The sequence below is a fragment of the Herbaspirillum sp. NPDC101397 genome, from assembly GCF_044767325.1.
Taxonomy (GTDB): domain Bacteria; phylum Pseudomonadota; class Gammaproteobacteria; order Burkholderiales; family Burkholderiaceae_D; genus Herbaspirillum.
In genome coordinates this window covers 1-112587 of sequence record NZ_JBIWNS010000004.1, presented here as the reverse complement: position 1 = coordinate 112587, position 112587 = coordinate 1, and the positions used below count along the sequence as shown (strand labels likewise).

Annotated in this window: 101 protein-coding genes, 1 tRNA gene, 2 pseudogenes and 1 riboswitch (1 of these 105 only partly in view); of the genes and pseudogenes, 53 read left to right on the top strand and 51 right to left on the bottom strand. The window is 60.9% G+C overall.

Translation table 11 applies throughout. From position 1 onward, the window contains the following. Window positions 1-387 carry the beginning of an acyl-CoA dehydrogenase family protein gene (locus tag ACIROW_RS11010; protein ID WP_402275189.1) on the bottom strand. 831 nt of this gene lie to the left of the window's left edge, so only the first 387 of its 1218 coding nucleotides appear in the window; its start codon is at window positions 385-387; its stop codon lies off the left edge, out of view. 416 nt (window positions 388-803) lie between these two features. Between ACIROW_RS11010 and ACIROW_RS11005 the strand changes: the two genes are divergently transcribed. The 3 genes from ACIROW_RS11005 to ACIROW_RS10995 all read left to right on the top strand — a co-directional run bounded on the left by ACIROW_RS11005 (window position 804) and on the right by ACIROW_RS10995 (window position 2357). After that, window positions 804-1064 carry a hypothetical protein gene (locus tag ACIROW_RS11005; RefSeq protein WP_402275187.1) on the top strand — a complete coding sequence of 87 codons (261 nt, stop codon included), beginning with the start codon at window positions 804-806 and terminating at the stop codon, window positions 1062-1064. Window positions 1065-1162: 98 nt separating this feature from the next. Beyond that, window positions 1163-1441 (top strand): DUF4148 domain-containing protein, encoded by a 279-nt coding sequence (locus tag ACIROW_RS11000; RefSeq protein ID WP_402275185.1) that lies wholly within the window; start codon window positions 1163-1165, stop codon window positions 1439-1441. A gap of 136 nt (window positions 1442-1577) precedes the next feature. Then, the gene (locus tag ACIROW_RS10995; RefSeq protein WP_402275182.1) at window positions 1578-2357 is read left to right on the top strand and encodes a pirin family protein; all 780 of its coding nucleotides are present in this window, start codon (window positions 1578-1580) and stop codon (window positions 2355-2357) included. On the opposite strand, the gene ACIROW_RS10990 is transcribed toward ACIROW_RS10995, so the two are convergent. After that, entirely contained in the window at window positions 2351-3259 is a 909-nt protein-coding gene (locus ACIROW_RS10990; protein WP_402275180.1) for a LysR family transcriptional regulator, read from the bottom strand. The genes ACIROW_RS10995 and ACIROW_RS10990 overlap by 7 nt on opposite strands. Before the next feature lie 268 nt (window positions 3260-3527). On the opposite strand from ACIROW_RS10990, the gene ACIROW_RS10985 reads away from it, so the two are divergent. The 3 genes from ACIROW_RS10985 (at window position 3528) to ACIROW_RS10975 (ending at window position 6765) form a co-directional block, all read left to right on the top strand. Further along, entirely contained in the window at window positions 3528-4265 is a 738-nt protein-coding gene (locus ACIROW_RS10985; protein WP_402275178.1) for a hypothetical protein, read from the top strand. 21 nt (window positions 4266-4286) lie between these two features. Then, window positions 4287-6404, top strand: a complete 2118-nt coding sequence (locus tag ACIROW_RS10980; protein ID WP_402275175.1) for a TonB-dependent receptor — start codon at window positions 4287-4289, stop codon at window positions 6402-6404. A gap of 85 nt (window positions 6405-6489) precedes the next feature. Next, on the top strand, window positions 6490-6765 hold the full coding sequence (locus ACIROW_RS10975; RefSeq protein WP_402275943.1) for a YkgJ family cysteine cluster protein: 276 nt from the start codon (window positions 6490-6492) through the stop codon (window positions 6763-6765). Between the two features lie 19 nt (window positions 6766-6784). Here the strand turns inward: ACIROW_RS10975 and ACIROW_RS10970 are convergent, their stop codons facing one another. From ACIROW_RS10970 to ACIROW_RS10950, 5 genes are all read right to left on the bottom strand, one after another. Next, on the bottom strand, window positions 6785-7861 hold the full coding sequence (locus ACIROW_RS10970; RefSeq protein ID WP_402275173.1) for an ABC transporter substrate-binding protein: 1077 nt from the start codon (window positions 7859-7861) through the stop codon (window positions 6785-6787). Between the two features lie 72 nt (window positions 7862-7933). Then, window positions 7934-8707 carry an enoyl-CoA hydratase/isomerase family protein gene (locus tag ACIROW_RS10965; protein ID WP_402275170.1) on the bottom strand — a complete coding sequence of 258 codons (774 nt, stop codon included), beginning with the start codon at window positions 8705-8707 and terminating at the stop codon, window positions 7934-7936. 92 nt (window positions 8708-8799) lie between these two features. Continuing rightward, window positions 8800-10137: a phenylacetate--CoA ligase family protein gene (locus ACIROW_RS10960; RefSeq protein ID WP_402275167.1), complete on the bottom strand. Its 1338-nt coding sequence runs from the start codon at window positions 10135-10137 to the stop codon at window positions 8800-8802. 2 nt (window positions 10138-10139) lie between these two features. Further along, window positions 10140-10802 (bottom strand): TetR/AcrR family transcriptional regulator, encoded by a 663-nt coding sequence (locus ACIROW_RS10955; RefSeq protein WP_402275164.1) that lies wholly within the window; start codon window positions 10800-10802, stop codon window positions 10140-10142. Then, window positions 10802-11971 (bottom strand): acyl-CoA dehydrogenase family protein, encoded by a 1170-nt coding sequence (locus tag ACIROW_RS10950; RefSeq protein WP_402275162.1) that lies wholly within the window; start codon window positions 11969-11971, stop codon window positions 10802-10804. Before ACIROW_RS10950 ends, ACIROW_RS10955 begins: the two co-directional genes overlap by 1 nt. 206 nt (window positions 11972-12177) lie before the next feature. Between ACIROW_RS10950 and ACIROW_RS10945 the strand changes: the two genes are divergently transcribed. Together ACIROW_RS10945 and ACIROW_RS10940 are read left to right on the top strand one after the other, a co-directional pair. Then, entirely contained in the window at window positions 12178-13365 is a 1188-nt protein-coding gene (locus tag ACIROW_RS10945; protein WP_116436468.1) for a lipid-transfer protein, read from the top strand. Between the two features lie 63 nt (window positions 13366-13428). Next, window positions 13429-14256, top strand: a complete 828-nt coding sequence (locus tag ACIROW_RS10940; RefSeq protein ID WP_402275160.1) for an SDR family NAD(P)-dependent oxidoreductase — start codon at window positions 13429-13431, stop codon at window positions 14254-14256. Here ACIROW_RS10940 and ACIROW_RS10935 read toward each other — a convergent pair. Beyond that, on the bottom strand, window positions 14253-15410 hold the full coding sequence (locus ACIROW_RS10935) for an acyl-CoA dehydrogenase family protein (RefSeq protein ID WP_402275157.1): 1158 nt from the start codon (window positions 15408-15410) through the stop codon (window positions 14253-14255). The genes ACIROW_RS10940 and ACIROW_RS10935 overlap by 4 nt on opposite strands. After that, the gene (locus ACIROW_RS10930; protein ID WP_402275155.1) at window positions 15400-16326 is read right to left on the bottom strand and encodes a MaoC/PaaZ C-terminal domain-containing protein; all 927 of its coding nucleotides are present in this window, start codon (window positions 16324-16326) and stop codon (window positions 15400-15402) included. The genes ACIROW_RS10935 and ACIROW_RS10930 overlap by 11 nt, the downstream gene beginning before the upstream one ends. A gap of 323 nt (window positions 16327-16649) precedes the next feature. On the opposite strand from ACIROW_RS10930, the gene ACIROW_RS10925 reads away from it, so the two are divergent. The 6 genes and pseudogenes from ACIROW_RS10925 to ACIROW_RS10900 all read left to right on the top strand — a co-directional run. After that, window positions 16650-17528 (top strand): oxaloacetate decarboxylase, encoded by an 879-nt coding sequence (locus ACIROW_RS10925; RefSeq protein ID WP_402275152.1) that lies wholly within the window; start codon window positions 16650-16652, stop codon window positions 17526-17528. A 17-nt stretch (window positions 17529-17545) separates the two neighbouring features. Further along, window positions 17546-18817, top strand: coding sequence for an aconitase/3-isopropylmalate dehydratase large subunit family protein (locus ACIROW_RS10920; protein WP_402275149.1), 1272 nt, complete (start codon window positions 17546-17548; stop codon window positions 18815-18817). Continuing rightward, window positions 18814-19323 (top strand): 3-isopropylmalate dehydratase, encoded by a 510-nt coding sequence (locus ACIROW_RS10915; protein WP_402275147.1) that lies wholly within the window; start codon window positions 18814-18816, stop codon window positions 19321-19323. The genes ACIROW_RS10920 and ACIROW_RS10915 overlap by 4 nt, the downstream gene beginning before the upstream one ends. Before the next feature lie 72 nt (window positions 19324-19395). Then, complete coding sequence (locus tag ACIROW_RS10910; protein WP_402275145.1) at window positions 19396-20217, top strand: ABC transporter ATP-binding protein; 822 nt, start codon at window positions 19396-19398, stop codon at window positions 20215-20217. Further along, window positions 20217-21056 carry an ABC transporter permease gene (locus ACIROW_RS10905; protein ID WP_402275143.1) on the top strand — a complete coding sequence of 280 codons (840 nt, stop codon included), beginning with the start codon at window positions 20217-20219 and terminating at the stop codon, window positions 21054-21056. Before ACIROW_RS10910 ends, ACIROW_RS10905 begins: the two co-directional genes overlap by 1 nt. Before the next feature lie 65 nt (window positions 21057-21121). Next, window positions 21122-21880, top strand: a pseudogene (locus ACIROW_RS10900) (TauD/TfdA dioxygenase family protein); the annotation flags it as partial. Between the two features lie 84 nt (window positions 21881-21964). Here ACIROW_RS10900 and arsC read toward each other — a convergent pair. Further along, window positions 21965-22355 (bottom strand): annotated as a pseudogene (gene arsC, locus ACIROW_RS10895) (arsenate reductase (glutaredoxin)); the annotation flags it as partial. 194 nt (window positions 22356-22549) lie between these two features. Between arsC and ACIROW_RS10890 the strand changes: the two are divergent. Then, complete coding sequence (locus ACIROW_RS10890) at window positions 22550-23308, top strand: SDR family oxidoreductase (protein WP_402275141.1); 759 nt, start codon at window positions 22550-22552, stop codon at window positions 23306-23308. Window positions 23309-23356: 48 nt separating this feature from the next. Here ACIROW_RS10890 and ACIROW_RS10885 read toward each other — a convergent pair whose 3' ends face one another. The 9 genes from ACIROW_RS10885 to ACIROW_RS10845 all read right to left on the bottom strand — a co-directional run bounded on the left by ACIROW_RS10885 (window position 23357) and on the right by ACIROW_RS10845 (window position 30126). Then, a complete protein-coding gene (locus ACIROW_RS10885; RefSeq protein WP_402275940.1) occupies window positions 23357-23956 on the bottom strand; it encodes a UbiX family flavin prenyltransferase in 600 nt (199 codons plus the stop codon). Window positions 23957-23966: 10 nt separating this feature from the next. Next, entirely contained in the window at window positions 23967-24278 is a 312-nt protein-coding gene (grxD, locus tag ACIROW_RS10880; protein ID WP_053195041.1) for a Grx4 family monothiol glutaredoxin, read from the bottom strand. A gap of 301 nt (window positions 24279-24579) precedes the next feature. After that, complete coding sequence (gene hpf, locus ACIROW_RS10875) at window positions 24580-24933, bottom strand: ribosome hibernation-promoting factor, HPF/YfiA family (RefSeq protein ID WP_402275139.1); 354 nt, start codon at window positions 24931-24933, stop codon at window positions 24580-24582. Between the two features lie 123 nt (window positions 24934-25056). Further along, window positions 25057-26538: an RNA polymerase factor sigma-54 gene (locus ACIROW_RS10870; RefSeq protein ID WP_402275137.1), complete on the bottom strand. Its 1482-nt coding sequence runs from the start codon at window positions 26536-26538 to the stop codon at window positions 25057-25059. A gap of 33 nt (window positions 26539-26571) precedes the next feature. Further along, entirely contained in the window at window positions 26572-27315 is a 744-nt protein-coding gene (gene lptB / locus ACIROW_RS10865; protein ID WP_402275135.1) for an LPS export ABC transporter ATP-binding protein, read from the bottom strand. 1 nt (window position 27316) lies between these two features. Then, window positions 27317-27874 (bottom strand): lipopolysaccharide transport periplasmic protein LptA, encoded by a 558-nt coding sequence (gene lptA / locus ACIROW_RS10860; protein ID WP_402275133.1) that lies wholly within the window; start codon window positions 27872-27874, stop codon window positions 27317-27319. 64 nt (window positions 27875-27938) lie between these two features. Continuing rightward, window positions 27939-28550, bottom strand: a complete 612-nt coding sequence (gene lptC, locus ACIROW_RS10855) for an LPS export ABC transporter periplasmic protein LptC (protein ID WP_402275131.1) — start codon at window positions 28548-28550, stop codon at window positions 27939-27941. Beyond that, the gene (locus ACIROW_RS10850) at window positions 28547-29098 is read right to left on the bottom strand and encodes a KdsC family phosphatase (RefSeq protein ID WP_402275129.1); all 552 of its coding nucleotides are present in this window, start codon (window positions 29096-29098) and stop codon (window positions 28547-28549) included. Before ACIROW_RS10850 ends, lptC begins: the two co-directional genes overlap by 4 nt. Beyond that, window positions 29098-30126, bottom strand: coding sequence for an SIS domain-containing protein (locus tag ACIROW_RS10845; protein WP_402275126.1), 1029 nt, complete (start codon window positions 30124-30126; stop codon window positions 29098-29100). The genes ACIROW_RS10850 and ACIROW_RS10845 overlap by 1 nt, the downstream gene beginning before the upstream one ends. A gap of 256 nt (window positions 30127-30382) precedes the next feature. On the opposite strand from ACIROW_RS10845, the gene ACIROW_RS10840 reads away from it, so the two are divergent. From ACIROW_RS10840 to ACIROW_RS10830, 3 genes are all read left to right on the top strand, one after another. Further along, a complete protein-coding gene (locus ACIROW_RS10840; RefSeq protein ID WP_402275124.1) occupies window positions 30383-32371 on the top strand; it encodes a cation:proton antiporter in 1989 nt (662 codons plus the stop codon). A gap of 2 nt (window positions 32372-32373) precedes the next feature. After that, a complete protein-coding gene (locus ACIROW_RS10835) occupies window positions 32374-33300 on the top strand; it encodes an AEC family transporter (protein ID WP_402275122.1) in 927 nt (308 codons plus the stop codon). Window positions 33301-33399: 99 nt separating this feature from the next. Further along, window positions 33400-35136, top strand: coding sequence for a methyl-accepting chemotaxis protein (locus tag ACIROW_RS10830; protein WP_402275120.1), 1737 nt, complete (start codon window positions 33400-33402; stop codon window positions 35134-35136). An 89-nt stretch (window positions 35137-35225) separates the two neighbouring features. Here the strand turns inward: ACIROW_RS10830 and ACIROW_RS10825 are convergent, their stop codons facing one another. From ACIROW_RS10825 to ACIROW_RS10815, 3 genes are all read right to left on the bottom strand, one after another. Next, window positions 35226-35990, bottom strand: coding sequence for a phytanoyl-CoA dioxygenase family protein (locus tag ACIROW_RS10825; protein ID WP_402275118.1), 765 nt, complete (start codon window positions 35988-35990; stop codon window positions 35226-35228). Window positions 35991-36012: 22 nt separating this feature from the next. Next, entirely contained in the window at window positions 36013-38868 is a 2856-nt protein-coding gene (gene uvrA, locus ACIROW_RS10820) for an excinuclease ABC subunit UvrA (RefSeq protein WP_402275115.1), read from the bottom strand. Between the two features lie 123 nt (window positions 38869-38991). Then, entirely contained in the window at window positions 38992-40584 is a 1593-nt protein-coding gene (locus ACIROW_RS10815; protein WP_402275113.1) for an ArnT family glycosyltransferase, read from the bottom strand. Window positions 40585-41076: 492 nt separating this feature from the next. Here ACIROW_RS10815 and ACIROW_RS10810 point away from each other — a divergent pair, with 492 nt between their 5' ends. Both ACIROW_RS10810 and ssb read left to right on the top strand, forming a co-directional pair. Next, the gene (locus ACIROW_RS10810) at window positions 41077-42273 is read left to right on the top strand and encodes an MFS transporter (protein WP_402275938.1); all 1197 of its coding nucleotides are present in this window, start codon (window positions 41077-41079) and stop codon (window positions 42271-42273) included. Between the two features lie 43 nt (window positions 42274-42316). Then, the gene (gene ssb, locus ACIROW_RS10805; protein ID WP_402275111.1) at window positions 42317-42829 is read left to right on the top strand and encodes a single-stranded DNA-binding protein; all 513 of its coding nucleotides are present in this window, start codon (window positions 42317-42319) and stop codon (window positions 42827-42829) included. 68 nt (window positions 42830-42897) lie between these two features. Here the strand turns inward: ssb and ACIROW_RS10800 are convergent, their stop codons facing one another. Then, a complete protein-coding gene (locus tag ACIROW_RS10800; RefSeq protein ID WP_402275109.1) occupies window positions 42898-43512 on the bottom strand; it encodes a TetR/AcrR family transcriptional regulator in 615 nt (204 codons plus the stop codon). A gap of 124 nt (window positions 43513-43636) precedes the next feature. Here ACIROW_RS10800 and ACIROW_RS10795 point away from each other — a divergent pair, with 124 nt between their 5' ends. From ACIROW_RS10795 to ACIROW_RS10760, 8 genes are all read left to right on the top strand, one after another. Continuing rightward, entirely contained in the window at window positions 43637-44920 is a 1284-nt protein-coding gene (locus ACIROW_RS10795) for an NAD(P)/FAD-dependent oxidoreductase (RefSeq protein ID WP_402275106.1), read from the top strand. Beyond that, window positions 44905-45759 (top strand): DUF1365 domain-containing protein, encoded by an 855-nt coding sequence (locus tag ACIROW_RS10790; protein WP_402275103.1) that lies wholly within the window; start codon window positions 44905-44907, stop codon window positions 45757-45759. The genes ACIROW_RS10795 and ACIROW_RS10790 overlap by 16 nt, the downstream gene beginning before the upstream one ends. Before the next feature lie 32 nt (window positions 45760-45791). Continuing rightward, window positions 45792-47012 (top strand): class I SAM-dependent methyltransferase, encoded by a 1221-nt coding sequence (locus tag ACIROW_RS10785; RefSeq protein ID WP_402275936.1) that lies wholly within the window; start codon window positions 45792-45794, stop codon window positions 47010-47012. A 67-nt stretch (window positions 47013-47079) separates the two neighbouring features. Then, on the top strand, window positions 47080-47583 hold the full coding sequence (locus ACIROW_RS10780) for a chalcone isomerase family protein (RefSeq protein ID WP_402275101.1): 504 nt from the start codon (window positions 47080-47082) through the stop codon (window positions 47581-47583). Between the two features lie 10 nt (window positions 47584-47593). Next, the gene (locus tag ACIROW_RS10775; RefSeq protein ID WP_402275099.1) at window positions 47594-48874 is read left to right on the top strand and encodes an MFS transporter; all 1281 of its coding nucleotides are present in this window, start codon (window positions 47594-47596) and stop codon (window positions 48872-48874) included. Beyond that, window positions 48871-49416, top strand: a complete 546-nt coding sequence (locus ACIROW_RS10770) for a DUF3833 domain-containing protein (RefSeq protein ID WP_402275097.1) — start codon at window positions 48871-48873, stop codon at window positions 49414-49416. Before ACIROW_RS10775 ends, ACIROW_RS10770 begins: the two co-directional genes overlap by 4 nt. A gap of 11 nt (window positions 49417-49427) precedes the next feature. Next, entirely contained in the window at window positions 49428-50210 is a 783-nt protein-coding gene (locus ACIROW_RS10765; RefSeq protein WP_402275094.1) for an SDR family NAD(P)-dependent oxidoreductase, read from the top strand. Between the two features lie 5 nt (window positions 50211-50215). Then, a complete protein-coding gene (locus tag ACIROW_RS10760) occupies window positions 50216-50674 on the top strand; it encodes a nuclear transport factor 2 family protein (RefSeq protein WP_402275091.1) in 459 nt (152 codons plus the stop codon). Here ACIROW_RS10760 and ACIROW_RS10755 read toward each other — a convergent pair. The 3 genes from ACIROW_RS10755 to ACIROW_RS10745 all read right to left on the bottom strand — a co-directional run bounded on the left by ACIROW_RS10755 (window position 50655) and on the right by ACIROW_RS10745 (window position 55807). Then, window positions 50655-51617 (bottom strand): phosphate/phosphite/phosphonate ABC transporter substrate-binding protein, encoded by a 963-nt coding sequence (locus ACIROW_RS10755; RefSeq protein ID WP_402275089.1) that lies wholly within the window; start codon window positions 51615-51617, stop codon window positions 50655-50657. The two genes, ACIROW_RS10760 and ACIROW_RS10755, sit on opposite strands and share 20 nt — an antisense overlap. Next, on the bottom strand, window positions 51614-53872 hold the full coding sequence (locus ACIROW_RS10750; RefSeq protein WP_402275087.1) for an EAL domain-containing protein: 2259 nt from the start codon (window positions 53870-53872) through the stop codon (window positions 51614-51616). Before ACIROW_RS10750 ends, ACIROW_RS10755 begins: the two co-directional genes overlap by 4 nt. A gap of 321 nt (window positions 53873-54193) precedes the next feature. Then, entirely contained in the window at window positions 54194-55807 is a 1614-nt protein-coding gene (locus tag ACIROW_RS10745) for a glucan biosynthesis protein (RefSeq protein WP_402275085.1), read from the bottom strand. 92 nt (window positions 55808-55899) lie between these two features. Between ACIROW_RS10745 and ACIROW_RS10740 the strand changes: the two genes are divergently transcribed. Beyond that, window positions 55900-56073, top strand: coding sequence for a hypothetical protein (locus tag ACIROW_RS10740; protein WP_402275082.1), 174 nt, complete (start codon window positions 55900-55902; stop codon window positions 56071-56073). Between the two features lie 18 nt (window positions 56074-56091). Next, window positions 56092-56241: riboswitch (yybP-ykoY riboswitch) on the top strand. Between the two features lie 173 nt (window positions 56242-56414). Beyond that, window positions 56415-56990: a TMEM165/GDT1 family protein gene (locus ACIROW_RS10735; RefSeq protein WP_402275081.1), complete on the top strand. Its 576-nt coding sequence runs from the start codon at window positions 56415-56417 to the stop codon at window positions 56988-56990. 77 nt (window positions 56991-57067) lie between these two features. Here the strand turns inward: ACIROW_RS10735 and ACIROW_RS10730 are convergent, their stop codons facing one another. Further along, window positions 57068-58135, bottom strand: a complete 1068-nt coding sequence (locus tag ACIROW_RS10730; protein WP_116436430.1) for a type II asparaginase — start codon at window positions 58133-58135, stop codon at window positions 57068-57070. Window positions 58136-58738: 603 nt separating this feature from the next. Between ACIROW_RS10730 and ACIROW_RS10725 the strand changes: the two genes are divergently transcribed. Next, window positions 58739-60238 carry an AMP nucleosidase gene (locus ACIROW_RS10725; protein ID WP_402275078.1) on the top strand — a complete coding sequence of 500 codons (1500 nt, stop codon included), beginning with the start codon at window positions 58739-58741 and terminating at the stop codon, window positions 60236-60238. 87 nt (window positions 60239-60325) lie between these two features. Here ACIROW_RS10725 and ACIROW_RS10720 read toward each other — a convergent pair whose 3' ends face one another. Next, on the bottom strand, window positions 60326-61540 hold the full coding sequence (locus tag ACIROW_RS10720) for a YbfB/YjiJ family MFS transporter (protein WP_402275076.1): 1215 nt from the start codon (window positions 61538-61540) through the stop codon (window positions 60326-60328). A 221-nt stretch (window positions 61541-61761) separates the two neighbouring features. Between ACIROW_RS10720 and ACIROW_RS10715 the strand changes: the two genes are divergently transcribed. Next, window positions 61762-62625: a LysR substrate-binding domain-containing protein gene (locus tag ACIROW_RS10715; protein WP_402275074.1), complete on the top strand. Its 864-nt coding sequence runs from the start codon at window positions 61762-61764 to the stop codon at window positions 62623-62625. 173 nt (window positions 62626-62798) lie between these two features. Here the strand turns inward: ACIROW_RS10715 and nhaR are convergent, their stop codons facing one another. Continuing rightward, on the bottom strand, window positions 62799-63710 hold the full coding sequence (nhaR, locus tag ACIROW_RS10710) for a transcriptional activator NhaR (RefSeq protein WP_402275071.1): 912 nt from the start codon (window positions 63708-63710) through the stop codon (window positions 62799-62801). 114 nt (window positions 63711-63824) lie between these two features. Between nhaR and ACIROW_RS10705 the strand changes: the two genes are divergently transcribed. The 6 genes from ACIROW_RS10705 (at window position 63825) to ACIROW_RS10680 (ending at window position 74422) form a co-directional block, all read left to right on the top strand. Beyond that, a complete protein-coding gene (locus ACIROW_RS10705) occupies window positions 63825-64148 on the top strand; it encodes a zf-TFIIB domain-containing protein (RefSeq protein ID WP_402275068.1) in 324 nt (107 codons plus the stop codon). A 35-nt stretch (window positions 64149-64183) separates the two neighbouring features. Continuing rightward, on the top strand, window positions 64184-65149 hold the full coding sequence (locus ACIROW_RS10700) for a TerC family protein (protein ID WP_402275066.1): 966 nt from the start codon (window positions 64184-64186) through the stop codon (window positions 65147-65149). 99 nt (window positions 65150-65248) lie between these two features. After that, a complete protein-coding gene (locus ACIROW_RS10695; protein ID WP_402275065.1) occupies window positions 65249-65986 on the top strand; it encodes a transposase in 738 nt (245 codons plus the stop codon). Window positions 65987-66168: 182 nt separating this feature from the next. Further along, window positions 66169-70845, top strand: coding sequence for a glutamate synthase-related protein (locus ACIROW_RS10690; protein ID WP_402275063.1), 4677 nt, complete (start codon window positions 66169-66171; stop codon window positions 70843-70845). A 113-nt stretch (window positions 70846-70958) separates the two neighbouring features. After that, window positions 70959-72422 (top strand): glutamate synthase subunit beta, encoded by a 1464-nt coding sequence (locus ACIROW_RS10685; protein WP_402275061.1) that lies wholly within the window; start codon window positions 70959-70961, stop codon window positions 72420-72422. Between the two features lie 209 nt (window positions 72423-72631). Next, entirely contained in the window at window positions 72632-74422 is a 1791-nt protein-coding gene (locus ACIROW_RS10680) for a M61 family metallopeptidase (protein WP_402275059.1), read from the top strand. Window positions 74423-74536: 114 nt separating this feature from the next. Here ACIROW_RS10680 and ACIROW_RS10675 read toward each other — a convergent pair whose 3' ends face one another. From ACIROW_RS10675 to ACIROW_RS10650, 6 genes are all read right to left on the bottom strand, one after another. Then, window positions 74537-75145: a 50S ribosomal protein L25/general stress protein Ctc gene (locus ACIROW_RS10675; RefSeq protein ID WP_402275057.1), complete on the bottom strand. Its 609-nt coding sequence runs from the start codon at window positions 75143-75145 to the stop codon at window positions 74537-74539. 111 nt (window positions 75146-75256) lie between these two features. Then, entirely contained in the window at window positions 75257-76207 is a 951-nt protein-coding gene (locus ACIROW_RS10670; protein WP_016832843.1) for a ribose-phosphate pyrophosphokinase, read from the bottom strand. Between the two features lie 133 nt (window positions 76208-76340). Further along, window positions 76341-76417: transfer RNA gene (locus ACIROW_RS10665), tRNA-Gln, on the bottom strand. Window positions 76418-76499: 82 nt separating this feature from the next. After that, window positions 76500-77369, bottom strand: a complete 870-nt coding sequence (gene ispE / locus ACIROW_RS10660) for a 4-(cytidine 5'-diphospho)-2-C-methyl-D-erythritol kinase (RefSeq protein WP_402275054.1) — start codon at window positions 77367-77369, stop codon at window positions 76500-76502. 53 nt (window positions 77370-77422) lie between these two features. After that, window positions 77423-78058: an outer membrane lipoprotein LolB gene (locus ACIROW_RS10655; protein ID WP_402275052.1), complete on the bottom strand. Its 636-nt coding sequence runs from the start codon at window positions 78056-78058 to the stop codon at window positions 77423-77425. Between the two features lie 34 nt (window positions 78059-78092). After that, entirely contained in the window at window positions 78093-79859 is a 1767-nt protein-coding gene (locus tag ACIROW_RS10650; protein ID WP_402275050.1) for a tetratricopeptide repeat protein, read from the bottom strand. Window positions 79860-80131: 272 nt separating this feature from the next. On the opposite strand from ACIROW_RS10650, the gene mutM reads away from it, so the two are divergent. Together mutM and mutY are read left to right on the top strand one after the other, a co-directional pair. Beyond that, the gene (mutM, locus tag ACIROW_RS10645) at window positions 80132-80962 is read left to right on the top strand and encodes a bifunctional DNA-formamidopyrimidine glycosylase/DNA-(apurinic or apyrimidinic site) lyase (RefSeq protein ID WP_402275047.1); all 831 of its coding nucleotides are present in this window, start codon (window positions 80132-80134) and stop codon (window positions 80960-80962) included. After that, window positions 80959-82074 (top strand): A/G-specific adenine glycosylase, encoded by a 1116-nt coding sequence (gene mutY, locus ACIROW_RS10640; protein WP_402275044.1) that lies wholly within the window; start codon window positions 80959-80961, stop codon window positions 82072-82074. The genes mutM and mutY overlap by 4 nt, the downstream gene beginning before the upstream one ends. Window positions 82075-82111: 37 nt before the next feature. Here the strand turns inward: mutY and rapZ are convergent, their stop codons facing one another. The 6 genes from rapZ to ilvA form a co-directional block, all read right to left on the bottom strand. Then, entirely contained in the window at window positions 82112-82975 is an 864-nt protein-coding gene (gene rapZ / locus ACIROW_RS10635; RefSeq protein WP_402275041.1) for an RNase adapter RapZ, read from the bottom strand. Window positions 82976-83108: 133 nt separating this feature from the next. After that, entirely contained in the window at window positions 83109-84047 is a 939-nt protein-coding gene (gene hprK, locus ACIROW_RS10630) for an HPr(Ser) kinase/phosphatase (RefSeq protein WP_053195082.1), read from the bottom strand. A gap of 91 nt (window positions 84048-84138) precedes the next feature. Further along, window positions 84139-84612, bottom strand: a complete 474-nt coding sequence (locus ACIROW_RS10625; protein ID WP_016832849.1) for a PTS sugar transporter subunit IIA — start codon at window positions 84610-84612, stop codon at window positions 84139-84141. A 186-nt stretch (window positions 84613-84798) separates the two neighbouring features. Further along, a complete protein-coding gene (locus tag ACIROW_RS10620; RefSeq protein WP_402275934.1) occupies window positions 84799-85305 on the bottom strand; it encodes a hypothetical protein in 507 nt (168 codons plus the stop codon). 461 nt (window positions 85306-85766) lie between these two features. Then, window positions 85767-86615 (bottom strand): NADPH-dependent 7-cyano-7-deazaguanine reductase QueF, encoded by an 849-nt coding sequence (gene queF / locus ACIROW_RS10615; RefSeq protein WP_402275037.1) that lies wholly within the window; start codon window positions 86613-86615, stop codon window positions 85767-85769. Window positions 86616-86666: 51 nt separating this feature from the next. Next, the gene (gene ilvA, locus ACIROW_RS10610) at window positions 86667-88193 is read right to left on the bottom strand and encodes a threonine ammonia-lyase, biosynthetic (protein ID WP_402275035.1); all 1527 of its coding nucleotides are present in this window, start codon (window positions 88191-88193) and stop codon (window positions 86667-86669) included. A 257-nt stretch (window positions 88194-88450) separates the two neighbouring features. Between ilvA and ACIROW_RS10605 the strand changes: the two genes are divergently transcribed. Next, on the top strand, window positions 88451-88942 hold the full coding sequence (locus ACIROW_RS10605) for a YqaA family protein (protein WP_116436410.1): 492 nt from the start codon (window positions 88451-88453) through the stop codon (window positions 88940-88942). Here ACIROW_RS10605 and ACIROW_RS10600 read toward each other — a convergent pair. Beyond that, on the bottom strand, window positions 88934-89881 hold the full coding sequence (locus ACIROW_RS10600) for a ZIP family metal transporter (protein ID WP_402275032.1): 948 nt from the start codon (window positions 89879-89881) through the stop codon (window positions 88934-88936). The two genes, ACIROW_RS10605 and ACIROW_RS10600, sit on opposite strands and share 9 nt — an antisense overlap. 368 nt (window positions 89882-90249) lie before the next feature. On the opposite strand from ACIROW_RS10600, the gene ACIROW_RS10595 reads away from it, so the two are divergent. The 8 genes from ACIROW_RS10595 to ACIROW_RS10560 all read left to right on the top strand — a co-directional run bounded on the left by ACIROW_RS10595 (window position 90250) and on the right by ACIROW_RS10560 (window position 100788). After that, window positions 90250-94260 carry a DUF3683 domain-containing protein gene (locus ACIROW_RS10595; RefSeq protein WP_402275030.1) on the top strand — a complete coding sequence of 1337 codons (4011 nt, stop codon included), beginning with the start codon at window positions 90250-90252 and terminating at the stop codon, window positions 94258-94260. Between the two features lie 2 nt (window positions 94261-94262). After that, window positions 94263-94712 (top strand): HIT family protein, encoded by a 450-nt coding sequence (locus ACIROW_RS10590; protein WP_402275028.1) that lies wholly within the window; start codon window positions 94263-94265, stop codon window positions 94710-94712. Window positions 94713-94774: 62 nt separating this feature from the next. Continuing rightward, complete coding sequence (locus tag ACIROW_RS10585) at window positions 94775-95191, top strand: gamma-butyrobetaine hydroxylase-like domain-containing protein (protein WP_402275026.1); 417 nt, start codon at window positions 94775-94777, stop codon at window positions 95189-95191. 101 nt (window positions 95192-95292) lie between these two features. Continuing rightward, window positions 95293-96027, top strand: a complete 735-nt coding sequence (ubiE, locus tag ACIROW_RS10580) for a bifunctional demethylmenaquinone methyltransferase/2-methoxy-6-polyprenyl-1,4-benzoquinol methylase UbiE (RefSeq protein WP_402275024.1) — start codon at window positions 95293-95295, stop codon at window positions 96025-96027. A 35-nt stretch (window positions 96028-96062) separates the two neighbouring features. Further along, window positions 96063-97040: a Tim44 domain-containing protein gene (locus ACIROW_RS10575; RefSeq protein WP_402275022.1), complete on the top strand. Its 978-nt coding sequence runs from the start codon at window positions 96063-96065 to the stop codon at window positions 97038-97040. Between the two features lie 108 nt (window positions 97041-97148). Beyond that, a complete protein-coding gene (locus ACIROW_RS10570) occupies window positions 97149-97730 on the top strand; it encodes an SCP2 domain-containing protein (RefSeq protein WP_402275019.1) in 582 nt (193 codons plus the stop codon). After that, complete coding sequence (ubiB, locus tag ACIROW_RS10565) at window positions 97730-99301, top strand: ubiquinone biosynthesis regulatory protein kinase UbiB (protein ID WP_116436404.1); 1572 nt, start codon at window positions 97730-97732, stop codon at window positions 99299-99301. The genes ACIROW_RS10570 and ubiB overlap by 1 nt, the downstream gene beginning before the upstream one ends. A 35-nt stretch (window positions 99302-99336) precedes the next feature. Further along, a complete protein-coding gene (locus tag ACIROW_RS10560; RefSeq protein ID WP_402275017.1) occupies window positions 99337-100788 on the top strand; it encodes a DHA2 family efflux MFS transporter permease subunit in 1452 nt (483 codons plus the stop codon). Window positions 100789-100792: 4 nt separating this feature from the next. Here the strand turns inward: ACIROW_RS10560 and ACIROW_RS10555 are convergent, their stop codons facing one another. Next, window positions 100793-101716, bottom strand: coding sequence for a LysR family transcriptional regulator (locus tag ACIROW_RS10555; protein ID WP_402275014.1), 924 nt, complete (start codon window positions 101714-101716; stop codon window positions 100793-100795). Between the two features lie 166 nt (window positions 101717-101882). Here ACIROW_RS10555 and ACIROW_RS10550 point away from each other — a divergent pair, with 166 nt between their 5' ends. After that, window positions 101883-102644 carry a 3-oxoacyl-ACP reductase family protein gene (locus tag ACIROW_RS10550; protein ID WP_402275011.1) on the top strand — a complete coding sequence of 254 codons (762 nt, stop codon included), beginning with the start codon at window positions 101883-101885 and terminating at the stop codon, window positions 102642-102644. Window positions 102645-102733: 89 nt separating this feature from the next. On the opposite strand, the gene trpC is transcribed toward ACIROW_RS10550, so the two are convergent. The 7 genes from trpC to rpe all read right to left on the bottom strand — a co-directional run bounded on the left by trpC (window position 102734) and on the right by rpe (window position 109048). Further along, entirely contained in the window at window positions 102734-103534 is an 801-nt protein-coding gene (trpC, locus tag ACIROW_RS10545) for an indole-3-glycerol phosphate synthase TrpC (protein WP_402275009.1), read from the bottom strand. Window positions 103535-103560: 26 nt separating this feature from the next. After that, the gene (locus tag ACIROW_RS10540) at window positions 103561-104193 is read right to left on the bottom strand and encodes a LysE family translocator (RefSeq protein ID WP_402275007.1); all 633 of its coding nucleotides are present in this window, start codon (window positions 104191-104193) and stop codon (window positions 103561-103563) included. A 53-nt stretch (window positions 104194-104246) separates the two neighbouring features. Then, complete coding sequence (gene trpD, locus ACIROW_RS10535) at window positions 104247-105284, bottom strand: anthranilate phosphoribosyltransferase (RefSeq protein ID WP_402275005.1); 1038 nt, start codon at window positions 105282-105284, stop codon at window positions 104247-104249. Window positions 105285-105319: 35 nt separating this feature from the next. After that, entirely contained in the window at window positions 105320-105895 is a 576-nt protein-coding gene (locus ACIROW_RS10530; RefSeq protein ID WP_116436398.1) for an aminodeoxychorismate/anthranilate synthase component II, read from the bottom strand. Beyond that, window positions 105896-107407, bottom strand: a complete 1512-nt coding sequence (gene trpE / locus ACIROW_RS10525) for an anthranilate synthase component I (protein ID WP_402275002.1) — start codon at window positions 107405-107407, stop codon at window positions 105896-105898. Between the two features lie 289 nt (window positions 107408-107696). Next, complete coding sequence (locus ACIROW_RS10520; RefSeq protein ID WP_116436396.1) at window positions 107697-108365, bottom strand: phosphoglycolate phosphatase; 669 nt, start codon at window positions 108363-108365, stop codon at window positions 107697-107699. A 20-nt stretch (window positions 108366-108385) separates the two neighbouring features. Continuing rightward, window positions 108386-109048, bottom strand: coding sequence for a ribulose-phosphate 3-epimerase (gene rpe, locus ACIROW_RS10515; RefSeq protein ID WP_053195103.1), 663 nt, complete (start codon window positions 109046-109048; stop codon window positions 108386-108388). A gap of 146 nt (window positions 109049-109194) precedes the next feature. Here rpe and apaG point away from each other — a divergent pair, with 146 nt between their 5' ends. Together apaG and ACIROW_RS10505 are read left to right on the top strand one after the other, a co-directional pair. Continuing rightward, the gene (gene apaG, locus ACIROW_RS10510) at window positions 109195-109569 is read left to right on the top strand and encodes a Co2+/Mg2+ efflux protein ApaG (protein ID WP_029363138.1); all 375 of its coding nucleotides are present in this window, start codon (window positions 109195-109197) and stop codon (window positions 109567-109569) included. A 175-nt stretch (window positions 109570-109744) separates the two neighbouring features. Beyond that, on the top strand, window positions 109745-110947 hold the full coding sequence (locus ACIROW_RS10505; protein ID WP_402274999.1) for a murein transglycosylase A: 1203 nt from the start codon (window positions 109745-109747) through the stop codon (window positions 110945-110947). A gap of 97 nt (window positions 110948-111044) precedes the next feature. Here ACIROW_RS10505 and ACIROW_RS10500 read toward each other — a convergent pair whose 3' ends face one another. Next, the gene (locus ACIROW_RS10500) at window positions 111045-111482 is read right to left on the bottom strand and encodes a universal stress protein (RefSeq protein WP_402274997.1); all 438 of its coding nucleotides are present in this window, start codon (window positions 111480-111482) and stop codon (window positions 111045-111047) included. Window positions 111483-111647: 165 nt separating this feature from the next. On the opposite strand from ACIROW_RS10500, the gene ACIROW_RS10495 reads away from it, so the two are divergent. Next, complete coding sequence (locus ACIROW_RS10495; protein ID WP_402274995.1) at window positions 111648-112424, top strand: enoyl-CoA hydratase; 777 nt, start codon at window positions 111648-111650, stop codon at window positions 112422-112424. The last annotated feature ends 163 nt before the right edge of the window (window positions 112425-112587 follow it).

The window sequence follows — 112587 nt, the reverse complement described above, 5'->3', positions numbered from 1 at the left end:
GGTGCCGGTGCGCTCCGAGGCGGCCGCGCCGAAGGTCTCGCCCTTGCCGATCACGCCGAGCCAGTGACGCGTGTCGTCGTCGTCCTTGCGCTCCAGCAGCAGTTCAGTAAAGCCGGCGTTCACGCGCAGGATCTGCGGCAGGTTCGATTCGGCTTCCGCCAGGCGGATCAGCAGGCTGAAGAACTGCGGCAGCGTGGCGCCGCTGCCGCCATGTTCGACCGGCACGCGCAGCGATGTGAAGCCGGCATCCTTGAGCCATTGCACGGCTTCGTACGGAAGCTCGCGGTCGTTTTCGCGGGCTATGCTGCCTTCCGCGATGCGCGCGAAGATGGGTTCGAAACGCGCCAGCAAGGCGTCGAACGACGGCGGATGTGATGCTTGGGTCATGGATTGCCTCGGTTATCTGCTTCGCGATGAAAGTGATGCGCACGGACTTGCAGCGAAGCAAGTCCGTACAGTCAAGCGCCGATTATCTGGCAGCAAAACTCGCTTGATAACGAAGATAAACAGATATCCATATGCCCTCCTGCAGAAGACTGGGGCTACTGCTCGGCGCGAGGGCGTTCCCCGTTCGGGGACGGAAGGCGGGAATTCAAGGGTGTTCATTGTTCTACTGATAGAACGATGAATCCGGATTTTGCCTCCTAGTGCACTTTCAACGCAAAACCTACACTTGAGTCCAAGCAGTCGCACTTGCACCTCACTACAGCAAACGCCGCTGCGCTTTACCGGAAGGCTTCGAACGCTTCGTTGCCACAAGCACAACGCTAACAACGCACACAATGCAAAGAAGGAGCATCACCATGAACACCACTACCGCACGTCTGGACCGCAGCGTCCTGCAACTCACCGCCACCGTCCTGCTGGTCGCCGTCGCCGGCACCTTCGCCGCCGGCAGCGCACTGGCCGCCAACGAACCGTCCGACACTGCGCAAGCGCAGCCGGTCAGCATCCAGCAAACCGCTAAGACGCCTACCAAGTCCTCGATCAAGCGTCAGGAAATCCAGCAAAAATTGGCACGCCACGAGCCGCTGACTTACACCGAAACACTGTATCTGCGTTAATCGACGCCAGTCTTACGCAATCACGCAACACCACTATTTCCGTTGCCGGCTTTCATGAGAAGCCGTGCAACAAACACCCACCTCACCAAGGAACCATCATGAACATCAAGAAAATCGCCGGCGGCCTGCTTTTCCTTTCCATCGTCGGCAGCGCCATGGCCGAAGAAGCCTATCCGCCAGAAACACAATTCGTTTCGCACAAGACCCGCGCCGAAGTGATCGAAGAACTGAAGCAAGCGCGCGCCAACGGCGAGATCATCAACAACGATCTGTATCCGGTCGAAGTGCAGCACAAGTCCACCGTCTCGCGCCAGGCTGTTGTTGAAGAACTGAAGCAAGCCCGTCAACATGGCGGTACAGACTTCAACGGCGCCTGATCGCTGAACAATTGTTGAGCAATCAACAATCGTTGAGCAATTTTCCAACGTTGACAAGACCGGTCGAACCCCGCCTTCCGGTCTTGCCGGCGGATCATCGGAAACGCCGGTTCGCAGTTCGGGACCGGCGCTTATCATGAAAAAAATCCTCGGTATCTACAGCAGTTCCAGGCAGCATCGCATCGGCGACGGCTTGCTCGCGCATACCCTGTTTTCAAAGCGCATGCTGGGACAGCACGTCAGTCCTTTCCTGTTGCTCGACCATGTCGGATCGGCGGACAGCACTGCGCCGGATGCCTGCGCGCGCCAGCTGTATCGCGGCTGCAAAGTGTTGACGATGGTGCAGCAAGGTCGCCTGGAATATGTCGACGCCGATGGCAAGAAGCAGGTCCTCAGCGCCGGCGACGTGCAATACCGCAGCGTGATCGCTGAACAGGACGCGGGAATTTATCGTCCGGCAGCGAATCGCAGCGGCAAGCGTGAAGCATCCCCGCAAGTGCTGCAGTTGTGGATAGATGCGCCGACGCAGGCATCGTTGTCGTGCACCGGCAAGACTGTCGCCGCCGACAAAATCCCTTCCATCGCCTTACCCGACGGCGCCGGCAGCATCCGCGTGATCGCAGGCGATTGCCTGAAACGACGTGGCGCGATGCCGACGACGTCGGCCTTCGATGTATGGGAGTTGCAACTGAATGCCCGTTCCACGAGCGAATTCAAGACCGTCGAGGGGCGCACGCTATTGCTGGCAATCCTGAGCGGTTCTGTGCTGATCAATGGCGATCATGCAGCGCTGGGCGGCGAAGTCGTCATGCTGGATCGCCCCGGCAGCGGCTTGTTCCTGGAAACCCGCGCGGACACCGTGGCGCTGCTGTTAAGCGGCGACCCGCTGGACATCGGCAGCGCGGTGCTTCAGTAGTCTTCGAGCTCGTCGAAGCGTTTGGCGAGGAAGTCGATCAGCTGGCGCACCGACGGCAACAGGAAACGCCGTGACGAATACACGGCGTGGATGATGCCGGATTTCGGTGACCACTCGGGCAAGACCTTCACCAGCGCACCGCTGCGCAATTCATCAATCACCACCATGGTCGGCAGATAGACGATGCCGGCGCCGGCCACGGCGGCGCGTTTGAGCGCAGTGGCGTCGTCGGTCATCAGGCGCGGCGTGTGGCGGATCGATGCAGATTCGCCGTCGGCGTTTTCCAGATGCCAGACATGCTGTTCCACCGGGATGGCCAGACTCATGCTGGGAAAACGATGCAGGTCGGCCGGCACTTCGGGGACGCGGCATTTTTCCAGCAGGGCCGGGCTGGCCGCAAGGCACCAGTGACGCACGCCAAAAATCTTCAACACCAGATCGCTGTCCTGCAGCGGCGGCAGCAATACGCGCAACGCGACGTCGATACCCTCGTTGACGACGTCGACGCGCCGGTTGGTCGACTCCACCTGCAAGGTCACGCGCGGATGTTCGATCAGGAAGTCGGCCAGCATCACTCCCACACGACCGTGCAGCAGCGCCACCGGACAGGTCAGCCGCACCGTGCCTTGCGGTTCGGCGCGATTGCGTTCGACGGCTTCCTGCGCTGCTTCGGCTTCCACCAGCATCGCCTTGCAGTGCTCGTAATAGCTTTGGCCGATTTCGGTTACCGACAGGCTGCGCGTGGAACGCTGGATCAGGCGCGCGCCGAGGCGTTCTTCCAGTTGCGCGATGCGCCGGCTCAGTTTCGACTTGGGAATGCCCAGCGCGCGACCGGCAGCGGCGAAGCCGCGGTGGTCCACCACCTGCGCGAAGTAATAGAGGTCGTTCAGATCTTGCGTCATGCACCTTCCCTTGTTGATCGTGATGCGATCTTTGATGTTGTCTGATGGATTATGCCGCAGCGACGCGGACAGCGTGTACGGGACGGCATCAGGGCGAGGTTGAAGCGATGCCGGGGACATTTCATCGCTAATTGCAACACTGTTGCAAATGTATCGCGATGCGGGCACAATGCAACACTGTTGCAAAATGAGTGCGGTTTGTTTTCGCCGGCCGGATGCCGGAGCGAGCTACGCACGACCTTCCATCCGCTTCCTTCTTCACGACAATATGAAAAAAATCACTTCAGCCGCACTGATCTGCGCGGCCTTGTCCCTGTTCGCCTCGGTGCCTGCGCAGGCGCACTATCTCTGGTCCGAAAACACATCCAAAGGCAATCTGATCTACTTCGGCGGCGTCGACGAAAACGTGCGCGAAGCCTCCCCGGGTCGGCTCGACGAATTCGCCAACTTGACCCTCAGCGTGCAGCAGCACAAGAAAGACGATGTCGTCACGACGTCCCGCACGGCAAGGAAGACGCACGACGGTTTCGTCAGCACGCCGGCGCTTTCCAGCGACGACAGCCTGATCGGACAGGACGTCTCTGTGCCGGTCAAGGACCTGAGCGCCTACAAGCTCGGCATTCTCAAACTCAATTTCTATGTCCGTCACGTACAGATCGATCGCGTCTTTCCGGCCGCGCTGAATCTGGATGCGGTTCCTACCGGCGTCGCCAATCAATTGAGATTCAGTTTCAGGGGCGCGCCGCTGGCGAAGTTCAAGGCCAAGCTGATCGCGCCGAACGGCTGGATTACCGATCTGCGCACCGACGCCGCAGGTCTGGCAACCATCGCGACGCCATGGCGCGGCAACTACGTGATCGAGGCGACCTACTTCGAAGACGTCAGCGGCGATTTCGAGGGCAAACACTTCGAGCGCATCCGCCATCGCCTCGGCCTGACCGTGGTGCAAGCGAAAGGTCCGAAGACCTTCACGCCCGATTACGCCGCACACGATCACGACCACTAAAAACAAGCCAGGGGAAGGACCATGAACAATAAAATCCGGCAGGCCGCAGGTCGCCTGCGCGGCAAGACGCTGCCATCGAAAAAATATACGTCACGCTATTCACTGGGTTTGCTTGCAGCAAGCTTCAGTATCGCCGTCTCTGCCCAGCAAACCAACGAATCCAGCCTGCCGGAAATTTCCGTGAGCGCCGGCAAGAGCGACAGCAGAAATGTCGTCAAATCCGCCGTCAGCAACGAGAACAGTGGATTGCCGACCAGCGTCACCGTAATCGATCGCGCCGAGATCGACCGCACCAATGTCGGCCGCGATATCTCCGACCTGTTGCGGCGCGTGCCCGGCGTCATGGCGCATACGCTGGACCAGGGCGACATCGGCAACTCGATCAAGATGCGCGGATTCTTCAGCTCGTCACACGGCGCCGACACGGCCGTCTACATCGATGGTGTACCACAGAACCTGCCGTCCTCGGCGATCAACCACGGCATGAATGACATGTCCTGGCTCACCCCGGAAATGATAGACAGCATCGACGTCATCAAGGGACCGTTCTCGGCGCTTTACGGTGATCAGAACCGCTCCGGCGCCGTCAGCATCACCACGCGCAACGTCGCCGAAAACAGCATAGCCATCAGCGTCGGCAGCCAGGGATCGAAACGTCTCAACGCCGTGATATCGGGCAAGTCGGGACCGATCCAGTCGCTGGTCGTGGCTGATCTGTACGAGATCGGCGGCTTTCGCGCCAACAGCGACGGTGAGCGCGGCAGTCTGTTCATCAAGGAGTCGATGATCCAGGGCGACAGCCTGTGGGCAGTGCGCGCCGCTTATCAAAAGTCCGACTGGAACGCCGCCGGCTTCCTCAACGTCAATGACCTGCGCAGCGGCAAGGTCAGCGATACACAACGCGATCCAAGCTCGCCGCCGCTGTGGGGCGACGCCCGGCGCGGCAGCCTGGTGCTGTCGCGCGCGCCGGCCAGCGGCGCTGAAGGCCTGCGCGTCTCGGCCTATGTGGAAGACTACGAGCGCCGCCGCGCCACCGGCGCCAACGCCACAGCCCTGAACGTGGCTGCGGACGATCGCCGCATCATGGGCGCGCGCGGCGTCTACGACATGCTGTTCGGCGACAAGGCTGCGCTGGCGTTCGGTGTGGATGTGCGTCGCGACGTCGGCACCGCGCTCAACCAGAATTGGCCGAACAGCTTGCCGGGAACGAACTACAGCCTGGACCAGGATCTCGATCTGGTGACGTATGGCGTGTTCGCCCAGGGCCAGTACAAGCTGCTTGAGAGTCTGAAACTGCTGGCCGGCCTGCGACTGGATTCCTTCGACTACGACATCAGCAACCGCAAGTTGCCGGCGGCGTCCCTGAGCTACAAGCAGTCCGTGGCGACGCCCAAATTCGGCGTGGTGTGGACGCCCGTCAGCAGCATCGATCTGTTTGCCAATCGCGGCAGCGGCTTCCGTTCGCCGGCGCAGAGCGAGCTGAGTCCGAGCGGCACGCTGGGGCCGTTGGGCGCGAATGGCGGATCGTCATTTCCCGATCTGAAACCGTCCAAGGTCACGTCCTATGACTTCGGCTTCAACTTGCGCGCGACGTCGAGGTGGCATATGTCCGCGGCCAGCTATCACACCGTCAACGACAATGAAATCGCGCAGATCGCGCCGAACGTCTTCGGTCCGGTTGGCAACACCACGCGCGATGGCTGGGAGGTGGAGAGCAGCTTCGACTTCACGTCCGACTTCAGCATCTACGGCAGCTTCGGCCGCATCATCCGCGCCCACATCAACAGTGCGGCGCCGGGCACCGCCAGCGACTTGTCGGTGCCGCGCGATACCTACAAGGCCGGCGCAGCGTATGCAACGCCGTTTGCGGCGGGCAAGCTGCTGTTCAATGCAGATGCCTACTTCATCTCGGGCGTGCCGTATTTCTCGGGGACGCCGCTGGTGAAGAGCTATTCGCGGCCGTACTCGCGCTACGACCTGCGCGGCACGTACTCGGTCGGCAAGGTCGATTGGACCGCCAGCCTGGTCTTGCAGCCGCATCAGTACAGCAGCGAAGTTGCGGTGGGCAGCACGGCGGGGTTGCTGATCGACCCGGTCGCCAGGACGCAAGTGAATCTGGCGATGCGTTATCGTTTTTAAGCGGAGCGAACGCGGGGCGGGAGAGGCATTTGCAATCGGCGGTACAATGCCGACCTTCTCTTATTTCCCGCTCCGTCCCATTGCGATGAACTGCCGCCCCAACTGCGGCGCATGCTGTACCGCGCCTTCCATCTCCAGCCCGATTCCCGGCATGCCCGACGGCAAGCCGGCGGGCGTGCCTTGCGTGCAATTGATGGAGGATTTGCGTTGTGCGATTTTCGGCAAGCCGGAACGGCCTGCGTGTTGCTCGGGGTTGCAGGCGTCGGCGGAGATGTGCGGCGATGGCCGCGAGACGGCGATGCAGTGGCTGGGGACGCTGGAGCGGCTGACCGCGCCCGACCGGAACAGGGTTCCGGCCTGACACGCGTCTCTGTCGAGGCTTATTGCGGCAGCGCCTTGGCCGCCGCCACCACTTTGGCGGTGTCGAAGTTGTTGATCGCCGGGATGAACTGGTTGGTGTAAAGGTCTTCCAGTTTCGGGCTGGTCTGGATGACGTTGTTGGCCTTCATGAACGCGACCATGTTGGCCACCGCGCTGATCGGGATTTCCCCCCACTTGACGCCCGGTTCCAGTTTCAGGAATTCGCCACGTGTCTGGATGATGTGCAGGCCCTGCTTGATGGCCGTGGCGTCGTCGAGACTGGACGGCTTGGTCAGCGGGAATACCTTCCAGTGCACTTTCAGCGATCCCTGCGGATTGGCCAGCGCCGTCACGGAACCCATGGCCACGCAGCGCAGGACTTTCTCGATGGTTTGCGGACGCTTGGCGATCATGTCGTCGCGCACGAAGTAGGAGCCGCCGAAGTTGAGCTTCTCGGCGAACGGCGAGGAGAAGCGGCGCAGCTTCAGGCCCATGTTTTCCGCCGTGGCGATCTGTGAATCCCAGGTGCCCCAGATGTCGACCCGGCCTTTCGACAGCGCCGTCACGGCTTGCGCGCCGGAGCCGGTTTCCACAAACGTCACGTCCTTGTCCGGGTTGATGCCGGCTTCGGTCAGCATGCCTTTGAAGATCTGTACCATTTGCGAGCCGTACGACAGCACGCCGATGGTTTTGCCCTTGAAGTCGGTGATGGTCTTGACCGGCGAGGAGTCGAGCACCACCGGGAACTGGAAGTTGTGGCGCATGTTCAGGTACACCGCCTTCAACGGCGCACCCTTGGTGCGCGCGATGATGGCGGCCGCCGGACCCATGTTGACCATGTCGGCCTGGCCGGTCAGTACCGCCTGCATGGCGGTGGTGGAATTGGTCGGCTGCAGCGTGACGTCGAGGCCGGCGTTTTCCCAGCACTTGGTGTAAATCGGCAGCGAGGTATTGTTGACCTGCGAGGCGTCGAGCACGTCGGTGCCGATGGCGATGGTGACTTTTTCACGGGCCTGCGCATTGACCGCTGCGGGAATGCTCATCAGGGCGCCGGCAATGGCGCCGGTGCAGGTAAGGGCGGCAACTGTTCGTTTCATGACGTTTCCTCTCGGTGAAGTCCAGCATGCTATCCATCTCTGCGGATACCCGCAGGTACGTATTCAACCTCATCAGCGGCCCTGGAAATGCGGCCGTCTTTTTTCCAGGAAGGCATGACGCCCTTCCGTGAAATCTGCACTCGAAAACAATTGCAACTGGCCGTCCAGTTCCAGCCCCATTACTGTGTCGAGCGAGCCCGGCAGACGCGCCAGTGCCGCCTTGGTGAGACCGACTGCGAGCGGCGGGGCGGCGGCGAACTGCGTGGCCAGGTCGAGTGCGGTCTGCTGCAATTCGTCGCTGCGCACCAACTGATCGGCGAGGCCGAGGCGCAGGGCTTCTTCGCCGTCGACCACGGCGCTGGTGTAGAGCAGGCGGCGTACCTGGCCGGCGCTGACGCGTTGCGGCAGCGACCACAGCAGGCCCATGTCGGCCATCAGTCCGACGTTGGAGTACGCCGTGCAGAAACGCGCGCGTTCGCTGCACAGCACGTAGTCGCAGGCCAGCGCCAGGCCCATGCCGGCGCCGAAGGCGGTGCCGTCGACGGCGGCGATCAGCGGTTTGGGCATGTCGGTGATGGTGCGCAGCAGGCGGTGCGCCAGCGTCATGCGTTTGCGGCTGGCCAATGTGTCGCCCGCGGGCAGGCTGGACAGATCGCCGCCGGCGCAGAAGCTGCGATCGCTGCCGGCCAGGATGATGGCGCGGCAATCGACGTCGCCGGCCAGGCGCTCCAGGGTTTCGGTGAGAGCCTCGCGCATTTCCGGCGCCAGCGCGTTGCGGCGCTCGGGCTGGTTCATGGTGACGCAGGCGACCGCGTCGCTGCGTTCCACGGTGACGATGCTTTGCATGTCCGCTCCTCCCTGGCGTCAGGATGGCCCGCGCCGATGGTGTTTTTTGCTGCTGTTTTGTTACCGCGTCAGTTGATCTCTTTGTTTTTTTGTTATTCCCTGACGACGCGTTTTGCCTTGTGCGTACTGCGTGCGAGCGTGCCCTGAGGCAGCACTTCGACAAGCGCGCCGACTTGCAGGCGCTGCTTGATTTCCTGTGTCAGTTGCGCCGCCAGTTCTGTTGCGTTGGCCGACGCATCGATCTGTTCCACACGTACATGGATGGACTTCATGAAGCCGGCGGCATCATGTACCGAGGCATTGATAACGAGCTGGTATTCGTCGCCGAGGCCGGGCGTGGCGCGCACCAGTTCTTCCACCGCCGAGGGGAAAACGTTGACGCCGCGCACCACCAGCATGTCGTCGGCGCGGCCGCGCACGCCGCCGACCAGGCGCGCATGAGTGCGGCCGCAGCTGCAGGGCGTGGAGTCGCGCACCACGATATCGCCGGTCCACCAGCGCACCAGCGGGCCGGCCTGCTTGTCGAGATGGGTCAGCACCAGCACGCCGGGGGTGCCGTCGGCAACGGCGGCGCCGGTTTCGGCATCGACGACTTCGGCGTAGGCGAAGTCTTCGGCCAGGTGCGGCCCGGCTTGCGCGGTGCAGTCGCCGGCGATGGGCTGGAATTCAAGGCAACCGTAGGCGTCGTAGGCGCGTGCGCCCCACAATGCTTCGATGCGGCGGCGCGTGGCCGGAATGCTGGCGCCGGGTTCGCCGCCCATCATGATGCTGCGCACGGTCGAGGCAAACGGGTCGCGGCCGCGCTTGCGCACTTCTTCGGCGAGATGGGTGATGAACGATGGTGTGCCGCACAGCACCGTGCTGCCGTAGGTGAATAAGGTATTGATCTGGCGTTCGGTATCCTGGCTGCCGGCCGGGATCACCATGGCGCCGGCGCGCTGGTAGCCGGCCGTGGCGCCGAGGCCGCCGACGAACCAAGTGTAGCTGAACATGCATTGCACGATGTCGCCGGGGCCGATGTCCTGGGCGCGCGCATGACGCGCATACAGGCCGGCCCAGCGGTCGAGGTCGTGCTCGCTCCAGAACTGCGGTGACGGCGCCGACGTCGTGCCGGAAGAAAAATGCATGCGCCGCACCTCGTCCTGAGGCACGGTCATGAATTTGCCGAACGGCGCCTGCGCGCTCATCGTGTTGATGTAATCAGGCTTGGTGGTAAACGGAAGTTTGCTCAGGTCGGCCAGCGAGCACAGCTCGTCGACGTTCCAGTCCAGTTGCCGGAACAGCGGCGCATAGTATGCGCTGTCCCTGGCAAGCCGCGCCAGTTGTACGCGCAACTGCGCCAGCTGGAATGCTTCCAGCGTGGCGCGATCCCAGCTTTCGACGGAATCGAGATGCGCGGGCGCGACGGCGATCGGCGCACCGGAGCGCATGGTTATTGCTCCGCGCCGAGGCCGCGAATCGCGAAAGTGGAGATGGAGTTGGCGACCGCCAGCTTTTCGTCTTCGGTCTGGTCGACGCGCGGACGGAACCAGATGGTGGTCCAGTTCAATGCGCCGAAGAAGGCCTTCACGACGATCTGCAGATCCTGGTCAGGCGCGTGGCCTTCGGCCATGACCTGGCGGATGGTGTCGCGGAACAGGTTCTCGTACTGATCGCGCAGCACCAGGATTTCCGACAGCACTTCGCGCTGGGCGGCGGTGGTTTCGCCGGCCAGATGCATCTCCAGACCTTGCACGGCGACGCGCTGGTAGGGCAGGTGGTCCATGATCACGGTGATGTGCGCCAGCGTCATTGCGCGCAGCTTGTCGATCGCCCGCGCGTGGGATTTCGACGCGGCTTCCTGCACGGCGGCCAGGTCCATTTCCATGCCGCGCTTGTGCACGTCGAAGAACAGGTCGGCTTTCTTGCGGTAGTGATGGTAGATCTTGCCCTTGGTGGCGCTGAGGATATCGGCGACATCGTCGATGCTGGTGGCGGCATAACCTTTTGTCATGAATGCCAGCGCGGCAGCGTCGAGAATCTCGCTGCGCGGGTCTGAATCGTCTCCGGCGAATTCATTGTTTGTCGATGTGGGACGTACTGTGTCGACCTTCATTATGCTTGCTCCTCATTATTGAACTCGGCATGAATCGCCCGTGCGAGCACCAGTCTCTGGATCTCCGAAGTACCTTCATAAATCTCGGTAGCGCGTTGATCACGATAAAGACGCTCCACGAGCGAAGGTTTCACGAAACCTTCGCCGCCAAATACCTGTACACCGATATCGACTGCATCGTGAGCAGCCTCGCTACAGAATAACTTCGCTTGAGCGCCGATAAGCGCGACATCCTGACCAGTATCAAAACTGCGGGCGGTTTCGTATGCAAGCATTCTACCTGCGGATAACCGAGTTGCGACATCTGCAAGTTTGAAACCTATGCCCTGATGATCAAGCAGACGCTGGCCGAAGGTGGTGCGAAGCGCCGCCCGGCGCGCTGCCGCGTCATATGCGGCGCGCGCAATACCGTTCGATTGTGCTGCTACAACAACGCGTCCGACGTTGAGTGCTTCGAGCGCCAGCCTGAGTGCTTTGCCCGGCGCAGCGATCATGCAGCCGGCGGCAACCCAGGTGTCGAGCACGACGGTGCTGTTGACGGTGCCGCGCATGCCCATCTTGTCTTCGCGTGCATCGTCGCGCACGCCCTCGGCATCGGCCGCCACCATGAAGGCAGCGATGCCACGCCGGCCTGCGCCCGGTTCCGTTTGCGCAAATACTACGTAGTACGCGCACTCCCCGCCGCCGCCGATCCAGCGCTTCTCGCCGCGCAGTCGCCAGCCGCCGTTCTCGGGTGTGGCGAGAGTTTGCATGTTGGAGGGATCGGAGCCAGCCTCACGCTCGCTGAGCGCGAACGAAATCGATTTGCGTTCGGCCACCATGGCGCGGATATAGGTGTCTTTTTGTCCATTGGTGCCGGCGCGCAGCAGCGGCATGGCACCGAGCTGGAGGGTTGCGACAATGCCGCTGGTGGACGCGCATGCTTGCGCCAGTTCTTCGATTACAGCGCAGAACGCGGTGAGTGAAGCGCCGCCGCCGCCGTAATCTTTGGGGATGAACATCGAGGCGATGCCGCTCTCATGAAGGGCTTCGACATTTTCGTGGGGATAGCGCTGATCGCGGTCGATGCCGGCGGCACGCGGCGCCAGCTGATCGTGGGCGAGGCGGCGCGCGATGTCGCGCCACTTGCTTGCGTCAGGGTCGAGGGAAGGATCCCAAATAATCGCCATCGTCTCTCCATTGCGCCGAAGGCCGGCGGGCAGTCTGTTGTAGAGCGGCTTTCTTATATTGACTTCATCTTAATATACTAAGTAGTATGAGTAGAGTCAAATAGCTTTCCGCATTATTTTCGAACACACGTTCGCCTACTGTACACGCGAACAAAAATTCTGTTTTGACGCAGCTCAAAATGCCCGGATCGGGCCAGGAGGCGGCAGTGAGCGAGAAAGTCTATGTCACCGGTGTCGGCATGGTGCCGTTTGCGAAGCCGAGTACGAGTGCGTCGTATGTGGAGATGGGCGCCGCCGCTGCGCGCGCCGCACTCGCTGATGCCGGCATCCGTTACGAAGCGATCGAACAAGCCTACGCAGGATATGTCTACGGCGACTCCACCGTCGGCCAGGCGATGCTCTACGAAGTCGGCCTATCGGGTCTGCCCATCATCAACGTTAACAATAATTGTGCGACCGGTTCCACCGCCTTGTTCCTTGCGCGCCAGGCGATCGCCAGCGGTGCCATCGATTGCGCGCTGGTGATCGGCGTGGAGCAGATGATGCCGGGTCCGCTGCGCACCATTTACACCGACCGGCCGGCGCCGCTGCAGCGCTTCCTCGACACCATGGCGAGCAATCGCGGCTACGACCCGGAGCTGCCGCGCGCGCCGCAATTTTTCGGCGGCGCGGGGCAGGACTATCTCGATCAATACGGCATCGCGCCGGAGACCTTCGGACAAATTTCGGTGAAGGCGCGCCGACACGCGGCCAACAATCCTTACGCCGTATTCCGCACGCCGGTGACGCTGGAAGAAGTGATGGCGTCGCCGACCGTGTTCGGCCTGCTGACGCGCCTGCAATGCTGTCCGCCGACTTGCGGTGCGGCGGCGGCGGTGCTGTGCTCCAAGCGTTTCGCGCGCTGGTTCAATCTCGACACCAGCGTCGCCATCGCGGCGCAGGCGATGACCACCGACCGGCCCGATTCATTCGACAGCGGCGACATGCGCAAGCTGGTCGGCTACGGCATGGCGGCCATCGCAGCGGAGCGCGCATACGCCGAAGCCGGCGTCGGACCCGAAGACATTCAGGTGGTCGAGCTGCACGACTGCTTCACCGCCAATGAACTGATCAGCTACGAAGCGCTGCAACTGACACCGCCCGGCACCGCCGAGAAGTTCATCCTCGACGGCGACAACACTTACGGCGGCAAGATCGTCACCAACCCGTCCGGTGGCCTGCTGTCGAAAGGCCATCCGCTCGGCGCTACCGGCCTCGCACAATGCGCGGAGCTGACCTGGCAATTGCGCGGCCAGGCCGAACGGCGTCAGGTCAACGGCGCGCGCTGGGGACTGCAGCACAACCTCGGCCTGGGCGGCGCCTGCGTCGTCACCATCTACGAAAAAACCAACTGAACTGAAGCTTGTCCGTCATCAACCCATGAAGCGCGGCACAGACCGCGTCGTCAAGGAGACCATATGCACAAGAAGCTCGAAGGTAAAGTCGCCATCGTCAGCGGTTCAAGCCGCGGCATCGGACGCGAGATCGCGTTGAAGCTGGCTGCCGATGGCGCAGCGCTGGTTATCAACGATCTCGATGAAAAAATGGCCGAGAGCGTCGTGCAGGAAATCATTGCTGCCGGCGGTCGCGCCACGGTGTGCTGCGGCGACGTCACGGCCCCCGAATTCGCCACGCGTTTCATCGACACCGCATTGAACAGCTTCGGCCGGCTCGACATCATCGTGAACAATGCCGGCTACACCTGGGACAACGTGATCCAGAAAATGACCGACGAACAGTGGGACGCCATCATGGCGGTGCATGTGACGGCGCCGTTCCGCATCCTGCGCGCGGCATCGGAATACTTCCGCCGCGCCGCCAAGGAAGAAGCCACGCAAGGCGCCGAAGTGTTCCGCAAGGTGGTCAATATCTCGTCGGTGTCGGGCGTGATGGGCAACGCCGGGCAGGCCAATTATTCCGCCGCCAAGTCGGCCATCAACGGCCTCACCAAGGCGCTGGCCAAGGAGTGGGGACGCTACAAGGTCAACGTCAACAGCGTCGCCTTCGGCCTGATCAAGACGCGCCTGACCGAAGCGACGGCAGGCGACGACGCCACCATCAATATTTCAGGCAACGAGATCAAGGTCGGCGTCAACCAGCAACTGATGCAGAACCTGGAAACCCTGATCCCGATGGGCCGCGCCGGCACGCCGGCGGAAGCTGCGGGCGCGGTGTACCTGTTCTGCATTCCGGAGTCGAATTACATCAGCGGGCAGATCGTCATCTGCGGCGGGGGAAGACCTTAACCCTTCAGTGCATGCTCCTTGAGCATCTGCTTCGCAATCAGCAGCTGCTGGATCTGCGAGGTGCCTTCGTAAATGCGCATCACGCGCACGTCGCGGTAGATGCGTTCGATCGGATAGTCGCCCATGAAGCCGGCGCCGCCGAAAATCTGCAGCACGCGGTCGGCTATCTTGCCCACTGTCTCGGTGGCAAACAACTTGCAGCATGAAGCTTCCTTGATCACCGGCAGGTCTTGGTCGAAACGGCGCGCCGTGTACTCGACCATGCATTGCGCGGCCAGCAGTTCGGTTTCCGAATCGGCCAGCATCGCCTGCACCAGCTGATGCTGCGCGATCGGTTCGCCGAAGGCGCGGCGTTCGGTGGCGTAGTCCAGCGCCTCGTCGATCAGTCGACGGCCGGCGCCGATGGCGGCGGCGGCGATGCCGAGACGGCCGCGGTTGAGCGAAGACATCGCCAGCGCAAAGCCGAGTCCCGGCTCGCCAATGATGGCGTCGGCGGGAATGCGGCAGTCGTTGAAGATCACGTCGGCCGTGTGCGAGCCGTGCAATCCCATCTTGCGGTCGGTGGCGCCGATGCTCAGGCCGGGTGCGCCGCGTTCCACAATGAAGGCGGACAGGCCGCGATGGTCGCGGCTGTCGGCATCGGTGCGCGCGATCACGGTGAAGACGTCGGCCGAAGGGGCATTGGTGATGTAGCGCTTGACGCCGTTGAGCACCCATTCGGGGCCGTCCAGGCGTGCGCTGGTGCGCAGCGCCGCCGCATCGGAGCCGCAGTCCGGCTCGGTCAGGCAGAACGCTGCGATCATTTCTCCCGCCGCCATGCGCGCCAGATAGCGTTCGCGCTGTGCATCGCTGCCATAGGTCAGCAGACCGTGCGAGCCGACGCCGTTGTTGATGCCGATGGCGGAGCGAAACGACAGGTTGGCGCGGCATAGCGCGATCAGCACCGCGACTTCATCTTCCATGCCGAGTCCGAGTCCGCCCCAGCGTTCCGGAATACTCAGGCCGAACAGGCCCAGCGCCGCCATCTCGCCCAGGATGTCGTCGGGCACGCGCCGCTGCTCTTCCACCAGCACTTCGTTGGGCAGCAGGCGTTCGGCGACGAAGCGCTCCACCGCCGCGACGAATTGTTTGCGGGTTTGGTCGTCAAGCGCCATGGAGGACTTCCTTGCGGGTTTTGGTTTCAGCGTGCGGAGCGATGACGGCGGCGCCGTTATTGAGCACCACCACGCCGCGTTGCGGCACGCTGCTGCGGAACGCTACCTGATTACCGTCATGCCAGATTTCCGTGCGCAGAATTTCTCCAGGATAAACCGGCGCGGAAAAGCGCGCGCCGATTGAGCGGATGTCCATGCGGCGACCGGCTTCGGAAGACCAGCACAGCGCCTTGAGCAAGGCATGGCCGGCCACGCCGAAAGTGCACAGGCCATGCAGGATCGGTCGCGGGAAGCCGGCACGCAGGGCGACTTCGGGATCGGCGTGCAGCGGATTGCCGTCTCCCGACAGCCGGTAGATCAGCGCGGCCTGCGACAGGATGGGCAGGTCGATGCAAAAGTCCGCCGGGCGTTCCGGCAACGGCGTCGGCGCAGGATGCATATGGACGGAAGCCGCCGGCATATTCTGCACACCGCCGTCGCCGCGGCACATGGTGGTCATGCGCAGGGTGCAGACCGGCTCGCCGCTGTCCTCTTCGGTGACGACGCGCTCCTGGTAAATCAGCGCGCCCTTGTCCGGCCCCTTGTCGACGATATCGACGATGCGGGTGTCGCCGATCAGACGGGCGCAGACCGGCAGCGGCTTGTGCACGATCACCTGCTGTTCGGCGTGCACCACGCGCGTCCAGTCGATGCCGGTGTCCGGCATCTTCATCCAGAAGCCCGGATACGCCAGCACCGTCGCCATGGTGGGCAGCACGCGCAGGCCTTCTTCGTACACGTAATGAAGCTGGTCGCGGTCGAGCGGATCGGCGCCGAGACCGACGCCAAGCGCGTACAGGATGCAATCCTGCGGCCGCACGTGCTGGCGCGCGATGGGAATCTTCCAGTGCATCAGCTTGCGATAGTCGATCGTCATGCGGCCTCGTCGAAGGTGGACAGGGTGGGCACTTGCGGACATGAACTCGATGCTGCGGCGACATCAGGGCGATGAAGGCGGTCGGCGCTGGTGTTGATGTGCGCCGCGTCGGAAGGGTGCCGCAATGCGGCTAAGGAATTGACGAATCGTCCTTGACATCACCATACTACTAAGTATATTTAATTGAAGTCAACCAGAAGTGAAAAAATGAGTGGCGGGCGTAGCACGGCAACATGTGCGAGCCGGGCGTGTTGCAGGTAAAGTACAGACCTGACGCAATACCTGAGTCAATACCTGACTGACACGCTACCAACGGAGACCAGATGCAACATCCAGGGACCTTGATCCGCGAAATGCTGGCGCGTAGCGGCGCCGTGCCGGTGCCCGGCTGCTACGACGCGCTCGGCGCCTTGCTGATCGAACAGGCCGGCTTTGAAGCCGCCTACATGACCGGATTTTCGCTCGCTTCCAGCTACGGCAAGCCCGACATCGGCCTGCTCACCATGACCGACATGGTGCAGCAGGCGACGCGCATCGCCGAAGCGGTTTCCGTTCCTGTGCTGGTCGACGCCGACACCGGCTACGGCGGCGCGGCCAACATCGTCGAAACCGTACGCGCCTTCGAAAAGGCCGGCATCGCCGGGCTGCACCTCGAAGACCAGATCATGCCCAAGAAATGCGGCGCCATGGCCGGCAAGAAACTGGTGCCGATCGAAGAAATGTCGCTGCGCCTGAAAGCCGCACGGGCTGGGCGGAAAAGCAGCGAATTCGTCATCATCGGCCGCACCGACGCCATGACCATCTACGGCCTGGAAGAAGTCATCGTGCGTGCAAAGGCAATGGAGCGCGCCGGCGCCGACGCCGTCATGGCACCCTCGCTGAGTACACCGGCCGAGCTGGGAGCGGTGGCATCCAGCGTGAAGATCCCGGTGATCTACGTCGCCGCCGAAACCGTCCGCCCCAATTACACGCGCCAGCAACTTGCCGCCGCCGGCTTCGCCATGTCGCTGTATCCTCTATCGCTGATCCAGACCACGTTCAAGGCGCAGCAGGACATGTTGCGCAGCATGTTCGCCAGCGGCGACACCGTGCAGCTGGTCGACGGCATGGCGCAGTTCGCCGACGTCGGCCGGCTGGTCGGCGTGGAACGCGCCGCCGCCTTCGATGCAGAGCTGGCGACGCAAGTGAACGAAGGGAGCTGACCGCTATGGGCGCAACCATGACGCAGAAAATTCTTGCGCGCACCAGCGGCAAGGACAGCGTGCAGCACGGCGACATCATCTGGGCCAGTCCGGACCTGGTGACGGCGCCGGAGGTGTCGTTCTCCGCCTATATCAAACGCATCCGCGAAATCGGCGTCACAAAACTGGCGCATCCCGAACGCGTCGCCGTCATCATCGACCACGAAGTACCGGTGCACAGCGCCGCCGGCGCCGAGCGCAACGAGCTCACACGGCAGCTGGCGCAGGAGTGGTCGGTCGGCCATTTCTTCGACGGTGTCGGCATCACGCATCCCCTCATGGTGGAGCAGGGCCTGGTCGCGCCGGGCATGTTCGCCGCCGGTGCCGACAGCCATGCGCCGGGATTGGGCGCGGTCGGCGCCTTGTCGGTGCCGTTCGGCTTTGAAGTATCGATGGTGCTGGCCACCGGCCAGATCTGGATGAAGGTGCCCGAGACCATCCGCGTGCGCTTGCACGGCGCCTGCCGCCCCGGCGTGGCGGCGCGCGACATTGTGCTGGCGACCATGCAGCAACTCGACGACGAAGCCACCAGCTATCGCGTCATCGAATACCAGGGCGAAGGCCTGTCCACGCTGTCGGTGCCGGAGCGCATGACGATCTGCGGCCTGTGCGTCGACGCCGGCGCCAAGTCCGGCATCGCCGCCGTCGATCAGCGCTGCATCGACTACCTGCGTGCGCATGGCGTGGCCGATTCGGCTCAGCTGCAAGCGCCGGCGTCAATCAACAGCGACGCCGACGCCGAGTACGCCATGACCATCGATATCGACCTGGCTACGCTGACGCCGCGCGTGTCGATCCCGCCGTCGCCCAACCATGTACGTGAAGCGCAAGCGATGTCCGACATCGTCATCCAACATGCCTATATTGGCTCGTGCGTGTCCGGCTCGATTGAAGACATCCGTTCCGCCGCCGCCATCCTGCGCGGTCGCAAGGTGCATGCCGATGTGAACCTGCTGGTGATTCCCGCCACGCAGCAAGTGTTCCAGCAGGCTTTGCAGGAAGGCCTGCTGACTGAACTCACCGCTGCCGGCGCCACCATTTCACCATCGACCTGCGGCCCCTGTTTCGGCGGCATCGCACGACTGACCGCAGGTGAACGCCGCATCAGCACCAGCACGCGCAACGACCCGGGTCGCATGGGCAGCAACGAGGCGGAAATTTTCCTGGCCAGCGCCATGACCGTGGCGGCCTCCGCCATTACGGGCCACATCACCGATCCACGCGCTTATGCTGAAGGAGGTGCGGCATGAGCGTCGCCGGCAAAACCAGCAGCGGCCGCGCCTGGAAATTTTCCAGCGACATCTCCAGCGACCAGCTGATCTCGGCGCGTCACGTATTCGAGTTCGATCCGCGCATGCTGCGCCATCATCTTCTGACCGAAGTGCGGCCCGAGTTCGCCCAACAGGCGCAACCGGGCGACGTCATCGTGGCCGGGCGCAACTTCGCCCACGGCAGCAACCACAGCCATCCGTTCCTCGCGATGAAGGCGCTGGGCGTCGGCCTGCTGGTGCGGTCGTTGTCGCGCGGGCCGTTCCGGCTGGCGATTTTCATGGGCGTGCCCGTGCTGATGGCGGGCAGCGACGTGCTCGACGCCATCGACGACGGCGATCAGCTCGACATCGACTTCAGCCGCGGCGCGATCTTCAATGCGACCAGCGGCAAGCAGATGCAGGTGGAGCCATTGGCGCCTTTCCTGCAGGACATTGTCAATGCCGGCGGCGGCCTTGAATTCGTGAAGTCGCAGTTGATTTCCTAGTTGCAGATTTGCCAAGACGGTTCTTATTTGCTCTATGATGCATGCCATTCAGGAGTCAACCGGATGTCAGTTATGTCGATCGTGCGAGACACGTCATTCAGCCAGGAAGCAAACGCTGTGAACAGTCCTGCGGCCATTGTTGTCGAGGCCTTGGAGAAGACCTATGCCACCCACGACGGCGGCAAGGTGCAGGCGCTCGGTCCGATTTCGGTGACGGTGCCGCAAGGCGGTTTCATGACCATCGTCGGCCCCTCGGGCTGCGGCAAGTCGACCCTGCTCAAATTGCTGTCGGGCCTGATCCCGCGGTCGGCCGGCTCGATCAAGGTCAACGGCGAAGAAGTGCACGAACCGCATCGCGACATCGGCATGGTGTTCCAGAGCCCGGTATTGCTGCCGTGGAAAACCGCCATCGACAACGTCCTGCTGCCGGCGCGGGTACTCGGCCTCGACATGGCGTCCAGCCGCGTGCGCGCGCAGGAATTGCTGGACATGGTCGGCCTGGCCGATTTCGCCAACCGCTATCCGAGTGAATTGTCGGGCGGCATGCAGCAACGCGTCGCCATCGCCCGCTCGCTGATCCACGATCCTTCCATCCTGATGATGGACGAGCCGTTCGGCGCGCTCGACGCCATGACGCGCGAGGTGATGAATCTGGAGCTGCTGCGCATCTGGCGCAAGGCCGGCAAGACGGTGATCTTCGTGACGCATTCGATTCCGGAAGCGATTTTCCTCGGCACTCACGTGATGGTGCTGTCGAATCGTCCGGGTCGCATCGCCGACCTGGTGACGGTTGACCTGCCCGCCGAGCGCGGTCTCGACATCATGTCGACCGACGCCTTCGGCGTGTACAGCAAGCGCATCCGCAGCCAGTTCAACACTCAGGGGTTCATCTGATGGAAAGCATCCCTACCAGCGCCGCAGCCAACTCCGGTATCACGTCGGCGCCTGCCTCTTTCAGCCTGCGCCGCACGCTTAAGGCGCGGCCCGAACTGCTGCTGATTCCGGCCGTATTCGTCGCCGTGGTGGTGGTGTGGGAAGCGATCATCCGCTTCTTCGAGATTCCGATCTACATTATGCCGGCGCCCTCCAATATCGCGCTGGCGCTGGTCAACACCGCCTATCTCGACAACGCGCTGTACACGCTGGGGGAGGCCATGCTCGGCTTCCTGCTGGCGGCCTTGTTCGGCATCGTGCTGGGCGGCCTGATTGCGCAATTCCCGCTGGCGGAAAAGACGCTGTATCCCTACCTGATCGCGATCCAAACCACGCCCAAGGTGGCGGTGGCGCCGCTGTTCATCATGTGGTTCGGTTTCGGCATGACGTCCAAGGTCATCATCGCGGCGACGATCGCCTTCTTCCCCATCCTGGTCAACGTCATCAGCGGCTTGCGCTCGACCGATCCGGCGCGGCTGGAACTGATGCGCTCGTTGCGCGCGACGCGCTGGCAGATTTTCACGATGGTGCGCCTGCCGGGCGCGCTGCCGATGATCTTCGCGGGACTCAACATCGCGATCATCTTCAGCATCCTCGGCGCCATCGTCGGCGAGTTCCTCGGCTCGCGCAAAGGACTTGGCAATGCCATCATGCAGATGAACGTCAACCTCGACACGGCGGGCGTGTTCGCCACGCTGTTCGTGTTGTCGGCGATCGGCGTGTGCCTGCACGTGTTGATGAGTTTTCTGCAACGCAAGGCTTTGTTCTGGGCTGACAGTTCGCGCATACCCACCGTTTGAAATGCAGCGATAAAAACAAAAATGACGGAGACGAACTGATGTAGCCCCCATCTACGGGAGGCAGCATGAGTAGCTTTTCCTTGAAACCCTTGTCGTCGGCGCTGGGTGCCGAAGTGATCGGCGTCGACATGCGTAGTCCGCTGGACGAGGAGACGGTGCAGGCGCTGACCGATGCCTGGCATCGCCACATCATCCTGCTGTTTCGCAACCAGCCGCTGACGTTCGAGGAGCACATCGCCTTCAGCCGCCATTTCGGTGCGCTCGACGATCATGCGGCGATTCCCAAATTCCGCCATCCCGAACATCCGGAAATCCTGCTGGTCACGAATTATGAGGCAGGCGGCAAACGCCTCGCCGTAGGCCGTCAATGGCATTCCGATCTGTCGACCACCACGCGTCCGGCCAAAGGCTCGCTGCTGCATTGCGTGGAGTTGCCTGAGGTCGGCGGCGATACCATGTTCTGCAATATGTATAAGGCCTGGGACAGTCTGTCGCCGACGCTGCAATCCATCCTCGACGGCCGCAACGCGCTGCATGACATGACGGCGGCGCGCGAGACGCGGCTGGTGCGCACCAGCGACGAGCTGGCCGACATCCGCCGCCGCAATCCGCCGGTCTACCAGCCGATTGCGCGCGTGCACGACGGCAGCGGACGCAAGGCCTTGTATGTGAGCGAGATGACGTCGGTGGCGATCGAAGGCATGACGGAAGAGGAGAGCCGGCCGCTGCTGCAATACCTGTACGACCACAGCGTCGTTCCGGAAAACGTCTACCGCCACCGCTGGCAACTCGGCGACACCATGATGTGGGACAACCGCAGCGCCATGCATATCGCGCTGGCCGATTACGACCACAGCCAGCGCCGCATCATGTACCGCACCACGCTGCTGGGCCAGCCGAGCGGGCGTGTCGCCGATCTCCCGGCGGAAGATGCCGCGGTCAGGCCGGCGGCAGTATTTCCTGCAGTTTCTCTACCGGCCGGCACAGGCGAGCACCGCGCGCAGTGACGACGATGGGGCGGTTGATCAGGACCGGGTCTTCCAGCATCAGGTCGATCAGCTGTTCGTCGCTCCATCTGGCGTTGTCCAGATCCTTCTCGTCGTAGGACGTGCCGCGCCGGCGCATGATATTGCGCACCGGTTCGCCGGTGGCCGCAACGATCTTTTTGAGCGTGGCGCGATCCGGCGGCGTCTTCAGGTATTCGATGACATCGGGCTCGATGCCGGCGGCGCGGATCATTTCCAGCACGTTGCGCGAGGTGCTGCATTTCGGGTTGTGATAAATGGTGACGTCGGACATGGTGCTCCCCTGGTTCAAAAACGATGTGCGCAAGCATAGCCGATCGGAGAAGATCCGGTTCCGGCTCAGCTGAAAATACTTCATCTCCCCGCGCGGCGACAGCTGCTATAGTAAAACGCTCGGCGAGAACGTGCAGCGCACACGAGCGAGCACGGCAAACGTCCCATTTCCAGGAAAACAGAGGAGCACAGAAGATGGCAGCACCGAAGAAAATCGCATTGGTCACCGGCGCCGGTTCCGGCATCGGCAAACAGATTTCGCTGGCTTTGCTGCGCGACGGCTATGCCGTCGTGCTGGCCGGCCGTCGCCAGGAACCGCTGGAAGAAACCGTCAAGGCGGCCGGCGAATTCGGCGCCAATGCGCTGGTGGTGCCGGCCGACGTCAGCGATCCGGTTTCGGTGAAGAACCTGTTCGCCAAGACCAAAGAGAAATTCGGTCGCCTCGATCTGTTGTTCAACAACGCGGGTATTTTCGCGCCGCCGATGTCGCTGGAAGAACTGAGCTACGAGCAATGGAAGTCGGCGGTCGACATCAACCTGACCGGCGTCTTCCTGTGCACCCAGGAAGCGTTCCGTCTTATGAAGGAACAATCGCCGCGCGGCGGCCGCATCATCAACAACGGTTCGATTTCGGCGCACGCGCCGCGGCCGTTCTCGGTGTCGTACACCGCGACCAAGCATGCGATTACCGGTCTGACCAAGTCGACCTCGCTGGACGGTCGCCGCTACGACATCGCCTGCGGCCAGATCGACATCGGCAACGCCTCGACCGACATGACCGAGCTGATGAAGAAGGGCACCTTGCAGGCCGATGGATCGACCCAGGTTGAACCGACCATGGACGCCGGCCATGTGGCGAAGGCCATCCTTTACATGGACAGCCTGCCGCTGGATGCCAACGTGCAATTCATGACGGTGATGGCGACCAAGATGCCGTTCATCGGTCGAGGTTGATACGCTCTTCCGCAAAGAAAAAACGCTGCTCTCAAGGCAGCGTTTTTTTTATGTCTGCTGGTTTTTTAGACCGGCCCAGCGCGGTGTCAGCGCATGCGCAATGTCGTAGAGGTCAAGCACGCGGCCCAGCGTGTGGTCGATCATTTCCTCGATGGATTGTGGGCGATGATAGAAACCGGGCAGGGGCGGGAAGATGATGCCGCCCATTTCGGTGACGCTGGTCATGTTGCGCAGGTGGGCGAGATTGAACGGCGTTTCGCGCACCATCAGCACCAGGCGGCGGCGTTCTTTCAGGACCACGTCGGCGGCGCGCGAGATGAGATTGTCGGACAGGCCGTTGGCGATGGCGGCGAGCGTCTTCATCGAACAGGGCGCAACGATCATGCCCGAGGACGTGAATGAACCGCTGGCGATCGAAGCGCCGACATCGCGCACCGGATGGACCACGTCGGCCAGCGCCTCGACGTCCTTGCGGCTCATGTCGAGTTCCTGATGCAGGTTCAGCACGCCGGCTTCGGATACCAGCAGATGGGTTTCCACACCGGCGTCGCGCAGCACGCCCAGCAGGCGCACGCCGTACGCCACGCCGGTCGCGCCGGTGATGGCGACGATCAGGCGGCGGCGCGGCGGTGCGGAATTTGTCGCGATGGACAGGGGATCAGCCCTTGAACAGGGTTTGCAGTTCGCCCGATTCGTACATTTCGCTCAGGATGTCGGAGCCGCCGATGAATTCGCCCTTGACGTACAACTGAGGGATGGTCGGCCAGTTCGAGTATTCCTTGATGCCCTGGCGCACGTCGGCGCTTTCCAGCACGTTGACGGTGACGATGTTTTCCGCGCCGCTGGCCTTGAGCAGTTGGATCGCCTTGCCCGAGAAGCCACACTGCGGGAATTGCGCGGTGCCCTTCATGAACAGCACGACAGGGTTTTGGGTAACGGTTTCCTTGATCCAGGATTGGACTTCGCTCATGACTACACCTTCAAAAAGTTCGCAATGCCGCCATTATATGAAAAAGCGGGCGTGCGCGTTGGGAGAGTGCCGTTGCACAGGGGAATGTCTTTCAGGCAACACGGCGCGGGTGGGCTGCTGTGACCAACATGTAAATGATTTGCAGGATTGCAAGAGATGCCTTGCGAGGCAGGTGGGGAAAAAGTGTAAAAGATTTTGAAAGATATTGAAAATACGCGATGAAGTTGTCGTTGCAGAAACAAGAAAGGGCGCTTGCGCGCCCTTTTTTTGGTGCCGGTCCAGTCCGCCGGCTAGTTGGCTATCACGAGGCAGCTGCGGGCAACGGTTCTTCCGGCAGGCGTTTTGCCATCGAGTGATGGTTTTGCACGCGGTCCTTGTGCTTGATCACCTGGCGATCCAGTTTGTCGATCAGCATGTCAATGGCGGCGTACAGGTCGTGTGCAATGCTCTCGGCATGCAGGTCTTTCCCCTTGATATGAACGTTTATTTCTGCCTTCTGGCGTTTTTCTTTTTCGGTCAGCTTGTCTACGCTGAGAATGACACTGATGTCGATCACATGGTCAAAGTGGCGCTTGATGCGCGTCAGCTTGTTTTGCACGTACTCGCGGATGGCGGGGGTCAAATCGAGATGATGGCCACTAATGGTCAGATTCATACAGCACTCCTATCGTGAGATTGCTGGAGGTTCTTACGCATTGTCCGGTTGCTTGCAGGCAGCACCAGAACAAAACACCCGAACTCAACAGAACACAGCAACGATGCTTTGCTACAGAAAAACTTACAGAGATTTGCGGAGATTCACCGGCGGAATTTTGAGCACTTCGCGGTATTTCGCGACGGTACGTCGCGCCACCACCATGCCCTGTTCCGCCAACATATCTGCAATCTTGCTATCAGAGAGTGGGTTCTTAGGGTCTTCTGCTCCTATCAGTTGTTTGATGAGAGCCCGTATCGCAGTGGAGGAAGCTTCACCTCCGGTTTCTGTTGCGACGTGGCTGCCGAAGAAGTATTTCAACTCAAACATGCCATGCGGGGTCAGCATGTACTTCTGAGTCGTTACACGAGAAATAGTGCTCTCGTGTAGACCCAGTGTATCAGCTATTTCGCGCAACACAAGGGGTCTCATGGCAACGGCGCCATGTGAAAAAAAGTTGCGTTGCCTCTCAACAATTGCCTGGGCGACACGCAAAATTGTGTCGAAGCGCTGACGCATATTTTTGATCAGCCACTTGGCTTCCTGCAGCTGCGAACCGAGCGAGCCGTCGCCCTTGGCTTGCTTGAGTGCGTTGGCGTACATGGCGTTGACGCGCAGCCGTGGCATCACGTCGTGGTTGAGCAAAACCTGCCAGCCGTCCTTGGACGCTTTGACAATCACGTCGGGCACCACGTAGTCGGATCGGCCCGATGCAAACATGGCGCCGGGATGTGGATGGCACTGGCGAATCACGGCTTGCGCCTCGCGCAGGTCTTCATCGTCGCAACCGAGCGCTTTCTTGATTTTATTGAAATCACGCTGGGCGAACAGCGCCAGGTAATCTTCAACGATGGTCAGCGCCAGCCGGCGTGTGACAAAGGCAACTTTCGGCAAGCGCCGGACCTGCAGCGCCAGGCATTCGGAGGCGCTACGCGCGCCGACGCCGGCCGGCTCGAAGCTCTGCAGCAGCTTCAGTGCAATGGTCAGTTCGTCAAGTTCGATTTCCAGTTCTTCGGGCAGGCGCGCGTGGATTTCTTCCAGCGATTCTTCGAGATAGCCATGGTCGTCAATCGCATCGACGATCAGTTCGATCAGCGCACGGTCGCGCAAGCTGCGCACGGTCAGGCGGGTCTGCTCCTGCAGGTGTTCGCGCAGCGTGACGTCGTGGGCTTCGAGTTGCGGACGCGAGTCTTCGTCGTCGGGTGTCTTGCCGGTGCGGGCGACGTCGTCGAAGCTCCAGTCGGCATCGCCGCTCGCATGCTCGTCGCCGCTTGCGCTGTCCTGCGGATCGCCGGCTTCGCCTTCCGCGGGTGCAGCGCTGGCGGCGCTGTTTTCGACCGGCTCCGCCTGCGCCGAAGACGGGCTGCTGAGGGCGCCGTCGGCAAGCAGCCGCACGGAATTGTCGAGCGCATCGTCGAGGCGTTCCAGCAGCGGATTGTCCGACAGGATCTGTTCCAGTTCCTGGTGCAGTTCCAGCGTCGACAGCTGCAGCAAACGGATCGACTGCTGCAACTGCGGCGTCAATGCCAGATGCTGAGAGGTGCGAAGCTGGAGGGATTGTTTCATTCAGTTTTCAGTTGGCAGCGTATTGCCTGCGGATTACATGCGGAAGTGTTCGCCCAGATACACGCGGCGGACGGACTCATCGGCGATGATGTCGTCAGGGCTGCCGCTGGCCAGCACGGTGCCCTGGTTGATGATGTAGGCGCGATCGCAAATGCCCAGGGTCTCGCGCACGTTGTGGTCTGTGATGAGCACGCCGATGCCGCGTTCCTTGAGGAAGCGCACGATGCGCTGGATCTCGATCACGGCGATCGGATCGATACCGGCGAATGGTTCGTCGAGCAGCACGAAGCGCGGATCGGTCGCCAGCGCACGGGCGATTTCGACACGCCGGCGTTCGCCGCCGGACAACGACAGTGCCGGGCTTTCGCGCAGCTTCTCGATCTGCAATTCGTGCAACAGGCTGTTGAGGCGGCCTTCGATTTCATCACGGCTGAGCGACTTGCCGTTTTCCTTGCGCAGTTCCAGTACGGCGCGGATGTTGTCTTCCACGTTGAGCTTGCGGAACACCGAGGCTTCCTGCGGCAGATAAGACAGGCCGAGCTGCGCGCGCTCGTGGATAGGCAGCCGAGAAATCGCCGAACCGTCGAGATCGATCTCGCCGCCGTCGGACGGCACCAGGCCGACGATCATGTAAAACGAGGTGGTCTTGCCGGCGCCGTTGGGGCCGAGCAGGCCGACCACTTCGCCGCTGGCGACTTCGAGCGAGACGTCGCGAACGACCTGCCGCGCGCCATAGCTCTTTTGCAATCCGCGTACTACGAGAGAACTGATCGCCATCTTATTGGCCCTTCGAAGAATCGACGCGCGGCTGGATGATCGCGGTGATGCGACCGCCGCCGGGTTTGCTTTCGCCGGTGTTGGTGTTGTTGACCGAATAGAACTCGGCACGGCTGTCGTAGGAGATGAACTCGCCGTTGACTTCATCGGTCACGCGCGGGCCGTCCATGCGCTGCATGTGGGCGCGCGTAAACAGTTTCGAGATTTCAGTCTTCTCGCTGTATTCGATGCGTTCGGCCTGGCCTTCGATCCACAGGTTGGGGCCGCCGTCGCGTTTCTGGCGGAAGCTGGCCAACTGGCCGGGCGCCGCATAGAGGATAGCCAGTTCATAGCCGGACGGATCGGTGGTCAGCACCACCTTGCCGGCCTTGATCAGCAGCGTGCCGCGCGTGAGCACGACGTTGCCGGTGAAGGTCTTCACCTGCTTGACGTCGTCGTACACCATTTGCTCGGCTTCGATGCGGGTCGGCTTTTCAGTGTCGGCGCGTTCGGCGCGGGCGAGGCCGGCAACGCTCATCAGGAGCACGGTGAGCAGCGGCAGTAGGGATGTCGTTTTCATAGGATCCTGCGCAAGTATCTCGTTTTGATTATGCCAATTGGCGATGGGAGCTGAAGACTGACGGCTAACGCGGCGGACGTGAGCGCGGCTGGTACGTGCCGCGCACATTGTGGAGCAATTGGAATTCCTGTGTCGCGTTGTTGGCGATCATGCCGGTGCCGGTCATGATGGATTGCCCCATCGTGATTTCAACCGGCTTGTCGGTGCGCGCGATGTCTTCGTCTGGCAGCAGCAGCAGGTATTCGGTTTTCAGATGCATGTCTTCGGCAGTACCGAACGCGGAGCGGTCGGCATTGACGTTGTCATACATGTGGATCTTGCTGTTGTCGTCTTCAATCCTGGCACGCTGCGAGCGCAGGGTCATCGGCGGCTTTTCCTTGGTCAGGCTGGTGATGACGGGCAAGGTCACTTCGAACGAATCGTCGGTCGGGAAGTGCACCATCTTCTTGCCGGTGATGTCGTAGCGCGGCTGGCCGGTTTCGGACATCTTCACGTAGCTGAAATCTTCGACGTAATAATCGGGCTTGCTGCGCGGACGTGCGGCAAGCGTGTCGTCGGCGTTGCGCCGCATGACCTGCAGCACCCAGAAGCTGCCGAGCGCCAGCGCCGTCAGCACCACAAGCACGACAATCAACCGGATGCGCTGCGCTGCGCGTTCGCCGCTGCGATTGCTCATGCCAGGTAAGCGGCCAGCGCCGCCTCGTAATAGCCTTGCGCGGTCAGGATGAAGTCGCAGACCTCGCGCGCCGCGCCGTTGCCGCCGGTGCAATCGGTGATGTAGTCGGCGCGCTGCTTGACGTCATGATGGCCGTTGGCCACACAGGCGGTGAAACCGACCTTGGTCAGCACCGGCAAATCGATCACGTCATCGCCGAGGTAGCCGCAGGCGGAGGCCGCGATGCCGGTTTGTTCCAGCAACTGCGCGAAGGCGATGCGCTTGTCGTGCACGCCCTGGAACACGTGGGCAATGCCCAGGTCCTTGGCGCGGCGCAGGACGATCGGCGACTGGCGCGCGGTGATGATGGCCGTGGCGATGCCGCCGAACTGCTGCAGCATCTTGATGCCGTGGCCGTCGAGTGCGTTGAAGCGTTTGACCGGTTCGCCTTCGGGGCCGTAATACAAGCCGCCGTCGGTCAGCACGCCGTCGACGTCGAAAATCATCAGCCGGACTTGCCGGGCATTGGCGACGGCCGCCGCACTGGCCTTGCTGAATCGATCTGTCATCAGATCACCTTGGCGCGGGTCAGGTCGTGGATGTGCAGCGCACCCACCAGCTTGCCCTGGGCGTCGGCCACCAGCACCTGGTTGATGCGGAATTCTTCCATCAGCTGGACGGCGTCGACCGCCAGCTGATCGGGATTGATGGTGCGCGGACCGCGATGCATGACGTCGGCGATCGACGATTTGGTGAAATCTTCACCGCGCTCCAGCAGGCGGCGCAGGTCGCCGTCGGTAAATACGCCGATGGGATGGTTGTCATCGTCGACGACGGCGGTCATCGCCATGCCCTTGCGGGTGATTTCCATCAGCGCCGCCGACAGCGTCACGTCCGGCTTGACTGCGGGAATAGCGTCGCCGGTGCGCATGACGTCGCGCACATGGGTCAGCAGGCGGCGGCCCAGCGCGCCGCCCGGGTGCGAGCGGGCAAAGTCTTCTTCCAGGAAGCCGCGCGCGTCCAGCAGCGACACCGCGAGGGCGTCGCCCATGGCCAGCGTGGCGGTGGTACTGGCGGTCGGGGCGAGGTTGAGGGTACAGGCTTCCTTGGCCACGCCGACGTTCAGGTGGATCGCCGACAGGAGCGCCAGGCTCGATTCGTCGTTGCCGGTCATGGCGATCAGGTAGGCGCCCATGCGCTTGATGATCGGCACGATCGCCATGAGCTCGGCGGTCTCGCCGGAATTCGAGATGGCAATGAAGACATCGTTAGGAGTCACCATGCCAAGATCGCCGTGCGCGGCTTCGGCCGGGTGCATGAACAGCGCCGGCGTACCGGTCGAGGCGAAGGTGGCGGCGATCTTGCGGCCGATATGGCCGGATTTGCCGATGCCGGAGACCACCACGCGGCCCTTGCATTCCAGCAAAACCCCGACGGCGCGGGCCAGCGGTTCGGCCTCGGCGTCCGACATGCGGGATTTCAGCGCCAGGATGGCGTCGGCTTCGATTTGCAGGGTTTGACGGGCGAGCTCAAGCGCGCGGCGGGCGCGTTCTGTGGAAAAAGATTTTGGCAAGATTTTGGCTTCGGTTACACTCATATCCGAAGTATAAACGAATTACGAAAGCAAAAAACTTGCCAGATGTAACCTCGTGTAGCGTCAGGGATGTCGCGCCGCCGGATCCTGCCCCGCAATCTGCGGTGCAACAGCACGAACAGCCTGGGGGACAAGGCTGGTCGCAGCAGGCTTGCTGCAATGCGATACCGATCGGAATCCATGGCGGCAGGGCGGGCATGATTCTGGCTTAACAGGCCTTGCGGCCTCCACTTATAAAAATTGCTTCGTTTTCCACTACATGTTTTCAGGACTAGAGCTCACTCTTTTTCTACTCGGCGCTGCGGTGCTTGGGGTCGTCGCTTTTCGAATGATGCATCTGCCACCGATGCTGGGCTACCTCGTCGTCGGCATCGTCATCGGCCCGCATGGACTCGGCTTCGCCGACGACAATGAAACCACGCACGCGCTGGCGGAGTTCGGCGTGGTGTTCCTGATGTTCTCGATTGGCCTGGAATTCTCGCTGCCCAAGTTATCGGCCATGCGACACATCGTCTTCGGCCTCGGCGTGGCGCAGGTGCTGGCAACCATTGCGGTGGCCATGGTGTTCGGCTGGAGCACCGCCTTCATCCTGCCGCAACTCCACGAAATCAGCTGGCCGGCCGCATTTGCGCTGGGTGGCGCGCTGGCGATGTCGTCCACCGCGATCGTCTCCAAACTGCTGACCGAGCGGCTTGAACTGGAAACCGAACACGGCCGCCGCATCCTCGGCATCCTGCTGTTCCAGGATCTGGCGCTGGTGCCTCTGCTGATCATCGTGCCGGCGCTGGCGAAGAATTCCGGCAACCTGGTCGTCACGCTGGCCTGGGCCTCGATCAAGGCGCTGGTGGTGCTGGCCTTGCTGCTGTTCTTCGGCCAGAAGCTCATGCGCAGCTGGTTCCAGATCGTCGTCAAGCGGCGCTCGCAGGAATTGTTCATGCTGAACCTGCTGATGATCACGCTGGGCGCGGCCTGGATCACCGAAAAGGCCGGCCTGTCGCTGGCGCTGGGTGCGTTCATTGCCGGCATGCTGATTTCCGAAACCGAATACAAGCATCAGGTGGAGGAAGACATCAAGTCCTTCCGCGACGTGCTGCTCGGACTGTTCTTCATCACCATCGGCATGCTGCTCAACGTGCACCTGGTGCTCGAGCATTGGTGGCTGGTGCTGCTGCTGCTGGTCGGCCCGGTGCTGCTCAAGTTCGTGCTGATCGCCGGTCTCGCCAAACTGTTCGGCTCGACCACGGGCGTGGCGCTGCGCACCGGCCTGGCGCTGGCACAGGCCGGCGAGTTCGGCTTCGTGCTGCTGAACCAGGCGGGCGGTTTGCAACTGATGGACCCCTTGCTGATCCAGGTGATCCTGGCCTCCATGGTGCTGTCGATGCTGGCGGCGCCGTTCCTGCTGGCCAAATCCGACGCCATCGTGATGAAGCTGTCGGCCAACGAGTGGATGCTGCAATCGCTGGCGCTGACGCAACTGGCCACGCGCACCATGTCGAGCCAGAAGCACGTGATCATTGCCGGCTTCGGCCGCAGCGGCCAGAGCCTGGCCAAGCTGCTGGAAGAAGAAGGCATTCCCTACCATGCGCTGGAGATGGACCCGGACCTGGTGCACGACACCCGCGAAGCCGGCGCCAACGTTTCCTACGGCGACGCCGCGCGCCGCGAAAGCCTGGTGGCTGCCGGTATCCATCGCGCCGCGGCGCTGGTGGTGACCTACGCCAGCACGCCGTCGGCGTTGAAGGTTTTGCATCATGCCAATGAACTGGCCCCGACTCTGCCGGTCATCGTGCGCAGCCACGACGACGCCGATCTCGACAAGCTGCTGGAGGCTGGCGCCACCGAAGTCGTGCCGGAAGCGCTGGAAGGCAGCCTGATGCTGGCCTCGCATGCGCTGGTGATGCTGGGTGTGCCGCTGCGGCGCGTGGTGCATCGCGTGCAAAGCGCGCGCGACGAGCGTTACACCTCCCTGCGCGGCTATTTCCATGGCGCCTCGGACGTGCCCGAAGACAACGACAACCTCAACGTGCGGCTGCAATCGGTGGCCCTCAACGAAGGCGCTGCGGCGATCGGCAAGACGCTGTACCAGGTCGCGCTGGAGCAATTCGACACCGAGGTCACCATGCTCAGGCGCGGCAAGCTGCGCGTCGAATTCAAGCCCGACACGGTCTTGCAGACCGGCGACATCGTGGTGTTGCGCGGCACCGGCGAAAACATCCTGCGTGCGGAAAAACGCCTCCTCAAAAAGTAAACATGGAAATCCTTGAGCGCATCACCGGGATCATCCTTCCCGTCTTCGCCATCATCGCCATCGGTTACGGCTATGCGCGCTGGCGCGGCGAAGTGGTGCGTTCCGACATGGCCTCGGTCAATCGCGTGTCCATGGAGGTGCTGGCCCCGCTGATGGTGTTCAGCGCCTTGTCGGCGAAGGACTTCGATCTCGCGCACAACGGCTGGCTGATTCTTGCCAGCGTGATCATTTCGCTCGGCTCCGGCTTGCTGGCCTGGCCGGTGGCAACAATGCTGGGCTACGACAAGCGCACCTTCCTGCCGCCGATGATGTACAACAACGGCGGCAACATGGGCGTGCCGCTGATGCTGCTGGCCTTTGGTCCGGAGAGTCTGTCGGCCGCGGTGGCCTTGTTCACGGCGGCCACTTTCATCTATTTTTCGCTGGGCATCAAGATGCTGCAGCATGGCCGCACGACCAGCATGCGTCCCGGCTCCTTCCTCAAGCTGTTCAAGAGCCCGATCATGGTCGCCATGGTGCTGGGCGTATTGTTCGCGGTCTTGCACGTGCCGCTGCCGCAGCCGCTGTTTTCGGCGATGAAGCTGCTCGGCGAAGCCAGCATTCCGATCATGCTGTTTGCGCTTGGCGTGCGCATGATGGACATCAGCTTCAAGAGCTGGCACATCGGCCTGGTCGGCGCGGTGACGTGTCCGCTGGTCGGATTGATCGTCGCCTTTGCGCTCGATCAGGTGTTGCCGTTGACGGCGGGCCAGCGCGGCCAGATGTATCTGTTCGGCGCCTTGCCGCCGGCGGTGCTGTGTTTCATGGTGGCCGAGCAATACCGTCAGGAACCTGACAAAGTGGCGTCGATCGTGCTCATGGGAAATCTCGCCGCACTGGTTTTCGTGCCTCTGGGTTTGTGGTTGGGATTGCAAGCTTCAATCCGTTGAAATGCACCGTGCCCGGGGCGTTGTTTGGCGGATGTTGGTACGGGAAATGCTTACAAAATATGGAACTCTGGGTGCTTAATCGACTGTAAGGAAGTTGTCATGTTCAAGAATTTTTCCATCAAGGCGCGCCTCATTTTCGTCGTCAGTTTTCTGTCCGTTCTGCTCGCGCTGTTTGGGGCCGTCGGCCTGACCAGCCTGCAACAAACCAATTCCGCGCTTAAATCGCTCTACGAAGACCGTGTAATTGCACTCGGGCAACTGGCGCAGGTGACCACCGCCGTTGAGTCCGGCCGTTACGCCATTTCGACGGCCATCGTCGGCGATTCGGGCGAAATCGACAAGAACATGGATGCGCTCGAGAAGACCCTGCAAGACGGCGAGAAGGTCTGGCAGGCTTATCTTGCGACATACCTGACGCCGGAAGAAAAACAGCTGACCGAACAATTCACCGCGCAAAAGAAGAAGTTCATCGCCGACGGTGTCAAGCCGGCCATGGAAGCGCTGCATAACCGGGATTTCCAAGGCGCGACCGACCTGTACAACGGTCCTTTGCTGGAAATATTCAAGCAGATCAACGTCACCATGGCCAAGCTGACCCGCTTGCAGCAGGACGTCAGCAAGCAGCTCTACAACGAATCGCAGGCGCGCTACGACACCTTCCTGACCATGACCATCGCCGCCATCGTCATCGGTTTGTCGGTTGCGCTGATCATGGGCATCTGGCTGGTGCGGGCGATTTCCGGTCCGCTCAATGAAGCCGTCCGGGTGGCGCGCGGCGTGGCCGACGGCGACCTGACGCAGGACATCGTGGTGCATTCGCGCGACGAAGCCGGCCAGCTCATGGAAGCCCTGAAAACCATGAACGCCCGTCTGCAGCAGATCGTCGGCGAAGTGCGCGTGAGCACCGACACCATTTCCACCGCGTCCAGCGAAATCGCCACCGGCAACCTCGACCTGTCGGCGCGTACCGAAAGCCAGGCCGGTTCGCTGGAAGAAACCGCCTCGGCCATGGAAGAACTGACTTCGACCGTCAAGCAGAATGCCGACAACGCGCGCCAGGCCAATCAACTGGCGGCCTCCGCATCGCAGATCGCACAAGAGGGCGGCAACGTCGTCAGCCAGGTCGTGGTGACGATGAACAACATCAACGATTCGTCGAAAAAGATCGTCGACATCATCAGCGTGATTGACGGCATCGCGTTCCAGACCAATATCCTGGCGCTGAATGCGGCGGTGGAAGCGGCGCGTGCCGGCGAGCAGGGCCGCGGCTTTGCCGTGGTGGCGTCGGAAGTGCGCAGCCTGGCGCAGCGTTCGGCTGCCGCCGCAAAAGAAATCAAGACCCTGATCGACGACTCGGTGCAGAAGGTCGGCGAGGGCAGCAAACTGGTCGAGCAGGCCGGCGTCACCATGGACGAAGTGGTCGCCAGCGTCAAGCGCGTGACCGACGTAATGGGCGAGATCACGGCGGCCAGCCAGGAGCAGAGTTCCGGCATCGAAGAAGTCAATCGCGCCATCACCCAGATGGACGAGACCACGCAGCAGAACGCCGCGCTGGTCGAGCAGGCCGCTGCTGCTGCGCAATCCTTGCAGGACCAGGCGCAACGCCTGACGCAGTCGGTCAGCGTGTTCAAGCTTGACGGCAACCGCCAGCTGGCGGCCGCGCCGAAGATGATGGCGCCGGTGCGCACCGTCGACATCACGCCGCGTCCGGCAGCGGTCGCGGCGGCAAAGAAGCCCGCGGCCACACCGGCCAAGGCGGCAAAGCCCGCTGCTGCGCCGGCCTTGCCCGCGAGTGCAGCGGTCAAGCCGAACGACGATGACTGGGAACAGTTCTGAGGCGTTTCTTCAGGACTTGCTTCGAGACGTAAAAAAGGGTGTTGCCGTTGCCGGCAACACCCTTCTTCTTGTGCGTCATCAGTCGTTCGTTAATCCAGCGCGATATCTTCCGCCGCCGCCGATCGCGTCCCCGCCACCGGCGCATTGCTGCGGCCGTGATACGCGAACACCACCGAAGCCTTGACCTGGTCCGAACTGTTGCGACCTGCGGCGTGGAACAGGCCGCTGTGGAACAGCACAACGTCGCCCTTTGCTAGCGGCACGGAAATCCCCTGCGCAAACAGCGCCTGGTTGGCCGCTACTTCCGGACGCAGGAAATCGAGTTCATCCATTTGGTCCGGTTGCAGTTGCAGCAGGTGCGAACCCGGGATGAATTTGAGGCCGCCGTTGTCGGCATGTTCCGGACCCAGCGCCAGCCAGACCGAAATCAGCTCATTGCGCGGGAACGACCAGTAACGGATATCGCGATGCCAGCCGGTCGCCGTGCCGAAGGTCGGATGCTTGGTCATCACGCAATTGTGATGCGCCAGCGTGACGCTGACCGGCTCCTCGAACAACTGGTGCAATGCCGCGACCAGCGTGGGATTGGATGCCCACGCGCGGAAATGATCGTCGCGCTGCCAGGCCGCGCGCAAGCGTCGCGCAGTGCGTCCACCCGGTGCGTCGAGCGAAGCGGGGGCGCCGGCGTAGCCGACTTCGGCTTCGTATTCGAGCGGCGCCACGGCCTGCTGCACATGCGCGCGCGTTACCGCCAGCATGTCGTCGCAGGCGGCGGCCGGAACGAAGCCCTTGAGCAGCAGGTAACCCTGGCTGCGGAAGGCCTCGATCTGGGCTGAAGAGAGTGGAGCGTGCATGGCTGGCCTTGCGTCCTTCCTGCTACTTTTTCTTTTTCAACAACGGCGCCAGGTAATGGCCGGTAATGCTTTCCGGATTCTTGGCGATGTCTTCGGGCGAACCGACGGCGATGATCTTGCCGCCGCCGGCGCCGCCTTCGGGACCGAGGTCGATGACCCAGTCAGCGGTCTTGATGACGTCGAGATTGTGTTCGATGATGGCCAAGGTATTGCCCTGATCGCGCAGGCGATGGATCACCTTCAACAACAGGTCGATATCGTGGAAATGCAGGCCGGTGGTCGGCTCGTCCAGGATGTACAGCGTACGCCCGGTATCGCGTTTGGACAACTCCAGCGATAGCTTGACGCGTTGCGCTTCACCGCCCGACAGCGTGGTCGCGCTCTGGCCCAGCTTGATGTAGCCGAGGCCGACGTCGAGCAGGGTTTGCAGCTTGCGTGCGATCAGCGGCACCGGCAGGAAGAAGGTGTGCGCGTCTTCTACCGTCATCTCGAGGATTTCGGTGATGTTCTTGCCCTTGTATTGCACTTCCAGGGTTTCGCGGTTGTAGCGCTTGCCGTGGCAGACGTCGCACGGCACGTAGACGTCCGGCAGGAAGTGCATCTCGACCTTGATCACGCCGTCGCCCTGGCAGGCTTCGCAGCGACCGCCCTTGACGTTGAACGAGAAACGTCCGGCGCTGTAGCCGCGTTCCTTGGCAGCAGGCACGGTGGCGAACAGATCGCGGATCGGCGTGAACAGGCCGGTATAAGTCGCCGGATTGGAACGCGGCGTACGGCCGATCGGCGCCTGGTCGACCGAGATCACCTTGTCGAAATGTTCCAGGCCGCTGATCGATTCATGCTCGGCCGGTTCGGTCTGTGAACCGTACAGATGGCGCGATGCGGCCAGGTAGAGCGTGTCGTTGACCAGCGTCGACTTGCCCGAACCGGACACGCCGGTCACGCAAGTGAGCAGGCCGACCGGCAGGTCGAAGCTGACGTTCTTGAGGTTGTTGCCGGTGGCGCCGGTAATGGTCAGCTGGCGTTCCGGATCGGGCTGCACGCGCTTCTTCGGCACGCTGATTTCCAGCGAGCCGTTGAGGTATTTCGCGGTCAGCGATTTCTTGCTCTTGAGGATGTCTTCCAGCGTGCCTTGGGCGATGATATCGCCGCCGTGAACGCCGGCGCCCAGGCCCATGTCGACCACGTAGTCGGCGGTGCGGATGGCGTCTTCGTCATGCTCGACCACCAGTACGCTGTTGCCGATGTCGCGCAGATGTTTGAGCGTGCCGATCAGGCGGTCGTTGTCGCGCTGATGCAGGCCGATCGACGGTTCATCCAGCACGTACATCACGCCGGTCAGTCCGGAGCCGATCTGCGAGGCCAGGCGGATGCGCTGGGCTTCGCCGCCGGACAGCGTGTCGGCGCTGCGTTCGAGCGACAGATAATCAAGGCCGACGTTGTTGAGGAATTTCAGGCGCGAGATGATTTCCTTGATGATGCGGTCGGCGATTTCTTTCTTGGCACCGGTCAGCTTCAGGTTCTCGAAGAACGCCAGGGTCTCGCGCAATGGTGTCGCCGCGACTTCATAGATGGCGCGCTGCTGGCGGCCGGTACCGATCTTGACGAAACGCGCTTCCACGCGCAGGCGTGCGCCACCGCAAGACGGGCATTCCTTTTCGTTGATGAACTTGGCCAGTTCTTCCTTGACCGCCATCGAATCGGTTTCGCGGTAGCGGCGCTGCAGGTTGGTGACCACGCCTTCGAAGGTATGCTCGCGCACCACGGTGCGGCCGCGCTCGTTCACATAGGTGAACGGAATGGTCTGGCGGCCGGAGCCGTACAGAATCACTTGCTGGGATTTTTCAGGTAACTGCTCAAACGGGATGTCGATGTCGAACTCATAGAACGCCGCCAGGTTCGACAGCATCTGGAAGTAGAACTGGTTGCGGCGATCCCAGCCCTTGATCGCGCCGCTGGCCAGCGACAGATTCGGGAAGGCGACGATGCGCTTCGGATCGAAGAACTCGATATGGCCCAGGCCGTCGCATTCCGGGCAGGCACCCATCGGATTGTTGAACGAGAACAGGCGCGGCTCGAGCTCTTGCAGCGAGTAGCCGCAGGTCGGGCAGGCGAATTTGTTGGAGTAGAGATGTTCCCTGGCGGTATCCATCTCCAGCGCAATGGCACGACCATCGGCGATGCGCAGCGCGGTTTCGAAACTTTCCGCCAGGCGTTGCTTGATGTCTTCCTTGACCTTGACGCGGTCGATGACGACGTCGATGGTGTGTTTTTCGGTTTTCTTCAGCTTGGGCAGGTCGTCGATCTCGTAGACTTTTGCCGTGCCGGTGCCGCTCTGGATGCGGAAACGCACGAAGCCGTGCGCCTGCATCTGCTCGAACAGGTCAACGTGTTCGCCCTTGCGGTTGGCCACGACCGGCGCCAGGATCATCAGCTTGGTGTCTTCCGGCATGGCCAGCACGGCGTCAACCATTTGCGACACCGATTGCGCGGCCAACGGATTTTCCGGATGGTCGGGGCAGTAGGGCGTGCCGACGCGCGCGTACAGCAGGCGCAAATAGTCGTGAATTTCGGTGACGGTGCCGACGGTCGAGCGCGGATTGTGCGAGGTCGCCTTCTGCTCGATGGAGATCGCCGGCGACAGGCCTTCGATCAGATCGACGTCGGGCTTTTCCATCAGTTGCAGGAACTGGCGCGCGTAGGACGACAGCGACTCGACATAGCGGCGCTGGCCTTCTGCATACAGCGTATCGAATGCCAGCGACGACTTGCCCGAGCCGGACAGTCCGGTGATCACGATCAGTTTGTTGCGGGGTAAGTCGAGGCTGATGTTCTTCAGATTGTGCGTGCGTGCGCCGCGAATGCGAATTTCTTCCATGGATGCCTTCAGCGTAAGTTTTCCATCCCTTGTTCATATGAACATTGAATGGAGGATCAACCTATTACTATATCAGGACTCACCACTTGCGGCTGGGCCGGCGGGCTGGGAAAAATCCTGGCGTCACTTCGTGATTGTTGCGGCTGTGGACGGGGCTGCAGGCTCGGCTGGGGCGATGCGACGGTAGACGTTGAACGTCTGCTCCTCGTCGCCGTCGCGCGCGCCTTCCCAGAAAGGTGTCCAGACGCCCTTTGGCAGGCCGGTGCCGAAGGGGGTCTGGACAATGGCCCACCGGCAGCTGGTGGTGCGGGACTTGTCGATGGGCTGATGGAGGATGCCGGTGTAATAGAACAACATCGGCGCTTCCGATTCACCCAGGCCGATACTGGCCATGCAGTCGCCCGCGCGCCATTCCGGTTTCAGCTGGTCCGACAGGCGGGCGTAGACATACTCGAAGCTCTTGGCAAAGTCGCCCCACGGCAGCAGCAAGGTGTACGCAGCGCCCCACATCAGCGTCAGTCCGGCAAACCAGCTCAGCGCGCCGCGCCACTTGCCGCATCGTTTCAGACGAGGCAGGCAGCACAGCCAGCCCAGCGTCATCAGGATCGCCGCACCCAGCGCCAGCGGCTGCAGCGGCGTGATGAAGCCGAGCGGAAGCCATTTCGCGAGGTAAGACAAATAATGATGATGTTCAACCGGACCGATGGAAATCACGTAGATCGTCCATACAAGTGCGGTCATGCCGCCAAAAAACAAGCGCGCAAACCAATCCCAGCTCAGGTGCACCCAGTCGTGCAGGCGGTCGATTGCGGCTGATCCGAGCAGGCACAGCGGCAGGATCAACGGCAGCAGGTATAACTGGCGCGCAGTGGCCGACATCAGCAAGAGGGCGACGCAAACCGACGTGAACGCCAGTGGAATCGCCACACGCGGCTGGCGGATCCGGCGCCATTCTCCGCCGGCGATCGCCAGCACCGCCAACGGCGCGCCCGGCAGCGCAAAGCCGGTCAATGCGCGGAAGATCACGGTGTGATCGTTGTCGGAGCCCAGTTTCTTGACGGAAAAGCCGAGGAAGCGGCCAACGTTGTTGTCCCAAAACCATTCGATGAACAGCGGCATCGAATGCTGCGCCAGCAACGCCGGCCATATGATGAAGAACGGCAGCGACACCAGCACGGCAAAACCGACCATGCGCAGGTAGGAGCGCGAGCGGCACTCGCGCACCAGCAAGCCGACCAGGAGGGCGGTCGCGGCGTAAATGACGGGAACGAACAAGCCCTTGGACATTTCGGCAATGCCGACGCCGAGGCCGAACCAGAGCGCCGCCGATAGACGCGGCGTCCGGCGTTGTTCGTTGAGCGCAATCTGCAGCAGGCCGTACATGGCAATCGTGCCGCCACAGACCAGCGCGACGTCGGTGAACATGTCATGCGCATGCTTGATCATGCCGACGGTGCCGGCGAACAGTGCCAGCGTGCCGAGCACGCGCGCATTCAGGAAGTCGTCTTCATTCCATGCAGCGCGCGCGATGCGCGCTACGAACAGCAGCGTGATCAGCATGAAAAATACCGAGGTCACCCGTGCGCCGTCGGCATAGCTGAGCCAGGGATGCAGCGCCGTGGCGAACAGCGTGGCGGTCCAGTAATACAGCGGCGGCTTTTCCATGAAGGGCACGCCGGCGTTGGTGGGGACAAGATAGTCGCCGCTGGTCAACATGTGATGAATCATGCCGAAACTGTAGGCTTCGTCCTGTTTCCAGGGACCGTGGCCAAAGATGCCCGGAAGCAAGTAGGCACATGTCACGGCCGCCAGAATCAACCACGCCACCCTCTTTGAAAGGTGCTGCTGGAAAGGCGTCAGGTAGGGCGAACGGACAGGCGAGAGCATAAAATTGAATACGAGCAACGGGACAGAATGAGCAACCGTCTATTGTTGCACAATCGTCTGGCCAGAAACATTGCGTTACAAAACGAAACACGAAAATTGAGTAAAGAAATGTCGCGCATTGGGAATTCAACGGCGTTCCCCTCAAGCGATTCGGAAAAAGCAGCGCCGGATTTGTTTGCTGCTAACATATCGGGTTTGCGGGTTTGGGTAGCCGTCAACGCGGTCTGTTGATTTCCCCGGTCTTGCCGAACACTCAGCCACACCGTGTCCACCATTTCCACCATGAACGCCAACTCTTCCGAATCCGCAACGAAAGCCGGCATGTCCGGCGCCGAAATCCGTGCCAGCGCCTCGCTAGCATCGATTTTCGCCTTGCGCATGCTCGGCTTGTTCCTGATCCTGCCGGTGTTTGCGGTTCATGCCAGAGGCATGTCGGGCGGGGAAAGCGCGGCCATGGTCGGACTGGCTATGGGTATCTACGGCCTGGTGCAATCGTTCGGCCAGATACCCTTCGGCATGGCATCCGACAAGTTCGGACGAAAGCGCGTGATTGTGATCGGATTAATCGTGTTCGCGCTGGGCGCCTTTGTCGCCGCAGCAGCCGACGACCTTACCTGGATCATCATCGGTCGCGCCATCCAGGGGGCGGGAGCGGTTTCGGCGGCAGTCACCGCATTGATCGCCGACTCCACACGCGAAGAGCATCGCACGAAGGCCATGGCCATGGTCGGAGCATCTATTGGCCTCACATTTGCCGTGTCGCTGGTGGTATCGCCGCTCTTGTACAAGCTGATTGGCATGAGTGGGATTTTTTTGCTGATCGGCGTGTTGGCGCTGACAGCCATTGGCGTTGTGCTGTTCGTCGTGCCAGATGTACCTATGGTCAGGGCAAGGCGGGTGCCTTTCGGCGAGGTGCTGCGCGACGGTGAACTGATGCGCCTGAATTTCGGCGTGTTCGCGCTGCATATGGCTCAAATGGCGATGTTCGTCGTCGTTCCTGCGGCGCTGGTGCAATATGCCGGTTTGCCGGTGGCCGAACATTGGAAAATTTACCTGCCGGTAGTGTTGGCCTCGTTCGTCTTCATGCTGCCGCCGGTGTTCATCGGCGAGAAGCGCGGCATGATGAAGCAGATTTTCGTCGCTGCCATCTTACTGTTGCTGCTCGTGCAGATCGGCATGTGGGTAACGCTTTCGCAATTTGCGGTGCATTGGGGTGTGTTGGTATTTCTCTTGTTCGCATTTTTTATCGCGTTCAATATTCTGGAAGCCTGTCAGCCGTCACTGGTATCGCGTATCGCCCCGGCCGCCGCCAAAGGGTCTGCATTGGGCGTCTACAATACGCTGCAGGCGTTCGGCCAGTTCAGCGGCGCATTCCTCGGAGGATGGGTGACGCAACATGCAGGCGCACCTTCAGTCTTCGTAATGTGTGCTGTGGCAACACTGACCTGGCTTATAATCGCGTCTAACATGAAAAATCTGCCGCGTCGCGGCGTCCAGCCTGCAAGTGCAACGGCTTAGGTATCAAATCAGTTATCAAATTTAGTGAAATCCAGGAGAAACAATGGCATCGGTCAATAAAGTCATCATCGTCGGCAATCTCGGACGTGACCCGGAAACGCGTTACATGCCCAATGGCGAAGCCGTCACCAACGTCGCCGTCGCCACGACCGAAAGCTGGAAGGACAAGAACAGCGGTGAAAAGAAAGAACTCACCGAATGGCACCGCATCACCTTCTATCGCAAGCTGGCTGAAATCGCCGGCCAGTACCTGAAAAAAGGTTCGCAAGTCTACGTCGAAGGTCGCCTGCAAACACGCAAATGGACCGACAAGGACGGCGTCGAAAAGTACACGACGGAAATCATCGCCGACACCATGCAAATGCTGGGCGGCCGCCAGGGCATGGGCGGTGGCGCGTCGGATGACGGCGGCAGCGGTAGTTATGGTGGCGGCGGTGCGCCGGCGCGTCAGAGTTCGGGTGGCGGAGCGGGCGGCGGAGGTGGCGCAGCGCGCGCGCCGGCGGCAGCCCGTCCGGCGCCGAATTTCTCGGATATGGATGACGACATCCCGTTCTGATCGATTCCTCGGCACAATAAAAAACCGGCCCTCGCGAGAGCGCCGGTTTTTTTATGGCCGCAAGGATGTCAGCGCGCCGGATGGAAGCCGTCGAACGCCACCTGCAGCATGTGCCGCACGATATCGTCGTTGCTCATCTTGCTGAAGCGCTGCAGGTATTCCACAGCCGGATCGCAGGTGCGCGCGTAATAACTGAACAGGATGACGTCGCTCGGCAGCGCGGCGTCGAGCTCACCATTCTTTTGCGCCGCCAGCACCAGCTTTTCAATCTGGCCGTTGAGTTTGAGTACACGCGTCACGTACTTGAGGTTGCGCATGAGCATGTCGCGTACATGTGCGCTGGTCGACGGCAGGAACGGCAGGCCGCCATCCAGCCGCACCCGTAGGGCCCACTCCAGCAGCGCCGCCAGCTTGTTTTTCGGACTCAACGCGCCATCGAGCTGCGCCAGATAATCCACCGCACCGTCGATCAGGCGGATCAGCGCTTCGCCGACCAGGTCTTCCTTCGATTTGAAATGCTTGTACAGGCTCGGTTTGGAGATACCCACCGCGCCGGCGACGTCGTCCATGGTCATCAGGTCGTAACCCTTGGTGCCCAATACGGACGTGGCCGCATCCAGAATGGCGTTCTCGCGCAGCTTGAAGGCTTGATCCTTGAAGTTCAATTTTCCAAAAATACTCATTGGTAGCTTTAATTACTAATTGGTAGATTTTATTTTATATTGGTAGTAATCTTAGCACCGAAGCGGAAAAACCGACAGCACGAGAACATTTCCGCACAACGCAACACGACACGAAAGGTCGGCAATGACGCAAGCAAGGCAAAAAATCGCAGTGATCGGAGCCGGCATATCCGGCCTCGCGAGCGCGTATTTCCTTGCCCGCAAGCATGACGTCGTGTTGTACGAGGCCGGCAGTTATATCGGCGGCCACACCAATACGGCGGAGATGACGCTGGAGGGCCGGACCTTTCCGGTCGATACCGGCTTCCTGGTCTTCAACGAGGCGACCTATCCCAATCTGATCGCCTTGCTCGATGAACTCGGCGTCGACAGCTACGCCACCGACATGTCTTTCGGGGTCTCGCAGGATGGCGGCCGACTGGAATGGGCCGGCACTAACCCGGACACTGTCTTTGCGCAGCGCCGGCATTTGCTGTCGCCGGCCTTCCTCGGCATGTTGCGCGACATCCTGCGCTTCAATCGCGCCGCCGAAAGCAATCTCGCCGCCAGCCTGGCGTCGCCGGCGTCGCTGCAGCAGCTGCTCGTTGCAGGCCGCTATGGCGCGATGTTTCGCGACGCCTATCTGCTGCCGATGGCGGCGGCGATCTGGTCGAGCGCGCCGGCGGACATTCTGCAATTTCCTGCCGCCACCTTCCTGCGCTTCTGCATCAACCACGGGCTGCTGCAGGTCAATGATCGACCGCAATGGCGCACGGTCAAAGGCGGCGCGCGTGAATACGTCAGGAAGATCGTCGCCACGCTGCCGACGGTGCGATCCAATACTCAAGTGCGTGCCGTACTGCGTGGCGACGATGCGGTGGTCGTTCGCACCGACACCGGTGAGGAACAATTCGACAGTGTCGTGTTCGCCACGCATGCGCCGGATACCTTGCAGATGCTGACCGACGCCGATAGCCGGGAGCGCAATTTGTTGTCGGCGGTGCGCTATCAGGCCAACACCGCGTATCTGCACACCGATCTGTCGCTGATGCCGCAACGGCGCAAGGTATGGTCCTCGTGGAACTACCTCGGCGGCGGAGCGAAGGACCCAGGCGGCGCGCGCGCCGTTTGCGTCAGTTACTGGCTCAATCAATTGCAGGACTTGCCCTGCCAAAGTGCCGTGATAGTGACGCTCAATCCATTCACGGCGCCGGCAGCCGACAAGACCATCGCGAAGTTCGACTACGAACATCCGGTGTTCGATCAGGCCGCCATCTCGGCACAAACCGCGCTGGCCTCAATACAAGGAAAGCGCCGCACCTGGTTCGCCGGCGCCTGGACCGGCTACGGCTTCCATGAAGACGGCCTGAAGTCCGCCTTGCGCGTGGCTGCCGATTTTGGCCTGGCGCCGGCATGGGCCAAGGTCTGATGATGCCGGCCCCGCGCGCAGCAGCCTACCTGGTTCGCGGCCAGGTCATGCATGAGCGGCTGCGCCCGGTGCATCACCGCTTCGTTTATCCGGTGTTCTGCGTACGCCTGAACCTGAGCCGGCTGGCGGACGCCAATAACGCCTGGTTCGGCGTCAATCGCAAGCGGCCGATGTCGGTTCGTACGTCCGACTACGGTCCGCGCGACGGCAGTGATCTGGACGTCTGGATGCGCGCTCAATTGGCCGAGGCGGGATTGCCGGCCGATGGCGAAATCTGGCTCCAGACATTTCCGCGCATGTTCGGATTCGTTTTCAATCCGGTCAGTTTCTGGCTGTGCCATGACAGCGGCGGCGCCTTGCGCGCCGTGCTGGCCGAAGTGAACAGCACCTTCGGTGAAACCCACCGTTATCTGCTGGCCGACAACGAACGCAAGGCGATTACGCCCGACACACGGCTGGTATGCGCCAAAGCCATGCATGTATCACCGTTTTGCGAAGTGCGCGGCGCCTACCATTTCTACTTTCGCGATACGGCAAAAAGCACATTGATCGGTATCGATTACGACGACGAGGCAGGCGATCATCCTGACGCCCGGACGTCGGACAACGCCGGTGTGCTGATTCGCACCACCGTCGGCGGTCGTTTGCAGACGATGACTTCCGATAGCGCTTTGCTGGCGCTGCTGACACAGCCATTCATGACCTTCGGAATCGTCGCCAAAATTCACTGGCAGGCCTGGAAACTGTGGCGCAAGCGCGTGCCGTTTTTCCGCAAGCCCGACCGGTCAAAGGACAGTGCGGTTGCGACCGCCAATTTCAATAAGGAGATGTCACCGTGAACCCGACCGAGATGAAGCGCTTCAGCACATCCATGCCCGAAGCTGCGCTATCCGAATCATCGCGTCCCGAGGACGCCTCCGCGCCGCCGGCCACGCGTCTGTTCCTGCGCTTGCTCAATTGCCTCGCCCATGGCCACCTGCAATTGATTACGCCGCATGGCAATACGTTGATGTTCGGCGACCTGCATCAGCCGCCCAGCGCGCAGATGCACATTCGCGACTGGCGCGCCTGCGCCCGCATGCTGCAATCGGGCGATATCGGTTTCGCCGAAAGCTATGCCGCCGGCTGGATCGACACACCGGACCTGAGCGCGTTGCTGCGCCTCTGCCTGCGTAACCAGGCGGAACTGGAGCGCATGATGTTCGGCGGCAAGCTGGCCGGACTGTGGTATCGCCTGCGGCATCTGCTGCGCGCCAATACGCGTGCCGGCAGCCGCAAGAATATCCATGCGCACTACGACATCGGCAATGCCTTCTATCATCAGTGGCTCGACAACAGCTGGACCTATTCGAGTGCGATCTTCAGCGGCGATCATGGGCAAAGCCTGGAAGCGGCGCAGGCGCGGAAGTATCAGCGCATCATCGATCAACTCGGTTTGCAGGCCGGCGATCACGTGCTGGAAATCGGCTGCGGCTGGGGCGGCTTTGCCGAGCACGCGGCGCTGCGCGGCATCCGGGTGCATGGCGTGACGATCTCGCAGGCGCAACTGCAGGTGGCACAGCGGCGTGTCGCCGCGCGCGGTCTTGATCATCTCGCCACGTTGGAGTTGCGCGACTATCGTGACTTGACGGGAGAATACGATGCCGTGGTCTCTATCGAAATGTTCGAGGCCGTCGGCGAACGGTTCTGGCAGCAGTATTTCGATACCGTATCGGCGCGCCTGAAAAAGGGCGGCCGCGCGATGATCCAGTCGATCACGATTGCCGAGCAGTACTTCGAACGCTATCGCAGCACGTCTGATTTCATCCGCCAGTACATCTTCCCGGGCGGCATGCTGCCCAGCCCGGAACGTTTCTGCGCCAAGGCCCGCAGCGCCGGCCTGCAGACACTGGATCAATACCGTTTCGGTTTCGACTATGCGGAGACGCTGCGCCGTTGGCACGCTTCGTTCATGAGCGCTCGCGACGCCATCCAGGAACAGGGCTTCGACGAGCGCTTCATGCGCCTGTGGCAACTCTACTACGCCTATTGCGAAGTAGGCTTTGACGAGGAGCGCACCGATGTCATTCAGTTCATGCTGCGGAAAAGCTGACTCCCGGACCGGGTTCTTCGGAGCAGGACTTCTGCGCGCAACTTCCCGTCGCGCTGTCGTCGCATGCGTGTTGCTGGCCGCCGTGCTGTCGGCCGGTGCCGCACAGGCGGCGAGCTGGCGCGACGACCTGCCGCAGGCGCGCCTGCAGGGACACGCCGGGCTGCGCTGGTTCGGGTTGAAGATCTATGACGCTGCGCTGTGGAGTGCCGCAGGGCCGTTCGATCCTGAGCAGCCGTTCGCGCTCGAACTGACTTATCAGCGCAGCATCAGCCGCGCACGCATCGTGCAGACCAGCGTCGACGAAATCCGCCGATTGTTCGGTGAGCGGTACGACGACGCGCGGCTCAAGCGCTGGGAAGACGCCATGGCGGGTGTCTTCACCGATGTCAATGAAGGCGATCAGCTGACCGGCGTCTATCTGCCGGGCCTGGGGTGCCGTTTCTACAGCCGCACGCAGTTGCTGGGCGAAGTGCGCGATCCGGAGTTCGCCCGGGCCTTCTTCGCCATCTGGCTGGATCCACGCACCAAAGACATGCAGTTGCGCAATCGCCTGCTGGGAGCGGAAAAATGAAGGCAGACCAATGAAAAGCGAAAGCTGGCTCCGCTACATCGCTTACGGCCTGCTCGGTCTGCCGCTGGCGATGTCGGCCCTGCCTGTGTACATCCAGGCGCCGCTGTATTACACCACCTATCTCGACGCGACGCTGGCCGGCACCGGCTGGGTGCTGTTCCTGGCCCGCATCGTCGACACCGTGCAGGACCCGTGGCTGGGGCAATGCATAGACCGGTTGCATGGCGCTCGGCTGAACTTGTGGATGCTGCTCGCCGGCGTGTTGCTGGCGCTGGCGTTCTTCGGCATCTGGTTGCCGCCCGACGTGGTCCGCAGCTCCGGCGTTTATTTGCTGATCTGGCTGGGCGTCATGCTGATCGTCGCCTACACCGCGCACAGCATGCTCAATATCGCCTATCTGGCATGGGGTTCGCGCCTGTCGGAAGATGCCGGCGGTTTGCTCGGCGCTTCCGCCCTGCGAGAGCTGATGGGTTTGCTGGGCGCTGTGCTGGCCAGCGTGATTCCGGGTTTCATCATGGTGAGCGGCGCACGCAGCGAAAGCGGGTTCACCCTGTATTCGGGCGCATTCGCCGCCGACCTGGCCGTATCGCTGGCCGCCTTGCTGTGGCTGGCGCCGCGCTGGAACAAGGTGGCGGCGCACGCGGGCGGCTGGCGCAGCGCCATGGCGACCATGAAAGCCAATCCCGGATTTCGCCGACTGCTGTTGCCGTACTTCCTGAACGCAGTATCGGTGGCGATACCGGCGACGCTGGCGCTGTTTTTCATCGGCGACAGATTGCAGGCGCCGGGTTACGCCGGTGCATTTCTCGCGACGTATTTTCTGTCCACCGCGATCGGCTTGCCGCTCTGGATAGTGGTCGCCAAACGCTTCGGCGTATTGCCGGCCTGGCGCGCGGGCATGCTGTTGGCAATCCTCGCTTTCGGCGGCACGGTGCTGCTGGGAGCCGGCGATATCTTGCCCTACGGCGCAGTCTGCGTGGCGGCCGGCCTGGCGCTGGGAGCCGACCTGGCCCTGCCGCCGGTATTGCTGGCCAGCGTCATCGGCAGGCACGAAAGCACCGCCGCCTATTACGGCGTCTGGACGCTGTTGGCGAAGCTGGCGCTGGCGATTTCCGGACTTGCCCTGCCGCTGCTGGCGCTGCTGGACTACCAACCCGGCGTGGGTGGAAGTGCAGCGTTGGGATGGGTCTACGCCGCCGTGCCCTGCGTGTTCAAACTGATCGCTTTGCTGTTGCTGAAAACGGCGCCCGCATCCGATCCTCTTGCTGTTTCACCGGAGACCGTCTCATGAATATCCTTCGCCGTTTTACCTCGCTGTCGCTGCCCTTGTTCCTGCTACTGTTGCTCGGCGCCTGCGCCGGGACCGATGTCTCGCACTACGCAAAGAATGAGCCGGTGTTCGATCCGGTGCAATTCTTCAGTGGCAAGACCGACGCCTGGGGCATGTTCCAGAAGCGCGGCGGCGAAGTCGTCAAGCGTTTCCATGTCGAGATTACCGGCAGCGAACAGGGCGGCAAGCTGACGCTGGATGAGCGCTTCCGTTATGACGACGGCAGCACCCAGCAGCGCGTCTGGACCTTGACCAGGCAAGCCGACGGCAGCTGGCGCGGCACCGCCGGCGATGTGGTCGGCGAAGCGGTCGGGCACGCTGCCGGCAATGCGCTTAACTGGCGCTACACGTTGTTGCTGCCGGTCGACGGCAAGACCTACGAAATGCACATGGACGACTGGATGTATCAGATGGACCAGCACACCATGATCAACCGCACCAGCATGAGCAAGTTCGGACTGGAAGTCGGACAGGTGACGCTGTTCTTTCGCAAGCAGGACTGACGGAGATGACGATGTTTAGTCCAATGAACAAGCCGGTGCACGATTGGACCGGAAAACGCGTCTGGCTGATCGGCGCCTCCAGCGGCATCGGCGCCGCGCTGGCCAAACAGGCGCTGGCGATGGGCGCGCAGGTGGCGATCTCGGCGCGCCGGGTGGAAGCCTTGCAGCTGGTCGCGGGGGCCAGCAACAACGCCTTGATCGTACCGTTCGACGTGCTCGACCACGCCGCCTGGCGCGCACGGCATGCAGAGATCTGCGCTGCATTCGGCGGCGTCGACCTGATGCTGTTCTGCGCCGCCGATTATCGTCCCGAGCGCAGCTGGGAAGTCAGCGACGACCTTGCCGAGCAGACCATCAAGACCAACCTGGTCAGCGTCTATTCGGCTTTGTCCAGCGTGCTGCCCGACATGCTGGCGCACGGCAGCGGCGGCATCGCGCTGGTGGCCAGCGTGGCCGGCTACATGGGCTTGCCCAATGCCAGCGTCTACGGACCCGGCAAGGCGGCCTTGATCAATCTGGCCGAGATCCTCTATAGCGACCTGCACAGCAAGGGCATCAACGTCTATCTGATCAATCCCGGATTCGTAAAGACCGGCCTGACCGAGAAAAACGACTTCGCCATGCCGGCCCTGCAAACGCCCGCTGCCGCTGCGAAGGAAATATGGCAAGGCATCGCCGAAGGACGGTTTGAAATCCATTTCCCGCGCCGCTTTACGCGTATCCTGAAGCTGGTCCAGATGCTGCCATATCGCTGGCGCTTCGCCTTGTTCCACCGCTTTCTGCACATGACATGACTGACATGACTGACACGAAATTCAAAGACCGGCTCGATGCGCTGGCGCAGTGGTACGTCACGCTGACACGACAGAGCGTGCGCCATATCGGCCAGTTCTATGCGCCTGAAGTGCATTTCAAGGATCCGTTCAACGATATTCGCAGCATCGCTGCGATGATCGCCGTGTACGAACACATGTTCGACACGACTGACAATCCGCATTTCATCATCCACGACCGTATTGTCGACGGTGATCAGGCCTTCATCACCTGGGTGTTCGAGTTCAGACTCAAGGGCAAGCACTACAGCATCGCCGGCGGCACGCATCTGAAGTTCAACGGCGAAGGCCTGGTCGTGCTGCATCGAGACTACTGGGATGCAGCGGAAGAACTGTTCCAGAAATTGCCGGTGATCGGCGCACTGATACGCTGGCTGCGCAGATTGTTCGAGACCAGGATCGACCTCACGGCAGGCCGCGGATGATGTCGTAGTTCTTGTCCAGCACGGGCACGAATTCCTGGGCGCGCAGGTTGTTCAGCGTCGCCTGCAGGTTGCTGCTCTTCTTGTTGAAGAAAACGGCACGGATTTTCTTCCGGATGTCGTCGCACAGCTGGCCGCGATACACGAAGGGATCGAACGGAATCGGGGCCGATTTCCACAGCACGCGCAGGTCCGCGCGTTTGACCTTGCCGGCGGCGATCAGCGCGCCGAGATTGGCGCTGGCGACGAAGGCAGCGTCGACTTCCTGGCTGAGCACGGCGCTGACCGATTGCTCATGATTGCCGGAGTAGCCGATGCGCGAAAAATACTTGTCCAGCGTGGTGCCCAACTGACGTGCAAACACATGCAGCGGAATCAACGCACCCGAGGTGCTTTCAGGATCCGCCAATGCCAGCCGCTTGCCCTTCAATCCCGAAATCGACGTCACCGGGCCGTGCTGGCGCACGATCAGCAGCGAGTAATATGCCGCCGTATTGCCGTCGCTGAATGCATCGGCCATATTCATCAAGGTCGCGAATGGCGTGATCTGCGGATCACTCTTGTGCGCCGAGACATAAGTCGCCGGTCCCAGCCGGGCGACGTCGACGGCGCCGGCCAGCAAGCCTTCATTGACGGCGCCGTAGGAGGCGGGCGTAATCGCCTCGACCGGAATGCCGAGCGATTTCTCCAGATCATTGAACAGCGGCTTCAAGGCAGCGCCATCGTCTTGCAATTCACCTTGCGGCACAAACGAGAAGCGCAGCCGCGCCGGTCGCTCGCATTGCGCGGCATCGGCCGGCAGGCTGTTGAGCGTCAGGATCAGCAACACGATCAGCACTGACAGCGGAAACAAGGGGAGCAACGGCAGCGCCACGCCGCCGCGCAGCGTATGCGGAATTTTCCGGACGGCCTGCGCCAGCGTCAGCAATGCATTCAGTGTATTCATAGCGGATCGAATCTCCCTTTTTGCAATACCGGCTCGATCTGTTCCGCCGATACCGGTCGTTGCAGGTAAAAGCCCTGGACCTCGTCGCAGCCGATCACCTTCAGATGCATCAGCTGCTCTTTGCTTTCCACGCCTTCGGCGATGACCTTGAGGCCGAGGTTGCGCGCCAGCGAGACGGTCGAAGCGACGATCATGGCGTCGCTGTTGTCGTTACGGATGTCGCGGATGAAGGAACGGTCGATCTTGAGCGCATAGACCGGCAGCGTCTTGATGTGGCTCAGGCCGGCGTAGCCGGTGCCGTAATCGTCGAGCGAAATGCGGAGGCCTTCCGCGCGCAGTTTTTCCAGCACATCCTTGGCGCTGTCGATGTCGTCGATGAAGCAGCTTTCGGTGACTTCGATCTCCAGCAGGAAGGGCGGCAGCTTGTATTTTTTCAGCGCATCGAGGATGGTTTCCAGCAACTGCGCATCCTGCAATTGCTTGACCGAGACGTTGATGGCGACCGGCACCACCTTGAGGCCGCGCTTCTTCCAGTCGGCGAGTTGGCGGCAGACCGCCTTGATCACCCAATGTCCCAGCGGGATGATGAGATCGTGATCTTCGGCCAGCGCAATGAAGTCGTTGGGGAAGATCAGTCCGTGCTCGGGATGTTCCCAGCGGATCAGCGCCTCCATGCCGACGATGTCGAAATCATGCATCTCCACCTTGGGCTGGTAGTGCAGGCAGAACTCGTCGTTCTTGAGCGCCTGGCGGAAGCGGGCCAGCAACTCGAGACCGCGTGCGGCCGACGCATTGAGCGAGGCGTCATAGAAACGATAGACGCCGCTGCCGGCCTTCTTGGCGGTGTACATGGCGGCGTCGGCGCTGGTCAGCAGCTGGTCGACGCTCTGGCCGTCGCGCGGGTACAGCGCAATGCCGATGCTGGTGGTGGTCAGCACCTCATGGCCCTCGAGGTCGGCGTAGGGCGCGCTGATGGCGGCGATCAGTTCGCGGGCGATCTGGGCGACGCGTTCTTCCGCGGCGATCTCGGACACCAGCACCACGAATTCATCCCCGCCCAGCCGCGCCACCAGGTCGTATTCGCGCAATACTGCGCGCAGGCGTGTGGCAACGGTCTGCAGCAAGGCGTCGCCGACGGCATGGCCGAGCGTGTCGTTGATGACCTTGAACTTGTCGAGGTCAAGGAAGAACAGCGCGTACAACTTGCGGCTGCGGCGCGCGCGCGACAGTTCGGTGGCGGCGATTTCGTGGAACAGCATGCGGTTGGGGATGCCGGTCAGGTAGTCGTGCGAAGCCAGTTGATAGGCGCGTGATTTTTCCTGTTCCAGCTGGTCGATCAGGCCGCTCTTTTCGCGCTCCGAGTACAGCAGCTTTTCGTACAGGCGTTTGCGCCGGTGCGCGATGTTGATCAGTCCGTAGCAGAACAGCAGCACGATGACGGAGATGATGACCGCCTGGTAGCGGTATTGGCGATGCGGCGGCGCCAGCTTGCCGAGCACGAAGTCGGGATCGCGGCTGACGATGACGGCCAGCGGATAGCGATCGAGTTTGCGCTGCACGCCGATCTGCTGTTCTTGCTCGCCCGGACGCACCGCGCGGATCTCGCCGTCGGCCTTGTTGTCGACCAGGAACAGCGCATAGTCTTCACCGGCGAAATTGCTGCCTCCCGAAAGCGTGCTGCCGCTCAATTCGGCCAGCTGGAAGCCGGTGGCGTTGAGGATCTCGATGCGGCTGCCGCTGCCGACGCTGACGTCCTTGTAGGTCTTGAGAAAGTAACCAAGGTCGAGGATCGCGGTGAAGAAGCCCTGCAATTCGTTGTTCTTGCTCTTCAGGGGGATCAGCAAGGGCACGCGCCAGGTATAGCCATCCTTTTTCAGCGGCGGGCTGATGATCATGCCGCCCTGGCGTTGCGAGTACATCAGCGACGATACGTAAGCGGCGTTGATCAGCTGGGAAAATTCGGGCTCTTCTTTTTGTCTTGCCGAGGAATACACCAGCCTGGCGTTGGCGTCGAAGATGGCCACGCGCAGATACGCCGAGTCGCCCAGGAACAGCGGCGAGAGATAGCTGGAGGCATGCGGGTCGCCGTCCAGCACCGACTGGCCGATGCGGGAATAGAGCAGCGCCTTGCTGAGGACTTCCTCGAGATTGGAAGAGATGATGGCAGCGACGTTCCTGCTGTCGGCCAGCGAACTTTCAACTGCCAGCGACTTTTCATTGCGGATGCGCGTGAAGGTGATAGACCAGATCACCATCAGCAGGAAGCAGGACAGCAGCAGATAAACCGTCGACAGCCCCCGGCCGTCTTGAAAGGCCGAGCTCAGCCAAGCCGGCCGCTTCGATAATCGTAAGCGCGGTAACCGCAATTTGTTGCCTCAATATGGAATGCCTTTGCGTGGTCGCAAAAGTGCCTTCGAGAGAGTAAGCGGCAAATGTGTCGAATTGATGACAAGGCCGCACGATTGTGAGACAAGGCCGCACAATCTTGCGCAGCGTGCGGGGAAGAAACAGAAGAAGGCCGCGCGCCGGAACGAAGCTGAACGTTCCGGCGCGGCTGAGGTGATGCCTGAAGACGCTTAATACACGCCGCGCGTCTTGAACGGCTGGTATTGATAGAGCCAGGTTTCCGACAGCGTCTGGTTCTTATGGCGCAGGTACAGGCGCAGGTCGACCGGATCGTCTCCGTCGACGGTGAGGTCGAACTGCGCACGCCAGTGGCCGGCCACGCCATTCGGCACGGCTTCCGTGAAGACATACGAGAAGCTGCCGCGCGAGGACGACAGCACCGCCTCGGGCAATTCGCCGAAGGCCAGTTTCTCCAGCGGCGCGCCCTTGAATTCGACCATGAACTTGCGCACGTTTTGCGGACGCGCCTGGCCCGGCTGGCCGCCGTTGCCGAGGCGCGTGGCGACGCAGCGCGCCAGCGGCGACGGGAACGGTTCATCCTTCAGCCAGTGCAGGCGGTAGCGCAGACGATAGCTGCTGCCGGCGGCGGCTTTGGCTTTCGGCACCCACATCGCGACGATGTTGTCGTGGATCTCATCATCAGTCGGGATTTCGATCAGTTGCACCGAGCCTTCACCCCAGCCATCCAGCGGTTCCACCCACAAACTCGGACGGCGCTCGTAATGCACGCCGTCCTGGTAGTGGTCGAAGTTGCGGTCGCGCTGCAACAGGCCGAAGCCGCGCGGATTGTTGTCGCCGAACGCCGAGGCCGTGATGCGCGCCGGGTTGTTGAGCGGACGCCAGATGTGTTCGCCGTTGCCGTTCCAGATCGCCAGGCCGTCGGAGTCGTGCACCTCCGGACGCCAGTCGGCGCCGGTGCCTTTGACGGCTTCGGAATACCACAGCATCGAGGTCGCCGGTGCGATGCCGAGACGTCCCACGTCCTGGCGCAGGAACAGTGCGCAGTCGACGTCCATGACCACATCGGCGCCGCGGCGCATGATGAACTTGTAGGCGCCGACGATGCTGGGGCCGTCAAGCACGGCGTACACCACGACGGTGTCGCTCTTGTCGGCCGGCGTTTCGAAATAGAAGTGCGTGAAGTTGGGAAATTCTTCCGGCTTGCCGGCCTGGGCGACGTCGATGGCGATGCCGCGCGCCGACAGGCCGTATTGATACAGGTCGCCGATGGCGCGAAAGTAGGAGGCGCCGAGGAAGGCGACCCAGTCATTCTTGCGCCAGTCGAGCTTGGCCTGGTCGCCGCTGCGGCTTTCCTGGAAGCGGAAGCCGGCAAAGCCGCTGCCGCGCGGCAGCTTGCGCGCCGGGCTGTCGGCCGGCATGTCGAAGTAGCTTTCGTCGTAGAGGATTTCGCGGGCCCTGGCGTTGCTTCCGGCACCTTCCAGCGTGTACATGTGCACCGGCGCCTGGAAGAAGCGGCCGAGATGGAAGAAGGTCACCGGAAATTGTCCCGGACCGTTGGCGAACAGCGAGGCATCGGTATTGAATTTGATCTTGCCGTGCGCCTCGTAGTCGATCTTGTCGAGGATATCGGCCGGCGGTTTGTTCTGCGGCTTGTAGGGCGACTGTGCGGCCGTGCGCGCTTGCGCAATCAGCGCGTCGAACGAGAAGGGCGCGGGGTTGCCGAGCTTGATGCGATTGGCGGCGAGCGCTTCGGGAGGAATGCCGAGGGCGGCGAGAGCGGCGGTCGCGGTGGCAGAGCTCAGGAAGGTGCGTCGATTGATCATGGGCAATAGATGTCGAATGAATAATGCTGCATGCAAGCAGCAAAAGGTTGGTCGGGGGTGCAGCGCGAAACATGAAGGCGATGGACCGCATCATGGAATTCGATGAACGAAGACGCTGCTGCAAAGACGGAAATCCTAGCATGACGGCGGTGCTCGCGTGGGAGCCTGGCGCCCGGATCATCATGCTTGCCAAGAGGCTACTTGATAAAGAGTCTCATGCCGGGGCTTGGTTCCTGCTTCTTTGTGTATTTTCTATGGACGCGTAAAAATTAATTGAGTAAAATTCGCGGGTCATTGGGGAGTAGTCGCCTTCCGCCCTGAGGAGGGGCTTATGTCAACATACTTGGTCCACACGACCATGGCATAAGCGGTCCTAAAACCTTTCCATGCTCTTGCTGCGAGACCATTATCCAGCGCCGTGCGGTGCTCGGAATCCTCGTGTACTTCAGTACACTCCGGTTCCTCCGCTCCGGCCGTCACTGGCTACTGGCCTCTGGCGACAGATCATGAAAAGGTGTCGCTTGACAAGACCTTTGACCACGTTGCCTCCGGAATGGCCGGGGAGAGGCGTGGTCAATCGTTTTTTGTCCGGCCATGGAGACCCCAATTGGATGCATTTCTCATTTCTACCGGCGTAGTCGCTTTAGCTGAAATCGGCGACAAGACGCAACTGCTGGCCTTTATCCTCGCTGCAAAATTCCGCAAACCGATTCCCATCATCCTGGGCGTTCTGGTGGCGACCATTGCCAATCACGCCTTTGCCGGCGCGCTCGGTGCATGGATCACGTCGCTGGTCTCGCCCGAAACCATGCGTTGGGTGCTGGGCGTGTCCTTCATCGGCATGGCGATCTGGACGCTGATTCCCGACAAGTTTGACGAGAGCGAAGCCAAATTCGCGCGCTTCGGCGTGTTCGGCACCACCGTGATTGCTTTCTTCCTCGCCGAGATGGGCGACAAGACGCAGGTGGCGACGGTGGCGCTGGCGGCGCAGTACCACGCCTTCATTCCGGTGGTGGCCGGCACCACGTTGGGCATGATGATCGCCAATGTGCCGGCGGTGTTGCTGGGCGACCGTATCGCCGGCAAGATTCCGGTGCGCATCGTGCACAGCATTGCGGCGCTGATCTTTGCGCTCATCGGTGTGGCGACGCTGCTGGGCGCCGGCAAATCGCTGGGATTCTGATGCCCGGCGCAACTCTTCGCGCACAATAAAAAACGGCCCGCAATGCGGGCCGTTTTTCTTGCTGCGCCAGATAGTGATCAATACGTGTAGAAGATCTTCTGGATTGCTTTGGTGTCGCTGGTCTTGGTCAGCGCCAGCATCAGCAGGATGCGGGCTTTCTGTGCGTTCAGCGTGTCGGAGACGACGAAGTCCAGCTTGTCGTCATCCGCTTCGCCGTTGCGCGCCACGATGCCTTGGCCGACGCGGCTGGCGCGAACGATGACAACGCCTTTCTTGCGCGCTTCGCTCAGCGATGGCGCCACCATGTTGTTCAGGCTGCCGTCACCCACACCGGCGTGGATGATGCCCTTGGCGCCCGCGGCGACGAAGGCGTTCAGCGCGATCGGGTTCATGTTGGCGTAGCCGTAGACGATGTCGACTTGCGGCAGCACATCCAGCTTCGAGATGTCGAATTCGGAATCAACAGTGTGCTTGCGGGTCGACTGGCGATAGAAGAACGGCTTGCTGCCCTGGATGTAACCGAGGAAGCCAAGTTCAGGCGTCTTGAAGGTGTCCAGTGTCGATGTGTTGGTCTTGGTGACTTCGCGCGCAGCATTGATTTGATCGTTCAGTGTGACCAATACGCCCTTGCCGATGGCTTCCTGGCTGCCTGCAAGCAAGACGGCGTTATACAGGTTGATCGGGCCGTCGGCGCTGATCGCTGTCGATGGACGCATCGAGCCGACGATCACCACCGGCTTCTTGCTGTGCACGGTCAGGTCGAGGAAGTAGGCGGTCTCTTCGATGGTGTCGGTGCCGTGCGTGATCACGATGCCGTCAACGTCGCTTTGCGCCAGCAGCGTGTTCACGCGCTTGGACAGCTTCAGCCAATAATCGTTGTTCATGTTTTCGCTGGCGATCTGGAACACTTGCTCGCCCTTGACGTTGGCGACTTTCTTCAGCTCAGGTACGGCATCGATGAGCGCTTCAACGCCGATTTTTGCTGCGGTATAGCCGACGGTGGTGGTGCTCGATGCGCCGGTGCCGGCGATGGTGCCGCCGGTTGCCAGGATCATGACGTTGGGAAGTTTTTGCGCGTGCGCGATGGAGACCAGGGCGGCACAAGCCAGGATCAGAAACTGGCCGAATATTTTTTTGGAATGCATGTCGTTCCTCTTGATGAAAGTATGTTTTTTAGTCTCTTCCCCAATGCATCCCGGCGCGAGCAGATGAACGCCGGAGCTTGCCCTTGTGAGGCGCGGAGAGCAGCCAAGATAGCACTCATTGGGGCTTCTTAGAAGATATCCGCAACGATTTGGAGAAGTATTTTTATGAGGGAATCGAGGTGTCGATTTTCTGCCCGCAAGGGGTGCGCAGGATGCGCTTTTTGAGGGCGTGAGCAGCCCTCTTTTGCACTCTAATCGAACGTCTGTAGAGGCTCATCCGCATACTGAAAGGAATGCGAAAAGTCATCCAGCGCCTTGGGTGAATACTTTGAATTTTTCGTTCATCTGATTTTTGCTAATTGCAAAAATCGACACCTGAAATGTCTGATTTTATTCAACAATCGCCCTCAGCGGGAAAATGAAAGCAAGGGCGTTGTGAGGCGCGGTCAGTTTCCGGAATTCAGTTGGCCTTTTTGTTTATATAGGTACAATGAAATTGAACGTTGCCGTGATGAATCCTTGTTGAATTCATACCGAACCGCGGCGACGAATCGCGAACCTGCGAACTCGTGAATCCGTGAACCGGAATTGATTGGAGCCAAGTTGTTGACCGAAAAATTTACCGATCCGCAAGCGGCGGTCGATCGTGTGATCGAAATCTATGAGAGCAACACCGCCATCCTGCGTGACGCCTTCAAGCTGTTTGCCAAAGGCGAAGTGCTGCAGGACCGGGTGCGAGCGTGCTATCCGTTCGTGCGCATCACCACGGACAAGGTGACCCATACCGATACGCGCCAGTCGTTCGGCTTCGTCGCGGGCCCCGGCACCTATCAAACCACGCTGACGCGTCCGACGCTGTTCAAGAATTATCTGCTGAGCCAGTTCACGCTGCTGCTGCAGAATCATCAGGAGCCACTCGAGGTCGGCGTCAGCGACTTGCCGATCCCGGTGCACTTCGCCTTCGCCGAAGGCATCCACGTCGAAGGCGATCTCGATCCGGATCACCTGCGCCTGTTGCCGGATGTGTTCGATTTGCCGGACCTGGCCGAAATGGATGACCGCATCGTCAACGGCACCTACGAAGTCGACAACGGCGGCTGGCGCGACGGCGTGCATCCGCTGGCGCTGTTCACCGGGCCGCGCATCGACTATTCGCTGCATCGCCTGCGCCATTACACTGCCACCGCGCCTCAGCATTTCCAGCGTTACGTGCTGTTCACCAATTACGCGTTTTATGTCGATGAGTTCGTGCGCATGGGCCGCGAACTGATGCAGGCCACGGACGATCCGGAACTGCGCACCTATCGCCAGCAATACACCGCCTTCGTCGAGCCCGGCAACGTCACCACGCCCAACGCCAACGTCGAGGGCATGAAGGGCGTGGCCGGTTCCGGCACCGCGCCGGTACGCCAGCCGCAAATGCCGGCCTACCATCTGCAGCGCTCCGACGGCTCCGGCATCACGCTGGTCAACATCGGCGTCGGACCTTCCAACGCCAAGACCATCACGGACCACATCGCCGTGCTGCGTCCGCACGGCTGGATCATGCTCGGCCATTGCGCTGGCCTGTCGTCGTCGCAACGCATGGGCGACTATGTGCTGGCGCATGCCTACGTGCGCGACGACCACGTGCTCGATGACGACCTGCCGCTGTGGGTGCCGATCCCGGCATTGGCGGAAGTGCAACTGGCCCTGCAGGATGCTGTGGCGAGCATCACGCAACTGGAAGGTTACGAGCTCAAACGCATCATGCGCACCGGCACAGTGGCCTCGGTCGACGACCGCAACTGGGAGTTGCGCGACCATCGCACGCCTTTGCTGCGCTTCAGCCAGAGCCGCGCGATTGCTCTCGACATGGAAAGCGCGACGGTGGCGGCCAACGGTTTCCGCTTCCGCGTGCCTTACGGCACCTTGCTGTGCGTGTCGGACAAGCCGCTGCACGGCGAGATCAAGTTGCCCGGCATGGCGAATCGTTTCTACGAGCAGCGCGTGGCGCAGCATCTGAAGATCGGCATCCGCGCACTGGAATTGCTGCGCAACCATGGCGTCGAGCAGCTGCACAGCCGCAAGCTGCGCAGTTTCGGCGAGCCGGCGTTCCGTTGATTCGCTGATTCACACGCAAAGAAAGCGCCGGTGCGAGAGATCGCACCGGCGCTTTTTTCTTTTTTGCATATGTCGTTCTTTAGTTCTTTATGCCGCTGCGTACTTGCCGGGGCGACCGCGTGCGGCAAGCCAGCCATACAGTCCGGCGCCGGCCAGCAGCGTGGCAGCCGCGATCGATAGCGACGGCGTGAAGGAACCGCTGACGTGGACCAGTTTGGTCGCCAGCGGCGGCCCGACGATTTGTCCGATGCCGTAAGAGGCGGTCATCAGGCCCATCAATCCGGGCGCGTGGTGGCTGCGCAGGCGGCGCGCTTCGCGCATGGCGAACAGCGTGATGGCGGTGAACGGCAGTCCCAGCAGGATGCTGCCCAGCGCGAAGCCGAATTCGTTGGGCAGGATCGCGCTGATGATGACGCCGATCGCTTGCATGACATAACTGATTGCCAGCAGCAGGCGCTGGTCAGCATGCACCGGGATGCGTGTTGCGCCCAGCGCACCGAGCGCTACGCACAGTCCGAACAGCGGCCAGAAGAAATCGGGCCAGAACGAGCCGGGCAATGCCTGGCGCGCAATCACCGGCAAGAAGGTCGCGGTGATGATGTAGCCGAAGCCGGCCAGGCCGTAAGCCAGCACCTGCCAGCGGACTTCGCGCGTTACGACGGCCGGCTCGGTGTACTCCTGAGCGGCTGCGGCACCGGCGCGCAGGTCAACTTCTCCACGGAAGGTTTTCCACACCAGCAGCGTCAACAACGCCGCCATCACGCCGAATGCCAGCCATCCCGCCGCTGCATGCCAGCCGCCGGCCACCATGGCGCTGCTCGACAGGCCGGTCAGCATGATGCCCAGGCCGGGACCGGAATAGATGATTCCTCCCAAAGCCGGAAATTGCAATTGCGCCAGTCGCTGCAGGCACCAGCCGGAGCTGTAGACGAACACCAATGCGCTGGCCATGCCCGACAACAGGCGCAGCAGCAGCCACAGGCCTGGAGAATGGAAGGCACCCATCCCCGCCGTCAGCAGTACCGTCGCGAGCAGTCCGGCGCGGATCGTGCGCGTGGGCGGCAGGCCGCGCCAGAACGCGCACAGCAGGGCGCCGATAAAGTAGCCGAGGTAATTCGACGTCGCCAGCCAGCCGCCGCTATTGAGGTCGATGGTCTGGTCGTGCAGCATCATCGGCAGCAGCGGCGTGAAGGCAAAGCGGCCGATGCCCATCGCGACCGACAGCGCGATCAGGCCGGAAAGGGCGATGCGCAAGGCGGTCTTGCGGTTGGCTTGCGTGTCCTGGATATGCTGAGTAGTCATGTCTTCCCGTGGTGATGCCGGTCGGCGAGGGTTGTAAGCTTGAGATGCTGCCTGCCGCGGCATGTCTGTTATTGCGCGAATATTGCTGATGGCGTCATGGTAGCTTGTCTTTATCATCCTAAAAAATGAATAATAAGAATGGATTCATCTGTTTTAGGGATGTTTGATGAAAATTATTGCAACAAGGCTGGCGGCGTACGCGCCATCCACGGGAGAACAGCATGGAAATTGCCGCACTTGAAATTTTTCGCGCCGTGGTCAGCGAAGGAGGCATCACGCGCGCCGCCGAGCGCCTGCATCGCGTGCAATCGAACGTCACCACGCGCATCCGCCAGCTGGAGGAGTCGGTCGGCGTCCCGCTGTTCATCCGCGATCGCAAGCGGCTCTTGCTGACGCCGGCCGGTGAGATCTTGCTCGATTATTCCGAGCGCATCCTCGGCCTGGTGCAGGAGGCGCGCCAGGCGGTGTTGCCGCAAGGGCCGCGCGGCCGGTTGCGTGTGGGGGCGATGGAAAGCACTGCGGCGAGTCGTTTGCCGGGTCCGCTGGCGGCATTTCACCAGCGCTGGCCCGAGGTGCAGCTGGAACTGACCACGGCCGCCTCGCAGATGCTGATCGACCAGGTGCGCGCTTTCAAGTTGGACGCCGCCTTGGTGGCCGGGCCGATTGATGACGATGTCTTTGTGGCAACGCCGCTGTATCAGGAAGAGCTGGTGATCGTGGTGCCGCGCGGGCATGCACGGGTGAAGAGCCCTGATGACCTCACCGTCGAGACGTTGATTGTGTTCGAGCAAGGTTGCGCCTATCGCAAGCGCGCCGAACACTGGTACGCGTCCGGGTCGATCAAGGGGCGTCGGCCTGCGCGTTTGCTTGAACTGGGGTCGTATCACGCGATGCTGGCATGTGTCGCGGCCGGCGCCGGGATCGCGTTTGTTCCGCGAACGATATTAAATATGCATGGACAACAGAATTTTTCGACCTATTCTTTAGGCAAGGATGGGCGCATCACCACGTATCTGATTTGTCGACATGATCAACAGACAACGGTTTACGATGCCTTGCGAATCTTGTTGCTGACTGAGTCCTGACGCTTCGCTGTGCGTCGCTGAACCCCAGGTCGGGTCAGCGTAACAATTTGTAAAAAACGCTGCGCTCAGGCAATGCTTTTTTTATAGTCTGGTTTCCCCCTCCATTCTCTCCCCCGAGAATGGGATTTACCCCGCGAGCCGCAAGGCGCGTGGGGTTTTTTCTTTGTGCGTCGTTATTTTTCTTGTGGGATGATCAGGCTCTCGCGGGCGGCGGACTGGATCGCCAACACGGCGGGATGCGTCAGGCGCCGCTCCACCGAAATCGCGTAGAACTGTTCCGTGATCTGTTCGGTCTGGCCGATCTGCACCACGCCGAGTTGCTGCTTCAGTTGCGCGGCGACCGCCGAGGGTGCGGCAAAGATGCCGGTGCCGGCTTCGCCGAACGCGTTGAGCAAAGCGCCGTCATCGAACTCGCCGGCAATCTGCGGACGTATCTTTTCCTTCTCGAACCAGCGCAGCAATCTGGGCCGCACTGCAGCGTCTTCACCTGGCATCAGGAAGGGAGCGCCATCCAGACTCTGCGGGAAATTCTTCTTGTGCACTTTGGCCAGCGCAGGCGTGGCGAAAAAGCTGGTGCTGCATTCGCCCAGCAAGTGGCTATAGCCACGCACGTCAATGTTGCCCGGCATCGGGCTGTCCGCGATGACGATGTCGAGCCGATGGATGGCGAGGTCGCCGAGCAGGTTATTGAGCTTGCCTTCGCGGCAGACGATGCGCACCGGATCTTCCAGCTTCAATGCAGTTTCCAGCAACAGGTAGGCGATGGTCTTGGGCACGGCATCGGCGACCCCGACACGGAACTGCAACGGTCTGCCGCCGGGGCGAAAGCGCATCACTTCCTCGAGTTCTTCTCCGAGGGTGAAAATCTGGTCGGCATACGCAAACACGGTACGGCCGGCGTCGTTGAGTTCCAGCTTGCGGCCGACGCGGTTGAACAGTTTATAGCCGAGCGTCTCCTCGAACAGCGTGATCTGCCCGCTGATGGTCTGCGCGGTGAGATGGAGGCGCTCGCCGGCGCGGGCGATGCCGCCGGTCTTGGCGACGGTCCAGAAGTAGTGCAGATGTTTGTAATTGAGCGCGGCCATGGTCTTTTCAATACATCGGTTTTTACGAAGAGAATGAAAAGTATATTCGAATTTTCAAGAGTATTGGATTTGGCTAAAGTGGCACCTGTCTATTGCACAGCCATGGAGGCCAACATGAAATGTCCCGTTTGCACTACCGTCAATCTGAGCATGAGCGATCGTCAGGGCGTGGAGATCGATTACTGCCAGCAATGCCGCGGCGTCTGGCTCGATCGCGGCGAGCTCGACAAGTTGATCGAACGCGCGCAGGCCGTGGCGCCGCAAGCGGCCGTGCGCGCTCCGGCACCGCCGCAGCAGCAATATGCGCCGCAGCAGCCAGCATCGCAACAGCGCGGTTACGACGACCGCTTCGGCCACGGCCGCGAGTACAAGGATCATTCGGATTACCGCTCGCGCAAGAAGAAAGGTTTTCTGGGCGAGATCTTCGATTTCGACTGATGTAGTAGCGAACATATAACCAAAGGGGCAATACCGTGAACGGTGTAGAAAGTTTTGCAAGTCCGCTGATGTGGGGCGGCTTTATCGTATTCGTGCTCGGCATGCTGGCATTCGACATGCTGGTGCTGGGCGGCCGCCATGCGCACAAGGTGACCGTCAAGGAAGCGCTGGGCTGGTCGGTGGCGTGGGTGATGCTGGCGTTATTGTTCAGCGGCCTGCTCTGGTGGTACCTGGATCACAGCATCGGGCGTGAATTCGCGAACCAGAAGAGCCTGGAATTCCTGTCCGGCTACCTGATCGAGAAGTCGCTGTCGGTGGATAACATCTTCGTGTTCCTGGTGATCTTCGGCTACTTTGCGGTGCCGGCGGAAATGCAGCGGCGCGTGTTGTTGTACGGCGTGGTGGGTGCCATCATCATGCGTGCCGTGATGATTTTGCTGGGCGCATGGCTGATCGCGCAGTTCAGCTGGATCATGTACCTGTTCGGCGCGTTCCTGATCGTGACGGGCATCAAGATGCTGATCTTCGCGGACAAGGAGAGCGACCTCAACGACAACCCGCTGTTGAAATTCCTGCGCAAGCACATGCGCATCAGCAACGAGTACGACGGCGAGAAGTTCTTCACCATGCGCAACGGCGTGCGCTATTTCACGCCGCTGATGCTGGTGCTGATCCTGATCGAAGTGACGGACCTGGTTTTCGCGGTCGACAGCATCCCGGCGATTTTCGCGATCACCACCGATCCGTTCATCGTGTTCACGTCGAACATGTTTGCGATCATGGGTTTGCGGGCGCTGTACTTCCTGCTGGCTGACGTGGCGGACCGTTTCCACTACCTCAAGTACGGTCTGGCGCTGGTGCTGGTGTTCGTGGGCGGCAAGATGCTGCTGGCGTACTGGTTCCACATTCCGGTGATGATTTCACTGCTGGTGGTTGCTGCTATCCTGCTGGCATCGGTGCTGATCAGTCTGTTGTTGTCCAAAAAGAAAGTGCCGGCCTGATACCCGTTGGATCCGTAAAGGCTGAATAAATAGGGTCGGAGTGATTTACAATCGTGAATCGCTCCGGCCCTTTTCTTTTGATTTTTCATTCCTTTTCCTATGGCTCGTCTGCCCCGCCTGGTTGTTCCGCATCAGCCTCATCACATCATCCAGCGCGGCCACGACGGCCAGGTCGTATTTCGCGATGCTGCCGACCATGCCGCTTTCCTCGACTGGCTCAAGGAAGGGTCCAAACGCTTCAAGGTCGCCATCCATGCTTACGTCCTGATGCCTGACCACGTGCATTTGCTCGCCACGCCGGCCGATACCGACGGGCTGGCACGAATGATGCAGTGGGTAGGGCGGTATTACGTGCCCTACATCAACCAGAAATATCAGCGCAGCGGCACTCTATGGCAGGGACGCTACAAGGCGACGGTGCTGGATGCGGAGCGCTACCTGCTACTGTGCAGTCGCTACATCGAGCTCAATCCGGTGCGCAACGGCCTGGTCGGCAGCGCACTGGATTACCCTTGGTCGAGCTATATGCATCACATTGGCGCAAAGCCGGACCCGTTGATTACCGATCATCGTGTGTATTGGGCGCTGGGTAATACGCCGTTTGACCGCGAAATCGCCTACAAGCTGCAGGCGGAACAGTCGCTGGAGCAGGCCGAGGTCGACGCCATCAGTCAGGCCACACTGAAGGGTTGGGCCCTGGGGGCGGAAGAGTACAAAAGCGGGCTGGAAAAGCAGGTCAGCCGCCGGGTCAGTCCGGCAAAGCGCGGCCGCCCGATGAAGAAAATTGAGGAAATTGCCCCTTCTGAAAGCGATCCAGCGGGAAGGCTGGTGGAGTAAATCTCAATAAATACAAGGAATTAGAGAAGGTAGACGTGATATTTCTTTACTCTGTCCCTAATTAAAAATTATTAAAAATTCCAAGGTTTTTAATTTTACTCTGACCCCTTTTGTTCTTATTGAAGATTTGGGTGCAGTGCACTATCCTTAAACCCTTACTCTCAAAGTGGTGGAGCACCGTTATGCACGCGCAAGGCCTATACGACCCAGCTAATGAACACGACGCCTGTGGTGTCGGTTTTATCGCCCATATCAAGGGCAAGAAAAACCATTCCATCGTTGAGCAAGGCTTGCTCATCCTGAAGAATCTGGACCACCGGGGTGCGGTCGGTGCAGATCCGCTGATGGGCGACGGCGCTGGTATCCTGATCCAGATTCCCGATCAGTACTATCGCGAAGAAATGTCCAAGCAGGGCGTTGAACTGCCGCCGCCTGGCGAATACGGCGTCGGTATGGTGTTCCTGCCAAAGGAAAACGCTTCCCGCATCGCCTGTGAACAGGAAATCGAGCGTTCGGTGCTGGCTGAAGGCCAGGTCGTGCTGGGCTGGCGCGATGTGCCGGTCGACATGGACATGCCGATGTCGCCGACCGTGCGTGAAAAAGAACCGGTCATCCGTCAGATCTTCATCGGCCGCGGTCCGGACATCATGGTCACCGACGCGCTGGAACGCAAACTGTACGTGATCCGCAAGTCGTCCGGTCACGCCATCCAGGCATTGAACCTGATCCACGGCAAGGAATTCTTTGTGCCGTCGATGTCGGCGCGCACCGTGGTCTACAAGGGCCTGCTGCTGGCCAACCAGGTCGGCGTGTATTACAAGGACCTGCAAGATCCGCGCTGCGTGTCCGCGCTGGCGCTGGTGCACCAACGCTTCTCGACCAACACTTTCCCTGAGTGGCCGCTGGCTCACCCGTACCGCCTGATCGCCCACAACGGCGAGATCAACACCGTCAAGGGCAACTTCAACTGGATGCGCGCACGCGAAGGCGTGATGCAGTCGGCCGTGCTGGGCGACGACCTGAAGAAATTGTTCCCGCTGATTTATGAAGGCCAGTCCGACACCGCGTGCTTCGATAACGCCCTGGAACTGTTGCTGATGGCAGGCTATCCGCTGGCGCAAGCCATGATGATGATGGTGCCGGAAGCCTGGGAAAACCACACCCTGATGGACGACAATCGTCGCGCCTTCTATGAATACCACGCTGCGATGATGGAACCATGGGATGGCCCGGCCGCCCTGGCGTTCACCGACGGCCGTCATATCGGCGGCACGCTGGACCGCAACGGTTTGCGTCCGGCGCGTTACATCGTGACCGACGACGACCTGGTGGTGATGGCGTCGGAATCCGGCGTGCTGCCGATTCCTGAATCGAAGATCATCCAGAAATGGCGTCTGCAACCGGGCAAGATGTTCCTGATCGACCTCGACGCCGGCCGCATCATCGACGACAAGGAATTGAAAGACACTTACGCCAACGCCAAACCATACAAGCAATGGATTTCGTCGGTGCGCGTCAAGCTCGACGAACTAAAGGCCGAGCCGTTTGAATCCGGTTCGACCATTCCGCTGCTGGATCGCCAGCAAGTGTTCGGCTACACCCAGGAAGACGTCAAGTTCCTGATGGCACCGATGGCCTCGGCCGGTGAAGAAGCGATCGGTTCGATGGGCAACGACTCGCCGCTGGCCGTCATGTCCAACAAGAACAAGACGCTCTACAACTACTTCAAGCAGCTGTTTGCGCAAGTGACCAACCCGCCGATTGATCCGATCCGCGAAGCCATGGTCATGTCGCTGGTGTCCTTCATCGGCCCGCGTCCGAACCTGCTCGACACCAACAACATCAACCCGCCGATGCGCCTGGAAGTGTCGCAGCCGATTCTGGACTATGCCGACATCGCCAAGCTGCGCAACATCAGCGCGCACACCGGTGGCAAGTTCAAGTCGCACGAACTGAACATCTGCTATCCGGTCGCATGGGGCAAGGAAGGCATCGAAGCACGCCTGGCCTCGCTGTGCGCCAAGGCCGTTGACGCCGTCAAGTCGGGCCACAACATCCTGATCATTTCGGACCGCAAGGTGGACTCCGAGCAAGTCGCAATTCCTGCGCTGCTGGCTACTTCCGCGATTCACTTGCATCTGGTCAGCAAAGGCATGCGTACCTCGACCGGCCTGGTGGTAGACACCGGTTCCGCACGTGAAACGCATCACTTTGCACTGCTGGCAGGCTATGGCGCGGAAGCGATCCACCCCTACCTGGCAATGGACACCCTGACCGAAATGGCCAAGGGTTTGCCAGGCGAGCTGTCGGGCGACAAGGCGATCTACAACTTCCAGAAGGCGATCGGCAAGGGCTTGCTGAAGGTCATGTCGAAGATGGGTATTTCGACCTACATGTCCTACTGCGGCGCGCAGATTTTCGAAGCCATCGGCCTGAACAAGGCGCTGGTGGACAAGTACTTCAAGGGCACTGCATCGAACGTCGAAGGCATCGGCGTGTTCGAAGTCGCCGAAGAAGCGCTGCGTCTGCATCGCGCTGCCTTCAGCACCGATCCGGTGCTGGCCAACGCGCTGGACGCCGGCGGTGAATACGCCTTCCGTATTCGCGGTGAAGAACACATGTGGACGCCGGATGCGATCGCCAAGCTGCAGCACTCGACCCGCGCGAACAACTTTAATTCGTACAAGGAATACGCGCAGATCATCAACGATCAATCCAAGCGCCACATGACCTTGCGCGGCCTGTTCGAATTCAAGATCGATCCGTCGAAGGCGATCTCGATCGATGAAGTCGAGCCAGCCAAGGAAATCGTCAAGCGTTTCGCCACCGGCGCGATGTCGCTGGGTTCGATCTCGACCGAAGCACACGCCACGCTGGCGATTGCGATGAACCGCATCGGCGGCAAGTCCAACACCGGCGAAGGCGGCGAAGACGTCAATCGCTATCGCAACGAACTGAAGGGCATCCCGATCAAGCAAGGCGCGACATTGGCCTCGGAAATCGGCAAGGACGTCATCGAAGTCGACATCCCGCTGCAAGCCGGCGACTCGCTCCGTTCGCGCATCAAGCAGGTGGCATCCGGTCGTTTCGGCGTGTCGGCTGAATATCTGATCTCCGCCGATCAGATCCAGATCAAGATGGCGCAGGGCGCGAAGCCGGGCGAAGGCGGTCAGCTGCCGGGCCACAAGGTTACCGATTACATCGCGACATTGCGCGTGTCGGTGCCGGGCGTTGGCCTGATTTCGCCGCCGCCGCACCATGACATCTATTCGATCGAAGATCTGGCGCAACTGATCCACGATCTGAAGAACGTCAATCCGCGCGCCTCGATCTCGGTCAAGCTGGTGTCGGAAGTCGGTGTCGGCACGGTTGCCGCAGGTGTTGCCAAGGCCAAGTCGGATCACGTCGTGATCGCCGGCCATGACGGCGGCACCGGCGCATCGCCGCTGTCCTCGATCAAGCATGCCGGTTCGCCATGGGAACTCGGCTTGGCCGAAACCCAGCAGACCCTGGTGCTGAACGGTTTGCGCAATCGCATCCGCGTACAGGCCGACGGTCAGATGAAGACCGGTCGCGACGTCGTCATCGGCGCGCTGCTGGGCGCGGACGAATTCGGTTTTGCTACCGCACCGCTGGTGGTCGAAGGCTGCATCATGATGCGCAAATGCCATCTGAACACGTGCCCGGTCGGCGTCGCGACGCAGGATCCTGTCTTGCGCGCCAAGTTCTCCGGCAAGCCTGAACACGTGGTCAACTTCTTCTTCTTCATCGCCGAAGAAGCGCGTCAGATCATGGCGCAACTGGGCATCCGTACCTTCAACGAACTGATCGGCCGTTCCGATCTGCTGGACCGCACCAAGGCCATCCAACACTGGAAGGCGCAAGGTCTGGACTTCAGCAAGATCTTCTATCAACCGGTCAGCGCGACACCGTACTTCCATACCGAAAACCAGGACCACGGTCTGGACAAGGCACTCGATCACAAGCTGATCGCACAAGCCAAGATCGCGCTGGAAAAGGGCGAGAAGGTTTCCTTCATCTCGCCGATCCGCAACCTGAACCGCACTGTCGGCGCCATGTTGTCAGGTGAAGTGGCCAAGCGCTACGGCAACGAAGGCCTGCCGGACGACACCATCCACATCCAGCTGCAAGGCACCGCAGGCCAATCGGCTGGCGCGTTCCTGGCGCACGGTGTGACTCTGGACCTGGTCGGCGAAGGCAACGACTACGTCGGCAAGGGCTTGTCGGGCGGCCGCATCATCGTGCGTCCCAACACCGAGTTCCGCGGCCGTGCGGTCGACAACATGATCTCCGGCAACACCGTACTGTACGGCGCAACCTCCGGCGAGGCATTCATCAACGGCGTGGTCGGCGAGCGTTTCGCGGTGCGTAATTCCGGCGCCATCGCCGTGGTGGAGGGCACCGGCGACCATGGTTGCGAATACATGACCGGCGGCACCGTCGTCGTGCTGGGCGCAACCGGCCGCAACTTCGCAGCGGGTATGTCCGGCGGCATTGCTTACGTCTACGACGAAGCCGGCGACTTCGCAGGCAAATGCAACCTGGCCATGGTCGCATTGGACAAGGTCCTGTCCGACACCGAACAGGAAGCCTCGACCGATCGCGCCATCTGGCACAGCCTGCAACGCGGCGGCAACGGCCAGACCGATGAAGTCATCCTGCGTGGCCTGATCGAACGTCACTTCAAGTACACCGGCAGCACGCGCGCGCGCTACCTGCTGGACAACTGGGCGGCGTCGCGCGGCAAGTTCGTCAAGGTCTTCCCGACCGAGTACAAACGTGCGCTGGGCGAACTCAATGCAGCCAAAGCGGCCCCGAAGGACAAGGTGCCGGCGTAAGCCGCAATCCTCGGTCCTCGGCCAGATCTGAAATAACGCAAGGCCGGCGATTCTGATAACGACAACGACAGAATCGCCCGCCGCCTATCCTTAGCGAAGAATGTGAGTGGAAAATGGGTAAAGTAACCGGCTTTATGGAATATGAGCGCCTGAAAGAGGCGAGCGAAGCGCCGCAGTCGCGCATGAAGCACTACAAGGAATTCGTCCTGCACCTGGGCGACGCGGAAGCTAAAGTGCAAGGCGCACGCTGCATGGATTGCGGCATCCCGTTCTGCAACAACGGCTGCCCGGTCAACAATATCATTCCCGACTGGAACGACCTGGTCTATCGCGGCGACTACAAGGAAGCGCTGGACACGCTGCACTCGACCAACAACTTCCCTGAGTTCACCGGCCGCATCTGCCCGGCGCCGTGCGAATCCGCCTGCACGCTCGGCATCAACAGCGACGCTGTCGGCATCAAGTCGATCGAGCATTTCATCATCGACAAGGGCTGGGAAAACGGCTGGGTCACGCCGCAACCGGCCGCCGTCAAGACCGGCAAGAAAGTCGCCGTGGTCGGCTCCGGTCCCGCCGGCATGGCCGCCGCACAACAGCTGGCGCGCGCCGGCCATGACGTCACCGTGTTCGAAAAGAACGATCGCGTCGGCGGCCTGCTGCGTTACGGCATCCCCGACTTCAAGATGGAAAAGTCGCACATCGACCTGCGCGTCGAACAGATGCAAGCCGAAGGCGTCGTCTTCCGCACCAGCACCTTGGTGGGCAAGGATTTTCCGGCCAACATCACCAACTGGTCCAAGGAAACGGTTTCGCCTGACGACCTGAAGAAAGACTTTGACGCCGTCGTCATCGCCGGCGGTGCAGAACTGCCACGCGACTTGCCGGTGCCGGGCCGTGAATTGAAGGGCGTGCATTTCGCCATGGAATTCCTGCCGCTGCAAAACAAGGTCAACGCCGGCGACAAGCTCAAGGGCCAGATCATGGCGACCGACAAGCACGTGGTCGTGATCGGCGGCGGCGATACCGGTTCCGACTGCGTCGGTACCTCGAACCGTCACGGCGCTGCTTCGGTGGCCCAGTTCGAACTGATGCCGCAACCGCCGGAAACGGAAAACAAGCCGATGGTCTGGCCGTACTGGCCAACCAAGCTGCGCACGTCGTCGTCGCATGAAGAAGGTTGCGACCGCGATTGGGCAGTGGCGACCAAGCGTCTGGAAGGCAAGAACGGCAAAGTTGAAAAGCTGATCGCCGCGCGCGTCGAATGGAAGGACGGCAAAATGCAGGAAGTGCCGAACTCCGAATTCGAAATGAAGGCTGACCTGGTGCTGCTGGCCATGGGCTTCGTCTCGCCGGTGCAGCAAGTACTGGAATCGTTCGGTGTCGACAAGGACCAACGCGGCAACGTCAAGGCGACAACTGACGGCGAAGGCTGCTACAAGACTTCGGTCGACAAGGTGTTTGCCGCAGGCGACATGCGCCGCGGCCAGTCGCTGGTGGTCTGGGCGATCCGTGAAGGCCGTCAATGCGCACGCGCCGTCGATGAGTTCCTGATGGGTTCTTCGGTGCTGCCGCGCTGATACGACACTGTAAAAAGCGAACGCAGTAAAAAAGCCGGATTGACGAAAGTCTCTCCGGCTTTTTTACTTTGAAGCTCAGCCGCAGGATGAGTGCGGGGGACGGAAATCAGCCGGGTGTCAGCCCGGATCAGCCTTGCTCAAGTACAATTGAATTTCACTTTTCAGACAGGGCCTGTCGTCGCTCCTGCCGACGATAACCGAAGAACAACATGACCACCCCGATTCGCTACAGCATCACCTCCAACGACTGCGCCGCCCACGTGTTCGACGTCACCCTGACAGTCGATGCGCCGGCTGCCGACGGCCAGGTATTTTCCTTGCCGGCGTGGATTCCTGGCAGCTACATGATTCGCGAATTCGCGCGCAACATCGTCCAGATCCGCGGCGAAGCCGGCGGCAAGAAAGTCGCGCTGCGGAAACTCGACAAACATACCTGGCGCGCCGCACCGTGCACTGGTCCACTGACGCTGAACTATCAGGTCTACGCCTGGGACTTGTCGGTGCGCACCGCGCATCTGGACCAGACCCATGCGTTCTTCAACGGCACCAGCGTGTTCCTGCGCGTGGAAGGGCAGGAGCAGTCGCAACATATTGTCGACATCCGCCGTCCGGACGGCGACGCCTACAAGCGCTGGCGCGTGGCGACGTCCCTGCCCGAACTCAAGGCCAGGCGTTATGGCTTCGGCACCTATGTCGCCGGCGATTACGACGAGCTGATCGATCATCCGGTCGAGCTTGGCGACTTCGCGCTGGCCACGTTCACGGCACATGGCGTGCCGCACGACATCGTCATCACCGGCAATGTGCCGAACCTGGATCTGGCGCGCTTGTCCGCCGATCTCAAGAAGATTTGTGAAGCGCAGATTGCCTTCTTTGAACCGAAAAGCAAGCGCGCGCCGATGTCGCGCTACGTTTTCATGACCATGGTTGTCGGCGATGGCTACGGTGGTCTGGAGCATCGCGCATCGACCGCGCTGATCTGCGCGCGCAGCGATCTGCCGGTCAAGGGCAGGGCGGAATCGACCGATGGCTATCGCACCTATCTCGGCTTGTGCAGCCACGAATATTTCCACACCTGGAACGTCAAGCGCATCAAGCCGGCGATATTCGCGCCGTATGATTTGCGGGAAGAGGGTTACACCTCGCTGCTGTGGCTGTTCGAGGGTTTTACCAGTTATTACGACGATCTGTTCCTGGTGCGCACCGGCCTGATCGATACGCCGGATTATCTGAAGATGCTGTCGAAGACCACCAATGGCGTCTTGCGCGGCAGCGGCCGTCGCAAGCAGAGCGTGGCCGAGTCAAGCTTTGACGCCTGGGTCAAATACTATCGCCAGGATGAAAACGCGCCGAACGCGATCGTCAGCTATTACACCAAGGGGTCGCTGGTGGCGCTGGGTCTCGACCTGACGATCCGCGCCGAAACCAACGGCCGCAAATCGCTGGACGATGTGATGCTGGCGCTGTGGCAGCGCTTCGGCCGTGATTTCTATAGTCGCAAGGGCGGCAAGGGCGTCGGTGAGGAAGATGCGGAGGCCTTGTTCGAAGAAGTCAGCGGCGTGAAGCTGAAGCGTTTCTTTGATCGTTATATCCGCGGTACCGAAGATGTGCCGCTGGAGCAGCTGGTGGCGCCGTTCGGCATCACCTATGCTGACGTGCGCAACGACGTCAGACCGGGCATGAACGTCCGTGTGACGCGCGATGGCGGCGACGCCAAGCTTGCCAGTGTGTATGAAGGCGGAGCAGGGCAGCGCGCCGGGTTGTCGGCGGGCGATCGCCTGGTGGCGCTGGATGGCGTACGTATTCCAGCGGCAGGCATGGACGGCTTGCTGGCGCGTTACAACGAGAATGACGTAGTCGACTTGCACGTATTCCGGCGTGACGAGCTGATGTGTTTCAAGGTCAAGCTGAAGAATGACGGCGCGCCGCAAGTAACGCTGACGGCGCAAGACAAGCCGGTTGCTTTGGTACGCAAGCGCAAGGCGTGGTTGGGACGGTAGTCCTGGTGATGGCGTCGGCTTGTTGCCGACGCCGGGCCTATGCTGGAAATGCAGGCAATAAAAAACCCGCCGAAGCGGGTTTTTTATTGCTGCTGAGCTTGACTGAATCGAAGATTACTTCGCTTCAGCGTCGCCTGCTGCAGGCGTTTCGCCTTCAGCTTCGACCTTGCCTGCCGGTACCGAAGCGGTAGCAACTGTCAGGTTTTCTTGCGAAACAGCAGTCACGCCGTTTGGCAGCTTCAGGTCAGCCAAGTGGATCGAGTGGCCGACTTCCAGCTTCGCCAGATCGACGGAAACGAATTCCGGCAGATCCTTAGGCAGGCAGGAGATGTCCAGTTCGGTCATGACGTGGCTGATGATGCCCGACGACAGCTTGACGGCTGGCGAGACTTCAGCGTTCACGAAGTGCAGAGGCACCTTGACGTGGATCTTTTGCGATGCATCGACGCGTTGGAAGTCAACGTGCAGAACCAGTTGCTTGTATGCGTGGACTTGGAAGTCGCGCAGCAGAACTTGTTCAACCTTGCCTTCGATTTCCAGGTCGAGGATCGACGAGTGGAAGGCTTCTTTCTTCAACGCGTGGTACAGCGCGTTGTGGTCCAGAGCGATGTTCAGCGGTGCAGCTGTGCCACCGTAGACGATGGCTGGTGTTTGACCAGCAATACGCAGGCGGCGGCTCGCTCCGGTCCCCTGCTCTTTGCGTGGAAATGCGATAACTTTCATGTGAAACTCCAAAGGTTGCGGGACTGTCGTCTCGCGTTAAAAATCCCCCGCGACCAGGGGATTCAAGGATCCCGTCATTTTCATGACGGGATTAAAACTGAAACTGAAAACTTATTCTGCAAACAGCGACATCACCGAGTCGCCCTTGCTGATGCGCTTGAACGTCTCGGCCAGCAGGCTGGCGCAAGTCAGTTGGCGAATCTTGCCGCAGGCCTTGGCGGCGTCCGACAGCGGAATCGTGTCGGTGACGACCAGCTCGTCCAGCGGCGAATTGGCGATGCGATCCAGCGCCGGGCCGGACAGCACAGGGTGCGTACAGTAGGCGACGACTTTCTTGGCGCCGCGCTCTTTCAACACTTCGGCGGCCTTGGTCAGCGTGCCGGCGGTGTCGACCATGTCATCCATGATCACGCAGTTGCGGCCTTCGACTTCGCCGATGATGTTCATGACTTCCGACACGTTCGCCTTCGGGCGGCGCTTGTCGATGATCGCCAGGTCGCAGCCGAGGCGCTTGGCCAGGGCACGGGCGCGCACCACGCCGCCGACGTCAGGCGACACGACCAGCAGGTCGTCGTAGTTCTTGCTCACCAGGTCGCCCAGCAAAATCGGCGATGCATAGATGTTGTCGACCGGAATGTCGAAGAAGCCTTGAATCTGGTCGGCGTGCAGGTCCATGATCAGGACGCGTTCAACGCCGGCTTCCTGCAGCATGTTGGCGACGACTTTTGCCGAAATCGCAACACGGGCGGAGCGTGGACGGCGGTCCTGGCGCGCATAGCCGTAGTAAGGAATCGCGGCGGTGATGCGACCGGCCGATGCGCGCTTGAGCGCGTCGACCATGATCATGATTTCCATCAGGTTGTCGTTGGTCGGTGCGCAGGTGGACTGCAGCACGAAGACGTCTTTGCCGCGGACGTTTTCGTTGATCTCGACCATCACTTCACCGTCGGAGAACTTCGACACATTGGCCTTGCCCAGAGGGATACCGAGTTTTTCAACGACGCCTTGCGCCAGTTCTGGATTGGCGCTGCCGGTAAAAACCATCAGGTTTTCGTTTGCCATGTGGGTATCCCTGAATGCAATCGTTTAAAAGTCGAAAAGCCGACAATGCTCGACTTGTACAGTCTTGCGTTGGCGGCTTATCTCTTTGGCTTTTCTATTTCTTGATGGGCGCTTCACTATTGCCCAAATTTAATGGCAGGGGAACAAGGATTCGAACCTTGGAATGCTGGAATCAAAATCCAGTGCCTTAACCAACTTGGCGATTCCCCTACGCAATCTGCTGTCTGTCGCCGAACGATCCGCTGCGCTTCTGCCTGCATCGTCTGTCATTCGCCGTCAAACCAATTCTTGGCTACGACTTCGTCAAATGGGCGAGAGGATGTTCCTGCATCGCTTTGGCTTTCCATCCGATCCATTGTGAAGGCATCTGCTTCAGCACTTCGTCGGCCTGATGTTCATGTTCAAAAGCACAGAACACACAAGCGCCGGATCCGGTCATCCTTGCATTTCCAAATGTCTTGAGCCACTTGATGGCTTCAGCGACAGGAGAAAACTGCTTGGCAGCCACCACTTCTAAGTCGTTTTTTCCGAAGTCGCTGTAAAGAAGATTATGCGCTTCAGGAAAGTCCGTTATTTTGACCACTTTCGTATCCCTTGTCAATTCCTGCGACGAAAAAATTATCGCGGTGGGAATCGACACGCCCGGTTCGATCACCACGAACCAGCAATCTACAGTTTTCACAGGCAAAAGGTCTTCGCCGACGCCTTCGGCGAAAGCATTGCCGCCGAACACGAAAAACGGCACGTCGGCGCCCAGCTGCAGGCCCAGCGCCATTAATTGCGCGCGCGTCAGGCCGGTTTGCCACAGGTGATTGAGCGCGATCAGCGTCGTCGCGGCGTCCGATGAACCGCCGCCGAGACCGCCGCCCATGGGCAATTGCTTGCGCACGGCGATATCGGCACCCAGCCCGGGGTTGCCGCTCGCCGCCTGCAACAGGCGTGCGGCGCGCACCACCAGGTCGGTATCGGCAGGTACGCCCGGGATGTCGTTGGTGCGATGGATGACGCCGTCGTCGCGCACAGTGAAATCCAGCGCGTCGCTGCGATCGACCAGCTGGAACACTGTTTGCAGCAGATGATAGCCATCCGCGCGGCGGCCGGTCACGTGCAGGAACAGGTTCAGTTTGGCCGGGGCGGGGCAGTCGAAAAGGCTTGCGGGCATGGAATGATTCTGGAAAGCGAAGGGAGGACGTCAAAACGCCGGCGGCTTCGTGATTATTGAGTGCTGGTGTTTTTCCAACTGTCGATCACGATGCGGATGGCAACCGGACCGGCTTGTTTTGTCTCACGCGCCAGGTCGATGCGTTTGGGATGGTTGGAGACGGTGTTGGCCGCGCCTTCCTGCCATTCGCCGTAGCTCAGGCTCCAACCGTCGCGCGTCGTCTGGCGCACGGTGTCGGCGGTTGGCTGGGCTACGAACAGTTTGCCGTCGGCGCCGCGTCCGAAGCCTTGCAGCCAGTCGCGCAGGCCTGAAATCGGCAAGGGCCAGCCCAGCGCCTGTTCGGTGAGAATGTCGACATCGGCGGCGGTCATCGGCGGCTTGCCCGATTGTGTCAATACGGCAATGCCGGGCTTGATGTCGATCGTCGCCAGAGTTTGTCCCAGCGGCGACAACAAGGTCACGACGACATGGCGCGCGCTCTGGTTCCAGGTGAAACTGCCGTGTACGGCCTGCTCGCGCCCCTCCTGTTCATAGCGCACCGATAGCCGGCCGCCGAGATCGATGGCGTCGCTGTAGCGGCGCTCCAGTGCGGGACCGTTGTCTTTGCCGTCTTGCGGAGAGAGGCTGGCGCAACCGGCGGCCAGCAGCACCAGGCCGCTTGCGGCCGCATGTTTGAATAATCGCATCATGAGCTGTAATCGCATTCTTGCATCAAGATCAGCATTACAACTGCACCTTGAGGCGATCCAGCGTGCTCTTCAGGACGTCGTTCTTCGGATCTTTCGACTGGGCTTCGCGCCACAGGCGCTTGGCTTCGTCCTGCTTGCCGCGCGCCCACAAGATTTCTCCGAGGTGGATGCCGATTTCCGGATCGGGACGCAGGGCGTAGGCGCGGCGCAATTCCTTTTCGGCTTCGTCGAGGTTGCCCAGGCGGAATTCCGCCCAGCCCAGGCTGTCGGCGATGAAGGCGTCTTCCGGCGCCAGTTGTACCGCCTTCTTGATCAGCGTGACTGCTTCCGGCAGGCGGATATTGCGATCGGCGAACGAATAGCCGAGCGCGTTATAGGCGTGCTGGTTGTTGGGGGTCAGCTCGATGATTTTGCGTAGCGCAGTTTCCATGTCCTGGTAGTTACCGGTCTTGTCGGTGACCATGGCGTAGTCGTACAGCAGGTCGGTGCTTTCGGGGAAGCGCTTGAGTCCTGCCGACAGTACGTCGGCGGCATCCTGGTAGCGCTCGCCGTCACGCAGGACCTGGGCTTCGCCCTGGATCAGCTGCATTTGTTCACGGTCGTTGCCGGCTTCGGCTTGCGCCTGCTGCAATACGGCGCGGGCGCCGTTGATGTCGCCGCGCTTGACCAGCAACTGGGCGCGACGGATCTGCACATTGATATAGGCTTCGCCAGGTTCGACCTGCTCCAGCCATTTGAGCGCGGCCGGGATGTCGTTGCGTTCTTCGGCGATCTGCGACAGCAGCAGCAGCGCCTGGGTCGGGTCGCGCTCATCTTCGGGCTGGGTGGCCAGCACCTGGAGATAGCGTTTGAGGTAAGTCTCAGCCTCAGGCAGATGATTGGTCTGCACATTGAGGATGCCCAGCGCGAACAAGGTGGTCAGATCTTCCTGATCGTCTTTCAGCAAAACCTGGAACTGGCTGCGTGCCTGTTCGAACTGCTTCTGTTCAACCAGGCCGCGCGCATAGGCGATGCGGACTTCGCGCGCGTCGGGATATTTTTTCAGGAAATCAGCCACCAGCTTCATGGCTTCCGCCGGATCCTGGGTGACTTGCGCCAGCGTCAGGATCGCCAGCTCGGAATCCGGCTTGAGCTTGAGCGCCTGATTGGCTTCGTCGCGCGCGCGCACTGCATCGCGGTTGGCGAATGCGCCTTGAGACAGGGCGAGATGAGTTTCAACCAGGTTCGGATACGGTGTAGTCACCGCTTGCAGGATGTTGAATGCAGCGGTCTTGTCGCGCGCACGGCTGAGCAAACGCTGGATTTGCAGGATCATCGGGCCGCGCGCCTGCGGGGCGGCTTCGGCCAGGCGTTGGGTCAAGAGCGGCTGGATTTCGCCGATGTTGTCGCCCAACATGATCAGGCCCAGGTAATTTTGCAGCGCTTCATCCGAATGCGGCGCCAGTTCAGTCCAGAGGCGCACGGCGGCCAGCGCTTCGTTGGGGCGCCGCGCCGCCAGGGCGATTTCGGCGGCGCGTTTGGCCAGGCGCGGATCGCGGGTTTGCTGCGCCGTGCCCAGCAGGGTCACGTAAGCAGCTTGCCATTGGCCGCGCTGGAAGGCGATTTCGGAACTGAGGATCTTGAACAGGATTTCTTCGCTCAGCTCGGCCGGCGGCACCACGTCTTCCGGCTGCTGGGCCTTGGCCTTCGCTTGTCCCTTGCGCGCCGACGAGGCTTTGACCAGGGTTTGTTTCTTGCCGCTCGCAGCGGGAGCCGCATCGGTCTCGCTGGGTTGCTGCAGGCTTGCGCATGCCGAAAGCATGAGAGAGAGCGTTACAATGGCGAGAGGTTTTTTCAAGTGTAATCCTGGGGTGATCTGGAAATAATCCGGCAAGAACGAGCGAGCGGGCAGGCAAATATTAATTTTACGCCCAACCGCATGTTTCTTGGTGTAAGCGAGTGTAAACCATCTGCCTGCATGTGCCTTATCATAGCTGTCCATGGCCGTCTTGCGTTTACCCACCCGCGTCCTTATTTACGACTCTATTGTTTTCCCGACAGCCAGTTCCGCTCAGCCAGAGAAGTCATCGTTCCATGCCCGAATTACCAGAAGTAGAAGTCACCCGGCGCGGCGTCGCTCCCCATCTCGAGGGGCAGACGGTTGCGGGCGTGGTGACGCGCCACAGCGGATTGCGCTGGCCGTTTCCCGCCGACCTGAACGAGTTGGTGGCCGGATGCGTGATCCGGTCGACCGGACGCCGCGGCAAATATCTGCTGATCAATTTCGACCACGGCACCTTGATCGTGCATCTTGGCATGTCGGGGCATCTTCGCATTTTGCCGCCCGGCATCGTGCCGCAAAAGCACGACCATTTCGACCTGATGGTCGGCAAGCCGGTCAGGAGCGTCATGCGCATGACCGACCCGCGTCGCTTTGGCGCCGTCCTGTGGCATGACAACGCCGACGGCGACATCGAGGAGCACACCTTGCTGCGCGGGCTCGGGCTGGAGCCGCTGGAAGACAAATTCTCCGCCCGCGAGCTGCATCGCCAGACGCGCAACCGGAGTGCGCCGATCAAGCAGGTGCTGTTGGCCGGCGACATCGTGGTGGGCGTCGGCAACATCTATGCGTCGGAAAGCCTGTTCAAGGCCGGCATCAATCCCAAGACGGCGGCCGGCAAGATCAGCCTGCCGCGCTATGAAAAGCTGGTGACGGCGATCCGCGAAACGCTGGCCGCCGCGATTGAGCAGGGTGGCAGCAGCTTGCGCGACTTCATCGCCGTCAATGGACAGTCGGGTTATTTCCAGCAAAGTTATTTCGTCTACAGCCGCACCGGCGAGGCTTGCCGTATCTGTACCACGCCGATCAGGCAGATCAAGCAGGGCCAGCGTTCCACCTTCTATTGCGTGGTCTGCCAGCGATGAAGCGCGTCCTCAACAACGCCGAGGCGACGCAGGATTTCGCCGACCCGACCTTTTCTGCGGCAGTGATCGGCTGGCAAAAGCAGCACGGCCGCCATGCGCTGCCATGGCAAAACACGCGCGACGCCTATCGCATCTGGCTGTCGGAAATCATGCTGCAGCAGACGCAGGTCACGGCGGTGATTCCCTACTACCAGAAATTCCTGGTGAGTTTCCCCACCGTTGAGAGCCTTGCGGCGGCCTCGTCCGAAGCGGTCATGTCGCATTGGAGCGGACTTGGTTACTACACCCGTGCGCGCAACTTGCATCGCTGCGCGCAGCGCGTGGCGGCGGAATACGGCGGCCGTTTTCCTGATGACCCTGAATTGCTGGCGGACCTGCCCGGCATCGGTCGCTCGACGGCGGCGGCGATCGCTGCGTTTTCCTATGGCAAGCGTGCCGCGATTTTGGACGGCAACGTCAAGCGGGTGTTTGCGCGCGTGTTCGGCGTCGAAGGTTTTCCCGGCGCCAAGGCCGTCGAAGACCTGCTATGGCGACGCGCCGTGGCGCTATTGCCGCAGACCGACATGGAGTCCTATACGCAAGGATTAATGGATCTCGGTGCGACCTTGTGCGTACGCGGCAAGCCTGCTTGCGACCGCTGCCCACTGGCGCCGCGCTGCGTTGCGCTGGCGACCGGCCGCACGGCGGAACTGCCGGTGCGCAAGCCGAAGAAGGCGGTGCCGGAAAAAGAAACCATGATGCTGGTGGTCAGCGAAGGCAGCGAAGTCCTGCTGGAACTGCGCCCCGACCGTGGAATCTGGGGCGGCCTGCTGTCCTTGCCGGAACTGCCGCTGAGCGCCGATGCAGATGCCTTCGGCGCTGCGGTGGAGAACGCGATGCAGCCGTTCGGCGCCATTGCGGCGTGCCGTAAGCTGCAGCCGTTTTCGCACGTCTTCACGCATTTCAAACTGCACATTTCACCGTATCAGGTGGTGCTGGAGAAGCGTCGTCCGCACGTCGCCGAATCGGTCCATGTCTGGTATCCGATCGCGCAACTTGCCGATGCGCCGTTGCCGGCGCCGGTCAAGAAGTTATTGTTGGGGGTATTGCAGGCCGACGACTTGCTGAGCTGAGGTCGTCCGCGCTGTTGTTGGTCCTATTGGTCTTGCGTCAGTTGAGCTGGCGATGCCGCACGACGACATTTTCGTGTGCCGCAAAATGTTTCGCCAGCTGTTCGACGATGTACACCGAACGATGCTGGCCGCCGGTGCAGCCGATGGCGACGGTGAGATAACTGCGGTTGTCGCGCTTGAACGACGGCAGCCACTTTTCAACGAAGTTGCGGATGTCGCCGAGCAGATCCTGTACCGCAGGCAAATCCTCGAGGAACTCGATCACCGGCGCATCGCGTCCGGTCAGTGGTCGCAGACGTGCATCGTAATGCGGATTGGGCAGCATGCGCACGTCGAACACCAGATCGGCATCGAGAGGCACACCGAATTTGAAAGCGAAGGATTCGAACAGCACCGTCAGGCTGGCGCGGCTGGTGTCGATCAGATCACGGATCCAGGCGCGCAGCTTGTTGGCGCTCAGGTTGGAGGTGTCGATCACGTGACCGAGGCCTTCGACCACGCTCAGCATCTCGCGCTCCTTGTGGATGCACTCGGTCAGCGTCATGCGATCGCTCGGATTCTGGTTGGGCAGCAGGCGATGCGACAACGGATGGCTGCGGCGCGTTTCGGAAAAGCGCGTGATCAGTGATTCGGTGGTGGCGGTCAGGAAAAATACCTTGACGTCATGGCCCTGGTCTTTCAGCCACTGGATGTCGGGGCCAAGGCCGGCCAGGGAGTCGGCGCTGCGCGCGTCGGTGGCCACGGCCATGGCCTCGTCGCCTTCTTTCTGGCGGGTTTCCACCAGATTGCGCAGCAGGGCCGGCGGCAGATTGTCGACGCAAAAATAGCCGGCGTCTTCCAGTACATGGAGAGCCACTGATTTGCCGGAGCCGGATATGCCGGTAATGAGGACGATACGCATGAGTAGGATGATACCCCAAGCCTGAGTCTACGTTTGAGTATTGGTCAGTATCTTGTCAGCTTAACGCGTGCGCTGTCGTTCTGCACGACGCATAAAAATCTTTACCGGACTTTGCTTTTATTCGCTCGCCGGCTTATTCGCCGTTCATCGCCTTGCGCTGGCGGTCGATGAATTCCTTGAGCGTGTCGATGCCGCGCAATTGGAGAATGGTATTGCGCACCGCCGCTTCCAGCAGCACCGCGATGTTGCGGCCGGCCGCCACGGGGATGACCACTTTGCGGATCGGCAGGCCGAGGACATCTTCGAACTGCGCGTCGAGCGGCAGGCGCTCGTAATTTTCTTCCAGCGTGCTGCGGCGGACCAGGTGCACGATCAGCTTCAGGCGCATTTTGCGGCGCACCGCGGTTTCGCCGAAGATGGCCTTGATGTCGAGCAGGCCCAGGCCGCGCACTTCCAGCAGGTTTTGCAGCAGCGGCGGGCAGCGGCCTTCGATCATGTTGGGGGCGATGCGCGCGAATTCGACGGCATCGTCGGCGACCAGGCCGTGGCTGCGTGAAATCAGTTCCAGACCAAGTTCGCTCTTGCCCAGTCCGGATTCGCCGGTAATCAGCACGCCCACGCCGAGCACGTCCATGAAGACGCCGTGCATGGTGATCTGTTGTGCCAGTTTTTTGGACAGGTAGACGCGCAGGTAATCGATGACTTGCGCGGCCGGCAGCGGGGTCGAGAACAATGGGATGTTTTTTTCGTCGCAGATCGCCAGGATGTCGGGCGGTGTCGCCAGGCCCTGCGCGATGATGAAGGCGGGCGGTTCGCCGGCCACCAACTCTGCGGTTTGATAGGCGCGCGAGGTGTTCGACAGGCGTTGGTAGTACTCGGTTTCCTGGTGGCCGAAGACTTGGATGCGGCCGGGGTGGATCAGATTCAGATGGCCGACTTGGTCGGCGGCGGAGGCGGCGTCGCCGGAGATCAGGCGTTCACCGCCGGGGAAACCGGCAAACCAGCCCAGTTGCAACGATTCGCGATTTTCTTCATACAGTTGCTGTATCGATAACGCGGTAAATGAGGGCATGGGTCTCCGATTCCGATAGGGCGGTCAATGGCGTGGTTGAAGCTGTATGAGCAACCGTTGCGAACACATCGCATCGTTCGCAGCGCTTCGTTTAATTGGTTTTTTCCAGCGACGGCTGCCAGGTCACCAGGCGCGAATAGACCGACGCCTGGTCCGGGTCGGAGATCAATTCATTACGGAAGGCGTTGTCCGAAAACATCTCTGCAATTTCGGACAGGATTTCCAGATGCTGCTGAGTGACGTTGTCAGGAATGAGCAGGAAGATCAGCAGCTTGACCGGTTCGCCGTCGGGCGACTCGAAAGGAATCGGCTCGGCCAGACGCATGAACAGCGCCAGCGGTGCTTTCAGCCCCTTGATGCGGCCGTGCGGAACGGCGACGCCGTGACCCAGTCCTGTGGAACCGAGTCGTTCGCGGGCAAACAGGTTTTCGGAAACAGTCGAGCGGGCGATGCCGCTGTTGTTTTCAAAGGTAAGTCCGGCTTGTTCGAATGCTCGTTTTTTGCTGGAGACTTCCAGATCCAGAATGACGTTCTCCGGGGAGAGGATTTTTGCAAGATTTGTCATGACACAAGAAGGCGCTAGATAGGCTTTTGTGCAGGATTATAGGCTTCTTTGGGAGTTACGCAATGAATTCCGGCGTTGCTTCAATGCAAACAACAGTATTGCCGGGAAGAAGCGCAGCAAGCCGCCGCAGCGGCGCGACAGGCTTGCCTTGCAGGGGAAATGCCCGGCTTGAAATACCATCCCGGATTACATCTCGATGCGACCAAAAACCAGCAATACGTCGCCACTGTTCTTGTTCGACGACAGACGCGGAACGTAAGCGAACATGACCTTGGCTTTCTTGGTGCCGATCGAGGCCAACGGCAGGGGTACCGGGAATGGCACGCCGCCGAAATAATCCTGACGGCTCATCAGCATGGCGGTGCCGCCGATGCCCACCTCCAACGGTGTGCGGCCAATCGGATAGACCCATTCATAAGCGTAACCGGCCATGATTTGCGGGTGGCGATGTGAATCCTTGAGTACAAAGCCGTACAGCGACTCGTCGTTGCCGCGTTCGTTACGCATGGTCTTGCCGTAGCCGAGACCCCAAGCGTGCTCGTTCAGTTGGTCGAGCTTTTCCTTGGTATAGGTGCTGCGGCCGTGATGGGCCAGTCCGGAAACATAGATCGCGTCGTCCCCCTTGTCGACGATTTCCGAGGCGTGATCCTTGATGGATTGCCACCAGCTGAATTCGTCACTCTGTTGCGCCATGGCGGGTAGCGAGGTCGCAGCGCAGCCAAGTGCGAAGGCGCTGGCGAGCAAGGTGCGGGAGGAGCGAAGGGAGGAAAGTAGTTGGCTCATATTTTTATTGGCTATTTCACTGTTTGTTGATGGTGTCGACAGGCGATTGCAATCGGCGCTGCACAAACCAAATTGATAAATGCGATTGCTGCCGGCAGGAAACTGACCAGATTTCTTCGCCGTAAAAAAATCGACGTGGCAATGCCCGGGACGAGCGTTGAGCATTGCCTGGCGATGGAGTCGAGAGTGAGACAGGATCATTGCACAAGAAGTTTTATGCAATGCGGATAAATCGTTTCAAAATGTTGCGGCGGAAATGCGCGAAAACGCCGCCTGCCGCGAGGACAGGGCGTTACGGCAAAAGCTTTGGAATGTCATGGTTTTGTAACAAAAAACCGGCAGCGCCTGAAAAAGCGCTGCCGCTGACAGCCTTACTGCCGCGCGTTGCGCAGGTTGGAAGGTGCACGCGCGGCCGAAAAATTGCTACGCCACGGATTGATGTCGAGGCCGCCACGACGCGTGTAGCGTGCATAGACTGCAAGTTTTTGCGGACGGCACTGACGCAGCACATCCACAAAAATACGCTCCACGCATTGCTCGTGGAATTCGTTGTGCTCGCGGAAACCGATCAGGTACTTCAGCAGCGCTTCCTGATTGATCGGCGCGCCGACGTAATGGATCTGCACGCTGCCCCAATCCGGCTGGCCGGTGACCGGGCAATTGGATTTGAGCAGATGCGACAGCAGCGTTTCTTCAACCGTGGCTTCATCGTGGTTGGCCGACAGCAACGACGGATTCGGATGGTGATCGACGACTTCGATGTCGAGGCGATCGAGCAGCATGCCGCCGAGTTCGCCCATCTGCAGCGCCGAAAACGCTCCCGGCTCGGTCAGCGTCACCTGCACGCCGGCGCCGGCGGCTGCCGACAGGTCTTTCTGCAAGAGTGCGACCAGAGCTTGCTGGTCGTCCAGTCGTGTCTGGTTAAAGGAGTTCAGATACAGCTTGAACGACTTCGATTCGATGATGTTGGGCGAATCGGCCTGGATCATGAACGTGGCGATGGCGATCTGCGGCTTGCCGCGCTGGTTCAGCCACGACACTTCATACGCGTTCCAGATGTCGACGCCGAAGAACGGCAGCGTGCCCGTCAGGCCGAGTTCGTCGCGCTTGGGCTGGCGTGGAATCGGGAACAGCAGGGACGGATCGTAGGCGTCCGGATAGGCGGACGCCTTGCCCAGCGGCGAAGTGTCGGGAGAGTTGATTGCGTCGGCGTGAGTCATGGTCTTGCTTCCTTCGTGCTTCTCGAATGCTTTGTTGCGTCCTTGGCGGCATCAGCCCAGGAACAGTTTGTACAGGGGGTTCTTGCTTTCATCCCAATGGCGATAGCCAAGGTTGTCGAGGAAAGCGCGGAACGTCTTCATTTCCTTCTTCGGCACCTGCAGGCCGACCAGGATGCGACCGACGTCGCCGCCCTGGTTGCGGTAGTGGAACAGGCTGATGTTCCAGTTCGGATTCATGGTGCTGAGGAAGCGCATCAGCGCGCCCGGACGCTCGGGGAATTCAAAGCGATACAGCAGTTCGTCCTGTGCCAGCGAGCTCTTGCCGCCGACCAGATGGCGGATGTGCACCTTGGCCAGTTCGTCGTGGGTCAGGTCGAGCGTGCTGAAGCCGTTCTTCTCGAAGGTCTTGGCGATCTTGGCCGGTTCATCGGCGCTGCTGGTCTGGATGCCAACGAAGATGTGCGCCGCTTTGGCGTCGCTGATGCGATAGTTGAACTCGGTCACGTTGCGCGGGCCGACCACTTCGCAGAAGCGTTTGAAGCTGCCGTGTTCTTCCGGAATAGTCACGGCGAACACCGCCTCGCGCGCCTCGCCGACGTCGGCCATTTCGGCGACGAAACGCAGGCGGTCGAAGTTCATGTTGGCACCGCAGGCGATGGTGATCAGGGATTGATTCTTGATCGGCTTCTTGGTGTTCTTGGCGCGTTCGATGTAGGCCTTGGCGCCGGCCACGGCCAGTGCGCCGGCCGGCTCGACAATGCTGCGCGTGTCCTGGAAGATATCCTTGATCGCGGTGCACACCGCGTCGGTGTCAACCAGGATGATGTCGTCCACCAGCGCGCGCGTGATGCGGAAGGTTTCCTCACCGACCAGCTTGACCGCGGTGCCGTCCGAGAACAGGCCGACGTCGGGCAGGGTGATGCGGCGACCGGCCTTGATGCTGCGCGCCATGGCGTCAGAGTCGGTGGTCTGCACGCCGATGATCTTGATGTCGGGACGCACCGCCTTGACGTAGGCGGCGATGCCGGAGATCAGGCCGCCGCCGCCGATTGCGACGAAAATTGCGTGGATCGGGTCGGCATGCTGGCGCAGGATTTCCATGCCGACGGTGCCCTGGCCGGCGATGACATACGGGTCGTCGAAGGGATGGACGAAGGTCAGCTTGAGTTTCTTTTCCAGCGTCAGTGCATGGTTGTAGGCGTCGGTGAACGAGTCGCCGAACAGCACGACTTCACCGCCGCGGCCCTTGACCGCTTCGATCTTGACGGAGGGCGTGGTGGTCGGCATCACGATCACGGCGCGGCAGCCGAGCTTGGCTGCCGACAGCGCGACGCCTTGCGCATGGTTGCCGGCCGAGGCGCAGATCACGCCGCGCTTGAGTTGCGCCGGCGGCAAGTGCGCCATTTTATTGTAGGCGCCGCGCAGCTTGAAGCTGAACACGCTCTGCATATCTTCGCGCTTGAAGTAAATCCGGTTTTCCATCCGTTGCGACAGCGTGTTCGCAATTTCCAGCGGCGTTTCCATGGCAACGTCGTAGACACGGGCGGTAAGGATTTTTTGCAGATAATCGGTGGTCATAGTCAGCTAAAGGCACGGTTGGCGCAGTCCGGGACTGCGATTCTCACGCTGTTTTCCGATGGCAGATCGGGAAACGCAGGGGCGCGGCGAACTGATCATTATAATGGAGGCGACTGACAGGCTTATATCCGCATGCGGATGCAGCATATGAAGCGCCGGCTTTTTTGGCTTGAAGAATTCGCTTTTGCTGTCATCTGCAGTCAAACAGCGCGAATGCGCGTCAATTTTCTCCCACCATCCATTCTTATCTGGTCTGCATGATTGAATCCGCCATTTTGTGGTTGCTGAACTTCCTTGCCGTGCCGAGCGTCGGGCTGACGTCGGTATTTTTCATCAGCTTCATCTCGGCGACATTGCTGCCGCTCGGCTCGGAACCGGCTGTGTTTGCGGTCATCAAGGCCAACGCCGACATGTTCTGGCCGGTCATCCTGGTGGCAACGGTGGGCAATACGCTGGGAGGAATGGTGGACTACTGGATGGGTTACGGCGCCAAGCAGACCTTTGCCCGCGAACGCAGCAGCCGTTGGTTCCACTGGTTGGAGCGCTTCGGCCCCAAGACCATGCTGCTGGCCTGGTTGCCTGGCGTCGGCGACCCGATCTGCACGCTGGCCGGCTGGCTGAAGCTGCCGTTCTGGCCGTCGGTGTTTTACATGATGATCGGCAAATTCCTGCGCTACCTGTTCATGACCTGGCTGCTGCTCAACGTACCGGACGGTTTCTGGCGCGGCATCGCGAACTGGCTAGCCTAGCAGCGTATCAAGCAGCATCATCGTCACGAAGCCGGCCAGCAGGCCGAGCGTGGCCTGGGTCTCATGGCCTTGCCGATGCGATTCCGGAATCACTTCGTGGCTGATCACGAACAGCATTGCGCCGCCTGCGCCGGCCAAAGCCCATGGCAAGGCCGTGGCCGACACGCCGGTGGCGAGCGCGCCGAGCACGCCGCCGATCGGTTCCACGAGTCCGGACAGGATGCCTGCTCCGGCCGACTTCCACGGCGAATAACCGAGCGAGCGCAAGGCCAACGCTACTACCAGCCCCTCGGGAATATCCTGGATGCCGATGCCGGTCGCCAGCGCAATCGCCTTGCCCATTTCGTCGCCGCCGAAACCCACGCCGATCGCCAGGCCTTCAGGGAAATTGTGGATCGTCACGGCCATCACGAACATCCAGATGCGGCTGGTGCGCATGGACTGGATCGTCGGATTGGGCGCGATGAAATGCTGGTGCGGTATCAGATGGTTAATCGCCAGCACGAACAGGCCGCCCAGCATGATGCCGGTGGCGGTCAGCAAGACCGCGCCGGTTTTCTCGTAGCCCAGCGTCTGCGCCTGGTTCATGGCCGGGATAATCAGCGAAAACACGCTGGCCGCCAGCATGATGCCCCCGCCGTAACCGAGCAGCATGTCTTGCGTGCGTTCGGAAATGCGCCGCGTGAACAGCACGCCGAGCGCCCCCAGCGCCGTCAGTCCCGCCGCAGCGGAGGAGCCGAGCAGCGCCATCCAGACTTCGGGATGGGCCAGGAAAAACGCTTGCAGGCCTTCATAGGATTTGACCAGGGCGAACACCAGCCCGACTGCCAGCATGGCGATCTGACGCAGGCGCAGGCCGGCCCAGAATCCAGGTTGGGAAGGAGGTGCTGCAGGTGTCGATTCGACAGGGAATTGTTCGCGCAATTGGGCTTGTATCATGGCAGTCATCCTCGGGATCGGATTGGCGGATGGCTGTCCTAAGCCTTGCACTCGGCGTATTCGGCGAGGGTGATGGCTAGATTTTCCAGAATTTCGGTAATCAGTAATTGCAACATAGCATTCTCCGTAGGCTAAGGAAAGGTCGGGATGAGTCAATAATAGATTTATACGATCAATAATTAAAAATTGATTGTATTTATTGATTCGATAGAGGCGACTATGTTGCGATGCGGAAATCCCGTCAATTGTAGCGATTTTTCGCAAATAAGAACCATTTCGCATTGTTCTTCCGAAAGTAAGGGCATTCCCTCGCGAGCGACGGCAATAAGATAAAATGCATATCCGGCAGCAGATTTTTTCCAAAATTAATGAACGCCCCCGCAAAAATCCAGGCTTTGCTTACTGATGCACCGCAAGGTGCCAGCCCCACGCGCTTGCGCGAAATTCCGTACAACTACACCTCGTTCTCCGACCGCGAAATCGTGATTCGCCTGCTGGGCGAAGACGCGTGGCGCGTGCTCGACGAGTTGCGCAGCAAGCGCCAGACCGGTCGATCCGCACGCATGCTGTACGAAGTGCTGGGCGACATCTGGGTGGTGCGCCGCAACCCGTATCTGCAGGACGACATGCTGGACAATCCCAAGCGTCGCGCTGCATTGATCGAAGCCTTGCACCATCGCCTGGCCGAAGTGGACAAGCGCCGCATCGACGTCAATCAGTCTGAATCGGGGGACGCCGCCGCTGCTGATAGTGCGCGCCGCAGCGCCAATGTCGAGCTGCTGATCAAGGCCGCCCGCAAGGCGATTGCTGATTTCGGCGAAGAATTCAAGCACACCTACGACCTGCGCAAGCGCGCCACCAAGGTCCTGGGTCGCTATACCGCCAAGGACAACATCAAGTTCGACGGCCTGTCGCGCGTCTCGCACGTGACCGACGCCACCGACTGGCGCGTCGAGTATCCGTTCGTCGTGCTCACGCCCGACACCGAAGACGAGATGGCCGGCCTGGTCAAGGCCTGTATCGAACTTGGCCTGACCATCATCCCGCGCGGCGGCGGCACCGGTTATACCGGCGGCGCGATTCCGCTGACGCCGATGTCGGCCGTCATCAATACCGAAAAGCTGGAGCAGCTCGGCGCCGTCGAGATGGAAGTCCTGCCTGGTCTCGACAAACCGTACGCCACGATTTACTCGGGCGCCGGCGTGGTCACCAAGCGTGTCTCCGACGCTGCTGAAAAAGCCGGCTTCGTCTTCGCGGTCGATCCGACCTCGGCCGAAGCTTCGTGCATCGGCGGCAACGTCGCCATGAACGCCGGCGGCAAGAAGGCCGTGCTGTGGGGCACCGCGCTCGACAACCTGGCCAGCTGGCGCATGGTTGATCCGCAAGGCGACTGGCTCGAAGTCACGCGCCTGGACCACAACCTCGGCAAGATCCACGACGTCGAACTGGCAAGCTTCAAGCTCGAGTGGTCGCACCCCGGCGAAAAGGGCCAGAAGACCGAAGTTTTCAAGACCGAAATCCTCGAGATCGCCGGCCGAAAATTCCGCAAGGAAGGCTTGGGCAAAGACGTCACCGACAAATTCCTGTCGGGTTTGCCCGGCATCCAGAAAGAGGGTTGCGACGGCCTGATCACCTCGGCGCGCTGGATCCTGCACAAGATGCCCAAGCAGACGCGCACCGTCTGCCTCGAGTTCTTCGGCCAGGCGCGCGATGCGATCCCGTCGATCGTTGAAATCAAGAATTACCTCGACGCCGAAACCAAGAAGGGCGGCGCCATCCTGGCCGGCCTGGAGCATCTGGACGAGCGCTACCTGCGCGCGGTCGGCTACGCGACCAAATCCAAACGCGGCGTGCTGCCGAAGATGGTGCTGATCGGCGACATCGTTGGCGACGACGAAAACGCCGTGGCGCAGGCCGCCTCGGAAGTGATCCGCATGGCAAACAATCGCGTCGGCGAAGGTTTCGTCGCGATCAGCCCGGAAGCGCGCAAGAAATTCTGGCTCGACCGTTCGCGCACCGCCGCCATCGCCAAGCACACCAACGCCTTCAAGATCAATGAAGACGTGGTGATTCCGTTGCCGCGCATGGGTGAGTACACCGACGGCATCGAGCGTATCAACATCGAACTGTCGATCAAGAACAAGCTGCAATTCCTGGACGAGCTCAATGCTTTCTTCGTCAAGGGCAACCTGCCGCTGGGCAAGAGCGACGACGCCGAAGGCGAAGACATTCCCGCTGCAGAAATGCTGGAAGACCGCGTGCACCAGGCGGAAGACCTGATCGCCAAGACCCAGGCGCGCTGGACCTATCTGCTGGCCAATCTCGACAAGCCGTTGAGCGAGGCCAAGGATGAAATGGCGGCGCTCGGTCTCGACAAGCTGTTGCCGGTATTCGAGCAGCGCCTGCTTGAGCAGCCTGACGCCAACGTGTTCCACGTCGTGCAGGACCGTACCGTGCGTGTGTCGTGGAAGCAGGAAGTGCGCGCGCAGCTGCGGCAGATTTTCAGCGGCGGCGCGTTCAAGCTGATCCTCGAAGAATGCAACGCGATCCACAAGCGCGTGCTGCGTGGACGCGTGTTCGTGGCGCTGCACATGCACGCCGGCGACGGCAACGTGCACACCAACTTGCCGGTCAACTCGGATCATTACCAGATGCTGCAGGATGCCCACGAAGCCGTGGCGCGCATCATGGCGCTGGCGCGTTCGCTGGACGGCGTGATTTCCGGCGAGCACGGCATCGGCATCACCAAGCTTGAATTCCTGACCGAAGATGAAATCAGCGAATTCCGCGACTACAAATTGCGCGTCGATCCGGAAGGTCGTTTCAACAAGGGCAAGCTGCTGAACCTGCCCGGCTTTGAAGCCGACCTGTCCAATGCCTATACGCCGTCGTTCGGCCTGATGGGCCACGAATCGCTGATCATGCAGCAAAGCGACATCGGCGCCATCGCCAACAGCGTCAAGGATTGCCTGCGTTGCGGCAAGTGCAAACCGGTGTGTGCGACGCACGTGCCGCGCGCCAACCTGCTGTACTCGCCGCGCAATAAAATTCTGGCGACTTCGTTGCTGGTGGAAGCCTTCCTGTACGAAGAGCAGACTCGCCGCGGCGTGTCGATCAAGCATTGGGAAGAGTTCGAAGACGTCGCCGACCATTGCACCGTCTGCCACAAGTGCGTGACGCCATGCCCGGTCGATATCGACTTCGGCGACGTCTCGATGAACATGCGCAATCTGCTGCGCAAGATGGGCAAGAAGTCGTTCAACCCCGGTACTACCGCGGCGATGTTCTTCCTCAATGCCACCGATCCGGCCACCATCAATGCCACGCGCAAGGTGATGACCGACTGGGGCTTCAAGGCGCAGCGCCTGGGCAACGACATCTTCAAGAAGTTCGCCCGCAAGCAGACGCAGAAACCTGCGGCCACGGTCGGCAAGGCGCCGATCAAGGAGCAGGTGATCCACTTCATCAACAAGAAGATGCCGGGCAACCTGCCCAAGAAGACCGCGCGCGCGCTGCTCGACATCGAGGACGACAAGATCGTGCCGATCATTCGCGATCCCAAGACCACCACGGCGGAAACCGAAGCGGTGTTCTACTTCCCGGGTTGCGGTTCGGAGCGATTGTTCTCCCAAGTCGGTCTCGCCACGCAGGCGATGCTGTGGAACGTCGGCGTGCAGACGGTATTGCCGCCGGGTTACTTGTGCTGCGGTTATCCGCAACGCGGCAGCGGCGATTTCGACAAGGCCGAAAAGATCATCACCGACAACCGCGTGCTGTTCCATCGCATGGCCAATACGCTGAACTACCTCGACATCAAGACCGTCGTGGTGTCCTGCGGCACCTGCTATGACCAGTTGCAAGGTTATGAATTCGAGAAGATCTTCCCGGGCTGCCGCATCATCGACATCCACGAATATCTGCTGGAGAAGGGCGTGCGCCTGGAAGGCGTCACCGGTACCCGTTACATGTACCACGACCCTTGCCACAGCCCGATGAAATTGCAGGATCCGCTGAAGACCGTCAATTCGCTGATCACCACCATCGACGCGCAAAAGATCGAGAAGAATGATCGCTGCTGCGGCGAGTCGGGAACCTTCGGCGTGAGCCGTCCGGATGTCTCGACCCAGGTGCGCTTCCGCAAGGAAGAAGAAATGCGCAAGGGTGCCGACAAGGTGCGCGCGGATGGCTTCGACGGCGACGTCAAGATCCTGACGTCGTGCCCGTCGTGCTTCCAGGGCTTGTCGCGCTACAACGAAGACTCGGGCACCACCGCCGACTACATCGTGGTCGAAATGGCCAAGCACCTGCTCGGCGAAAACTGGTTGCCTGACTACGTGGCCCGCGCCAACAACGGCGGCATCGAACGCGTGCTGGTGTAAGCATGAGCAATGTCGGCGATATCAGCAACGCATGCGATTTGTGCGACGGCGACGGCGGCGAGCTGCTGTTCAACAACGGCAGCTTGCGCGTCGTGCTGGTCGACGAACCGGCTTATCCCGGTTTCTGCCGCGTGATCTGGAACGGTCACGTCAAGGAAATGACCGACCTCGCTCCGGCGGCTCGCTCTGCCGTGATGAATGCAGTGTGGGCCGTCGAGTCCGCCGTGCGCGAAGTCATGCAACCTGAAAAAATCAACGTCGCCAGTCTCGGCAACATGACGCCGCACGTGCATTGGCACGTGATTCCACGCTACCTCGACGATGCGCATTTCCCCAGCCCGGTCTGGGCCGAGGTGCGCCGCGACAGCTCTGCTGCAGCCCTCGCCGAACGTACCGCTCTGCTGCCAAAGCTGCGCGCAGCGATTGCACGCGAACTGGCGGCAGCCGCCTGACTGCGGGCAACCGCCGGCATCCTCACCTCGCAAGACACCACACAGAATAGGAAGCGCACGCAATGAGCTCCGGTCCCACGCCCGTATCCTTCAAGGTCCGCACACAGTCGCGCGTGATGGAAGTCGCCTTCGACGACGGCGCCCAGTTCTCCATTCCGTTCGAACTGCTGCGCGTGTATTCGCCTTCGGCCGAAGTACGCGGCCACGGCCCCGGCCAGGAAACCTTGCAGACCGGCAAACGTGAAGTCGGCATCGTCGGCGTCGAACCTGTCGGCAATTACGGCATCAAACCGATATTCTCGGACGAACATTCCAGCGGCATTTTCACCTGGGAGTACCTGTATCAACTGGGACGCGACCAGGACGCAATGTGGGAAACCTATCTGCAGAAACTGGAAGCCGCAGGTTTCACGCGCGAAAGCGGTCGCGACCAGGACATGAGTGCGGCCGGCGGCAGCGCCTGCGGTCATCATCATTGAGTGCAACGGGGATCTCCCGTCAAGCTCGTTGAGCTGATTGAGCGCCGCGGACCACCGCTTATAATGTCGCCTTATTTGAATTCCTTATTTCAGGTTGCCACATGACCAACACCACCCACTTCGGTTATCAGACTGTTTCGGAAGAAGACAAGGTCCATAAAGTCGCCGAAGTCTTCCATTCCGTCGCCGCCAAGTACGACGTCATGAACGACTTCATGTCGGCAGGCCTGCACCGGATCTGGAAGGCGTTCACCATCGCCCAGGCCGGTATTCGTCCCGGCTTCAAGGTGCTCGACATCGCCGGCGGCACCGGCGACCTGTCCAAGGCTTTCGCCAAACAGGCCGGTCCGAGCGGCGAAGTCTGGCTCACCGACATCAATGAATCGATGCTGCGCGTCGGCCGCGACCGCCTATTGAATAAGGGCATCCCGACCCCCACCTTGTTGTGCGACGCGGAGAAACTGCCGTTCCCGGACAACTACTTTGATCGCGTGTCGGTGGCCTTCGGCTTGCGCAACATGACCCACAAGGATGTTGCCCTGTCGGAAATGCGCCGTGTGCTGAAACCGGGCGGCAAGCTGCTGGTGCTGGAGTTCTCCAAAGTCTGGGAGCCGCTGAAGAAACCGTACGACGTCTATTCCTTCTCGGTGCTGCCGTGGCTGGGACAGAAAGTCGCCAACGACGCCGAAAGCTATCGTTATCTGGCTGAATCGATCCGCATGCATCCGGATCAGGAAACGCTGAAGAAGATGATGGAAGACGTCGGTCTTGAGCGTGTGCAGTATTACAACCTGACTGCGGGCGTTGCCGCCTTGCATACGGGTATCAAACTCTAAGCCTTGGGCTGGAGACAATTTAAGCAGGAGCTCGTGTGAAAAAATTCTTCGTCATCCTCATGCTGGCAGTGACGGCCATGACCGTCGCGATGTCGGGCGCTGAAGCCAAGCGTCTCGGCGGCGGCGGCTCGTTCGGCAAGCAATCGTCGAACTACGCGCGCCAGGCGCCGACGCGTCCTGCGCAATCGCCATCCAATGTCGCACCCGCCAAACCGGCCGCGCCGGCTGCAGCACCGCAATCGGTGCCACCGAAACCGGCCAGCCCGTGGAAGGGCATCCTCGGCGGCGCCTTGCTCGGCCTCGGCCTGGGCGCGCTGCTGTCGCACTTCGGCATGGGCGGTGCCATGGCAAGCATGCTCAGCACCATCCTGATGGTGGCGCTGCTGGCTTTCGTGGCAATGTTCCTGTTCCGCATGTTCACGCGCAAGAATGGCGCCACCTCGGGCAGCACCGGCAACAATGGTTTCACTCCGCAGCCGGCTTACGCCAGCGCGACTGAACCGTCGGTGTACACGCCTGAAATCGGTTCGCGCATCGAGCCGGTCGGCGTGCAAGCGCCGGCCTCGCTGCAAGGCGCCAATGAATTCGGTTCGTCCACGGCCGCCGGCAACCCTGCCAATGCGCCGATCATCCCGTGGGGCATCCCGGCAGACTTCGACGTGGCCGGCTTCGTGCGCAACGGCAAGACTTATTTCATCCGCCTGCAAGCGGCGTGGGACAAGGGCGACATCAATGACATCCGAGAATTCACCACGCCGGAAATGTTTGGCGAACTGCGCCTGCAACTGCAGGAGCGCGGTAGCGTAGCCAACAACACCGACGTCGTGCAGATCGACGGCGAGTTGCTTGGCATTGAAACGCTGGAGCACGATTACCTGGCGACCATCAAGTTCACCGGCCTGATCAAGGAAGTCCCGGAAGCCTCGGCGGAACCGTTTGCCGAAATCTGGAATCTGTCCAAGCCGCTCAACGGCGCGGGCGGCTGGGTGCTGGCAGGTATTCAGCAAGTGTAAGCATTCTGTTGCCAGGCCTGCGACTTACTGAGCAGCGCCAAGAACTGTTAAACTTGAAACCGCCCGACATCCCTCGGGCGGTTTTCTTTTTTGATGCCGCGAACTCCCATGCTCTCTTCTCTCTTGCGTCCAGCTACCGCCGTCATCAACCATTTGCTCGCGCAAGAGCCGTGGGCGCAGGCCAAGCTCATTGCACACCGCGACAAGACCGCGTGCATCGACGCCGGCGTGGTGCAACTGATGCTCACGGTCACCGGCGACGGCTTCCTCAAGAATGCCGACGACAACGCCGTGCCCGCCGTGACCATCCACCTGAAGTTGTCCGATTTGCCACTGATCCTGGCCAACCGCGAGCGCGCCGTGTCCTACGTCAGGATCGAGGGCGACGCCGATTTCGCCAATGCGATTTCCCAGCTGAGCCAGTCGCTGCGCTGGGAGGCGGAAGAAGACCTCGGCAAGGTGGTCGGCGATATCGCCGCCACGCGCATCGTGTCCGGCGCCAAGTCGATTGCCGCTGCGGCGCAGACCACGCAAAAACAACTCGCCGAAAATGTCGCCGAATACTTCCTGGAAGAACAACCGATGCTGATCCGCCCGCACGTCATGAGTGAATTTTCCAGCGAGGTCGTCAAGCTGCGCGACGATCTCGAACGCCTGTCCAAGCGGATAGAGAAGCTGGAGCGTCGCTGATGTTTTTGCGTTCCTTGCGTCTGTTCAAGATCGTGCGCGTGGCAATACGCTACGGCCTCGATGAAATCGCCATCTCCGGTTTCGACACGCCTCGCATCACGCGCCTGCTCAACGGCATTTTTTTCTGGCGCGACATTTCGACCCCGCGCGGCGAACGCCTGCGCCGTGCGCTGGAAGACCTCGGTCCGATCTTCGTCAAGTTCGGCCAGGTGCTGTCGACGCGGCGCGACCTGCTGCCTCTGGATATCGCCGATGAGCTGACACGCCTGCAGGACCGCGTGCCGCCGTTCGATTCCGACCTGGCGATTGCGCAGATCGAGAAGTCGCTGGGTGCGCATCCGGATGTCTTGTTCGCCAGCTTCGACCGCACCCCGATCGCATCCGCTTCCATCGCGCAGGTCCACTTCGCCACACTGAAAGACGGCACCGAAGTCGCCGTCAAGGTCTTGCGACCGGGCATGCGCAGCACCATCGACCACGATATCGGCCTGATGCACATCGCCGCCGACTGGGTCGAGCGCCTGTGGGCCGACGGTCGCCGGCTCAAGGCCAAGGAAGTCGTCGGCGAGTTCGACAAATACCTGCATGACGAACTCGACCTGATGCGCGAGGCCGCCAACGCCAGTCAGCTGCGCCGCAACTTCGCCAACTCCGATCTGCTGATGGTGCCCGAGATGTACTGGGATTATTGCTCCTCGTCCGTGATCGTGATGGAGCGCATGCACGGCATCCCGATCGGCCAGACCGAGCGCCTGCAGGCGGAAGGCGTGGATCTGAGCAAGCTGTCGCGCGACGGCGTCGAGATCTTTTTCACGCAGGTGTTCCGCGACGGCTTCTTCCATGCCGACATGCATCCGGGGAATATCCTGGTGTCGACCGCCCCGGCCACCTTCGGCCGTTACATCGCACTCGATTTCGGCATCGTCGGCACGCTGACCGACTTCGACAAGGATTACCTGTCGCAGAATTTCCTGGCGTTCTTCCAGCGCGATTACAAGCGCGTTGCTGAAGCGCATATCGAATCCGGCTGGGCGCCGAAAGACACGCGCGTCGACGAACTCGAAGCGGCGGTGCGGGCCTGCTGCGAACCGATTTTCGACCGGCCGCTGAAAGACATCTCGTTCGGCCAGGTGCTGTTGCGCCTGTTCCAGACCTCGCGCCGTTTCAATGTCGAAGTACAGCCGCAACTGGTGCTGTTGCAAAAGACACTGCTCAACGTCGAAGGCCTCGGCCGCCAGCTTGATCCCGAACTCGATTTGTGGAAAACCGCGAAACCGTATCTGGAACGGTGGATGAACGAGCAGATCGGCTGGCGCGGTTTCATCCAGCAGCTCAAAGTCGAAGTGCCGCGCTACAGCCGTCTATTGCCGCAGTTGCCGCGCCTGGCGCATCAGGCGCTGACGATGGCGACTGAAGGCGGCAAGCATGACCAGAACGCCGACTTGCTCAGGAAGCTGGTCGCTGAACAGCGCCGCACCAATCTGCTGCTGGGGGTGATCGTGTATTTCGGCGGCGGTCTGATCGGCGGGATCATCGTGGTGCAGGTGCTGCTGCACTTCTTGCGGTACTAAGGCACGACAAGAACAAAAACAGGGACGCAACGGAAATGACAGCCGCACAGACTCCATCGCGCGCACATTGGTTGCCGTTCATCGTGGCGGCGACGTTCTTCATGGAATACCTCGACACCACCATCATTGCGACGGCCTTGCCGCAGATGGCGCAGGCGTTCAAGGTGGGGCCGAACGAGCTGAGTCTGGGCATGACGGCCTACATGCTGACGCTGGCGGTGTTCATCCCGATCAGCGGCTGGATCGCCGATCGCATCGGATCGCGAACGGTGTTTGCTTCGGCGATCGTGATCTTCACGCTGGCGTCGGTGCTGTGCGGGATTTCCGGCAACGTCTTCGAATTTACCGCCGCCCGCATTTTGCAAGGCATGGGCGGGGCGCTGATGGTGCCGGTCGGGCGCCTGATCGTGGTGCGCAACACCAGCAAGGACAAGCTGATGAAGGCGATCTCGACGATCACCTGGCCGGCGATCGTGGCGCCTGTCGTGGGGCCGTCTTTGGGCGGTTTCATCACCACTTATTTTTCCTGGCACTGGATCTTCCTGATCAACGTGCCGTTCGGCATCGCGGCATTGATCGCGGTGCTCAGCATCGTTCCCAACGAGCGCGGCAACCAGCGCAAGCCGCTCGACATGGCCGGCTTCTTCCTCAGCGGCACGGCCTTGACTTCACTCCTGTATGGCACCGAACTGGCCAGCCACACCGAAACCAATTTGCTGGTGGCAGTGCTGTTCATCGCCGGCGGGATCGTGCTTGGCGTGTTTTCGTATCGGCATGGCATGCGCCGCGAACATCCTCTGCTGGACTATTCAACGCTCAAGGTGCCGACATTTAACGTGACCGTCGTCGCCGGCTCGTTTACTCGCATCGGCATCGAGGCGGTGCCGTATCTGTTGCCGCTGTTGTTCCAGATCGGCTTCGGCTTGTCGGCATTCCATTCCGGCTTGCTGCTGCTGGCCAGTGCACTCGGCAACCTGGGGATGAAGATGTTCACCACGCGCGTGCTGCAGCGTTTCGGCTTTCGTCGCGTAGCGCTGAACAATGCCGTGATTGCCGGTGCATTCGTGCTGGCCTGCGGTCTGCTCACCGCAACGACGCCGCTGCCGGTGGTGCTGATGACGATCTTCATCTACGGTCTGTCGCGCTCGATGCAGTTCACTACGCTGGCGACCCTGGCCTATGCGGATGTCAGCGAAGCGCAGAAGAGCGCCGCTTCCACCTTGTGGAGCGTGGCGCAGCAGATGACGATCGGCATGGGCATCGCGTTCGGCGCCTTGGCTTTGCGCGTGGCGTCGTATTTCAACGGCGGTGCCGACGTGGTGACCGCGGCAGGCGGCGAGGCGCATTTCTCCGTCACCGATTTCCATTGGGCGTTCGCCATGGCGGGTGTGTTGACGCTGTGTTCGGCGCTCGGCTATCGCAGCCTGGCGAAAGACGCCGGCGATAATCTCGGCGGCGGCGTACGCGGCGCAGCGAAAAGCCGCTGATCCTTCAGAGTGCTGAAAACCGCTGCGCCAGTTGCTCGCTGCGGAAGTGCTCCACCACATAGTCGACGAACACGCGCGTCTTGGCCGGCAGCAATCGCGCTGCGGCGAAGTAGAGCGCCAACATGCCGCCGTCGACATGCCAGTCCGGCAGCACCCGCACCAGCGCTCCGCTCTTCATGTACACCACCGCATGGGGCATTGCCGTCAGCGTGATGCCCAATCCCATCTGCGCAGCTTCACACGCTGCATTCGGATCGCTCATTGTCATTTTCACCTTCAGATTGATCACCGACTGCGCGCCGTCGCGATTGCGCAAGGTCCAGGCGCGGACGCGGCCGGTTTGCGGTGAACGGATCAGGATGCCGTCGTGCTGTTCCAGATCGTCGGGCGTGCGGATGGGCGGGCGTTGTGCCAGATACGCGGGAGAAGCCAGCAGCACCCGATGCGCCGGCGCCAGCTCGCGCGCAACGATGCCGGGTGGCAGTTCGATGCTGCCGCCGATGGCGGCGTCGAAGCCTTCCGTAATCAGGTCCACGGGGCGATTGTCGAAATGCCAGTCCGGCGAGATGGCCGGATAGCGCGCCAGAAATCCGGCCAGCAGCGGCACGATGTATTCGCGCCCGAATCCCGTTCCCATGCTGACCTTCAGTACGCCGGCCGGCTGGCCGTCTGCGCTGGCCAGGTTGGCGACCGCGCTCTGGATGCTGGACAGGCCGCCGCTGACTTCCCGCAGAAACCGCTCTCCGGCCTCGGTCAGGCTCAGGCTGCGCGTGCTGCGCTGGAACAGCCGTACGCCAAGATTCGATTCAAGGCGGGCGACATTCTTTCCCACGGCGGCGGAACTCAGGCCTAGCCGTCGTGCGGCTGCGGAGAAACTGCCGGCTTCGGCAGAAATGACAAAACACTCAATGCTGGTCAGGGATTCCATGGGTCTATTTTAAACATAATGTTTAAAAAGAAGATAGTGATTGCTATCTAGTTTAAACATAATCGCTACCCCATACTTCATTCCAAGCCAAACGGAATTCGAGATCAACCCACCGAAACCGCAGGCCATACGTTCATTCTTTCTTACCCAAACAAGGAGCAATATCATGACTGCAAATACCAACACCAATCTGAACCTGTCCAACAAAGTTGCCTTCGTGCAAGGCGGTTCCCGCGGCATCGGCGCCGCCATCGTCAAGCGCCTGGTGCAGGAAGGCGCCATCGTTGCCTTCACCTATGTCAGCTCGCCGGACAAGGCACAAGCGCTGGTCAGCGAACTCGAAGCCAAGGGCGGCCGCGCACTGGCCATTCAGGCTGACAGCTCGGACAGCACAGCATTGCAACAAGCGATCCGCATCGCCGCCGAAACCTTCGGGCGCCTCGACATCCTGGTCAACAACGCCGGCGTGTTGGCGATGGGCCCGGTGGAAGAATTCAAGCTGGAAGACCTGGACCGTACCCTGGACGTGAACGTGCGCAGCGTATTCGTCGCTACCCAGGAAGCAGTGCGCTTCATGCGTGAAGGCGGTCGCGTCATCACTATCGGCAGCACCAACGCCGACCGCATGCCGTTCGCCGGCGGCGCCGTGTACGCCATGAGCAAGTCGGCCATCGTCGGCCTGACCAAGGGCCTGGCGCGCGACCTCGGTCCACGCGGCATCACCGTCAACAATGTGCAGCCAGGTCCGGTCGACACCGACATGAATCCGGCGGACAGCGATTTCGCTGACGCGCTGAAAGGCCTGATGGCGTTGCCGCGTTATGGCAAGGCCGAAGAAATCGCCAGCTTCGTGGCGTATCTGGCAGGCCCTGAGGCTGGTTACATCACTGGCGCCAGCCTGACGATCGACGGCGGCTTCTCTGCCTGATCACATGGCAAAGCGGCAGACGTAAAAAAAGCGGAGTTTTCGGGCTCCGCTTTTTTAATGGCGCGACAATCGGGCAAATTCTAAGCAGCTCAGGCAAACAAGCGCGCCAGCTCGACACCAGGTTCCGGCGCGCGCATGAAGGCTTCGCCGACCAGGAAGGCATTGACCTTGGCGTCGCGCATGCGCTTGACGTCGTCCGGGGTGGCGATGGCCGATTCGGTGATGACCAGTTTGTCGGACGGAATGCGCGGCAGCAGATTGAGCGTCGTGTCCAGCGTGGTCTCGAAGGTGCGCAGGTTGCGGTTGTTGATGCCCAGCAGCGGGGTCTTCAGTTTCAGCGCGGCGTCGAGTTCGACGCCGTCATGCACTTCCACCAGCACGCTCATGCCGAGCTCATGGGCACAGGCTTCGAGTTCGGCCATCAGGCCGTGGTCGAGTGCCGCCACGATCAGCAGGATGGCGTCGGCGCCCCACGAGCGCGCTTCATAGACCTGGTACAGGTCCATCATGAAATCCTTGCGCAGCACCGGCAGCGTGCAGGCGGCGCGCGCCTGCTTGAGGTAGTCCGGCGCGCCCTGGAAGAATTGCACGTCGGTCAGCACCGACAGGCAGGCTGCGCCGTGCGCGGCGTAGCTGACGGCGATCTCGGCGGGCTTGAAATCGGGACGGATCACGCCTTTCGACGGCGAGGCTTTTTTTACTTCGGCGATGATGCCGGCATGGCCGGCAGCGATCTTGCCGCGCAGGCTTGCTTCGAAGCCGCGCAATTGTGCGCGCGCTTCGGTGTCGGATTCGACGTCGCGACGCAGGCTGGCCAGGTCGCGGTGCTTCTTGGCCGCTTTGACTTCTTCGGCTTTGACGTCGAGGATCTTGTTGAGGATGTCAGACATGAAAATTCCTTGATTGCATATTGATGTTACTTGCGCTGATCCAGCGCCAGCCGGAACGCCAATGCGCCCAGCGTCAGTCCCATGACATAACGCTGCACCCGCATCCAGCCCGGATTGCTGGAGAAGAAGCCGGCAATCGCGCTTGCCGTCAGGATCAGGAGGCCGTTGACGGTGAAGCTGACGGCGATCTGCGTCACGCCCAGTGTCAGGCTTTGCAGCATGACGTGGCCGTGTTCGGCGTGGATGAACTGCGGCAGGAAAGACATGTAGAACATCGCCGCCTTGGGATTGAGCAGGTTGGTCAGGAAGCCCATGCGGAACAGGGTCGCATTGCTGTCATGCGGCAGGTCCTGGGTCTGGAACGGCGACGCGCCGCCCGGCTTGATTGCATTCCACGCCATCCACAGCAGATAGGCCGCGCCCAGATACTTGATCAGGTCATAAGCCAGCGGCACCGCCAGGAACAAGGCCGTCAGGCCGAAGGTCGCGGCCAGCATGTGGACCACGAAACCGGCCGCCACGCCCAGCAGCGAAATCATCCCGGCCGTACGCCCCTGGCAGATCGAGCGCGATACGCAATACATCATGTTGGGGCCGGGAGTCAGCACCAGCACCAAAGCGGCCAGCGCGAAGATCAGCAAATCGTTCAGGGGAATCATGTGTGCGCCTTTCCGTCAGTGAAAAGATTTCTTCCAAATATCAACGTCGAAAATTAATTCTTGCCGCCCAGTTGCTTGGTCGCATTGACGAACTGGTCGACCTTGGCCAACGCCGCGCCGGAGGCAATGGTCGCGCGCGCCTTGTTCAGGCCTTCTTCGATCGACGTCGCGATGCCGGCCGCATACAGCGCCGTGCCTGCGTTGATGGCGACGATGTCGTGTACCGGACCCGGCACGCCCTTGAGCGCTTCGAAGATTTTTTCCTTCGATTCGTTGGCGTTGGCGACTTGCAGGTTGCGGCTGGCGAACATGCTCATGCCGAAGTCTTCCGGATGGATTTCGTATTCGCGGATTTCACCGTTGACCAGCTCGCCGATCATGGTGGCGCCGCCCAGCGTGACTTCATCGAGATTGTCGCGGCCCCAGACCACGATCGCATGTTGCGCGCCGAGACGTTGCAGCACGCGCACCTGGATGCCGACCAGATCCGGATGGAATACGCCCATCAGGATGTTCGGCGCACCGGCCGGGTTGGTCAGCGGGCCGAGGATGTTGAAAATGGTGCGCACGCCCAGTTCCTTGCGCACCGGCGCCGCGTGCTTCATGGCGGCGTGGTGATTGGGCGCGAACATGAAGCCGATGCCGGTCTGGGCGATCGATTGCGCGACCTGTTCCGGCTGCAGGTTGATGTCGGCGCCCAGTGCTTCGAGCACATCGGCGCTGCCCGACGACGAGGACACGCTGCGTCCGCCGTGCTTGGCGACGCGTGCACCGGCGGCGGCGGCGACGAACATCGACGCCGTGGAAATGTTGAAGGTGTGCGCGCCGTCGCCGCCGGTGCCGACGATGTCGAGCAGATTGGTGGTGTCGGCCATCGGCACTTTGGTGGCGAACTCGCGCATGACTTGCGCGGCGGCGGCGATTTCGCCGATGCTTTCCTTCTTGACGCGCAGGCCCATGGTGAGCGCGGCGATCATGACGGGCGACATCTCGCCGCTCATGATCTGGCGGAACAGCGTCAGCATTTCGTCGTGGAAAATTTCGCGGTGCTCGATGCAGCGCAGTAAGGCTTCTTGTGGCGTGATGGACATGATGTTCTCGGATGATGTCAACGGGACGGCGGCGTTCAAGAGCGGGCCGTGCCGGTCAGGAAGTTCTTGAGCAAGGCGTGGCCGTGTTCGGAAAGGATCGATTCCGGGTGGAATTGCACGCCCTGCAAATCAAATTCCTTGTGGCGCACGCCCATGATTTCACCATCGTCGGTCCAGGCGGTGACTTCGAGGCAGTCGGGCAGCGAAGCGCGCTCGATGGCCAGCGAGTGATAGCGGATCACGGTGTAGGGGCTGGGGATGTCCTTGAACACGCCGACGCCGGTGTGGGCGATCTTCGATGTCTTGCCGTGCATGACTTGCTTGGCGCGTACTACCTTGCCGCCGAAGGCTTCGCCGATGGCCTGGTGGCCGAGGCAGACGCCGAGAATCGGCAGCTTGCCCGAGAAATGCTTGAGCAGGTCGATGCAGATGCCGGCTTCTTTCGGACTGCATGGGCCGGGCGACAGGCAGATGCGTTCGGGATTCAGTTTTTCGATTTCGGCCAGCGTGATCTCATCGTTGCGAATGGTCAGCACTTCTTCACCGAGCTCGCCGAAATACTGGACGATGTTGTAGGTGAAGGAATCGTAGTTGTCGATCATCAGCAGCATTTAGATTTCTCCATCCAGTCCGTCTTGCACTTGTTCGGCAGCGCGCAGAACGGCGCGCGCCTTGTTTTCGGTTTCTTCCCATTCCATTTCCGGCACCGAGTCGGCGACGATGCCGGCCGCGGCCTGCACGTACAGCGTGCCGTCCTTGATGACGCCGGTGCGGATCGCGATCGCGACATCCATTTCGCCGCCGAACGACAGGTAGCCGCAGGCGCCGCCGTAGATGCCGCGCTTGGTCGGCTCGAGTTCGTCGATGATTTCCATGGCGCGCACTTTCGGCGCACCCGACAGCGTGCCGGCGGGGAAGGTGGCTTTCAATACGTCCAGATTCGACAGGCCGGGTTTGAGCAGGCCTTCGACGTTGGAGACGATGTGCTGCACGTGGGAATATTTTTCGATGACCATCTGGTCGGTGACCTTGACGCTGCCGGTGGTGGCGATGCGGCCGATGTCGTTGCGCGCCAGGTCGATCAGCATGACGTGTTCGGCGATTTCCTTGGGATCGGCCAGCAGTTCGGTCGCCAGCTGGGCGTCGCGTTCCGGGGTCGATCCGCGCGGGCGGGTGCCTGCCAGCGGACGGATGGTGATTTTCTTTTGCGCTTGGCCGTCTGAGGTCTGGCCGATGGTTTCGTTGCGCACCAGGATTTCCGGCGAGGCGCCGACGATCTGCATGTCGCCGAAGTTGTAGAAGTACATGTACGGCGACGGGTTCAGCGAACGCAATGCGCGATACAGCATCAACGGCGAGTCGACGTAGGATTTCTTCAGGCGCTGGCCGATCTGCACTTGCATCAAGTCGCCGGCCATGACGTATTCCTTGGCCTTGGCGACAGCCTTCAGGTATTCATCCTTGGGGAATTCGCGAATCGTTTCGGTACGCACCGAGCCGCTGGTAACCGGTGCATCGGCGCCGCGGCGCAGCATGGCGCGCAAGTCTTTGAGACGCTGGCGGCCTTTGCTGAAGGCTTCCGGCTGCGACGGATCGGTGTAGACGATCAGATAGAGTTTGCCGGAGAGATTGTCGATGACGGCCAGTTCTTCGGTCACGAGCAATTGGATGTCGGGCAGGCCGAGATCGTCTTTCGGCGCGCTGTCGGCCAGGCGCTTCTCGATGTAGCGCACGGCGTCATAGCCGAAGTAGCCGGCCAGGCCGCCGCAGAAGCGCGGCATGCCGGGGCGGATCGCGACTTTGTAGCGGGACTGGAATTCCGCGATGAACTCGAGCGCGTTGCCCTCGAGCGATTCGATGACCTTGTCGTGTTTCAGGACTTCGATCTTGTTGCCGAAGCTGCGCAGCTTGGTGGTGGCAGGTAGACCAATGAAGGAATAGCGGCCGAAACGCTCACCGCCGACCACCGATTCCAGCAGGAAGGTGTTCTTGCCGGCATTCTGGGTTTGCGCCAGTTTGAGGTACAAGGTCAGCGGGGTTTCCAGATCGGCGAAGGCTTCGGCGATCAGCGGAATGCGGTTGTAGCCTTGCGAGGCCAGCGATTTGAATTCGAGTTCGGTCATCGTTTCTCTCCAGGACCGCTATTGTAGACGGGTTGCAGGGTGCAGGACGACTTGAAGCGTCCCGGCAAGCGCGTGCCGACGATAGCGATGTGTTTAAACAGGGTGGTGTTGCAAAAAACTTGCTGGTACGCGGGGAAGAAAAACGGGAGCGGCCAGCAGCTGACGAGGCTTAGTTAGCCCAGGATTGCCAGCGTCGCCACAGCCAGGCCTCAGGGGCGGCTGATTTGTTGGCGTTGAGTTTTTTGTTGAGAAACATTTGTCGTATGTGTTCAGTAAGAAAGCTTTTTCACTACGAAATTTGGTGCGCTGCATCCAGCAGCGTTGGAACTATACCATCGGAATCGACGTTGTGTATAGGTTCGCCGTGATTGTAGCCGTAGGGCACGTTCAGAACCCGGCAACCCGCAGCCCGCGCGGCTTGCGCGTCGTTGGACGAATCGCCGATGGCGACCACCTGCGACGGTTGCAGGGAAAAATCTGCGCAGACCTGCAGCAAGGGCAGGGGATCCGGCTTCTTTTTCGGCAGGGAATCGCCGCCGTAAATCACGTCGAAATACGGATACAGGCCCTTCTTGTCCATCAGCGGCAGGGCAAAGGCGATCGGCTTGTTGGTCACGCAGGCCAGGCGCAGGCCCTTGGCCTTGAGCGCCTGCAGGCCTTCGATCACGTTCGGATAGAGCGTGGCGTAATCGCCGTTGATCGCGAGGTAATGCTCCTGATAGGACGCCAGGGCTTCCTCGAAGCGCTGTTCCACGCCATCTTCGTCGTAATCGACGGCCAGCACGCGGCGCATCAGGTTTTCCGATCCCTTGCCGACAAAATTGACGATGGTTTGCATCGCCAGCGGCCCCAGGCCCAGGTCGGCGCGCATGCGGTTGACCGCGACGTGGAAATCCGGCGCGGTGTCGAGCATGGTGCCGTCGAGGTCGATGATGGCCGCTTTGATGTTGTCGAGCATGGGATCTTTCCGGGATTGCTTTACTTGGCCAGTTCGCCGCGCATGGCGTCGATGACGGCCTTATAGTCCGGCTTGCCGAAGATGGCGGAGCCGGCCACGAAGGTGTCGGCGCCGGCCTTGGCGGCGGCGGCGATATTGTCGATTTTGATGCCGCCGTCGACTTCCAGCATGATGTCGCGGCCGGATTCGTCGATGCGGCGGCGCACAGCGGCGATCTTCTTGAGCGCTTCAGGAATGAAGGACTGGCCGCCGAAGCCCGGGTTGACGGACATGATCAGGACGATGTCGATCTTATCCATGACGTGATCGAGAAAGTGCAGCGGCGTGCCGGGATTGAACACCAGGCCGGCTTTGCAGCCGTTGTCGCGGATCAGCTGCAGCGAACGGTCGATGTGCTCGGAGCCTTCCGGATGGAAAGTGATGATGTTGGCGCCGGCCTTGGCGAAGTCGGGAATGATGCGATCGACCGGCTTGACCATCAGATGGACGTCGATCGGCACCTGCACATGCGGGCGGATGGCTTCGCAAACCAAAGGTCCGATGGTCAGGTTGGGAACATAATGGTTGTCCATCACGTCGAAGTGGATGATGTCGGCGCCGGCAGCGACGACATTGCGGACTTCCTCGCCCAGGCGGGCGAAGTCGGCGGACAGGATGCTGGGGGCGATACGGTAGTTAGGCATGGCGATATGGCTTATGGAGGGCTGTAGAGCGATTGAAGATGCGCTATTTTACCCGTTCGCCGCGTACGGTTTTGTTGCAAGCCTTGCACTTGAGGTTGATTTCGTGTGGAATGGGCCAGGCTTTTTACAAAATCGAGGAAATCCGCATGGCGACGTATGAGTTAACGGTGACGGTCAAGACGCAATATCTGGAGGAACAGTCCGATCCGGCGCGTTCGCATTATGTATTCGCCTATGCGATCACCATCGTCAACTCGGGACAGGTGCCGGCCCAGCTGATTTCGCGCCACTGGGTCATCACCGACGCCAACAACCACACCGAAGAGGTGCGTGGTCTGGGCGTCGTCGGCCATCAGCCGTTCCTGCAACCGGGGGAACAGTTCGAATACACCAGCGGCACGTCATTGCAGACGCCGCAGGGTTCGATGCATGGAGAGTATTTTTGCGTCGCCGAAGACGGCGAGCAATTCGACGTGAAGATCCCGGAGTTCATCCTGTCGCTGCCGCGTACGCTGCATTAAGCGTCTTGCACCAGGGCTCAAGCCTGGCTGTCGTCTTTTTTATCGGCGGATTTTTTTGTCTGAACGGATTGGTCCGGCTTGCGTCCGGAAAACATGGTCCACCAGACAATGAAGACAAAAATAAAGAAGGCTGCGCCGGCTTCGAGTATTAACCACCACATTTCATGTTTCCTCAATGTCACTTATTCAAACGAGCATCCGCCGCAGTTTACCCGCATTAGCCGTCATCGTCGCCGTCTCCCTTGCCGCTTGTACGACCACGCCGTTGCCGCCGGCCAGGCCGACGCCGCCCGTGACGCCGTCCAAGCCGACCACGCCGGCTCAGCCCGAGGGCCAGGCCCAGGGAATGCAAAAAAGCAGCTTCGCCGCCATGCCGGGCTGGGACCGGGATAGCTTGCGCGACGCCTGGCCGGCTTTCCTGACCTCATGCCAGACGCTGATCCGCCGCAATGAATGGAAAAACGCCTGCACCACGGCGCGCCAGGTCAATGCCGATGACGAGGGTGCGATTCGCGCGTTCTTCGAATCCGGCTTCACGCCGTACAAGGTATTCAATCCGGACGGCAGCGACACCGGGCTGGTGACCGGCTACTACGAGCCCTTGCTGCGCGGTTCGCGCAAGCGCGGCGGGCCGTATCAGACCCCTCTATATAGAGCCCCCGACGATTTGCTGACGATCGACCTGGCCAGCCTGTACCCGGAGCTCAAGAACATGCGCCTGCGCGGGCGCGTAGTCGGCAACAAGGTGGTGCCGTATTCCTCGCGCGCCGAGTTGTTGCAATCGGGCGCGCTGGCGGGCAAGGAGTTGGTCTGGGTGGATGATCCGGTGGAGGCTTTCTTCCTGCAGGTGCAGGGATCGGGCCGGGTTCAGCTCACCGATACGCAGGAAACCGTGCGCCTCGCCTATGCCGATCAGAACGGCTATCCCTACAAGTCGATCGGCCGTTATCTGGTCGACAAGGGGGAAATGACCCTGTCGCAGGCATCCGCGCAGGGCATCAAGGCCTGGGTGATCGCCAATCCATCGCGCCAGAACGAGCTGTTGAACGTCAATCCAAGCTATATCTTCTTCAAGGAAGAGAAAATCACGGATCCGTCCAAGGGGCCGAAAGGCGCTATGGGTTTGCCATTGACCGGTCAGCGTTCTATCGCGGTTGATCCGCAGCATATTCCTCTCGGTGCGCCGGTGTTTCTGGCGACGACGCAGCCCAATAGCGACGCGGTCCTGCAGCGGCTGGTGCTGGCGCAGGATACCGGCGGCGCCATTCGCGGTGCGGTGCGGGCCGACTACTTCTGGGGTTTCGGCAATGAAGCCGGCGAAAAGGCCGGCGGCATGAAACAGCGCGGCATGATGTGGGTGCTGTTGCCGAATTCCTGAGTTTCGTCGCCTGCATCAGGGCATTGCAAAAGAAAACCCGGCTTGCCTATATAGAGCAAGCCGGGTTTTTTGTTGTCTGTGGCGGTTAGGGCGGTGGTCAGCGCAATACCAGGACGGGAATGGTGGAGTGCGCCAGCACCTTCTGCGTCTTGCTGCCGAGAAATAGTCTGCTGAGTCCGCTGCGCCCATGGGAGGCCATGAAGATGACGTCGCAGGCGTACTTCTTGGCGGCGTTGACGATTTCTTCGTCCGGCGCGAACGACAGTATGGTCGTGGTTTCGCATTCCACGCCGGCAGCCCGGGCGGCGTCGGCGATCTTTTTCACATGCTGTTCTGCGAGGGTCCGGACGTTTTCTTCGTAGATGCCGGGGTCGATCGCCATGGAGCTTTCCGCCAGCGGCGAGAACGGGTAGGGCTCGGCCACGGAAATGCCGATGATCTTGGATTTGCAATGCTGGGCGTAGTCGATGGCGTTGGCGATTGCCTTGTCGGAGCGCTCCGATCCGTCCGTCGGGACAAGAATGGTCTTGAACATATGATCCTCCTCTGTTGTTGTGAAGGGATACCCCAGTATAGGCTCTGACCTTTGCGGCCGGGACAAATTCCTGGGGGGCTTTGACATGGCGCAAATTCATTGGCGTTACAATCGACGCGGCAGGTACATTCAACTATCGCGCTACCCCTATATAGAGGAGACCAGATGAGCTACGAAAACATTCTGACCGAGACCATTGGCAAGGTTGCGGTGATCCGCCTGAACCGGCCGAAGGCCCTGAACGCGTTGAACGACGCGCTGATGATCGACCTCGGCGACGCCTTGCTGGCTTTTGACGCCGATGACAACATCGGCTGCATCATCGTCACCGGCAGCGAAAAGGCGTTTGCGGCCGGCGCCGACATCTCGGTGATGGCGCGCTACAACTACATGGACGTGCTCAAGGGAGAATTCATCACGCGCAACTGGGAAACCATCCGCCGCGTGCGCAAGCCGGTGATCGCCGCAGTAGCCGGTTACGCGCTGGGGGGCGGCTGTGAGCTGGCGATGATGTGCGACTTCATCATCGCCGCCGACAATGCCAAGTTCGGCCAACCTGAAATCAAGCTCGGCATCGTGCCCGGCGCCGGCGGCACCCAGCGCCTGCCGCGGGCGGTATCCAAGGCCAAGGCCATGGACCTGTGCCTGACCGGGCGCATGATGGATGCGCAGGAAGCCGAGCGCGCCGGTCTGGTGTCGCGCGTGGTCCCCGCCGACAAACTGATGGACGAGGCATTGGCCGCAGCCATCGTCATCACCGAGATGTCGCAGCCGGTGGCGGCGATGGTCAAGGATTCGGTGAACCGCGCCTACGAAACGACGCTGACCGAAGGCATCAGATATGAGCGCGCATTGTTCTACAGCTGCTTCGCCATGGAAGATCAGACGGAAGGCATGGCGGCGTTCCTGGAAAAGCGGGCGCCGAGTTTCAAGAATCAATAATTTGCTGCCTGTATCTGCTTGAAAATGAAGCCCATCCCGTGAGGGATGGGCTTCATGCTTTTGTTTTCAAAATTATTTACGGTTGCAAATCCAGAGCTGGAGCGGGTTTGCGGGGAGGTGGATTAAAAAGTTTAAATAATTTTTCAAAAAGTATTGCACGGAT

What these genes read in the sequence shown, in the direction of transcription:
- ACIROW_RS10910 (WP_402275145.1), top strand. Translation starts at nt 19,396, where the DNA reads ATGTCGATCGTGCGAGACACGTCATTCAGCCAGGAAGCAAACGCTGTG.
- ACIROW_RS10555 (WP_402275014.1), bottom strand. Translation starts at nt 101,716, where the DNA reads ATGGAATCCCTGACCAGCATTGAGTGTTTTGTCATTTCTGCCGAAGCC.
- ACIROW_RS10840 (WP_402275124.1), top strand. Translation starts at nt 30,383, where the DNA reads ATGTTTTCAGGACTAGAGCTCACTCTTTTTCTACTCGGCGCTGCGGTG.
- hpf (WP_402275139.1), bottom strand. Translation starts at nt 24,933, where the DNA reads ATGAATCTGACCATTAGTGGCCATCATCTCGATTTGACCCCCGCCATC.
- ACIROW_RS10830 (WP_402275120.1), top strand. Translation starts at nt 33,400, where the DNA reads ATGTTCAAGAATTTTTCCATCAAGGCGCGCCTCATTTTCGTCGTCAGT.
- ACIROW_RS10655 (WP_402275052.1), bottom strand. Translation starts at nt 78,058, where the DNA reads ATGATGCGATTATTCAAACATGCGGCCGCAAGCGGCCTGGTGCTGCTG.
- ACIROW_RS10755 (WP_402275089.1), bottom strand. Translation starts at nt 51,617, where the DNA reads ATGAATACACTGAATGCATTGCTGACGCTGGCGCAGGCCGTCCGGAAA.
- ACIROW_RS10730 (WP_116436430.1), bottom strand. Translation starts at nt 58,135, where the DNA reads ATGCATTCCAAAAAAATATTCGGCCAGTTTCTGATCCTGGCTTGTGCC.
- ACIROW_RS10745 (WP_402275085.1), bottom strand. Translation starts at nt 55,807, where the DNA reads ATGATCAATCGACGCACCTTCCTGAGCTCTGCCACCGCGACCGCCGCT.
- ACIROW_RS10560 (WP_402275017.1), top strand. Translation starts at nt 99,337, where the DNA reads ATGACAGCCGCACAGACTCCATCGCGCGCACATTGGTTGCCGTTCATC.
- ACIROW_RS10705 (WP_402275068.1), top strand. Translation starts at nt 63,825, where the DNA reads ATGAAATGTCCCGTTTGCACTACCGTCAATCTGAGCATGAGCGATCGT.
- rapZ (WP_402275041.1), bottom strand. Translation starts at nt 82,975, where the DNA reads ATGCGTATCGTCCTCATTACCGGCATATCCGGCTCCGGCAAATCAGTG.
- ACIROW_RS10740 (WP_402275082.1), top strand. Translation starts at nt 55,900, where the DNA reads ATGGAATTCGATGAACGAAGACGCTGCTGCAAAGACGGAAATCCTAGC.
- ACIROW_RS10685 (WP_402275061.1), top strand. Translation starts at nt 70,959, where the DNA reads ATGGGTAAAGTAACCGGCTTTATGGAATATGAGCGCCTGAAAGAGGCG.
- ubiE (WP_402275024.1), top strand. Translation starts at nt 95,293, where the DNA reads ATGACCAACACCACCCACTTCGGTTATCAGACTGTTTCGGAAGAAGAC.
- ACIROW_RS10950 (WP_402275162.1), bottom strand. Translation starts at nt 11,971, where the DNA reads ATGGCGATTATTTGGGATCCTTCCCTCGACCCTGACGCAAGCAAGTGG.
- ACIROW_RS10695 (WP_402275065.1), top strand. Translation starts at nt 65,249, where the DNA reads ATGGCTCGTCTGCCCCGCCTGGTTGTTCCGCATCAGCCTCATCACATC.
- ACIROW_RS10550 (WP_402275011.1), top strand. Translation starts at nt 101,883, where the DNA reads ATGACTGCAAATACCAACACCAATCTGAACCTGTCCAACAAAGTTGCC.
- ACIROW_RS10600 (WP_402275032.1), bottom strand. Translation starts at nt 89,881, where the DNA reads ATGATACAAGCCCAATTGCGCGAACAATTCCCTGTCGAATCGACACCT.
- ACIROW_RS10975 (WP_402275943.1), top strand. Translation starts at nt 6,490, where the DNA reads ATGAACTGCCGCCCCAACTGCGGCGCATGCTGTACCGCGCCTTCCATC.
- ispE (WP_402275054.1), bottom strand. Translation starts at nt 77,369, where the DNA reads ATGCCCGCAAGCCTTTTCGACTGCCCCGCCCCGGCCAAACTGAACCTG.
- ACIROW_RS10935 (WP_402275157.1), bottom strand. Translation starts at nt 15,410, where the DNA reads ATGGCGCTTGACGACCAAACCCGCAAACAATTCGTCGCGGCGGTGGAG.
- ACIROW_RS10835 (WP_402275122.1), top strand. Translation starts at nt 32,374, where the DNA reads ATGGAAATCCTTGAGCGCATCACCGGGATCATCCTTCCCGTCTTCGCC.
- lptA (WP_402275133.1), bottom strand. Translation starts at nt 27,874, where the DNA reads ATGAAAACGACATCCCTACTGCCGCTGCTCACCGTGCTCCTGATGAGC.
- mutM (WP_402275047.1), top strand. Translation starts at nt 80,132, where the DNA reads ATGCCCGAATTACCAGAAGTAGAAGTCACCCGGCGCGGCGTCGCTCCC.
- ssb (WP_402275111.1), top strand. Translation starts at nt 42,317, where the DNA reads ATGGCATCGGTCAATAAAGTCATCATCGTCGGCAATCTCGGACGTGAC.
- apaG (WP_029363138.1), top strand. Translation starts at nt 109,195, where the DNA reads ATGGCGACGTATGAGTTAACGGTGACGGTCAAGACGCAATATCTGGAG.
- ubiB (WP_116436404.1), top strand. Translation starts at nt 97,730, where the DNA reads ATGTTTTTGCGTTCCTTGCGTCTGTTCAAGATCGTGCGCGTGGCAATA.
- ACIROW_RS10595 (WP_402275030.1), top strand. Translation starts at nt 90,250, where the DNA reads ATGAACGCCCCCGCAAAAATCCAGGCTTTGCTTACTGATGCACCGCAA.
- ACIROW_RS10775 (WP_402275099.1), top strand. Translation starts at nt 47,594, where the DNA reads ATGAAAAGCGAAAGCTGGCTCCGCTACATCGCTTACGGCCTGCTCGGT.
- ACIROW_RS10585 (WP_402275026.1), top strand. Translation starts at nt 94,775, where the DNA reads ATGAGCTCCGGTCCCACGCCCGTATCCTTCAAGGTCCGCACACAGTCG.
- ACIROW_RS10985 (WP_402275178.1), top strand. Translation starts at nt 3,528, where the DNA reads ATGAAAAAAATCACTTCAGCCGCACTGATCTGCGCGGCCTTGTCCCTG.
- ACIROW_RS10530 (WP_116436398.1), bottom strand. Translation starts at nt 105,895, where the DNA reads ATGCTGCTGATGATCGACAACTACGATTCCTTCACCTACAACATCGTC.
- lptB (WP_402275135.1), bottom strand. Translation starts at nt 27,315, where the DNA reads ATGGCGATCAGTTCTCTCGTAGTACGCGGATTGCAAAAGAGCTATGGC.
- ACIROW_RS10815 (WP_402275113.1), bottom strand. Translation starts at nt 40,584, where the DNA reads ATGTTGACCAGCGGCGACTATCTTGTCCCCACCAACGCCGGCGTGCCC.
- ACIROW_RS10795 (WP_402275106.1), top strand. Translation starts at nt 43,637, where the DNA reads ATGACGCAAGCAAGGCAAAAAATCGCAGTGATCGGAGCCGGCATATCC.
- ACIROW_RS10720 (WP_402275076.1), bottom strand. Translation starts at nt 61,540, where the DNA reads ATGACTACTCAGCATATCCAGGACACGCAAGCCAACCGCAAGACCGCC.
- ACIROW_RS11005 (WP_402275187.1), top strand. Translation starts at nt 804, where the DNA reads ATGAACACCACTACCGCACGTCTGGACCGCAGCGTCCTGCAACTCACC.
- ACIROW_RS10540 (WP_402275007.1), bottom strand. Translation starts at nt 104,193, where the DNA reads ATGATTCCCCTGAACGATTTGCTGATCTTCGCGCTGGCCGCTTTGGTG.
- ACIROW_RS10785 (WP_402275936.1), top strand. Translation starts at nt 45,792, where the DNA reads ATGCCCGAAGCTGCGCTATCCGAATCATCGCGTCCCGAGGACGCCTCC.
- lptC (WP_402275131.1), bottom strand. Translation starts at nt 28,550, where the DNA reads ATGAGCAATCGCAGCGGCGAACGCGCAGCGCAGCGCATCCGGTTGATT.
- ACIROW_RS10500 (WP_402274997.1), bottom strand. Translation starts at nt 111,482, where the DNA reads ATGTTCAAGACCATTCTTGTCCCGACGGACGGATCGGAGCGCTCCGAC.
- ACIROW_RS10800 (WP_402275109.1), bottom strand. Translation starts at nt 43,512, where the DNA reads ATGAGTATTTTTGGAAAATTGAACTTCAAGGATCAAGCCTTCAAGCTG.
- ACIROW_RS10960 (WP_402275167.1), bottom strand. Translation starts at nt 10,137, where the DNA reads ATGCGCTCCGGTGCGCCGATCGCCGTCGCGCCCGCGCATCTCGATTCC.
- ACIROW_RS10970 (WP_402275173.1), bottom strand. Translation starts at nt 7,861, where the DNA reads ATGAAACGAACAGTTGCCGCCCTTACCTGCACCGGCGCCATTGCCGGC.
- ilvA (WP_402275035.1), bottom strand. Translation starts at nt 88,193, where the DNA reads ATGACCACCGATTATCTGCAAAAAATCCTTACCGCCCGTGTCTACGAC.
- ACIROW_RS11000 (WP_402275185.1), top strand. Translation starts at nt 1,163, where the DNA reads ATGAACATCAAGAAAATCGCCGGCGGCCTGCTTTTCCTTTCCATCGTC.
- ACIROW_RS10675 (WP_402275057.1), bottom strand. Translation starts at nt 75,145, where the DNA reads ATGAAAGTTATCGCATTTCCACGCAAAGAGCAGGGGACCGGAGCGAGC.
- ACIROW_RS10770 (WP_402275097.1), top strand. Translation starts at nt 48,871, where the DNA reads ATGAATATCCTTCGCCGTTTTACCTCGCTGTCGCTGCCCTTGTTCCTG.
- trpE (WP_402275002.1), bottom strand. Translation starts at nt 107,407, where the DNA reads ATGACCGAACTCGAATTCAAATCGCTGGCCTCGCAAGGCTACAACCGC.
- ACIROW_RS10810 (WP_402275938.1), top strand. Translation starts at nt 41,077, where the DNA reads ATGTCCGGCGCCGAAATCCGTGCCAGCGCCTCGCTAGCATCGATTTTC.
- hprK (WP_053195082.1), bottom strand. Translation starts at nt 84,047, where the DNA reads ATGCCCTCATTTACCGCGTTATCGATACAGCAACTGTATGAAGAAAAT.
- ACIROW_RS10620 (WP_402275934.1), bottom strand. Translation starts at nt 85,305, where the DNA reads ATGGCGCAACAGAGTGACGAATTCAGCTGGTGGCAATCCATCAAGGAT.
- ACIROW_RS10590 (WP_402275028.1), top strand. Translation starts at nt 94,263, where the DNA reads ATGAGCAATGTCGGCGATATCAGCAACGCATGCGATTTGTGCGACGGC.
- ACIROW_RS10690 (WP_402275063.1), top strand. Translation starts at nt 66,169, where the DNA reads ATGCACGCGCAAGGCCTATACGACCCAGCTAATGAACACGACGCCTGT.
- ACIROW_RS10905 (WP_402275143.1), top strand. Translation starts at nt 20,217, where the DNA reads ATGGAAAGCATCCCTACCAGCGCCGCAGCCAACTCCGGTATCACGTCG.
- ACIROW_RS10890 (WP_402275141.1), top strand. Translation starts at nt 22,550, where the DNA reads ATGGCAGCACCGAAGAAAATCGCATTGGTCACCGGCGCCGGTTCCGGC.
- ACIROW_RS10605 (WP_116436410.1), top strand. Translation starts at nt 88,451, where the DNA reads ATGATTGAATCCGCCATTTTGTGGTTGCTGAACTTCCTTGCCGTGCCG.
- ACIROW_RS10505 (WP_402274999.1), top strand. Translation starts at nt 109,745, where the DNA reads ATGTCACTTATTCAAACGAGCATCCGCCGCAGTTTACCCGCATTAGCC.
- ACIROW_RS10845 (WP_402275126.1), bottom strand. Translation starts at nt 30,126, where the DNA reads ATGAGTGTAACCGAAGCCAAAATCTTGCCAAAATCTTTTTCCACAGAA.
- ACIROW_RS10955 (WP_402275164.1), bottom strand. Translation starts at nt 10,802, where the DNA reads ATGAAGGTCGACACAGTACGTCCCACATCGACAAACAATGAATTCGCC.
- ACIROW_RS10760 (WP_402275091.1), top strand. Translation starts at nt 50,216, where the DNA reads ATGACTGACACGAAATTCAAAGACCGGCTCGATGCGCTGGCGCAGTGG.
- ACIROW_RS10920 (WP_402275149.1), top strand. Translation starts at nt 17,546, where the DNA reads ATGACGCAGAAAATTCTTGCGCGCACCAGCGGCAAGGACAGCGTGCAG.
- ACIROW_RS10495 (WP_402274995.1), top strand. Translation starts at nt 111,648, where the DNA reads ATGAGCTACGAAAACATTCTGACCGAGACCATTGGCAAGGTTGCGGTG.
- ACIROW_RS10750 (WP_402275087.1), bottom strand. Translation starts at nt 53,872, where the DNA reads ATGGTGATCTGGTCTATCACCTTCACGCGCATCCGCAATGAAAAGTCG.
- ACIROW_RS10625 (WP_016832849.1), bottom strand. Translation starts at nt 84,612, where the DNA reads ATGACAAATCTTGCAAAAATCCTCTCCCCGGAGAACGTCATTCTGGAT.
- ACIROW_RS10765 (WP_402275094.1), top strand. Translation starts at nt 49,428, where the DNA reads ATGTTTAGTCCAATGAACAAGCCGGTGCACGATTGGACCGGAAAACGC.
- ACIROW_RS10790 (WP_402275103.1), top strand. Translation starts at nt 44,905, where the DNA reads ATGGGCCAAGGTCTGATGATGCCGGCCCCGCGCGCAGCAGCCTACCTG.
- trpC (WP_402275009.1), bottom strand. Translation starts at nt 103,534, where the DNA reads ATGTCTGACATCCTCAACAAGATCCTCGACGTCAAAGCCGAAGAAGTC.
- ACIROW_RS10930 (WP_402275155.1), bottom strand. Translation starts at nt 16,326, where the DNA reads ATGACGATCGACTATCGCAAGCTGATGCACTGGAAGATTCCCATCGCG.
- queF (WP_402275037.1), bottom strand. Translation starts at nt 86,615, where the DNA reads ATGACTCACGCCGACGCAATCAACTCTCCCGACACTTCGCCGCTGGGC.
- trpD (WP_402275005.1), bottom strand. Translation starts at nt 105,284, where the DNA reads ATGTCCATCACGCCACAAGAAGCCTTACTGCGCTGCATCGAGCACCGC.
- ACIROW_RS10825 (WP_402275118.1), bottom strand. Translation starts at nt 35,990, where the DNA reads ATGCACGCTCCACTCTCTTCAGCCCAGATCGAGGCCTTCCGCAGCCAG.
- ACIROW_RS10965 (WP_402275170.1), bottom strand. Translation starts at nt 8,707, where the DNA reads ATGCAAAGCATCGTCACCGTGGAACGCAGCGACGCGGTCGCCTGCGTC.
- ACIROW_RS10990 (WP_402275180.1), bottom strand. Translation starts at nt 3,259, where the DNA reads ATGACGCAAGATCTGAACGACCTCTATTACTTCGCGCAGGTGGTGGAC.
- nhaR (WP_402275071.1), bottom strand. Translation starts at nt 63,710, where the DNA reads ATGGCCGCGCTCAATTACAAACATCTGCACTACTTCTGGACCGTCGCC.
- ACIROW_RS10925 (WP_402275152.1), top strand. Translation starts at nt 16,650, where the DNA reads ATGCAACATCCAGGGACCTTGATCCGCGAAATGCTGGCGCGTAGCGGC.
- ACIROW_RS10520 (WP_116436396.1), bottom strand. Translation starts at nt 108,365, where the DNA reads ATGCTCGACAACATCAAAGCGGCCATCATCGACCTCGACGGCACCATG.
- ACIROW_RS10940 (WP_402275160.1), top strand. Translation starts at nt 13,429, where the DNA reads ATGCACAAGAAGCTCGAAGGTAAAGTCGCCATCGTCAGCGGTTCAAGC.
- ACIROW_RS10570 (WP_402275019.1), top strand. Translation starts at nt 97,149, where the DNA reads ATGCTCTCTTCTCTCTTGCGTCCAGCTACCGCCGTCATCAACCATTTG.
- ACIROW_RS10670 (WP_016832843.1), bottom strand. Translation starts at nt 76,207, where the DNA reads ATGGCAAACGAAAACCTGATGGTTTTTACCGGCAGCGCCAATCCAGAA.
- ACIROW_RS10870 (WP_402275137.1), bottom strand. Translation starts at nt 26,538, where the DNA reads ATGAAACAATCCCTCCAGCTTCGCACCTCTCAGCATCTGGCATTGACG.
- ACIROW_RS10980 (WP_402275175.1), top strand. Translation starts at nt 4,287, where the DNA reads ATGAACAATAAAATCCGGCAGGCCGCAGGTCGCCTGCGCGGCAAGACG.
- uvrA (WP_402275115.1), bottom strand. Translation starts at nt 38,868, where the DNA reads ATGGAAGAAATTCGCATTCGCGGCGCACGCACGCACAATCTGAAGAAC.
- ACIROW_RS10680 (WP_402275059.1), top strand. Translation starts at nt 72,632, where the DNA reads ATGACCACCCCGATTCGCTACAGCATCACCTCCAACGACTGCGCCGCC.
- ACIROW_RS10995 (WP_402275182.1), top strand. Translation starts at nt 1,578, where the DNA reads ATGAAAAAAATCCTCGGTATCTACAGCAGTTCCAGGCAGCATCGCATC.
- ACIROW_RS10715 (WP_402275074.1), top strand. Translation starts at nt 61,762, where the DNA reads ATGGAAATTGCCGCACTTGAAATTTTTCGCGCCGTGGTCAGCGAAGGA.
- ACIROW_RS10850 (WP_402275129.1), bottom strand. Translation starts at nt 29,098, where the DNA reads ATGACAGATCGATTCAGCAAGGCCAGTGCGGCGGCCGTCGCCAATGCC.
- mutY (WP_402275044.1), top strand. Translation starts at nt 80,959, where the DNA reads ATGAAGCGCGTCCTCAACAACGCCGAGGCGACGCAGGATTTCGCCGAC.
- ACIROW_RS10915 (WP_402275147.1), top strand. Translation starts at nt 18,814, where the DNA reads ATGAGCGTCGCCGGCAAAACCAGCAGCGGCCGCGCCTGGAAATTTTCC.
- rpe (WP_053195103.1), bottom strand. Translation starts at nt 109,048, where the DNA reads ATGCCTAACTACCGTATCGCCCCCAGCATCCTGTCCGCCGACTTCGCC.
- ACIROW_RS10650 (WP_402275050.1), bottom strand. Translation starts at nt 79,859, where the DNA reads ATGCTTTCGGCATGCGCAAGCCTGCAGCAACCCAGCGAGACCGATGCG.
- grxD (WP_053195041.1), bottom strand. Translation starts at nt 24,278, where the DNA reads ATGAGCGAAGTCCAATCCTGGATCAAGGAAACCGTTACCCAAAACCCT.